Raw genomic sequence first — 113,868 nt, 5'->3', positions numbered from 1 at the left:
CGACCATTCCAAGTTTTGTTCGCTGGCGTTCAAACTTTGGACGGACCCCTATGCTGGAAAGCTGGTGTTTTTCCGGGTCTACAGCGGCCAGCTCCGAAAGGGAGACACGATTTACAACCCTCGGACCCGGCGTCGGGAGCGGGTGAGCCGGTTGATGATCATTCAGGGCAGTGAGCGCAAGGATGTCGAAGTGGCATATTCAGGCGACATCGCAGCGCTGGTGGGATTGAGGAATATTACCACGGGCGATACCCTTTGCGACGAGTCGTTCGAAGTGATTTTGGAGCCCCCGACGTTCCCGGAGCCGGTCATCAGCATGGCGGTCGAGCCCAAGACGAAGGCGGACCGGGACAAGATGTCCGAAGGATTGCAACGGCTGGCGGAAGAAGATCCCACGTTCCGTTGTTTTACGAACGAGGAAACAGGCCAGTTGATCATTGCCGGGATGGGTGAGTTGCATCTGGAAATCATCTGCGACCGCTTGAAGCGGGAATTTAGCGTGGAATCGAACTCCGGAGCGCCCCAGATCGCTTATCGCGAAACGATTACCAAATCCGCGGATGGGGAGGGCAAGTTCATCCGCCAATCCGGCGGGCGCGGCCAATATGGGCACGCGTTGATCAAGGTTCAGCCCAACGAGAAGGGCAAGGGGGTTGAGATTGAGAACAAGATTGTCGGCGGAGCCATTCCCAAGGAATACATTCCCGCGGTTATCGACGGCATTGAAGAAGCGATTCGCGGGGGAGTTTACGCGGGCTATCAGGTCATCGACGTCAAAGTGCAGGTGGTGGACGGCACTTTCCACGAGGTAGATTCCAACGAACTGGCGTTTAAGATGGCGGGCATTTTCGCCTTGAAAGACGCCTTCAAGAAGGCCTCGCCGATTCTGCTGGAACCAATCATGAAGGTGGAGGTGACCACGCCCGACGAGTACCAAGGGGACTTGCTCGGGGACATTAACCGCCGGCGGGGGACCATTGTCAGCATCGACGCGAAGTCGGGGCAAACGATTCTGAACGCGCAGGTTCCCCTGGCTGAGATGTTCGGATACGCTACCGCGATCCGATCGCTCTCCAAGGGGCGCGCCTCTTACTCGATGGAGCCTTTTTCGTTCGAGCAGGTGCCGAACAGCATCGCCACCGCAATTTTGGATTCCGCCAAGTCCCGGCCGGCCGCCCGGACTTAGCATTTCGGAACAGTGAAGCAATAGAGCACACAATTTGGTTATGGCAGGACAAAGAATTCGCATCCGGCTCAAAGCCTACGACCATCGGGTGATCGACCAGTCGGCTCACGACATCGTGGAGACCGTCAAACGCAGCGGCGCTCGGGTGGCGGGGCCCATTCCGCTGCCGACCCGCGTGGAACGTTACACCGTGCAGCGGTCTCCTCACGCCGACAAGAAGTCGCATGAAACCTTCGAGCAGCGCACGCACAAGCGTCTCCTGGACATCATCGATCCGACGGCGAAGACGGTGGACGAGTTGAAGAAGCTGAACTTGCCGGCGGGCGTGGATATTACGATCAAGATCTAGGAATGTTATGATAGGCTTGCTTGGAAAGAAGATCGGCCAGACGCGCGTTTATGACGCGAAGGGGGTGCTGGTTCCCGTCACCGTGATTTTGGCGGGGCCGAACCGGGTGGTGCAGATTCGTACCCCCGAAAAGGACGGCTACGCGGCCGTGCAACTTGGGTTTTCGGACCAGAAGGAGTCGAGGCTCAACCGTGCGGCGATGGGACACCTGCGGAAGCATGAATCCAAGCCGGTGCGCTTGCTGAGGGAATTTAGAGATTTTCCGGTGCCGGTGGAAAAGGGTGGCGAGGTGGGGGTGAACGTTTTTGCGGCCGGAGACTTTGTGGACGCGATTGGTGTCACCAAGGGGCGGGGATTCGAGGGCGTGGTGAAGCGCCATGGATTCAGGGGTGGCGACATGACCCACGGAGCGAAGGGGTGGCATCGTCGTTCGGGCGCGATCGGACAGCGGCTTTTTCCGGGCACGGTCATGAGAGGCATGAAGATGCCGGGGCATATGGGCCAAGTGCGACGCACGATTCAAAACCTGGAGGTCATCCAGGTTCGCGAAGCGGATCACCTCCTCCTGGTCAAGGGCGCGGTGCCGGGAGCCCGGGGCGACTTCGTCGTCATCCGTGAGTCGAAGAAGCATCCCAAGAAGGCCGCCAAGTAGAGGGAAGGACCTTAGCGAATGAAAATTTCAGTTAAAGATTCTCAAGGCAACGTTCAGGGGGAAATTGAAGTTCCCTTTGTCGTCGTCGAGGATGGCAAGGGGACTCAGGCCGTGCATGACACGGTGGTGGCATTCCGGGCGGCCCAGCGCATGGGTACGGCCTGCACCAAGACCATGGGTGAGGTCGCGGGCACTGGCAAGAAGCCCTGGCGGCAGAAGGGTACGGGCCGCGCCCGTTCCGGGTCCTTTCAATCGCCGTTGTGGCGTGGCGGCGGGGTGGTGTTCGGTCCGAAGCCCCGCGATTTTGGGGTCAAGACCAGCAAGAAGACCCGTCAACTGGCGCTGCGAAAGGCGTTGAGCGAGCGCTTGCGGGCAGGTCATGTTTTGGTGTTAGACGCCGTGAAGCTGGAGACGCCCAAGACCAAGGCTTTTGTGGCACTCCTGGGGGCGCTGGGATTGAAGGGCACGACGTTGATCGTGGACGCGCAAGTTGATCGAAATCTCGCGCTCTCGGCCCGCAATATTCCCAATCTTGAGCTCGCGACGGGAGCCGATCTGAACACCTACCAGGTGTTGCGACCCGACCATGTGGTGATTACCAAGGGAGCCCTGGAAGTTTTGGGAAGCCGTCTGAAAGGGGTAGCTTAACGGATTATGAACAGCTTCGAAATCGTCAAGTCAGTGAGGTTGACCGAAAAGGGGACCCGCCAATCCTCGGGTTTCAATCAGTACACGATTGTGGCGGATCGCCGGGCGAGCAAACTGCAAATTCGCCAGGCGGTGCAGGAATTGTTCAAAGTGAAGGTTCTCGCCGTGAACACCTTGAATGTGCGTGGCAAGGCGCGTCGCCAACGGACTGCGAACGCGGGGCGTTCCCCCTCCTGGAAGAAGGCGCTGGTGACCTTGAAGGAAGGCGACAAGATCAGTTTGACTTAAGACGGACACTTTTGAGGTAGCTATGGCTGTAAAATCTTTCCGACCGCTGACTCCATCGACGCGCTACATCACGATTGCGTCGTTCGATGAGATTACGAAGACGCGCCCCGAGCGCCGGCTGGTTCAGATCAAGAAGAAAACCGGCGGACGCAACGCCTACGGACGGGTGACGAGCCGCGGCATTGGGCAGGGCCACAAGCAAAAGATTCGCCTGGTGGATTTTAAGCGCAAGAAGCATGGCCTGGATGCCAAGGTGATCGCCATCGAGTATGATCCGATGCGCAGCGCCCGCCTTGCGTTGCTGGAGTACTCGGACAAGGAGCGCCGCTACATTCTGGCTCCGAACGGGCTGTCGGTCGGATCGGTGTTGCGCAGCGGGGACGCGGCGGCTCCGGAACTGGGCAACAGTCTTCCGCTGAAGAGCATTCCGGTTGGAATGCCCATTCACAATCTGGAGCTGGTTCCGGGACGGGGCGCGCAGTTGGTGCGATCCGCGGGTGGCGCGGCCACGTTGATGTCGCGAGACGAAGGTTATGCGCAAGTGCGGCTGCCTTCGGGCGAGATCCGCAAATTCAACGAGTTGTGTTTCGCGACGATCGGCCAGGTGGGCAACGTGGAGCATGAGAATGTGATTTTGGGCAAAGCCGGGCGTGCCCGTCACCGTGGCATTCGGCCGCTGAGCCGGGGCGTCGCCAAGAACCCGGTGGATCATCCGATGGGCGGCGGGGCCGGCAAGACTTCCGGGGGCGGTCATCCGGTGACCCCGTGGGGGGTTATTACAAAGGGGTATAAGACCCGGAAAAAGTTCAAATATTCGAACCGTTTTATTCTGGTCCGGCGCGATGGCCGGCCGATGAAGCATAGATCCTAACACCTATGGGACGTTCCATCAAAAAAGGCCCCTTTGTGGACTTGCCGCTGATGAGCAAGATCCTGAAGGCAAAAGAGACGAAGTCGAAAGTTCCGATCAAGACGTGGTCGCGCCGGTCGATGATCACGCCCGATTTTGTCGGGCTGACCTTCAACGTGCACAACGGCAAGGTTTTCAATCCGGTGTTTGTGACCGAGAACATGGTAGGGCACCGGCTGGGTGAATTCTCGTTGACCCGCACGTTCAAGAAACACGGCGCGCACACCGCGAAGGCCGAGGCAAAATAGGGGGCGAACATGGAAGTTCAAGCGATTACCAAGAACGTTCGGATGTCCGCGCAGAAAATGCGGGAAGTGGTCCGGCAGATCCAGGGGATGAACGCCGTCCAGGCGGTTGCAGTGCTGGAGGCGGTGCCGAGGAAATCGGCGCGCGTGGTGGCAAAAACATTGAAGTCCGCGATCGCAAACGCGGAAAACAACAACCAGCTCCGGTCCGAGTCGCTGCGGGTAGTGCAGGCGGTGGCGGGAACGGCGACCAGCATGAAGCGATTCACCCCCAAGGCCCGCGGGTCGGCCGGGCCCATCGTCAAGCGGAGCTGCCACATCAAAATCGTGGTTTCGGATACCTAAGAGCTTATGGGACAGAAAACCAATCCGATCGGTCTGCGGGTCGCGGTGACGAAAGACTGGCGTTCGAAGTGGTTTGCCGGGAAGAAGGAATTCGGCAAACTGCTGACGGAGGACCGCAAGATTCGGGACATCTTGAAAAAGAAGCTTGAATCGGCCTCGGTTCCGAAAATTCAGATCGAGCGCGCGGCCACACGGTGCCGGATTACGATCTTCACGGCGCGTCCCGGCGTGGTCATCGGGCGCAAAGGTGCCGAGATTGACAAGATCAAGGAAGAGCTCGGGCGTTTGACCGGCAAGGAGATCTATGTGGACATCCAGGAGGTCAAGAGTCCCGAAATCGACGCCCAATTGGTGGCGGAGAACGTGGCTTTGCAGTTGGAGCGGCGCATTTCATTCCGACGAGCCATGAAGAAGGCGGTGCAGACGGCGATGGATTTCGGGGCGGACGGCATCAAGATTCGTTGCGCGGGGCGGCTGGGGGGTGCGGAGTTGGCGCGCGTGGAGACGTATCATGAAGGAAGAGTGCCGCTGCACACCTTGCGGGCCAACATCGATTACGGGTTCGCGGAAGCGAGCACGGTCTACGGCAAATTGGGAGTGAAGTGCTGGATTTGCAAAGGCGAGATGAAGCAGGAACGGGGAGGACAGGCTGCGGCGGGGGGACCCGCGCCGGCGGCGGCCCTGACGGCCAGCGCGTGAACCTGGGGATGCGAGCAACAACAGATTTCAACCGGAAATATTGAGGTGCTGATATGGCGATGATGCCGGCAAGGGTCAAGTATCGGAAGATGCAGCGGGGGAGCCGCCGCGGACTGGCTTCGCGGGGCGCCACGGTGGCGTTTGGAGAATTTGGGTTGCAGGCCATGGAGCGTTGCTGGCTGGACACCAAGCAGATTGAGGCGGCGCGGGTGGCGATTACACGGTTCATGAAGCGGCGCGGGAAAGTTTGGATCCGCATTTTCCCCGACAAATCTTACACCAAGAAACCGCTGGAGGTGCGCATGGGCACCGGCAAAGGCGGAGTTGAATCCTGGGTGGCCGTGATCCGGCCGGCCAACATTTTGTTCGAGGTGGATGGTGTGACCGAAGTGGTGGCGAGGGAGTCGATGCGCCTGGCGGCGGCGAAACTGCCGATCAGGACGAAGTTTGTGTCCCGTCATCACGGCACGTAGCGCGGAATTTTTGGGCGATGGTATGAAGATGATCGATTTGAAAGACTTGACCCTGCCGGAGTTGACGGCGAAGAGCCGCGACCTGCGCCAGGAGTTGTTCAATCTGCTGCTTCAGAAGGCTTCGAGCCAACTGGAAAAGCCGGCGCGTTTGCGGGTGCTGCGGCGCGATATTGCGCGGGTGGAGACCCGGGTTTCGCAGCTTCGAATGAAAACGAACGGATAATTGGAGAGCATGGAAACGACGCAATCAGCGGAATGCAGGGCCACGCGCAAGGAGCGCACGGGCGAAGTCATCTCGAACAAGATGCAAAAAACGATCGTGGTGCGCGTCGAGCGGCGCTTTCGGCATCCGGTGTTCAAAAAGGTGGTGACCGCCTTCAACAAATTTTACGCCCATGACGAGGAGGGAAAGGCGAAGATCGGGGATCTCGTGAAGATCGCGGAGACGCGTCCCATGTCGAAGACCAAACGCTGGCGTCTGGTGGAAGTGGTAGAGGCCTCAGGCGCGGCGAAGGCTCAATCCGTTTAACGAACGAGAAAGCGAGAATCCTATGTTGCAAATTCGATCGATCCTGGACGTGGCGGACAACACGGGTGCGCGCAAGGCGGCAGCGATTGGCGTGCTGGGGCGGAATCAGCGCTACGCGAAGATCGGGGACGTGATCAAGGCGCACATCAAGGAGGCGGCTCCTGACGGGTCGGTGAAGAAGGGCGATGTTGTGAACGCGGTGATTGTGCGCACGCGCAAGGCGATTCGCCGGGGCGACGGGTCATATCTGCGATTCGACTCCAATGCGATCGTCATCATCGACAAAGAGAACAATCCGAAGGGAACGCGTATTTTCGGGCCCGTGGCGCGCGAACTTCGGGAAAAGAGATTTATGAAGATCATTTCCCTGGCCCCCGAGGTGATCTGAAACGGAATTTAGGAATAATCGAGTTATGGCGAGTGTGCATGTCAAAAAGGGTGATGAGGTGGTCGTGCTCTCCGGCGCGGACCGCGGCAAGCGGGGCAAGATCATTGAGGTCATGCCCGGGAAACAGCGGGTCATTGTGGAGGGCATCCGCATGATCAAACGCCACATGCGCAAGAGTCAGGCCCATCCTGAAGGCCGCATCGTGACCAAGGAAGGCATGTTGCATTGGTCCAAGGTGATGCGAGCCTCTGTTTACGACGCGAAACCCCGCCGGGCCAAGGCCGCGGCCGAGGTCGCGCAATCTTGATCGAGAACCAGGCATTAAAGACGTCCAGTATGAAGCCGAGGCTGCAAATCAAATACGAGGAAAGCGTTCGTCCCGCGCTCATGGAGAAGCGGAAGTATGGCAATGTCCACCAGGCCCCGAGGATCGAAAAGATTGTTGTGAACATGGGGGTGAGCGCGTCTCTGGAAAAGGGCGCGGTGGATGACGCCGCCAAGGATTTGTCGATGATCACGGGTCGGAAGCCGGTGATCTGCAAATCCCGCAAGAGTGTGGCCAATTTCAAGTTGCGCAAGGGACAGCCGATCGGCTGCCGGGTGACCCTTCGGCGGGAAGTGATGTACGAGTTTTACGATCGTCTGGTCGCGGCGGCCCTGCCGCGGATCCGGGATTTTCGCGGCGTGTCGAGGCGGTCCTTCGACGGCAAGGGCAATTATTCCATTGGCATTCCGGACCAGACGATTTTTCCTGAGATTGATTTGGACAAGATCAAGCGCCAGCAGGGGATGGACATCACCATCGTGACTTCGGCGGGCACCGATGAGGAGGCGTTTGAATTGTTGAAATTGATGGGAATGCCGTTTGCGGAAGCCAAGTAACACCACACATTGTATGGCCAAGAAAGCATGGATTGAGCGGGAGAAGAAGAAGCGCGAGACCGTCAAGAAATACGCCGCGTTGCGGGCCGAGTTGAAGGCGAAGAAGGATTATGAGGGCCTGACGAAATTGCCCAAGAACGCGAGCCCCACGCGCGTCACCAACCGTTGCGCGATCAGCGGACGTCGGCACGCTTACATTCGCAAGTTTTCATGTTCCCGCCTGACGTTTCGCGAGGCGGCCCTGGCGGGGCTTATCCCCGGTGTGGTCAAGGCGAGCTGGTAAGGAAAGTCTATGGACAATATTGCAGACATGCTGACGCGGATCCGGAATGCCGGAACGGCGCTGATTCCCGAGGTGATCATGGGGCATTCGCGCCTCAAGGAAAGTGTCGCCAAGATTTTGAAGCAGGAAGGCTACATCGCTGACTGGGCGGTGGACGGTGCCAAGATCAAGCAATTGCGGGTCAAGTTGAAGTTCGAGGGCCGGCGAAGTGTGATTGCCGGAATGAAACGAGTGAGCTCCCCGGGATTGCGCCGCTATGTGGGTGCCGGCGAGATTCCGCGGGTCTTGGGAGGCATGGGGACCGCGATTCTGAGCACGCCGAAGGGGGTCATGACCGGAGGCCAGGCGCGGAAACAAAACGTGGGCGGCGAAGTCCTGTGCTTTATCTGGTAGGATTTGGCGGCTGAACGAAACAAGAGACAAGCATATGTCACGCATTGGACGCATACCGATTACGGTTCCGCCAAAGGTCAAGGTGGAAGTCAAGGGCCGCAAGGTTTGGGTGGAAGGCCCGAAGGGAAAACTGGATTTTGAAATGCCTGCCTTGACGCAGGCGACCTTGAGCGGAACGGAGCTGAAAGTGAGCCGTGAGGGGGATGATCAGCGAGCCAAGGCCCTGCACGGGTTGAGCCGCGCCATTCTGAACAACATGGTGAACGGCGTTGCCAACGGATTCGTCAAGAAGCTTGAGATTCAGGGCGTTGGTTTCAAGGCGGCGGTGCAAGGCAAGCTGGTCAATTTGAGCCTGGGTTATTCTCATCCGGTCCAATATCCCATTCCCGACCAGATCAAAGTGACGGTGGAAGAAAACACGAAGCTGACCATCGAGGGGCCGAGCAAGGAGTTGGTGGGACGAGTGGCGGCGGAGATCAGGGCTTATTATCCTCCCGAACCTTACAAGGGCAAGGGTGTGCGATACAGCGACGAAAAAGTCCTCCGCAAGGAAGGCAAGACCGTGCAATAATGTTGGTGGTACGATCCGGGCTTCAATCTGGACGGACCGCGAGATTGGGAATATCGATGAGAACGGAACAGAAACTGAAATTGAGGCAGCTGAGGTCCTGGCGCATTCGCAAGAAGGTGATCGGAACCGCGCAGCGTCCGCGGATGAGTGTCCGGTTCACGGGCAAGAACATCCACGTGCAATTTATCGACGATTCCGCCGGGAAAACATTGGGTGCGGTTTCGACCATCACCCAGGCGGGGGGGCAGCAGGAGAAGCTTTCGGCCAATGTGGCGAGCGCCCAGAAGCTTGGCAAACGGGCGGCGGAAGTGGCCAAGGCGAAGGGGATCGAGGCGGTGGTGTTCGACCGGTCGGGGGCGAAATTTCACGGAAAAGTGAAGGCGCTGGCGGATGCCGCGCGCGAAGGGGGATTGCAGTTTTAACGATTTATACGAGAGGGATTTGTGGCAGAAGAAACTCGAACTCACAGTAGCGACTCCAGGGGAGGCAACATGCGGGGAGGACGCCGTCGCGGGCGAGGTCCCTCGGACAACGCGGACGGAGGCGATGGGCGTCCGGGCAGCGAGATCGTGGAGCGTGTGGTCTACATCAATCGTTCGGCCAAGGTGGTGAAAGGCGGGCGTCGATTCAGTTTCAGCGCGCTGGTGGTGGCCGGGGACAAGAATGGCCGGGTGGGCATTGGTTTAGGCAAGGCCGGCGAGGTGGCGGATGCGATCCGCAAGGGCGGGGAAGACGCCAAACACAAGCTGGTCAAGGTATCGCTGCGAGCGGCGACGATTCCTCACGAAGTTTTATCGGCCTTTGGGGGAGCCAAGGTTCTCTTGAAGCCGGCGTCTCCCGGAACGGGCATCATCGCGGGCAAGACCGTGCGCGCGGTGGTGGAGTCTGCCGGGGTGCGGGACATTTTGAGCAAATCCCTGGGATCGAAGAATGCGGCCAACGTGGCGAAGGCGACCTTGCAAGCGCTGCGGCGGTTGCGGTTGCGCGAGGACATTTTCCGGAGCCGGGGGCTTGAGTCGAGGTTGAAGCCGGCGGAAGCTCGAGTCTAAGTTTCGAAGCCAAAGGTACACAGCTATGAGACTACATACATTGCGCCCCCGTCCGGGAGCCAAACATCGCACGAAACGGCTCGGACAGGGCGAGTCCAGCGGGCACGGGAAAACGAGCGGCCGGGGCGGCAAAGGGCAAAGCGCGCGATCGGGAAGCAGCATCCGAATCGGGTTTGAGGGCGGTCAGATGCCCTTGATCCGGCGCATGCCGAAGCGCGGTTTTAACAATGCGCGTCATGCGACCGTTTACGCGCCCGTGAACGTGGAAGCGCTGAACCGTTTCGAGGCGGGGGCACGGGTGGACGAGGCGGCACTGCGGGCGTCGGGGCTGGTTTCGGGCCGGGCGGACGGGGTGAAGATTTTGGGCGGGGGGGAGCTCGGACGCAAGTTGACGGTAGTGGCGAACGCTTTTAGCGGGCAGGCGCGGGCGAAGATCGAGGCGGCGGGAGGTTCCTGCGAGACGGCGGGTTCCGCGAGCATCTGAAAGGGTAAACGTTCGCATGCTCTCCAAGATCGCCAGTACCTTTTCGAATTGTTTCAAGATTCCGGAACTCAAGTCCCGGATTGTCTTCACGCTTGTCGTTCTGGCGATTTGCCGTTTGATTTCGATGGTTCCGATTCCGGGACTCGATGGAGCGGCGCTGGCGCAATTCGCGAAAGAGAACGCCGCGCAGGCGAATTCCCTGGTGGGGCTGTACAGTCTTTTCACCGGGGGCGCGTTTGAACAGTGCGCGGTGGGCGCCCTGGGGATCATGCCTTACATCAGCGCGACGATCATCATTCAATTGTTGACGGCGGTGCTGCCCCAGTTGAGCAAACTGGCCAGGGAGGAGGGCGGCAGGGCGAAGATGATTCAGTATGGGAGGTATCTGACGGTGCTTCTCTGTTTGGGGCAAGGCTTGTTCATGGCCTTTGGCTGGGAACATCCGACCAAGATTCCGGGTTTCTCGAATTTTCCCGGCAAGCTGGTGTTGGCGGAGAACCTGATGTGGTATCGTTTTCAGACGGTGATCATCCTGACCACGGCCACGTTGCTTCTGATGTGGCTGGGCGAGCAGATCACGGAGCGCGGCATCGGGAATGGCGTTTCGCTGGTGATCACGATCGGCATCGTTGCGCAATTTCCCCAGGCTGGACAGGTTCTGCACACGATGTTTTTCCCACCGGAAGGAGTGCAACGGCAGTTCAACTTGCTGCATGGTGCGGCGCTGGTTTTGCTCCTGTTGGCGGTGGTGGCGGGTGTGATCGCGGTGACTCAAGCGCAGCGCAAGATTCCGGTGCAATATGCCCAGCGTGCGGTGGGGCGGAAGGTTTATGCCGGGGGTCAGTCGTTCATGCCTTTGCGGGTGAATTACGCGGGGGTGATGCCGGTGATTTTCGCCCAGGCCATCCTCATGTTTCCGAGTTTGATCGCGTTGGAGATCGGGTCGCGATTCGATCTGAAGTTTTTCCAGGAGCTCGCCCGGTTGTTGCAGGAGGGATCGGCTCTTTATCTGATCCTCTATGGGTTCATGATTTTGTTCTTCAGTTATTTCTGGGTGGCGACCCAGTTTAACGAGCTTCAGATCGCCGATGACCTGAAGAAGCACGGCGGTTATGTTCCAGGCGTGCGTCCGGGCCAGGCCACGAGCGACTTTCTGCACCAGACCATGAGCCGCATCACGCTGGCGGGGGCGGTGTTCCTGACCGTCATCGCGGTGATTCCCATTTTGATGAGGAATCTGCTGAACATCGATTTTCACGTGGCGCAGTTCTTCGGCGGCACGAGCATGCTCATCACGGTGGGTGTGATGCTGGACACGATGCGGCAAATGGAGAGCCATTTGTTGATGCGGCATTATGACGGCTTTTTGAAGAAGGGCCGGCTGAAGGGCCGTTTCTAATTCGAGTGGAATCGGCTGGAGGCGAGTTGAGCAAGCGCGCCGAGCACGTTCTTTGATGATGATCATGAAGCGGGGGCGGAGTCTGTGATTGTTCTGAAGACCGAGCGAGACCTGGGGTTGATGAGGCCGGCCTGCTCGGTGGCGGCGCTGGTGCTGGATGAGATTTGCCGGCACATCGCTCCGGGCCTGACCACGCGGCAGGTGGACGACTTTGCGTCCGAGCGGCTGCGGGCGCATGGTGCGAAGAGCGCTTTTTTGGGATACCGAGGGTATCCCTGTCATGTGTGCCTTTCCGTGAACGAGGAAGTGGTGCATGGTTTGGCGGGAGCGCGGCGGCTCAAGTTTGGCGACCTGGTGAGTGTGGATGTCGGGGTGGTGTTGAACGGATTCATCGGGGACAACGCCCGGACGGTTCCGGTGGGCGGCTGTGATCCGCTGGGCCAGAAGTTGATGGATGTGACGGAGCAGGCGTTGTATTTGGGCATTGAGCAGGCGCTGCCCGGCAACCGAGTGGTGGACATTTCGCGGGCCGTGCAGCGGCACGTGGAATCGAACGGATTCAGTGTGGTGCGCGAGTTTGTGGGTCACGGCGTGGGAAAAACCATGCACGAGGAGCCGCAGATTCCGAATCATGTGGAAGATAAGCCTTCCCCGAAGCTGCGGGCGGGCATGACGCTGGCGATCGAACCGATGGTGAACGCGGGTGGGACTGCGGTTTCGGTGTTGTCGGATGGCTGGACCGTGGTGACGAAGGATCGGAGGCCTTCGGCTCATTTCGAGCACACGGTGTTGGTGACGGATGGTTTGCCGGAAATTTTGACATGCGGCCCCGCGATCCCTTCCAGGAAATCGCTTGTGTGAAGGAGCGGTTGCAACCGGGGTTGTGGCGGGCGGAATTGTCGAACGGCCACGAAGTGCTGGCGTATGCGAGCCGCGCGGCGCGAGCCGTTGAAAATGAGATTTGCGCGGGTACGCGCGTTGTGGTGAGATTAACTCCTTTCGATTTGTCGAAGGCCAAAGTGATGGGTGTGCCGGTGGACCGGTCGCCTGTCGAGTGAAAGTCGATTTATGAAGGTACGTGCATCAGTGAAACGATTGTGCGAGCACTGCAAGATTGTGCGTCGCAAGGGTGTGATTCGTGTGATCTGCACGAATGCCCGCCACAAACAACGCCAGGCTTAGTCGGATTGAACCTCAAACAGGATAGATATGGCTCGAATTCTAGGAGTGGACATTCCCGGTGAAAAGCGCATCGACATCGCGCTCCGGTACATTTACGGCATCGGACCGACGAATGCCGTGGAAATACTGAACAAGGCGAAGATCGACCCGGCGATTCGCGCCAAGAACCTGGATGAGCAGCAGTTGTCTCAGATCGTGCATGCGATCCAGGACGGCAAGTATGTCATCGAAGGTGATCTGCGCCGGGAACTGGGATTGAATCTGAAGCGTTTGCAAGCGATCAAGAGTTATCGCGGTGTCAGGCACTTGCGCGGCCTGCCGGTGCGTGGACAGCGCACGTCCACCAACGCGCGAACCCGGAAGGGGCCGCGGAAGACTGTCGGTGTGCAGCGGAATCCGAATGCCAAGACCGGCATCCACTAATTGTTCAGAGCGATTGGCGCAGATCGATTAATCCCGAACCAGGAGCATTGCAGTATGTCAGAAGAGACCAAGGCGAAGAAGCCGGCGACAAAGAAAGACACGAAAGCGGAGGCTGCGACAGCGGCGCCGGCAGGAGCACCGGCAGCGGCGGAAGCGGCTAAACCGGCCAAGAAGCCGGCGGATGCCGGGTCGGGGGCGGCCCCTGCGGTCGCGCCGGCGGTACCCGCGGCGTTGACGGCGGCGGAGTTGCTGGCGGATGACGCCGCCTCGAAGAAGATTATCAAGGCCAAGGGATCGAAGAACATTACTTCGGCCGTGGCCAACATTTTGGCGACGTTCAACAACACCTTGGTCAGCATCACCGATCTGCATGGCAATGTGATTGGCTGGTCCAGCGCCGGGCGGGTCGGATTCAAGGGGTCCCGCAAGAGCACGGCATTCGCGGCCCAGCAAGTGGCCCAGGATGCGGCTCGCCAGGCCATGTCGCACGGGGTGAAGGAGGTGGAAGTGAAGGTGAACGGACCGGGATCGGGTCGCGAGTCGGCCATCCGGGCGTTGCAGGCGATTGGACTGGAGATTACGACGATCAAGGATGTGACGCCGGTGCCGCACAACGGATGCCGTCCCCGGAAGAAACGTCGCGTGTAAAGGACATTGGCAATTTAAAAGGAAACACCTATGGCAAGATATACAGGTCCGCGCACGCGCATCAGCCGTCGCTTTGGTCTTCCGATTTTCGGCCCTTCGAAATACCTCGAGCGGCGCAATTACGGTCCGGGCGTTCACGGCCCCAAGTCGCGCCGGAAAGTGACCGATTACGGACAGGGGCTGCTGGAGAAGCAGAAGTTTCGCTATTACTACGGGTTGATGGAGCGCCAATTCCGGGGAGTGTACGAGAAGGCCCTGAAGCGCCGGGGCGTGACGGGCGTGACCATGCTGCAGATTTTGGAGCTGCGATTGGACAGCGTGGTCTATCATTTGGGCTTTGCCACGACACGTCCGGCGGCCCGGCAGCTGGTGGCGCACGGACATGTTCGAGTAAATGGCCGGAAGGTGACGATTCCGAGTTGTGCTTTGAGAGTGAACGACGTGGTTGAAGTGAAAGACAAGAGCGTTTCACGTCAGTTGGCCACGAAGAATCTGGAGATGTCCACCAGCCGGGTGGTGCCCGACTGGGTGGCGTTGGAGAAGGACGCCTTTCGAGGCAAGGTGGTGCGCGTGCCGAGTCGCGAGGAGATTCAGCCCATTGCCAACGAGCAGGCCGTAGTTGAATTTTATTCCCGCTAATGGAACCCAGAGCTCCCTGGAGTTCAGGGGGCGGGCAGTTATATGGACCTGGCGCGGGCGGGAAGTTGCCAGGTCAGTTTAAAATTGCCGACGGAGAGAACACGATATGCCAGTACGATTAGGACGATTCGAAATGCCAAAACGCCTTGTCAAAGACGAGGCGACGGCGACAACCACCTACGCGCGATTTGTGGCCGAGCCCTTTGAAACGGGCTACGGGCACACGGTCGGCAACTCGCTTCGGCGGGTGCTGCTGTCTTCCCTGGAAGGCGCGGCGATCACGTCCGTCAAGATCGACGGTGCGATGCATGAGTTTACGACCATCGACGGGGTGGTTGAAGACGTGACCGACGTGGTGTTGAACTTGAAGAAGATTCTTTTCAAGGCCCACTCGCGTGAACCTCAAACGCTGTTGTTGTCGGTGAACAAGGATGGTCCGGTGACGGCGGCGGACATCAAATTGAACCAAAACATCGAGCTGGTGAATCCCGGGCAGATCATCTGCACGCTGGATAAGAAGAAGAAGCTCGAGATGGAGTTCGAGGTCAAGGTGGGGCGCGGATTTTGCCCCGGGGATGAGAACAAGAAAACGGATCAGCCCATCGGGGTCGTGGCGATCGATTCGTTGTTTTCGCCCGTCTCGAGAGTTCGATACGCGGTGGAAAGCGCGCGGGTAGGACAGCGGACGGATTATGACCGGCTGATTTTGGAAGTGACCACGGACGGGCGGCTGACCCCGGACGATGCCTTGACCCAGGCGGCCGCCATTCTGCAGCACCATCTCGATCCTTTCGTCGGCTATGACAAGAACGCCGTCGAATTTGAGCAAGTTGAGGACAAGCAGGACGACGAGAAGGCGAAGAAGAAGAAGCTGCTCAACATGAGTGTGAACGAGATCGAGTTGAGCGTGCGCGCGGCGAACTGCCTGAACAACGCGAACATCACCACCGTGGGCCAGTTGGCGATGAAGACGGAAGCAGAGATGCTGAAGTACCGCAATTTTGGAAAGAAATCGCTGAACGAGATCAAGGAGAAGTTGCAGGCATTGGGGTTGACCCTGGGCATGAACATTGACATGGCCTTGTTGGAAGCTCCGAAAGAGGAGAACCGTTTGCCCTCAGTTTAAGGAATCTGTATGCGCCATTTGAAGAGAACGGCCAAGCTGGGCCGGACCGGATCGCATCGCAACGCGATGCTTGCGAACTTGGTATGCAGTTTGATCAAGCACAAGCGCATCACCACCACCCTGGCCAAGGCGAAAGCGGTGCGGCCCGTGGCGGAAAAGCTGGTGACTCTCGGCAAGCAGGGCACCCTGCACGCCCGTCGATTGGCGGCGGCGCGCTTGCGCCAGCAGGCCAAGTCGCTTCACCGTGGAACTCCCACGTTGAAAGGCAAGGTGGTCCGCGAGGCTTGGAAGAAGAATGAGGACGTGGTGCGGATCCTGTTCGAGGAACTGGCGCCGGTTTTCAAGAGCCGCGCGGGCGGATACACGAGAATTCTGAAGTTGGAATCGAGGCAAGGCGACGCTGCTCCCCAGGCCATCCTGGAGTGGGTGGACTTGCCGGTGCCGGCCTCAGCGGCGGTGGTTCCGGCAACACCCGCGGCCGCCACGGCGGCGCCCCCTGCCTCCGAAGCATCCAAACCCTGATCGAGGGAAAGAGTTGAGATTGAACGTCACGGAAACGGGAGGAAGTCAATTCCTCCTGTTTTTCTTTTGGGATGGAGCATGAAGAGCGATCAGGTCAGAGGTTTGCGGACGAACGCCGGCGAGCGAGTCCGGAGGAGGAGGGCTTTTACCCTCATTGAACTGCTGGTTGTGATCGCCATCATCGCGGTGCTGGCGGGAATGCTGTTGCCCGCGTTGGGCAAATCGAAAGCACGCGCGCAGGCGGCGGGTTGCGCCAACAACCTTCGGCAATTGACGTTAGGGTGGGGGATGTACGCCGACGACGAAGCGGATCGTTATGTCAACAATCACGGACGGGACGAGACGCGGGAAACACGTTTGAACTGGGTGAACAACGTGCTCGATTGGGGGCCGATTGAGGAGAACACCAACGAAACGTATCTCACGGAGGCGAAGTTAGGGAGCTACGTGGGCAAGTCGGTGCGGATTTTCAAATGTCCGGCGGACCGGTCGAGGGCTGACAATGGGGCGCGAAACCGGAGCATGTCGATGAATTCGCTCGTGGGGGATCCGGGGGTTTTGACCAACCGGTTCAATCCTGACTACATTCAATTTTTCAAATCCGCGGACGTTCGCCATCCCTCGATGACTTTTCTTTTTTTGGATGAGCATCCGGACACGATCAACGACGGCTTTTTCATGAACCGGTTGCATGAGAAGAGCTGGGGAAACCTTCCCGCGACGTATCATGGGGGTGCCACCAGTTTCACGTTTGTCGATGGCCATTCTGAGAATCGGCGCTGGGTGGTGACGGGGCCGGGGGGGACGGCAAAGCCGCCGGTGAAGGGTGGGGCGGGCGGCGGGTTTGCAGCGGTGCCTTCGACTGATTTCGATTGGCTGGCTGACCGGACCAGCGTGAGGAGGTAGATCAAAATCCCGCTGGCCGCGAGCGGGAGCTCCGCATACTCTGGCCGCGCCGCATGCGCAACGATTCAATTCAGGGCTGGCGAATGGGGATGATTTGGGCGTGTTGTTTCGGGTGGGTGCTGGGGGTCATCGGACAGGTATCGGAGCCGGTGAAGCCGGCGGCCGCTCCGGCCTCGGCGTTTTGGAAGCTGGAGCGACGAGACGCGGGGAGCGAGTTGGAATTCGATCCGGATCGCGGGGTGGCGGAGGCATGGGGCGGGGTGGTGATTCGCTATGAGGACCCTGCCGAAGGACGAAGCGCCCTTTTGACGGCGGAACGCGCCAAGCTGGATCAGGAGCGCGGACACGCGGAGGCGGAGGGGGCGGTGGTGATTCAATCGCAGGGGCAGGTGTGGAGGGGGGAGAAGCTGGCGTACCATTTCAAGACGGGGGAGGTGAGTGGCGAATCCTTTCGCACTGGGAGGAGCCCATTCTATGCGGCAGGGCTGGGATTGGCGGCCGACACCAGCAATCGGGTGTACCGGGCGCAGGGTGGCTATGTGACCGGAGATGACGTCTCGAATCCCGGATACCGGGTTCGCGCGCGGGAATTGATCTTGAAACCGGGTGAATCGATCGAGGCGAGGGGCGCGGTTTTGGTGCTGGGGAATGTGCCGGTGTTGTATTTGCCTTACTACCACAAGAGTTTCCGCAGGCATCCGAACAACTTCGAGTTTACTCCGGGCTATCGGAGTTTGCACGGGCCGTATTTGTTGGGGACCTACAATTGGGTTTACGATGAGCGGCTTTGGGGCGCGGTGCATTTGGATTACCGGCAAAAGCGCGGGGTGGGGGCGGGGCCTGAATTCCGGTATGACCTGGGGGCCTGGGGGGAGGGGCACGCGGAGTTTTACTATGCTCATGACGAGGATCCGGGATTGGATCTTCAACGCCGAATGATCGTGGACGACCGTCATCGCGCCTCGTTTTGGCACATGATTGAGCACGGGTCGAACTTGGTGGCGAAAGTGGTGGTGCGCGAGCAGAGCGATGCCCAGATCATTCGGGACTTTTTCGAGGCGGAATACCGGCGCAACAATCAGCCTTCGTCGTTCTTGGAGGCCACGTACTCCTGGCCGAATTTCAGCCTGGATATTCTCGCGCAGCCGCAGTTGAACGATTTTTATGAAACGGTGGAGCGGCTGCCGGACATCAAGCTGACGGGATGGCGGCAGTCGTTGGGCATTCTGCCGCTTTACTACGAGTCGGAAAGCTCGATGGGATATTTTCGGAGACGATTCGCGGAGGGGTGGACCAATGATTACGCGGCGTGGAGGGGAGACACGTACCATCAGATTGTGGCACCGAAGACTTTGTGGGGATGGTTGAATGTGACTCCGAGAGTCGGGGGCCGCTTCACGCATTACGGAGAAACGGAGGGCGAGCATACCACGCTGAATTCGACGGATCGATGGGTGTTGAACACCGGGGCGGAAGTGTCCTGGAAGGCTTCGCGCGTGTGGCGAGGAGCCCGGAGCTCATTCTGGGAAGTGGATGGGTTGCGGCATATTTTGCAGCCTTCGATCAACTATGTGTATGTGCCCTCGCCGAGCCGGGCTCCCCGCGAACTGCCTCAGTTCGATTATGAGTTGCCGACCCTCCGGCTGCTTCCGATCGAGTTTCCCGATTATCACGCGATTGATTCCGTGGACAGCCAGAACGTGTTGCGATTCGCGTTGAGGAACAAAGTGCAGACACGGCGGGGCGATTGGGGGGCCGACAACCTCATTCATTGGGCGCTCTACACGGACTGGCGGCTGCATCCGCGGAGGGGGCAGTCGACTTTTGCGGACTTGTATTCGGAGTTCGATTTGCGCCCCCGATCCTGGTTGACCTTGAGTTCGGAGGTGAGGTTCGACGTGGCGGAGGAGCGGTGGCGTGAGGCGAACCACAAGGCGACGATCCTTCCAGGGGACCTCTGGAACTGGAGTGTGGGGCACCGTTATCTGAGGGACGATGTCGCGAGTTACGGACTGGGGAACAATTTGATCATCAGCAGCATCTATTTCCGATTGAATCCGAATTGGGGGCTCCGTCTGTCCCACCATTTCGAGGCGAGAGATGGCACGATGGAGGAACAGTATTACACCGTTTACCGGGATTTTCGGAGTTGGACCGGAGGATTGACGTTCCGGGTGAGGGATCATCGCGGGGAGCGCCCGGATGATTTTACGGTGGCGCTGACGTTTTCTTTGAAGGCGTTTCCGAGTTACAAGGTGGGGAAGGATAGCGACGAGCCTTCGCTGTTGTTAGGGCGTTGAGATCGCTTTGGCCTGGCGGATGAATTGTTTGGGGGGAAGGCCGTAGGCTTTCTTGAAATGGAACGTGAAGTGACTTTGGTCGCAGAAGCCGACGGCTTGAGCCACATCCGCCAGCGGCATGACTTGAGCGATCATGATTTCCTTGGCCTTTTCGATGCGGCAGCGGACGATGTATTTGTGGGGAGGAAGTCCGGTGGATTGTTTGAAGGAACGCGCGAAATGGAACGCGCTCATTTTGACCTGGGAAGCGAGGACGGCGAGCGAGATGTCTTCTTTGAGGTGGGCATGGATGAAGTCGAGGGCTTTGCGGAGTTGGTATCGGGCCAGTCCGCCTTTGACTTCGCGCGGTTGCGCATCGCGGGTGGTGGCGAAGCGGCGCACGATTTGGAAGGCGATGGCGGTGGCGAGGGCCTCGGCGCAGGCGCGTCCGCGCAGATTTCCGGATTCGACTTCCTGCTTCAGGGTGACGATGAGGGCGCTGAGGAGCGGGTCTTCAACGCCCCATTGGGGAGTGAGTTCCAACTTGCTTTCGAAGGCCAGTTCATGGGTTGCACATTCCAAGAACTGTGGAGAGACGGAGACCGACAGGTATTCCCCGCCCTGACGGCATCGGGCGGAGTGGATGACGCCGGCGGGCATAAATGTTATTTGCCCGGGTTGGAGGAATTGGCGAGCGGTCTTGCCGTTGCATTCGTATTCGACCTCCGTGGTTTGGTTGAGTTGGAGAAAGACGACGTGGTTGACGCAGTAAACGTCTTTGCATTCCACTTGGGAAAATCGAATCTGTTCCAAGAGAATGCCTTGCCAATCCGCGGCGGCGCTGGTGATGGAAGGCTCGTGAGGGAAGAAGGGGCGTGTCTTGCCGAGTTTGGGGTCGAAGAGCAGTTCTCGTTTTGCGGTCATGGCTGGTCCACACAGTCAGGAACCTCGCTGAAGAGCGAACGGAGCCTTGTTCACTCATGCTTCGCCAATCCGTCGATTTTGTCGCGAATGGCACAACCACCACGATTGCGGTTCGAATTCATGACAAGAATTCGCCAAGAATGTTTCATCCAAGACCGCAAGAAACCGATTTTCTTCCCTGGCTGCGTCTTTCCAAGAGTGATTTCGCTTGTCTGATGATAAAACAGGCAAGAATAGGTTATTTCGGTTCCGGTGCTCGCGGTGGAAATGGCGTGGATGAACGGAGGAAATCCTGGTCGCCGATGGCGAAGAACTCGTGGGTGGCGAGGAGGGGGTCGGTGGCGAGGTCCAAGAGGATGCGAGGTCTCATTCGAGAGTTGGAACGAGGATTGGGTGAACTTTCGGTGAGGCGCCAACCCTCTTTCGCCCGCGGATCGCAGGAAGGAATCACCCGCCCTGCTCGTGACCAGCGCCTCTGGTTTGGGATGGGATGCCTCGGGGAGGCACGGTGAGCGGCGTGCCGACCTGGATTCCACGCGCCAGGCAGTAAGCGGCATTGGCCACGTATTTTTCTGCCCAAAGTTTGAGACTTGCTCGTTCTGACTCCGGGAGTTTTCGAACGACCTTTCCCGGCCTTCCCAGAACCAGAGATCCATCGGGAATGCGAGTGCCGGGGGTGACGAGCGCTCCGGCGCCGATCAGGCACTGGTTTCCGATGATGGCCCCATCGAGCACGATGGCTCCCATCCCGATCAAGGTTTCGTCTCCAACGGTGCATGCGTGGACGATGGCGGAATGTCCGACCGTGACGTGATGGCCGATGATGCAGGGGAGATCATCGGCGAGGTGGACGACGGCGTTATCCTGGATGTTGCTATGGTGTCCGACCACGATCCTTTCGATATCCCCACGAAGGGTGGCTTGGTACCAGATGCTTGAGTGGTCACCGAGTTCCACGTCGCCGAGGACGGTGGCGGACTGGGCGATATAAACGCACTGTCCGACGCGGGGCGGCGACTCCAGGTGCTTTTCGAGGCGGGCGATGACGTCGTGCATGGAGGGGATGGTGTGAGAAAGCGAGGTTGGGAAGAAGCCTGTTGTGACACTATTTCGAGCGTTTGGAGGTGAGCGGAGTTCGGCGGATTCGGGTTGGGTCAAGGGGAGAAAAGGTCCAGGCTTTGGCCATGAACCTATTCCTCGTGGTGGTGGTTTTGGGGGGCTGGATGGTTGCCCATGCGGACGCGGGGCGGAACCCTCCGAATGTGGTGCTGATTTTTGCGGACGATTTGGGTTTTGGTGATCTTGGTTGTTATGGGGCGAAGGGGTATCGCACTCCGCATTTGGATCGCTTGGCAAGAGGAGGCGTAATCTTGAAGCGGCATGTTGTGCCGCAGGCCGTGTGTTCGGCCTCTCGGGCGGCGCTGCTGACGGGGTGTTATCCCAACCGGGTGGGGATTCTTGGCGCTCTGGGACCCGGGTCGAAAACGGGGATCCACGAAGAGGAGATCACGATGGCCGAGATCCTGAAGCAGCGAGGCTACGCGACGGCGGTATTGGGGAAGTGGCATCTGGGTGATCATCCGAGATTCTCCCCCTTGCGGCACGGGTTTGATGAGTATTACGGACTTCCTTATTCGAACGACATGTGGCCGAGGCATCCGACCGGAACGTATCCGGACTTGCCGCTGATGGAGGGCGAGAAAGTGGTGGCGTTGAATCCGGACCAGTCGCGATTGACGGGGGAGTACACGGATCGGGCCATTCGATTTATGGAGACGCACCGGGCACGGCCCTTTTTCATTTATTTGGCGCACAGCATGCCTCATGTGCCGTTGTTTGCGGGGGAAGGTTTTCGGGGGAGGACGAAGCGGGGATTGTTCGGCGACGTGTTGGAGGAAGTGGATCATTCCGTGGGGCGAATGGTCGAGGCGTTGGAGAGGTTGGGGCTGAGAAAGCACACCCTCGTCATTTTTACATCGGACAACGGACCCTGGTTGTCCTATGGCGATCACGCGGGATGGGCGCCGGGATTGAGGGAGGGCAAGGGGACGACGTTTGAGGGTGGGGTTCGAGTGCCATGCATCGTGTCCTGTCCTGGTGTTTTGCCGAAGGGAAAGAAGATCTGGCATTGGGTTTCGAGCATGGACTGGTTTCCCACGGTGGCGGCGAGGGCGGGTGCTGTGCTTTCGCCCGGAAGGATCCTGGATGGACGCGACCTTTGGCCGATTTTGACCGGGAAGGCGGGCGGCGATCCCGGGAGGGAAGCTTTCGCCTATTATTGGGGAAAGGAGTTGCAGGCCATTCGCGTCGGGGATTGGAAGCTCCACTTTCCTCACGCCTATCTGAAGCCGATGCCTCCGGGGCGTGGTGGAAAACCGGGGACTCTGCGGACGCAGCGTCAGGAGCGGGCTCTCTACCATCTGAAAGAGGATCCTGCGGAACGAAAGAATTTGATTGATCAAAGGCCGGACATGGCGAATCGGCTGGAGGAGGCGGCGGTTCGGGTGCGGCGAGATTTGGGCGACAGCCTGACCGGCGAGGTGGGGAGGGGTGTTCGACCGGCGGGGAGGTTGGATTGACCTGGCAACGGCCATTGATCTGCATCGATCGGTTCTTCGCTGTTTTCGGTGGAGTTGGAGGACGGCCCAACCCGGAGGGCGACAGCCAGAAGCCCAGCGATCAACCGCGTCTGGTGGGTCGTGCGGCGCCTGCTTTTTTGCGAGACGGGCGAGGGTAGGTCGCGAGAGGGGGGCTGGTGGTCGACGTTCCGGCGGCACCGCCTTCCAGCAGGCGATTGAGTTCCTTGACTTGGTCGCGGAGCAGCGCGGCTTTTTCGAATTCGAGGTTGTTGGCGGCTTCGAGCATTTCCGCGTTGAGTTCCCGGATGGTATCGACCAGGTCGAAATGGGTGGTGGATTCCTTGAGGACGAAGGCGGATTTCTTTTGCGCGGTTTCCCTGGTCACGAGGCTGCCTTCGATGGCGCGGCTGACGGAGCGAGGGATGATGCCGTGGGCCTGATTGTGGGCGAGCTGTTTTTCCCGGCGGTAATTGGAGACCTCCAAGAATCTGCGAATGCTTCGAGTTATCTGGTCCGCGTAGAGAATGACCTCGCCGTGGAGGTGGCGGGCGGCGCGGCCGGCCGTTTGGATGAGGCTGGTGGCGGAGCGCAGGTAGCCTTCCTTGTCGGCGTCCAGGATTGCAACCAGTGAGACTTCGGGCAGGTCGAGCCCTTCGCGGAGGAGGTTGATGCCCACGAGCACTTCACAATCCCCCCTTCGCAAGGCGCGGAGGATTTCGACGCGTTCGATGGCGTCGATTTCGCTGTGGAGATAGCGGACGTTGATTCCGATGTTGCGCAGGTAGTCGGCGAGTTCCTCGGCATTGCGCTTGGTCAGGGTGGTGACCAGCACGCGTTCCTTGCGTTCGACGCGTTTGCGAGCTTCCTCGATGAGATCGTCGATTTGGCCGCGAAGGGGTTTCACCGTGATTTTGGGGTCGACGAGCCCGGTGGGCCGGACGATTTGTTCCACGACCCGGGGTCCGGCCCAATCCGTTTCGAGTGGGGCCGGGGTGGCGCTGACGTAGATGGATTGCTTTTGCCAGGCTTGGAATTCGTCGAAGCGGAGAGGGCGGTTGTCGAGGGCGCTGGGCAGGCGGAAACCATGGTCTACCAGCACCGTTTTGCGGGAACGATCGCCGGCGGACATGCCGCCGATTTGCGGGAGGGTCGCGTGGGACTCGTCGATGATGAGGACATAGTCCGCGGGCATGAAATCGAAGAGTGTGTAGGGGCGGGAGCCGGGGGGGCGACCGCTGAGGTGGCGGGAGTAGTTTTCGATGCCGGTGCAGAACCCCATCTCCTCGAGCATTTCGAGATCATATTCGGTTCGCATTTTGACGCGTTGGGCTTCGAGGAGTTTGCCCTGGCTTTCAAACCAGGCGACGCGTTCGCCGAGTTCCTCGCGGATGGTGAGGAGGGCGGACTTGGTTTTTTCGATGGGGGTGACGTATTGTTTGCTGGGATAGATCGTGAGGCTTTCGAGCGGTTCGAGGGTTTCGCCGGTGAGGGGATCGAAGCGGGTGAGGCGCTCGACCTCGTCGCCAAAGAATTCGAAGCGGAGCGCGTCTTCGGAGTGGGAGGGACAGAGTTCGACGACGTCGCCGCGAACGCGGAAATGACCCCGGGAAAACTCCATGTCGTTCCGGTGGTATTGGAGATCGACGAGCCGGCAGAGGAGTTGATCGCGGTTGAGGGCTTGTCCCACGCGGACGGGGATGATGGAAGCCTCGTAGTCCTCACGGCTGCCGATGCCATAGATACAAGAGACGCTCGCGACGACGATGACATCGCGCCTGGAGAACAGGGAGCTCATGGTCGAGAGGCGCAGGCGCTCGATCTCCTCGTTCACGCTGGAGTCCTTCTCGATGAAGGTGTCGGTGCGGGGGATGTAAGCCTCGGGCTGGTAGAAGTCGAAGTAGCTGACGAAGTATTCCACCGCGTTGCGGGGGAAAAAGGATTTGAATTCCGCGTAGAGCTGGGCGGCGAGGGTCTTGTTGTGGGAGATGACGAGCGCGGGGCGGTTGACGTTGCGGATGACGTTGGCGATGGTGAATGTTTTTCCCGAACCGGTGACGCCGAGGAGAACTTGGTGCGGATGGCCCTGACGGAGACCCTCCGTGAGGGCTCGGATGGCCGCGGGTTGATCGCCGGCGGGTTGGTAGGGGGCGGCGAGTTCGAAGGACTCCACCTCAGGACTCCGGGGCAAGGGCGGGCACGAGGTCTGGTTCCACCCATTTACCGTGTTCCCGGATGAGATCCACCAGCCGATCCACGGCTTCGGTTTCCGGGATGTTGAATTTCACCGGCTTTTTTCCGACGTAGAGATTGATTTTGCCGGGAGCGCCCCCGACGTATCCGAAATCGGCGTCGGCCATTTCTCCGGGGCCGTTGACGATACATCCCATGATGGCGATTTTGACCCCCTTGAGGTGGTCCGTGCGGGACTTGATCCGTGCGGTGACCGTTTGGAGATTGAAAAGGGTGCGTCCGCAGGAGGGACAGGCGACGTAATCGGTTTTGAAGGAACGGCAACCGGCGGCCTGGAGGATGTTGAACGCGAGACGGAGGGATTGTCCGGCACCGCATTCGCCGCGAACGAGGATGGCGTCGCCGATCCCGTCGGCGAGCAGGGAGCCTAGGTTGACCGAGGCGCGCAGGAGGGCGACATCGGGTGGGGGGGGCGTCGATTCAAAATGGAGGCAATCTTTGAGAAGGATGGGATTACGGAACCCCAGTTGGCGGAGTTTCGCGGCCAAGAGGCGGAAGGCGGCGAGGGTGGGCAGGGCGACGCCGTCACGGACGGTGATGAGTTGTGCGTCGCAAGCCGTGGTAAAGTCTTCGGTGGGGTCGACCTCCTGAACTTGGAGTTCTTCATAAACGGCTTCCGGGCGCACATCATCGCGCGGTCGGATTTTCGGAGCCAATTGATCGAACACGGCTTGGGTGACGACGACGCGTATGGTTTGCTGGCCGCCGCAGCGGACGGTTTCGTTCAGCTCAATTTCAGGAGTGTCGCGGCGTGAATACTCGAAAGGCTGGAAAGGGACGAGTGAAGCGGAAAAGTCGGCCTGGGTTTGGGTGAGCTTCGAGACTTGCGCCAGGAGGGAGTTGCAAACGGGAATCTCGTTGGGCGAATCCTCGGTCAAGGAGACGCGAATCGTGTCGCCGACGCCGTCGCAGAGGAGCGAGCCGATCCCGATGGCGCTCTTGATGCGGGCGTCTTCTCCGTCCCCGGCTTCCGTGACGCCGAGATGGATGGGGTAGTTCCAATCCGGTCCGAGGGCATGGAGGCGGGCGACGAGCAGCCGGTAGCATTGGATCATGACCTTGGGGTTGCTTGACTTCATGGAGAACACGAAGTTGTGGAAGTCATGCCGGCGGGCGATGTGGGCGAACTCGAGGGCACTTTCGACCATGCCCAGGGCGGAATCGCCGAATCGATTCATGATCCGGTCGCTGAGGGAACCGTGGTTGGTCCCGATGCGCATGGCGCGACCGAGTTGTTTGCAGAGCAGGACGAGCGGTGTGAAACGTTCGTCGATGCGGGCCAGTTCGGCCTGGTACTGTTGCTCGCTGTATTCTTTGATGGCGAATTTCTTCGAATCGGCGTAGTTGCCGGGATTGATCCGGACCTTTTCGACCCAGCGGGCGGCCTCGAGGGCGGCTTCGGGTTTGAAGTGAATGTCCGCCACGAGGGGAACGAAACAATCGCGGGCGCGGAGTTCGCGGGTGATGACTTCGAGGTTGGCGGCGTCTTTCACCGTGGGAGCGGTGATGCGGACGATTTGGCAGCCGACGGCGACGAGATCGAGGGTTTGGCTGATGCAGGAGGCGGTGTCCATGGTGTCGCAGGTGAGCATGGACTGTTTGACCACGGGGTGGTGTCCGCCGATGACCACACCGCCACGATTCGGGTCGCCCACGACGACTTCGCGTGTCGGGCGTCGTTGGTAGCGGAAGAGGGATGAACAAAAGTTCATGGCAAGGAGGGGGGCGATTGTTCCGACTGGGAGTGGAGCTGATGCACGCTCGCGAGTGGTTATCGTGGGGCGGGAGCAGGAGCGGGAATGGGGGAGGGGGGTGGGGTTTGCTCGATTTGAGTTTCGCGTTGGAAGAAGGATTTGAAGAGGGAGAAGCGGCGGAAGTCGTGGAAGGTCACGTAGAGCATGAAGGAGATCAGCGCCAGCGCGCAGGCGGTGGTGGTGTATTCGACAAATTTGATGCTGAGCGGGCGCTGACGGATTTTTTCGATGACCGACATGACGATGTGGCCGCCGTCCAGCACGGGAATGGGGAGGAGATTGAGAATCGCGAGATTGATGTTGAGGAGGACGAGGAACTTGAGGGCCAGCCGGTAATCGGTTTTGACGTGAGCGGCCATGATGGTGAGGATTCCGACGGGACCGCTCAGGTCCTTGGCCCCGACTCCCGTTTGTTCCGAATGCACCAGCGCGCTAAACGTGTTGTACATGAGGTCCAGCGTCTCTTTGACTTGTGCCCAGGGCGTTGGACCCGGCTTTTGGACCTCGTATCGAATGGAGCCCGAGGAAAGGCCGACGCCGATGCGTCCGCGTTTGGTTTGGGGATCGAACATCGGGGTCACGTTGAGGGTAAGCGATTGGGCGTTTCGTTCCACGACGACCTCGCTGGGTTCACCGCCGCGCTTCCGGATGAGGTCCACCAATTGTTCCTGGCTGTGGACCGGAATGCCGGCGAAGGACATGAATTTGTCCTGCGTTTTGAGGCCGGCCTTGTCGGCGGGTCCGTCCGGTTCGACTTTGAAGATGACGGGATGGTCTTGGGGATTCAGGTTGAGGACCTTGAGCGGGAGGGGCGTGTTTTCGCGTGTTTCGAGGTTGTAGGTCGAGCGAGTGCCCGCGCGATCGAGAACGACTTTGAGCACATTCGTTCGGGCGAGAGCCGTGATTTGGTAAACGTCCTCCCAGGAGCGCGTGGGTTTGCCGTCCACCTCGACGATGGCATCGCCGGCTTGGATGCCGAGTTTGCCCTCCGGGCTGTCCGTTTTCACATAGCCGATGATGGAGGGGTTGACGGGAACCGGGAGTCCGACGAAGTAAATGAAGGTGCCGATGGCGAAGGCGAAGACCACGTTCATCAGGGGACCGGCGAACGCCACGAGGATTTTGGACCACGGAGAGGCGGGGGGAAGGGGTTCGCCTTGGTGCGTCCCCTCGATGGCCTCCGAGGTGATCATCTGAGGGAGTTTGACGTAACCTCCCGCAGGGATCCAACGCCAGGAGTATTCAATGCCATCCTTGGTCCATCCGAAGATCTTGGGACCAAATCCGATCGCGAAGGCCTCGACTTTGAGGCCCCGTTTGCGGGCCACCCAGTAGTGGCCGAATTCGTGGACGAAGACGGCGGCGCCGAACAGGAGAACAACGGCCGCGATGACGTACAGATAGGTCAGTATTTGAGCGAGCATGGAACAAACGACCGGTGGGTCATTGGATGAGCGACGCGAGAGTTGGCCGCTCGTCCTGGGACGGGGCGCATGGGCGCGTGGGTTTCGAGTTGATTCATCCGCATGGCATGTCGGAGAACGCAACCATCCGATTTCAAACCGGTCTGGGAGAAACTAGCCTTGAACTCTTGGACTGGCAATCGGGGAATGGGGTGGTGGGTGGGCGGACGGGGGCGGCAGGGGAAGCGGCTCCTGCTGGCTGATGCAGTGGAAGGAACCGAGGCCCCAGATGAGATTCATGGAGTCCAGTCCGATGACAGGCCGGTCGCGAAAACAGCGGCTTAAGATTTCGATCGCCTTGGCGTCATTGGGATGGCGGTAAGTCGGGACGATGACGGCCGCGTTGGCGATGTAGAAATTGGCGTAACTGGCGGGAAGCCGCTGCCCGTCGTGTTCCACCACGCCAGGCATGGGCAGTTCGAGAATGCGGAAGGGACGTCCTTCGGCTCCGCGGAGATGATCAAGCCGCTCGCGATTGTCCCGCAACCGTGCATAATTTGGGTCGGCGGGATCTTCCTCGATGATGGTGACGATGGTGTCCGGCGCGACGAACCGGCAAAGATCGTCCACGTGGCCGTCGGTGTCGTCCCCGACGATGCCTTCGCCGAGCCAATGGACGCGCTGCACGCCCAGGTAGGAGCGCAGGAAGGTCTCGATGGCGTCCCGAGTGAGGTTGGGATTGCGATTGGGGTTGAGGAGGCAGGCTTCGGTGGTGAGCAAATCGCCTTGTCCGTTCACATCGATCGCGCCGCCTTCGAGAATCATGTCCGGGCTGTAGAGGGGAAGGCGGCGCAGGTTGGCGACGTGCTGAGGAATGGCGTCGTCCAGATCGAAGGGAGGGTACTTACCGCCCCAGGCGTTGTAGCGCCAATCGACGATGGCTTGGTTTTCGGGCGATGTATCCGGCGAGGATGGGATGCGGTTGAGAAAGATCGGACCGTGGTCGCGGCACCAGGGTTCGTACGATGGGAAGGTGTGGAAGTGGACCCGGTCGATCGCCGCGCCAAGGCGGAGGAGGCGCGAGGCGGCGTCTTGAGCCATGGTGGCGTCCCAGACGTTGATGTTGACGTCTTCGCCGTGGGTCAATTCACGGATGAATTTGGCGTAGACGGGCGGCACCTCGTCGTAGCGTCCCGGGAAGCTGATCCCGGCCGGGCGGGGCCAAGTCAACCAGGTGGAGCGGTGGGGCGACCATTCCGCGGGCATGAAGAAGCCAGCAGAAGCGGGAGGGGAATGCGAACGGGCGGATGGCACGGCGCGGAGCATGCCCAGGCCGTGAAAGAATTCAAGGCAGGCGATGGCCGAGGCCGGCTTCGTAAAGCCCGTACCATTCCTCGCGCGTGAGTTCGAGCGACTCTGCCTTGGCGGCGTCCACGATGTGGTCGGGTGTGGTGGCGCCGATGATGGGAATGATGCCGGCGGGGTGGGCGAGGAGCCAGGCGATGGCGATGACTGATCGGGAGGTATGGCGCGCGTGGGCGACGACGTCGAGGCGTTCGCGCAGTTGGGCGCGATGGGCATGATCGGGGGAGTTGAGATCGATGGCGGAGTGGCTGGCCAGGCGTCCGGCGGCGAGAGGACTCCAGGCCAGTGGCGAAACTTTCTCGGAAAGGCACAGGTCGAGAGTGCCATCGAGCAGGTGATCGAGCCGGATCAAACTGATTTCCACCTGGTTGGAAATGAGCGGCTCGTTGAGGAAGGATTGGAGGGTGCGAAACTGGGAGGCCGTGAAATTGCTGACTCCGAACCAGCGCGCTTTGCCCTGATGACGGAGCGTTTGGAAGGCGCGCGCGACTTCTTCGGGATGCGTCAGCAGGTCGTAGCGGTGGAGTTGGAACAGATCGAGGGTGTCCACGCCCAGTCGGCGCAACGATCCCTCGCAGGCCTGGATGATGTGCTCCGAGGAGTAATCGTAGCGGTAAGGGCTGTCGGGGTTGGGTTCGCCTTTGCGGCGGATGCCGCATTTCGTGGCGAGGGTTACTTGATCGCGCATGCCGGAGACCTCGTGGAGCACTTTGCCGAAGAGCGTTTCGGAGTGCCCGTGGCAATAGATGTCGGCGTGATCGAAGAAGGTGAATCCTTGTTCGAAGGCGGTGAGGATGGCTTTGCGGGCGACGGCTTCGCGTTCGGGGGAAATCTCGCTGGGTTCCCAGGAGCCGCCGAGGCGCCAGCATCCGTAGGCGAGGCGGCTTGGATGGAGGGTGCTTTTTCCGAGGGTGATCGTTTTCATGATGTGGCGGAGGATGCGGTCGGCAGCATAGCGGAGCGATGAGTGTGCGAAAGCCGAAACTTGCCTCGATGTCGAAGTGCCTTTCGCCTTGCCGCGCGCGAGTGAAGCGCGGAGAGTTATCGCTTGAGCCACGGGAGCGAACCGTGTCGATCTTGAAGGATATGGAAACGCCACGCACCATCTCAATCGCCGAGGACGACATCATTTCCCAGCAGATCCTGAAGACCTTTCTGGCCGCGGATGGCTACACGCTGGAGTTCGTGGACGAGGTTGGGCATATCCGGGTGGCGAACCAGGCGTTTCGCTTGATGCTGGGCTGGCGTGACGACCAGAGCCTCATCGGGCAATCGGTGATTGGGTTGGTGGCGCGAGGCAAGCGGGATGCGTTTGCCCGGGAGATTGCGCCTTTGACTCAAAAGGACGCCGAACCCGTCTCGCTCGAGACGGTGTTTGAACCGCCTGGGAGCGAGCCTTTCGCGGCGGAAATCACGGCGGGGTATTTCGAGTGGGATACCGCGCCTTCTGTCGAGATCCTGGTGCGCGACGTGACCGAGAAGAAGCGTTTGCAGAGCCAGTTCCTGCGCATGCAGCGTCTGCAGAGCGTGGGCACGCTGGCCGGCGGCATCGCCCACGATTTGAAGGACAGCCTGACGCCGATCCTGCTTGCGGTGCACATGGCGCGCGCGGCGGTGAAGGAGGGTCCGGAAGCGGTGGCGTTGTTTGCCCGGCAGCCGGCCGAGGTCATGCTGGCCCTGATTGATTTTCGCATGCCGGTGTTGGACGGCGTGACGACCGCGCGGGCGATGCGCTATTTGAGACAAGACGCGAGGATCATTTTGTTGAGCGAAGTGGATGAGAAGGAGGAAATGCTGATGGCGTCGAATGGGTTGAGGCTGGGGCGGTTGGTCAAACCGTTTTCGGTGGAGGCATTGTTGAGGAAAACGGCGGAAGGTTTGGCGAGTTCAGTATGAATCTTTTTAGTTTGAAAGGAGAAGTGGCGGTGGTGCTTGGAGGGACGGGGGTCCTCGGCGGTGCCATGGCCGAGGGACTGGCTTTGGCGGGTGCGCACGTGGCGATCCTGGGTCGCAATGGCGACAAGGGCCGCGAGCGTGCGGACCGGATTTGCGAGAAGGGGGGGGACGCCCATTACTTCGCGGCGGACGCCTTGAAGTTGGAGAGTTTGTCGCGGGCGCATGCCGAGGTGCAGAAGGCCTTGGGAGCCACGACCATATTGGTGAATGCGGCGGGCGGAAACGATCCGAACGCCACGGTGACGCCGGAGCGGCCTTTTGAGCAGTTGGGGTTGGCGGCGTGGCAGGCGAATTTTGATTTGAATCTGGTGGGTGGCGTGTTGCTGCCCTGCCAGGAATTTGGGGCGGGGATGGCGGCACGGGGCCGGGGTTCGATTATCAACATTGCGAGCGTTTCCGCTCACATCCCGCTGTCGCGCGTCGTGGCCTACTCGGCGGCCAAGGCGGCGGTCCTCAGCTTGACGCAGTTTCTGGCGAGGGAATGGGCGGCGTCGGGAGTGCGGGTCAACTCGATTACGCCCGGTTTTTTTCCGGCGGAGCAGAACCGCAAGCTGCTGTTTCACGAGGACGGTTCGCCGACTCCGCGGACGAAATCGATTTGGGCGCATACTCCGATGGGGCGGTTTGGCGAAGCGCGGGAATTGATCGGGGCGGCGGTTTTCCTGGCGAGCGAGAAGGCCAGCAGTTTTGTGACCGGGACCGATCTGCGCGTGGACGGAGGATTTTTGGCGCAGACCATTTAGGAATTTTATGGCGGCAACAGGAAGGATGGCGGAGGCAGGGTTGGACGAGGGGCAGACGCGCGACATTGTTTCGGCCGCATGCCGGGGCGGGGATTGGCGGGGGAAGCGCGTGTTATTGATCATTCCCGACGGAACGCGGACCGCGCCGGTGGGGATGTTGTTTAAAGCGATCCATGCTGAATTGCGGACTGAGGTGGCGGGATTGGACGTGCTGGTGGCGCTGGGCACCCACCAACCGATGAGCGAGGAAGCGATTTGCGGTCGGCTTGAGATTTCCGTGGAAGAACGGAGGGGTCCCTATGGGGCGGTACGGTTTTTTAACCATGCCTGGGACGATGAGGCGGCATTGTGGACCCTCGGGACGATTTCCGCGGCGGAGATTCACCGGTTGTCGGAGGGCCGTTTTGCGATGGACGTGCCGGTGCGGGTGAACAAGATGCTCTTCGATTACGATCAGGTGGTGATCGTGGGGCCGGTGTTTCCGCACGAGGTCGTGGGATTCTCGGGAGGGAACAAATATTTATTTCCGGGAGTGGCCGGGCCCGAAGTGTTGAATTTCTTTCATTGGCTGGGGGCGGTGATCAGCACGCCGAAGATCATTGGGAACAAGTGGACTCCGGTGCGGCGCGTGATCGATCACGCGGGGTCGATGGTGAACGTTCCCAAGCTTTGTTTTTGCCTTGTGGTTGGGGCGAAAGGGGAGTTGTCGGGCTTGTACGCCGGCACGCCGGAGGAAGCGTGGTCGGCCGCGGCGGATTTATCGGCCCTTTTGCACATCACGCTGAAGCCGCGTCCGTTCAAGACCATTTTGGCCTGCGCGCCTGCGATGTATGACGAGATTTGGACGGGTGGCAAGTGCATGTACAAGCTGGAGCCGGTGCTGGCGGATGGCGGGGAGTTGATCATTTACGCGCCGCACATTCGCGAAGTGAGCTTCACGCACGGGCGGGTGATCGAGCAGGTGGGGTATCATTGCCGGGACTATTTTTTGAAGCAATGGGAGCGATTTCAGTCGTTCCCGTGGGGAGTTTTGGCGCACTCGATTCATGTTTATGGGCTCGGCACTTTTGAGAACGGGGTGGAGACACCACGGGCGCGTGTCACGCTGGCGACCGCGATCTCGGAGGCCAAGTGCCGTTCCATCAATTTGGGATATCGCGATCCGGCGACGATTCAGGCTGAGACCTTTGCTCATCGCGAGGACGAGGGGGTGTTGTGGGTGCCCAAGGCTGGGGAACGGTTGTTCCGGCTCGAGCATCCACCCGCTTGGGCGATGGTGTAGTGTTCTTTTTTTGAGAATGCGCGTGAGCATGCGGTGCGGGAGTTCCGCGCGGAGACGAAAGGGTAACGTTTGAGGTTCCTCTGGGGCGGAAAGGCGAGGGTGTTCGTGTTGGAGAGCCTGAACTCTTTCGCGACTTCGATTTACTTTCTTTACTATTTCTTCTTCACCCGTGAGCACTTCGGGTTTGGGGACCGGGCCAATCTGGCCCTGGCGGCCTGGCACGGGTTGATTTACGCGGCGTTTTCGATTTTGGCGGGGCGTTATGCGCAGCGCCAAGGATACGAGAAGTCGCTGCGCTTGGGTTTCAGCGTCATGGGTCTTTCCATGCTGGCCGCAAGTTTCAGCCGGGATTTGGCCGTGCATGTGGCGGTCGTGTCGGTGTGGTCCTTTGGCATGGCGTTCACGTGGCCGGCCTTGGAAGCGATGGCGTCCACGAAGGAGACGCCGTTGGGATTGCAGCGGGCGCTGGGCATTTACAATCTCGTGTGGGCCGCTTCGTGTTCGGTGGCTTATTTCGCGGGGGGCGCTTTGATCGAGGCGTTGGGAGAGAACTCGCGTTTCTGGGTGCCGGCACTTTTGCACGCCCTGCAACTCGTGCTGTTGATCCGACCTGTCGACTGCCGGCCTTTGGGAGCCGGGCGAGCCCTTGAAGGGGCGGGGCGTGAGTTGAATCCGCGTCCCATCGCGAAGGCGAAGTCCTTTCTGCACATGGCCTGGCTGGCGAATCCCTTTGCCTACATCGCGATCAATTCCGTGCTGCCCGTAATTCCGACACTGGCGGAGCGCTTTGCCCTGCCGCCGTCTGCGGTGGGTTTCTTCTGTTCGCTGTGGTTTTTCGGGCGGTTCGCGGCCTTTGCGATTTTGTGGAAGTGGACCGGATGGCATTACCGGCGCTCCTGGTTTTTTACCGCCTATGCCGGATTGATCGCGGGATTTATGGGATTGTTGCTGGCTCCGAATCTGGCGGTTGCGGTGGGAGCGCAGTTGGTTTTCGGACTGGCATTGGGATTGATTTATTACTCCTCGCTTTTCTATTCGATGGATGCCGGTGATGCGCATGGGGAGCACGGCGGGTTGCACGAAGCGGCGCTGGGCGTGGGCATTTTCGCGGGTCCGGCCGCCGGGGCCGCTTCGCTCTGGCTGGCTCCAGACCATCCGGACGTGGGCACCTGGACGGTGGGGGGATTGTTGCTGGTGGGATGGGTGGCTTTGGTTGTGGTGTGGCGGCGGGACCGGGGGAGGCGGGTGAGCTTGGACTGAGGGGGGATGATGGGGGTAGCGGTGATGCGGTTGAAGTTCGCATCGACAATCGTCGAGGTTCGAGCGAGGTTTCCCCTGTCAGAAATGAGCGAGTCATTCCAGATCGCGGTAGAACACTTCATGGGAGTTTTGACTTATGCGTGCTCGAAATGCGACGGCTTCATGGATCTTACGATGGGTGTTGGCGGGATGCCTTGGGTTGATCCCCACGGCGGGTTTTGCCCAGTTTGGGAAAATGCCGAGTGGTCCGGATTTTCAGGGAGCGGCGGGGCGGCTGTTTGGTGACCATTCTGCTTTTTCGGCCACGATGGTGATGTCCACCAAGGATGGAACGGAATCCATCAAGATTCCGGGCAAGATGTTCGTGGATGAGAGCAAGACTCGCTTCGAGATGGATTTGGCGGGCATGCAGTGAGGGCGAGCGAAGGCGGCGGAGGATGCGGCGGCGGCCGGGATGGACAAAATGATCGCGATCACGCGTCCTGACAAACGTTTGAGTTATTCCGTCTGGCCGGGATTGAAAAGCTACCTGGAGACCGCGTTGACGGGGACGGTTGAATCCGCGGTCCCGAACGCATCCAAGATGGAGGTTACTTTGATTGGGAAAGAGACGGTGGACGGCCATCCCTGTGAGAAGAACCGGGTGGTCGTGACGGATGCACAGGGGACGCGTCATGAATCGACCGTTTGGAATGCGACGGATCTGAAGCAGTTTCCCGTTCGCATTGAAACCATGAGTCAGGGGCAGTCGATGCGCCTGGATTTTCAGGAGGTGAAGCTTGCGAAGCCCGCGGGGGAACTTTTCGAGATTCCCTCGGGTTACACCCGTTACGCCAACATGCAGGAGATGATGATGACGGAGATGACGAAGCAGGCCCGGGAAGAGGAGGAACCCGGACGCGGGGAGTCCGAGAAATCCACCAAGAAACGGGATGGGCGCAAAGTGGGGGATTTGCTCAAGAAGAAGCTGCTGCCTTTTTGACGGGTCTGGGGGCCGCAGGAACGTCTGCGCTCATCCATGACGGGGGCAACGCGGAGGCAGGGTCTGCCTTGAGCGCCCTGGTTCCTTCGATCCTTCTGCGGTTGGTGGCGGGTTTGGCGCATCTCGACGCTGCTGAATTGCCATTTTCAGGGTGAAATTGGCCTACTCTCCGTGCGGTTTCGCTGTCTTGAGTCGCAGCATCTTTGGAATGAGGCGGAACTTCGACGGCATGACCGGGTCGACCGCCGGTGAGCTCAACGGAGGGCCAATCTTACGGACGAGCCCTTCCCGTCAGTTCGTCACTTTGGGAATTTGATTCATCGTGTAATAGGCTTCCCCGTGAAGGAGCGGCAGGCCATTGGCGGAACGTAACCCTGTGATCTTCAGTTCGTGGACGTGTCCCGCCATGAGCTTGTTTGTTTTCAGCCTGACGCGGAGGTCGTCCGGGCTTGGGGTTGCCGACAATACCTTGAGCCGGGTGGGATCGACCTCGGGACTGCCGTACCGGCTTTGGTAAATGTAGGTGTAGGTTTTCAGTTGGAAGTCCGCCGGGTTGGATGCGGTGGCGGTTTGAACTGACGTCGTGAAGACGAGTTCGAACCCGTCCGGTTTGGCGAGCATCTGGCGGATTTCGAAGGGTGTTTTCTGATTCCACACGAGGCGTTGCAGGGCGAAGGGTTTGCCTCCTCGGGCGCCCCATCCCCGGTCGGTGCCATACACCATGAGAGAGTGGTCGGGTGCGAATTCGAGGGCAAGATTTCCGGAGTCGAAGCCCTGGCGCATCATGAAACATGCGCCTTGAGTGACTTCGTTGACCTTCTCGAGGGAGACCCGCATGACTGTGCTGTGAGCTTGATCGGCAACGAAGAGTTGGTTGGTGAATGGTCCGAAACCGCCGCCGGTGGTGTCGCAGGCGATGCCGCTCGCGGATTGCCCCTTTTTGGGATACGGAAAGTACACGGCGGGTGGGCGCAGGCGGGGATTCTTTTCCGCTTCGAGGTGGAGGCGGCCTCCGCTGGCGGGGGTTGGTGGTTTGGGGCCCATCTCGGGGGCGAGCGAGTACCAGGTGTTGCCGCTGGGATGGCCCATGAAATCGCCAGGGACCAAATGCTTCAGGGTGCAGGCGCCGTTCCAAGGCCCCTGATTTTCTGTGTAAAACATTTCGCCCAGATGATTGGCACCGATGCCGCCCGGAGAACGAAGTCCGCTGGCGGTGGGGATCGTTTTCCCATCGGGCGCCACGCGGAGGCACCAGCCCCGGAACGGAGCGTCGCTGGTGAATGATCCGGTCAGGCACAGGACAACCCAAAGATAGCCTTCGGTGTCAAACTTCGATCCAAACGCGTATTCGTGGTAATCGCCGGTGAGGCCCCAGTTGTCGGAAACCGTTTCAAACCGATCCGCCCGTCCGTCCTGATCGAGATCCTTGATGCGGGTGATTTCACCGCGCTGTGCGCAGTAGAGCCAGCCGTCCTTTTCGGCCAAGCCCAGGACCTCGTGGAGTCCGCTGGCGAAGAGGTGGAACTTCATTTTGCCTGGGTCCTCCTGCATGGCCCCGTTCACTCGATAAATTTCGCCTCGTCGCGTGCTTACGGCGAGCTGACCGTTTTGCAAGAAGGCCATGGCCCCGGCTTCCAAGGTGATTCCGGGCGGAATCGGCAGAGTGACGATGCGGTAGAAGTCCTCCTCCTTGGGAAGAGGCTCGCTCGAGGCCGGGGCGGGGGCGGTTTCAGCGGCGTGAGAGGGCAGGGGATCCATCCAGGCTGAGGACAAGAGTCCCGCGGTGATCCAGAGGGGAAGAAGAGGAGAACGGGCTTTGGCCGCCGGTGCAAGGGGCGATGGGCGAATGAACGTACGAATCACCATTGGATCTCCATCGTAAGCGTGGTTGTAGCGGCGTCTTTCGGGATGGGCACGATGAGTTCGCGGCGATCTCCGGGCAGCTTGCGGACGACCGCGTTGTGGGTGGGTGGCTGCAAGAGTTGGAGGCGGACTCGGCCATCGGCCAGCCAGGTGGGTCCTTCGTGGGTGACGATGGTGCGGCCTTCGAGGGCTCGCATCCAAACGGATCGATCGCTGGTCAAACCGCGGAGGATGAAGGAGCGACGCAAACCGTGATCGAGGTCGGATGGAATGGGTTCAAAGGATTCTTCGATCTGGAGTGTTCCAAATCGATAGAGAAACTTCGGGCGGCGTTTGGCGTCGAGCTCGTAGCCCATCATTTTGAAGTCGTTGTTTCGTCCCGGTACGGCGGGCCAGGGGGCGTCCGGGCTGGGAAGGACGGCGAAGGCCGGTGCGGAGGGCATGGGGATCACGCTGTGTCCCAGGGGCGGCTCGGATCCTTCGCCCCGGCCGGTCCAATGGCGGGAGGCGTCCATGAACCCGCCTTGCCAGACCAGGGCGAGCCGGACGTTTTCGGCATCGAAGGCGAGGTTCACTTTCTCCGGATAGCCCACCTCGATGGCGCGAGGACCTGCACCGGTGATGAAGTTGCGGTAGAGGATGGGTTCCTGAGAAGGGATGAGTTCTTGTTTGGGTTGGATGAGTCCTTCGGGCAATCCCGTGAGTTTGGGGGATTGCAGGTAGGTCCAAAGCGCTTGGATTTGTTTTTCGGGATCTCCGCCAAGAATGCCAGGTTTGGAGCTTTTTCCTTCGGTCCAAAAGGCGGGCATGCGTGTGCCGGGCCGGAGCGAGGCGGGATCGAGCAGGTAGCGTCGGAACCAATCGTAACGGAGCCGCGGTCCGACGTGGGCCAGATCCATGGCGGGAATGCCGAGCGATCTTTTTCCGTCCATGTTATGGCAAGAGATACAAGAGAGTCCGTCCGTGCCGACCAGAGTGCGTCCATGTTTGGCGTAGGCCGCCGAGAAGGGCGGGGGTTGTTGGGCGCCGACGAAGGCGTCGGCGAGCGAGAACCATGCGAGAAAGCCGGAGACCTGGTGGTCGCCGAAGAGCGGCATCCGGGTTTGCATGTAGGGCCGGGTGCGGAAGCCTTCGTTGAGTGCGTTGCGGAGCGCTTCCTCACGAAGCTTCGAGCCGACTCCGGTCAGGTGTGGAGGAATGCGGCCCTCGTCCCCGAGATCAAGCTGCCCTTCGGTGAGGAAATACTCGAGTCGGTCGCCGTCAGGTCCGCCGAGTCCGTCGCGGCTATGGCACGCGTAGCAATGGAGGGAGGCCATGGTGAGCGAGGCCGAAGTGGAGGGGGGCATGTTGCGGTCCAGCCAGGAGGGGTTGCGGAGCGCGGCGGCGATGGCGATGCGTTGAGATTCGGAAAGGTTGTAGCGAGGAGCTTTGACCGGAGGCGCGGCGGAAAGGCAGCCCGCTTTGGAATCGGCCAGCGATCGAAACGAGGGAGCGAATTGGGTTCGTGCTTGTCCGCCGGGGACGGAGTGACATTGAGCGCAACCGATGGTTGAGAAGACTTCGCGGCCCTCCATGACTTTGGTCATGTCGAGGGTGAACGGCACCCGTCCGGCCGGTGTCATGGGAACCGCCAAGTGACTGAGGGCCGTGGCGGGAATGGGGCGTTTCGGCAGGCGCGGGCCTTGATAGAGTACGCGGAGGAGTGATTCACCGCCCCCGTTGAAATACAGGACTTCGATGGGATGTTCGCCTTGATCGAGATGGATCGAACCCCAGCGCTCGGTGGCGGCATGGAAACCGTCGTTGGTGACGACGGTGGTTTTCCCGATGTTGAGCAGGGATCCGTCGTCGGAATCGGTGAAAAAGGTGTACGTGCCGGCATTGGTGATGGTGATCGTGCCGGAGAATCTCAACGCGAAATGGGCATCACGCTGGCGCATCTCGAGTGAAAAGTTTGTGGAAGTGCCGGCGGCGACGGGGACCAGTTTGGCGAAGTCGGGAGGGTGTTCTCTGAAATCGCCCTCGAAATACTGATAAGCGACACCGGACAATTGGCGGGCAGGTGCTTCGGAACCGGAGACGGCTTGGGCGCGGACCAAGTACATGGCGATGGCGGAGGCTTCGGGGTCGGAAAGCCCGAGTGAAGGCATGCGCCCGGTTGAACGTGTTTTGAGGGGGTCCATCAGAAACCGCGCCAGCGAGCGGACGGTCGTTTTGGTGGCGAGATCGCCCAGGGGAATGGAAGCGGCCAAAGTGGGGAGGGAGGGTTCGGGATTGACTCCTTGTTTGAGGGGGGTGGCCAAGCCGGTGGGTGTATCGAAAGGGGCATGGCACGCCACGCAGCCAACGCGATGATAGAGTTGGCGGCCTTGCTCGATGATGGCATCGCTGGCGGCGACGGGTTCGTCCGGTTGGTGGCCGGACTGGTCGGCCAGGAAGTGGACAAGCCGGTCGATCATTTTGGGCCTCTCTTGCACGGGAAAGGCTTGCAGCATATTGGGCATGGGTGTGCCGGGCTTGAGTTGGTGCGGTTGTTCGAGGAAAGCGCGAATCCATTGAAGTTCGAGCCTGGAGCCGGCATCGGCCAGATCGGGACCGAGACGCGGCTTGGATTTGAACCCTTCCCCTGTTCCCGGAGAATGGCATCCGAAACAGTTGAGTTCTTGAATGAGGACGATGCCGGCCTCCACGCCTTGGAGTCGGGCGGCCTGGATTCCGGGGATAATCACTTCGGCTCTCGCCGTGAGGGTCAGGCTAGGAGTGGCGATTCCTAGGAAGAGGAGCAGTGCCGAGCGAAGGGAGGCTCTAATTCCAGGCCTTGACGGCTTTGGAGAACGGGTTGAGTTAGGGCAGACCAGAGTTTCCGGCATCTACCGATGATTATCGGTTGGGACGGGGCGGAAATGAATGGGTGCCGCTTCCAGGAGACTGCCGCGGCGGTATCCCAACAGGTCCAAAGTGACGTGTTGATAGCCAGCGGATTGCAACGCTTTGGCGAGGGATTCCCGCACGCCGGATTCCAGGAAGTGCTCCATTTCAGCCGGGGCGAGTTCAATGCGGGCCAGGGGAAGTCCGGCGGACGCTTGGTGGTGGCGGACTCGGAATTCTTTGAAACCAAGCTGGCGAATGGCTTCTTCGGCCCGTTCGATGATGGCCAGTTTTTCGGGAGTGACGGCTTCGCCGTATGGGATGCGCGAGCTCAAGCAGGCCAGTTGAGGCTTGTCGGCGGTTGGCAAACCCAATCGAGTGGAGAGTTCGCGGATCTCGTTCTTGGTCAAACCGGCTTCTTTGAGCGGGGCCCGGATCTGAAACTCGGCGGCGGCGGTGGCTCCAGGGCGGTGATCGCCGAGATCGGAAGCGTTTTCTCCGTAGGCAATGACCCTGAAACCTTCGGCCTTGGCGATGGGTTCAAGCTCTGTAAACAACGCGTGTTTGCAGAAATAGCAGCGATTGACGGGATTCGCGAGGTAGTTGGGATTGTCGAATTCCGAGGTGCGGGTAACGCGGACGGGGATGTTGAACCTTCGGGCAATGTCCAAGGCCTCCTGCAGCTCTCGGCGCGGGAGGCTGGGAGAATCTGCGATCACAGCGAGGGATCGGGGACCCAGGATCTTATTCGCCATGGCCGCGAGCAGGACCGAATCCACTCCGCCCGAATACGCCACCAAGCAACTCTCGTAACCGGCGAGCATTTCTTCGAGACGGCGCAATTTGACATCCAACACGGAAGGAGCTTCGCACGGGCGTGGCAGGACTGTCGAGCGCGCCTCGTGAGGACTTGAAGGCTTGCGATCGTGAAGAAGTGTCCGTGCTGGCGGCGACCGGGTGAAATTGGGCGGAACAAGCGGATGAGCAGGTCCGTGGGTCGGCGGGTCGCCCCCGCTCCGTGAGGGGGCGCGGCGACGGTGCGCCGTGGAGGTCTCACGCGGGCGATCCTCAGCGCTTGCGCGGGGAGGCGGCTGAGGACTGTCGTGTCCAGAAGGGTTGCGGAAGGGCGGCGCCGTCCTTGCGAGGATCTGAGGCTCCGTAATTGACCCCAGTGCTCTCGTCTCTCATCACGGCCTGGCCGCCGCCAACCACGGAAGAGAAAGGGCCCTGGACTTGAAGTTCGTGCCCGCGTCGCTTCAGTTCCTCCCTGACCGCGGCTGGTACGCGGTCCTCGATGCGAATGTCGCGTCCGGCAAAGGTCAACTTGGTGAAGCGCGGGGCTTCCAGGGCCTCCTGGATGTTCAATCCAAAATCGGCGATATGGGACACAAACTGAGCGTGGGCTTGGGCTTGGTTGAAGCCACCCATGATGCCAAAGGCGATGCGGCGGGAGTCCTTGATCATCATGGCGGGAATGATGGTATGCAAGGGACGTTTGCGTCCCGCCAGTTCGTTGGGATGGCCTGATTCGAGCGAGAAAAGGCCCGCGCGGTTGTGCAACAGGACTCCCGTTCCTTCCGGGACCAAGGCGGAACCGAAACCGGAATAGATGCTTTGAATCCAGGACACCATGTTGCCTTCGGCATCCACCGCGCAGAGGTAAGTGGTGTCGGTTCCTGGGTGGAAAGGCCGTCCGGGTTCCGGGCCGGTCATGGCGCGGCTTGGGTGGATCAATTTCGCGCGGGCATGAGCGTAGGCTTTGCTCAGAAGATGAGTCGTGGGGACTTTGGCTTGGCGTGGATCGGCGATGTATTGGAGAAGGTCGGCATAGGCCAGCTTCTTCGCTTCGATGATGGTGTGGATCGTGTCGGCGGAACCTGCTCCGTAGCCCTTCAGGGGGAAGGTCTCCATGATGTTGAGCATGAGCAAAGCGGCAATGCCCTGGCCGCCAGGCGGGATTTCTTGGACGGTCCAGCCACGGTAATCTGTGGAGATGGGGGTGACCCATTCTGAGGTGAAAGCATCAAGGTCTGCCGAAGTGATGGTCCCTTTGAGTTCCCGAGAAAGCTTCAAGAAAGCGCGAGCGGTGGAACCAGCATAGAACCCGGCACGCTTGGATTTCGCGATGCGTTGATAGGTGCGCGCCAGATCGGGGTTTTTGAAAACCTCCCCGACTCGGGGTGCCCGGTTTTGCGGCAGATAAACCCGGGCGCATTCCGCGTTCGTGCGCAACTTGGCTTCGGACTCTTTCCAATAGGCGGCGACCCATTCGGTCAGGGGGACTCCCTGTTCCGCGGTCAGGATGGCGGGAGCCAGCACCTGCTTCAGTCCGATCTTGCCGAAGCGGCGGTGCAGCGCCAGCCATCCGTCGACGGCGCCTGGCACGGTGACGGAATGAATGCCGGACTGGGGCATGTTGGTGTGGCCGAGACGCCGGAGGTATTCCGCGTTGAGGGCTTGAGGGGCCCATCCGCTCGCGTTGAGCCCAAACGTCTGGCCTGTCTTGGCGTCGTAGACGAGTGCGAAAAGATCGCCGCCGGGGCCGCACATCATGGGGGCGGTGACGGACATCATGGCGTTGGCGGCGAGCGCGGCATCCACGGCGTGTCCTCCTTGGGCCAACACGGTTGCGCCGGCTTGGGACGCCAGGGGATGTTCGCTTGCCACGATGCCATCGCGCGAAAGGACCATGGATCGGGTTTGCGAGCGGTCTTGCGCTTCGGGGGTGAGGAACGCGACGGTGGCAAGGCTCATGGCGAGGAGCGGTGATTTCATGCGAAAGTTCGAGGCAGGGATTGAGCAACGGAATTCGGAATTTGGGAACGTAAAAGTGGCCGCCTTTGTCATTTTGGGGAGCGCGGTGTTGACTCTGTTCCAGGGGTTGATTGGAAACAGAACGACGGGGGCCATGCCACCCGTGGGGTGAACGACGCTCGTCGAGAGGCCTGATTTGAGGACGTCGCGGGACTCTCGATTCCGGAGTGTGCGTCAGCCTTCGGCGCGGAGAACTGCGAGAGGAGGATGGCGGGTCACACCCAGGCTCATGAGAAGGCCGGTGACCACGGTCACGAGTGTGACGGCGATGACGGCCACCAGCAGTGGGATGGCGACGAAGGCGAACGAAACTTCGAAAACGAAACGGGCCAGGACCCAGCCCGCGAGGGCGGCGAGCAAGACGCCCGTCGCGCTCGCCATGAGCCCCAGCAAGGTATATTCGGCGAGAAGAATGCCGAGGACTTGCCGACGGCTCGCGCCCAGGGTGCGCAACAGCACACTTTCACGCACCCGTTGAAAGCGTCCTGTCAACACGGCGCCGACGAGCACCAGAAATCCGGTGAGCACCGTGAACAACGCCATGAAACGCACGACGAGGGAGATCTTGCCGAGCACCTGATCGAGAGTTTGGAGAATGAGGGTCAAATCGATCGCCGACACATTTGGAAATTCACGCACGACCGCCCTTTGCAATCGGGCGGACGCCTCGCTGCTTTCGACCCGCGTGGTGAGAATGGCGAATCCGGGCGCGTCGTCGATGGCACCCTTCGGGAAGACGACGAAAAAGTTGGATTGCACCCGGCGCCAATCCACCCGCCGCAGGCTGGCGACGGTGGTCTTCACCGGCACGCCTTGCACGTCGAAGACCAGGGAATCGCCCAGCGTGACGTGCAGGTCGCGAGCGATGCCCTCGTCGAGGGAAATGGGAAAGGGTTCCGCGCCTGGCGTTGCCGTGCCGATCCATTGCCCTTTTACCAGGTTTTCAGAATCGGTGAGATGATCGCGGTACGTCGATCGATACTCGCGTCGCAGCACCCAGTTTGGAATGGCTCGGGCCCGGTCTTTGAGAATCTCCTCGATCGGGCGATCCTTCACGGACTTGAGTCTCATGGAAATAACCGGCGAAAGATGGATCACTTGGAGTCCCTGCGCCCTCACGATTTCCGCGACGGCGTCTTTTTGATCCATTTGAATGTCGAACAGGGCCGCGTTGGGCCGGGACGCGTCGTGCTGGGGGATCAATTGCGTGAGCAACGTGCGCTGCACCAGGTATAAAGTGAGGATGAGAAACGTGCCCAATCCCAGGGAAACCATGAGCAGGAGCGTGCGGTTTTGAGGGCGGTACAGGTTGGCCAGGCCCTGCCGAAGCAGGTAAGGCCAGCTCCGCGGAGTCCAAGCGCGGGCCGCTCGAGTCAGGCCCTTGGCCACCATGGAGAGCACGCCAAAGGCGGCGCCGAGTCCGGCGGCGAAGCCCAACCCTTGCTCCCACTTGTGCGTTTGCGAGATGCCGAAGCCGATGACGGCCGCCGCCAGGGCCAGGGCCACGGCCCATTGCGCCGGATCTTTTTCAGCGGCGCCCAATTCGCCGCCGCGAATCACCGCCAGCGGTGAAACACGGCGGACGGCGAGCAAAGGCCCCAGCGCAAAAAGGATGCAGACGCCCAGTCCCGTAGCCATGGCTTGGAGGACAGGCCAGGGATGGATTTTGAAGGCGACGGTAAAAGGGAGAAAATCGGCGATGAGGTGGGGGATGGCCTGTTGGACTGCCAGCCCGAGCACCGTGCCAAGGAGCACGCCGGCGGCCCCCAGGCCAATCGCTTGCGCGAGATAAATGGCGAATGATCGCGCCACGGTCGAACCCAAACAACGAAGGATGGCGGCGGAAGCGAGTTTCTGTTGAATGTGAACGTGAATGGCGCTGGCGATGCCGACCGCGCCCAACAGCAGGGAGACAAATCCGGCAAGATTGAGGAAGCGATTGAGGTTTTCCATGGACCGGCCCAAGTCTTCCTGCCGGCGTTCGACGGTTTCATGGCTCAGCCGAAATTCTTCGAGTTGGGGCCGGATGCGACGGACCAAGGAAGGAGCATCCATGCCTGCGGGCAATTTGAATGCCGCTTTGTAGCGCACCAGGCTTCCGCGGTTGAGGAGGCCGCTTTTCTCGGCCTCATCCATGGTGATGTAAACGCGGGGTGCGACCGTGGCAAAGGCCACTGTTTCACCCGGAATCTTCAGCAGCGTCCCGGCGATGCGCGTTTCCGCGTTGCCCACCTTGATCGGGTCTCCCATGGCGCCGCGGTATTGAATCATCAGGCTTTCTTCCACCAACGCGCCCTGGCCCGATCGAAAAGCATCGCGAGCGGAGGCGGGGGCGGTTTCCAGTCCGCCGTAGTAGGGAAAGCCGCCGGCCAAGGCGCGCACTTGGACCAGACGCGTACCCTGGCTTTTGGGGAAATAGACCATGGAGGAGAAACTGACCTCGCGGGATTGTTCGACGGCGGGAAGTCCGCGAAAAAACTCTTCCATCGCGGGTGTGAACGCCGAGCGGGATTGCAGGACAAGGTCGGCTCCGAGCAATCCTTTGGCTTGCTCTTGAATGGCCTCGTGAAGGTTGCGTCCGAGGGATCCGATGGCGACCAGAGCTGAGACGCCGAGCACGATGGTGGTGGAGAAGAGGAAGAGGCGCGCCCGGCTGGTGCGGCTGTCTCGCCACGCCATCACCCAGGTCCAAGGGGAAAAGAGCGCCTGAAGGAGCGCCATCATGCGTGGGCTTCGAGGGGGGGCGCGGCCGGGCCGCCGGCCAGCATGCGATGGCGTTCGTCGGAAACCAACTGGCCGCCGCGAAGCCGGAGAATGCGTCCCGTGCGGGCGGCCAGTTCAATGTCATGGGTGACGATGATCAGCGTGGTCCCCCATTCCGAGTTCATGGCGAAGAGCAGATCGACGATGCGATGGCTGGTGTCGGCGTCGAGATTGCCCGTGGGTTCGTCGGCAAACAGGATTTTGGGTTTATTGATGAAAGCTCTGGCCAGCGCGACGCGCTGCTGTTCGCCCCCGGAGAGCTGGGTGGGATAGTGATGCAGTCGCTCACCCAAGCCCACGCGTTGGAGAAGCTCTCCAGCCTCCTTCTCCACCGTCCGCCTGACCGCGGAACCCTCGGCGCGGAGTTCCATGGGAACCATGACATTCTCCAGCGCCGTGAGGGTGGGAATGAGCTGGAAATTCTGGAAGACGAAGCCGACGACGTCGTTGCGAACTTTGGCGCGTCCATCCTCATCGAGCCCGGCCAGCGGGCGCCCGGCCAGCAAGACGTCGCCTGAGCTGGGCGCATCGAGCCCGGCGCAAAGTCCAAGCAGGGTCGTCTTCCCGCTGCCGGAGGGGCCGAGGATCGCGCAGGTTTCTCCGGACTGCACGGAGAAGCTCACTTCGTTCAGGACGGTGAGCGTGGCGGTCCCGTTGGGATAGCCGCGCGTGAGCCGTCGCACTTCGAGGATGGGAGAACTCTGCATCGCGGGGAACGGATCGGCGTTCAAGGAGCGCCGGCACCGGGATGAATCAGGGAAGCGAACTGGCTGGCGACGGGATCATAGGCGAAGAGTTCTGCTCCGGCAATTTGGAAGAACCATCCGTGCAGCCTTAAATCGCCCTCCTTCAATCTACGTTCCACGCAGGCGTAGGTCTTGAGGTTTTCGAGGGCGAAGAGAACATTCTCCTCTTCCGCGGCTCGCAATTTGGATTCGGGATCGGACAAATGGGTGTATTTGGATTCGATCGTGGAACGAACGGGGGCGGCGATTTCAATCCATCGGGCCAGGTGGGCTCGATCCCGGGGAGCGGGCAATCCTTGGATCAAGGCTTGCATGGCTCCACACTGGGAATGTCCGCAAACCACGATGTCCTGGACGCCCAGGATCTCCACGGCAAATTCGATGGCTGCGGCGGTGGAATTGGTTTCGCCGACGACTTGGCTGGGAGGGACGATGTTGCCGACGTTCTTGACGACGAAAAGATCCCCAGGCCGGCTTTGGGTGACGAGTTCCGCGAGAACGCGGGAATCGGAGCAGGTAATGAAAAGGGTGTGCGGCTTTTGTCCCTCATGGGAAAGCCGCCGGAACAACTCTCGATAGCGTCCGAATTCCTTTGCGTGAAACCGGTGAACGCCTTGGATCAACTGGAGCATACGCGGCGCGCAGGATAGGCGAGACGGCGCGGTTGCGCCAAGCCTCACTTAAAGATTTTTTGCGACCGTCCGGAGGTAATCCCAGGAGTAAAGGCCGCTGGAATGTCCATCCTCCCAAACGGGTTGAACGGCGTAACCGCCGGCCAATCCGAGGTGTTTGACGCGGAAACTGGCTTCACTCAGGGCTTTCTCCGGGGCCTTGTAAAGGTTTCCCATCACGTCCATTTCGCCTTTGCAGCCGGCGCAGGGACAGGCCCGGCGCAAGGCGGCGAGTGGAAGAAAAGTTTCCGTTCCGTCCGGCCAGCGGACGGCGAGCTCTGATCCGATCACTTGCAGTTCATCGGGGCGCATGCCTCGTCACGCCTGACTAACCAGAGAGGGACGTGGGTTGGCAATCAAGTTCTCACGGAGGTTCAAGATTGAATTCGCGCGGCGGGTTCAGGACGATTCAAAGCGTGTCCAGGCCAGCCCCAGAATCCGGCGGATCCAAGAAGCTCTTCTTCACGCTCGCGGTCGCTGTCGTTGCGGTGGTCGCTTTCTTCATTTGGGTGCGGCGCGATGTCTCGAGTCCGCCCTCTGCCGGCGCCGGGCCGGATCCAGTTTCGTCCGGGGAGTCAGGCGGCGCGGGGGAGAGGAGGGTCTCGAGCCGTTCCCCCCAGTTGGACCGGGGTTTCCGGCCGGGACTTAGCGAGGAGGCCCTGGCGCGGGCGAACGCGGAGGTGAAGGATCGATTGGTGCAATACAGCCAGCGCCAGCGCGCGGTGCTGCATGCCTATGCCAGGCACTTAGGGGTGCCGGTGCTTCAAGATGTGGATCAGTTTTTCACCAGCCTCGAGTCGGGCAATGTGGAGGAGGCGGTCCGGCGCGCCGAAAGACTGGACGCTCTTCGCAACGTCCAGCAGGGCTCTTCGGCACCTGGATTGGATGCGCTCTGGCCGGTGGTTGAGGAAGCTCGAGGGGTCGCCGAAGCCACCCGGAATTGGCCGGCTCCCGCGCTGCTCGAATTTGGGCGCGCTTTGCAAGACTCCCTGGGCCCCAATACCGTGTTGCTGGCGGGAGGCGATGCGGCCAGGTTCGTGCCCACGCTGATGGAAAACAATGGGGAAGGTGACGGGCGCCTCATTCTCGCCCAGTCGAGTTTCGCGGATGGAATGTACATGAATTATGCGCGCTTCCAGGCCGGTGAAAGGCTGCACCTGCCGGACCCGGGCGAGGTCGAGCAAGCGTTTCAGGCTGTGGTCCGCGAGCATGGAAAACCGGACGCGAACGGGGTGGTGATGGTTGGGGGCCAGGATGCGGTTACGGCCATCAACGAAAAACTGGTGGCTTTCCTTCAGGCCAAGAATCCGGAGGTTCGCTTCGCCGTCCAGGAGTCCCACGCGATGCCTTCAACGCATGCCGGGGCGGAATTGGCGGGGCCGCTGATGGTGCTGGGTGCCGGGGGGGACGGGAAGGCTCCCAAGGTGGGTCCGGAAGAAGCCGCTCGAAGCGTCACTTATTGGCAGCAAACGGCGGAACGGCTGCGGCTCGATCCGGCCCTCTCGACCGCCCCCGCGGTTCGCGAAGGCTGGGCGGAAATGGCCATCGGCCAGGCGAGTGTGCTGGCTTCGGCGGATCGCCGCACCGAGGCCGAAACCCTTTATCGGGCGGCGGCGGAGCTGGCGCCTGACAGCGGTCAGGCCGCGCACCGGCTGGCTCAGTGGCTTGCCTCATCAGGCCGGGCCGGGGAAGCGATTCAAATCCTTCAGACGTATGTCAGCACCCATCCTGACAACGCCCAAGCTGTCGTGGCGTGGATGGAGTCGATTCGTTCGGGGAAGAAGTGACGCGGCCATCGCTCATGAGCAAACCCGTTTCCAAGCAACGCCAGTGTGTGTTGGTGACGGGTGTCTCGCGCGGACTGGGCCGGGCCATGGTTGGGGAGTTGATTCGCCTCGGCCATACCGTGGCCGGGGCCGCGAGGACAGGGAGTGCCCTGGACGAACTTCGCACGGCCCATCCGGAGCCGCACCGTTGGTCGAAAGTGGATGTTTGTTCCGACCGCGAAGTTGCGGATTGGGCGAAGCATCTGGCGAGCGTCGGATTCGTTCCCGATTTGTTGTTGAACAACGCGGCGGTGATCAACGCCAATGCCAGGCTGTGGGAGATTTCTGAAGCAGACTTTTCGCGGGTGATCGACACCAATGTCAAAGGCGTGGCCAACGTGCTGCGCCATTTTCTCCCCGCGATGATTGAGCGCGGGGCCGGTGTGGTGGTGAACTTCAGTTCGGGTTGGGGCCGTTCGACGGCCGGCGAAGTCGCGCCGTATTGCGCCACCAAGTGGGCGATCGAGGGCTTGACCCAGGCGTTGGCCCAGGAGTTGCCCGCGGGCATGTGCGCGGTGCCGTTGAATCCCGGGGTCATCGACACCGACATGCTGCGAAGTTGTTTTGGAAAAGGAGCGGCGCACTATCCGACGCCCGAGGTTTGGGCTCGAAGGGCCGTGCCCTTTCTTCTGGCGCTTGGACCTGCCGACAACGGATCCCCTCTAACCGCACCGGGAAGGTGAGCTGAAATGGAGTTGGGTTCACCGGTGATAGAACTTTGCCACGGGGTGTGGGAGTGGTCGGTCGAGTCGCGCGAACATCGCGTCGAGCTCACTTCGCACGCGGTCCTGGGCTCGGGCAGTTGGGATTGCATTGATCCGATCCCCCTGCCTCCGCAGTTCGAGGCCGCATTGATGGAAATGGCCCCGCCGGGGCGGATCTTGCTCACCAATTCGAATCACCCTCGCTTTTCTCAGGAACTGGCTGCGCGATGGGGAGTATCCATCTTATCGGAAAAACTTCTGGTGCGGGTTCCGGCTGACTCGATTTGGAGCAAGGGTGGGGGATCAGCAGTGGAGGAGTTCCAATGGCCCGGGGGTGGCTGGCAGGTATGGAAACTACCCGGGGGCGCGGAGGGAGAACTCGTGCTTTTCGATCGCGCCAGAAGCTTGGTGGTTTTTGGGGATGCGGTGGTGAATGTGCGCGGACTCGAGATCCTTCCGGACAAGTACTGTCAGGATGCGGCCTTGCTGCGACGATCTCTGGGACAATGGATCGACATAATACCCGCTTTTCAACGGGCTGTCTTCGCGCACGGACCTCCGTTGCTGGATCGGGCTTCGGAGGTCATTCGAAGACTCTTGCCGTCCGCTGATCTTGACTGAGGAGACCGGTGCCTTCCGAGGGTGGCGGCAGAGCGGCGCAGGCTGAAGCCCTTGCCACGTTTCCAGAGATCAACCTCGAACTCGCCATGATCCTCGTCGTAACGCGCGAGCATCCGCATGGACGGCGGAGAGGTCGTTCGAGCTTTCGCGAAGCGAAACATCTCATCTGTTGTTCTGGTTTTCAGCGCCCTGGTTCTGCGCGTTTTCTGCCACTGCCATCCAACCGATGCTTCGATCTATACCGTCGCCACTCCGCATCCATGTTCTGAAGTTCCTCATCTGTCAGCAATCCTCTCTTACTGAGCGCAAACAGCACCGACCGAATGGTCACCGGACCGAGGTTCATCTCGTGAACCTCCTGGCAGTGACGACAGAACATCTTTGGCCCCTTGACGCCCCGCTCCTGACGAATCCGCGTCCGAATCGTGGTCATGCGGTCACAAATCGATAAATATTCCTCCCACCTCAAGGACCGACTCCACGTTTCCTGCAGTTCATCGAGCATCTCCGGAAGCCAAGAACGCATTGAATTTGCCGCAGCCATACTGTCAATGCACAGAACGATTCAGCTCACCGACCGCCGCAGGCGAGGGGGGCTGGCAGCGAATCCGGCGTCCGATCACCCTGGTGCACCGGGGTGGAGGCTCGTGGCGGCGATTCGCGCGGAGCGCTTGGTTCGGCGATCCGTCAAACCTGCGGCGGGACAGAACGTGCACCATTATGATCGAGGGAGACGATGAGGATGGGCTCGACTACAGACCAGGAACCATCTTCCGCGACGACAATGATGCGACGTGGCGACACCGCGACGAAATCGGGATGGGGGACTGGCAGCGCACGACCGTCTGCCAGACGAATCGAAAAAGGATCGAACGGTTGCTTGTGCAACGCTTGTCGAATTCCCTCTATGTCCATTCTGGAACGGTACATCAAACCGGGCGCTCGTTCAAGCACGGAGTCCGGTGCATCCCGATGTTGCCGGTGATGCAGGTAGGGCGCGTCCGTCCCGGCGCGCCGCCGGAGCATGATGTTTTGCATCCAGTGGGCGGCGGGCTGGGACAGGCCCGCCCTACCAACAACATCGGGATACACGGACCTCCACCGGGGTTCAAAATCAGGGCTTGCCAAGGCCGGGGGGGGTGCATACCCTCACCGCTCTTTTGAGTGGTTCCGGGACGGAATCACTCGTTTGGAACTACTGAGTTAAATTGCTATGTCAGTCAAGATTCGCTTGAAGCGCGTGGGTGCCCGCAATACGCCGGTTTACCGGGTCGTGGTGACCGACTCGCGCAGTCCTCGTGACGGGAAATTCATCGAGGAATTGGGCACGTATCATCCCTTGGTCAAGGGAAGCAATGTGCAAATGGACATTGAGCGCGCCCGCTATTGGATCAGCAAGGGAGCCAAGCCGAGCGACACGGTGGCAAGTTTTCTGCGCAAAGCCGCGCGGGCGGCCTAGCGTTCACCGGTGCCCGTTGACGCGGGACGAAACGCGATGCAAGCCTTTGTCGAATTTATCGTGAAGGGATTGGTGGACCGACCGGAGGCGGTGATGGTCACGCCCGTGACGAAAGGCGATTCCACCGTGCTCGAGGTCCGGCTGGATCCAGCGGACGTGGGTCGCATTATTGGCAAGCAGGGCAGCACCATCCACGCCATCCGAGGTTTGTTGCAAGTCGGTGCGGCCAAGCAAGGCAAGCGATGTTCGCTGGAGATCGTCGAAGACGGGGATGAAGGGGGGCGTTCGTAGGCTGGATCGGCGATTCCGCGATCGGTATGATTTGGAACTTTGGTCATGCGCATCGATGTCCTGACACTCTTTCCCGGCATGTTCGCCGGCCCGCTCGACGAGAGCATCGTCAAGCGGGCTCGCGAAGCGGGAGTGTTGTCTTTGGGCATCCATCATTTGCGTGATTATACGCATGACCGGCACCGGACGGTCGATGACCGGCCGTTTGGGGGCGGGCCGGGAATGCTGCTGAAGCCGGAGCCGGTTTTCGAGGCGGTGGATGCTTTGGCAAAGGAGTCCACGCATGTGATTTTGATGGACGCAGGCGGGCGGCGATTTTCCCAGTCGATTGCGCAGGAGTTGAGCCGGAGGGAGCATGTGTTGCTTGTTTGCGGCAGTTACGAGGGGTTCGACGAGCGTATTCGTGAGGCGTTGGCAGACGATTCCCTGTCGATCGGCGATTATGTGCTTACGAACGGCGCTTTGCCGGCGATGGTTGTGATCGACGCGGTGGCGCGTTTGCTTCCGGGGGCGCTGGGGGATGAAACCAGTGCGGTTGAAGAATCTTTTGCAAAGGGGATGCTGGAATATCCCCAATATACGCGTCCGGCGGAATTTCGCGGGATGCGTGTGCCGGATGTGTTGTTGTCCGGCAACCACGCGGCCATCGAGGCATGGCGGGCGGAGCAATCCATCCGCCGCACGGAGCGGGAACGCCCCGACCTGTTGAGGTCAAGCCGGGACCTCGAACCCAGTCTGAACCGAGAAAATATCAACTGATTATGAGCCAAGCAATTCTGGACAAAATCGAAACGGAGCAATTCCGCAAAGAACCCCTGAAATTCAACGTTGGCGACACCATCCGAGTGCATACGAGGGTCGTGGAAGGCGACAAGGAACGCATTCAAATTTTTTCCGGAGTGGTCATTGGGCGGCGCGGACGGGGGTTGAACTCCACGTTTACGGTCCGGCGCATCAGCTACGGCGAAGGTGTGGAGCGTATTTTCCCCGAGAATTCTCCGCGCGTGGAGAAGATCGAAGTGGAAAGGCGTGGAGCGGTTCGCCGCGCCAAGCTCACCTACCTCCGCCATCGCGTGGGCAAAGGTGCCGTGACGGTGAAGGAAAAGGAAGCGGCTTCACCCGCAAAGAAAGCATAGGCCGGCTGAGTCCGAGTCGATTTAGCCTGGAAGCGGCCATTGCCGTTTCTTTTTTCCTGCCTGCGACGCTTCGATCAGCCGTGATTTTGCCGGTGGTTCTTGATTTCCGAGGGGATCTCAACAGGTCCGATCGGGCGAAAGGAGCGAGAGATCGAAGCCAGGTTTGCGGTCCGAGGCGAGGTCGGCGGCGATTTCTCCGGTGACAGGACCCAGGCTCAATCCCATCATGGCATGGCCGGTGGCGACGATGAGATTGGGGTAACGCCGGGCAACGCCCAGATAGGGCAAGCCATCCGGGGAACAAGGTCGCAAACCAGCCCAAGGCTGGATTCCCTCGAAATGTTCGGGTCGAAACTCGGGGTAATAAGCGGACATCGCCCGGATCATGCCGCGGACGCGGCGAGGGTCGATCGATTCGTCGAGTCCGGAGATCTCCATGGTCCCACCGACGCGGAGGGTTTGGCCCATGGGAGTGACCGCGACGCGGGCTTCGGTGAGAATTGAGCACAAGCGTGGCAGTTGCGGGGGATGAGGCAGGGTGAGGCTATAGCCTTTTCCGGCTTGCATCGTCAGGCGAAGTCCAGCCTCATCAGCTAGGCTGGGAGACCATGATCCGCCGGCGAGGATGAACCTATCGGCGTGGAAGTTTTCGGATGTTCCCGCCGCGGCGATGACGCGGGCGTGGTCGCACCGCCAGGTTCGAATCGGCGTGTTCCAGGAAAACTGCACTCCCAGGCCGGCCAAAGTCTTTCGCAAGGCGCTCATGAAGCGATCCGGGGCGAGATGGCAATCCTTTGGATAATAGACTGAACCCGCCACGTTCATGGTGATTGCCGGGTCGTGTCGGGCGGTTTCCTTCGAATCGAGCACTTCGGCGGGGATGCCCAGGGCACGGGCTTTTTCGGCCCCGGCCGCTTCCTCGTCGAGGGCGTGCTGACCCTGGCATAACATGAGCAGACCATGGCGTTGTAATCCGAAATCGAGTTGATCCGAATCGTGGAAGGTTTCGAACCAGGCGCGGCTGCGCAGGTGGAGATCCCGCAGGAGCGGGGCGGCGCGCTGAACGTGAGCCACGGTTGCGGAGCGCCAGAATCCCGCCGCCCAGCGCAACAGTCCGGCGTCCAGACGCGGTTTGATGTAAAAAGGCGATTCGGGATTCCACATCCACTTCAAGCCGATCGCCACCATGCCGGGGGCTGCAAGCGGTGTGAAGTGGCTGGGCACGATCATGCCCGCGTTGCCATACGAGCAGCCAGCATGGTCCTCAGATCCGGCATCGACCACGTGGACCTGGTGGCCGAGGCGGGCGCAGGCATAGGCGGAGCAGAGCCCGATAACGCCCCCGCCGATGATGAGGATGCGGCGACCCATCTCGATCAGCGACGAGCCGGTTCGGTTTGCGAAGCGAGGTATTCGAGCAAGGCGGAGAGGTCGGTCTCCGAAAGTTGCTCGAATCCGCCGGGCATCAGGGACAAAGTCGAGGCCTCCATGCGGTCGATGGCGGAACGTTGCAGCACGTGTTTTTGACCGGCGGTGTCCAGGATTTCCACAGCGGTGGCCGATTCGGAATCGAGGCGTCCGGCGAAGCTTTCACCGGTCTTGGTGGTGACGTTCCAAAGCCGGTAATTGGCTTCCACGGAGCGGTTGGGATCGAGGATGTCGACCAGTACGTCGGCTTTGGGACGGGCTCCGATGCCGATGAGATCGGGTCCGATGCGGAATCCCTGGGGGGTGGGGGTGTGGCAGACCTGGCAGTTTTTCTCGTAAACTCCCTGGCCGTGTTTGGCGTTTCCAGGTTTGGTGGCGACGGGGAGCAAGCGCGCGATGGTGGCTTCGAGTTCGGCGGACCCTTTGGAGGCGGTCGCGGCGGTTTGGAGTTTGCGGGCGCGATCCGAAACCTTTGCGTCCGGGTGTTGTCGGAGCTGCGACCAGTGATCGCGTCCAAGATCATTGCGATGGACGGCACCTTTTTCCACTGCATCCAGGAGGAGTTGTGCCCACTCGGGGCGTCGCAGCAGGACCGCGGCTGCGGCTCGCCGGGCTGAGGGTGTCATTTGCGCCCAACCGGACAGCAATCCCGATCCGGCAAAAGCCTGCTTGCTGAGCGCGATGGTCTGAACGAGTTCGGCGGCGTGTCTGGGAGAGGTGGTGGGGTGGATTAAAGCGACGATGCTTTGGATGGTGGCGGGGGTATCCGCGATGCGGATCAGGTTGCGGGCGGCGGCGGTGCGGGTGGATTCAGGGGTGGCCTGATGGGCGAGTTGGGCCGCCAGGCGGAGGGTTGTTTCCGTTCGTTCTTTGTTGAAAGGCTGGAGGTGATTCCATTTGCCGAGCAGGGCGATCAGGCGATCCTTCGACGAGGCTTCGATCGAAGCGTAGAGATTACGGATCTGCTCTTGGTCTTGGTCCGTCAAGGCGGGTGGGGGCGCGTCGCCCCAGCCTTGGGCGAGGCCGTCAAGGACCGCGTTCGCCTTGGGGGCTTCGGCGGCTTGCAACGGAACCAGCACGGCGGTGACGACGTTGGCGGGATGGTCCGCGGCGAGGTGAGCAACGATCGTTTCGACCGCAGGCCAAGCGGCGGGGTCCAACGAAAGCGGGTTTTTGTCGGCCAGCAAGCCTTGCTTGAGAAAGCCGTCGAGGTGGCGGGCGGCGGCGGAGACGATGGCGTCCCGCAGCCAGCGGTCCTGATGATTGAGGGGACTTTGCAGCGAGGCGTAGACCTTTTGTCCGAGTTGGGTGCTCGGTTGGAATTCAGCGAGGGCGAGGAGTGCGGCGAGGCGGACTTGAGCGTTGGGATCGAGCAAGGAGGCGGCTTCGGCGATGGCTTGTTCGGTGTTGGGATTGCGGGGAATCGTTTGCAGAGCGGCGCGGCGGACCGCGGCGGAGGGATGACGGAGCGCGGAGACCGCCGTGTCGTAGGCGGCCCCGACGCCGCTTTGAATGGCGCCCAAGCCGTGCAGGGTCCAGAGCGCGTGAAGAGCGCCCGGGTTGAGGCCGAGTTCATCAGATGACAGGTTGCGGACCAGTCCGCAGAGGCTGGCGACGACGTCGCGCTGGCCGCGCTCGACGAGCCGTTGCTGGGCTTGCAGCCGGGTGAGCATATTGTCCGAGGTCAACGCGACGACGAGATCGCCGGGAGCATTGGGATCGAGGACGGGAGCTTTGGGGAACTTTCCGTCACGATGAGTGACCCGGTAGATTCGGCCATGCCGTTTGTCGCGCAGCGGTGTTTCGTAGGCATTGCCCTTGCCGGTCTTGAATCCTCGCGGCGTGGGATTGTGCTGGATGATGTAATTGTACCAGTCGATGAACCAGAGTGCGCCGTCGGGGCCGACCTCCGCCATGATGGGCGCGAACCATTCGTCGTCACTGGCGAGGAAGCTCTTTTGGTTGAGGGCTTTGAAATCGGCGCCTTCGCCTTCGAGTCGGAAATGCCCGATCAAATGGCCGGTGGGTTCGGCGACGAACGCGATTCGGTTCCAATAATCTTTGGGGAAGCCTCGTGCGGTGTAGAGGGCGTGGCCGGCCCCGGCGGTATAGCGTCCATGGGCATCGACCTGGCGCACCTTGTCCGTGATGGGGTGGAAAGCCTGGGAGTCGGCAATGGATTCCATCCGGGCGGCGGACCAGCCGCGGACGTGTTCATAGTATCGATTGGGGATGGGCAGGAACCAACTGGCGTTATTGTTGGCGGTGGAGCCGAAGATGAACCCTTCTTCGCTGAGGCCGAGGCCCCAGGTGTTGTTATTGCTGGAGCGCATGAATTCGAGATGCTTGCCATCCGGGGTGAATCGAAACACGCCCATGCCGAACTCGTGGTAACGTCCTCCGACCGTGCCGCGAAACCCGCTGTAACCCACCACCCCCCAAATCCAGTTGTCGTGGCCGTAGCGGAGGTTGCTGGCGGTGGCGTGGGTGTCGCCCATGCCCCAGCCTTCGAACAGCACCACGCGCTCATCGGCTTTATCGTCTCCGTCGGAGTCCCGCAGGAAGAGCGTGCGCCCGCTTTCGATGACGATCAGTCCGTCCCGGGAGTGCACCATGCCGGTAGGGATGCTGAGTCCTTCCGCAAAAACGGTGAAGGTCTCCGCGCGCCCGTTTTGGTCGCGATCCTCGCAAATGAGGATGCGATCCCGGCCCTGGCCCGGCGGCTGAAGTTCGTTTGGATAATCGACGGTTTCCGCGATCCAGAGCCGGCCTCGCGCATCCCACGTCATGGTCAGGGGTTTTTTGATCTGCGGTTCCGCCGCCCACCTTGCGGCTTGGAATCCCTCGCGGAGCACGACGCGTTGAGCCGAAGCTTCCGGGCTCATCGGCACCTGCATGGACTTGATCGGGGAGCCTTCTGTCCCCCATTGGGCTCCCGAAATGTAATGGGGCAGCGCGTCGGTCGCATTCGTGTAGGTAAAAGGCTTGGGTCCTGCGACGGGAGCGAGCTCCGCGGCAACAAGGTGGACCAGGGTCCAAGGGAGCAGGGCGAGCATGGCATGAAGTCTCATGTTTGATTCCCGATAGAACACCGAGGACTTGAAAAAGTGTCAATGAGGACGAATTCCCCATTGAAAGGGGTCTTCCGGGTCGAGCAAGAGATCGAGCCTTGAAGTGATGTGAGCGGTGCCGCGGAGGGTGGGCACGATGAGATTCCGGTCTTCTCCCAGCCAGCGGTAGGACCCAGTGAAGGAGCTGCCGAGAATGCCTTCCTGCACCCAGGGTTCACCCGGGGCCAGCTTGCCTTCGGCGGCGAGACAGGCGAGTTTGGCGCTGGTGCCCGTTCCGCAAGGCGACCGATCGTAGGCCTTGCCGGGGCAGAGGACGAAGTTTCGCGATCGGCTTGGGGCGGCGGACGGCGGGCCGAAGATTTCGATGTGATCCACTTCGGGAAACCCCTGTGAGTTGACCGCCTGGCGGAGGCGCCACGCCAGGTCGGTCAGCGATTCGGAGTTCTTCAACGTCAAGCTTGGGCAATCCGGGATGTCGGCGGAATCCACCAGAAAGAACCAATTCCCTCCCCAAGCCACGTCGCCGTGGATGATGCCAAGGCCCGGTACCGGCACGGGAATCTTGGGGTGTTTTCGAAAGCTGGGAACGTTTTCGAGACTCACGCCGCCGTCGGGGTGGAGGGTTGCCGAGACGACCCCGACGCAGGTTTCCAGGCGGACTGTTCCGGGTTGGAGGCGTCCGATGTGGGCGAGGGTTTTGACTACGCCGAGGGCTCCATGGCCGCACATGCCGAGGAAGCCGACGTTGTTGAAGAAGATCACCCCACTGGCGCACGTGGCCTCTTCCGCCGGGCAGAGCAACGCGCCGACCAGAACATCCGATCCGCGGGGTTCGTTGACGATTGCAGAGCGCCAGCCATCGAACTGGTCCCGGAAAACCTGCAACTGGCGGGCGACAGGGCCGCCTCCGAGCGGGGGGCCTCCGGCGATGACCACGCGGGTGGGTTCACCCGCCGTGTGGGAATCGATCGCTTGAATGGTGACCAGGGCGCTCATTCCCGGCGTTGGAAATCCCGTGCTTCCTCTGCGACACGGAGGCGAAGAGTGTCGAGGAAACGACGTCCCTCGAGGGTGAGTTTGAAGGACTTGTTGAACCAGGGGCCGTAGGAGGAACGCTCACGTTGCAGGTTCATGTCGAAGGATTGGATCGATCCGAGCAGACCACCCCAGACGGACACTTTCTCCTTGAGGCTGACTTCGAGGCGGCAGATTTCGGATTCCTGCTCGTCGAACCAGATGGAACCGGAAAGTTTGTTGAAAATGCGATCGGCCAGTTGGGTGGCGGGCAAGTCGTGGGCGCGCGGTTTGAAGGAAAGCAGCACGCAGGAACGCCCCTGAAGCACTTCCCGGCGGTGGACTTGATACTCGAACTTGCGGATGAGATCTTCGGTCAGCCATCCGGATCGTTCCCGCCCGCGATCTTTGGGTTTTTCGACCGGGTCAGAACTTTCGCCTCGTTGTTTCCGCATCCGGGCCTCGTGGGATTTGGCTTCGGTTTCGGCCAGTTCCTTGCCGTTCAGTTTGAGCAAGCGCTGGCGGGTGGCGGTGCCGACCTGGGTGACCTCGTATTCTTTTTCCTGTTTTGACTGAACCTTGTCTTTGGAATCCAACTCCTCGGTGACGGAAGTTTTCAGGTAGACGAAGCGGGGAGGATGGGGTTGCGCCTGGACTTGCCTGATGCGGGCGATGGCCTTTTCCATCAATGCCTCCGCCTTGGGCAATTCTTCCTGGTTCGGAGGTGGCGCCGCGAGGGTTGGTGAAGCGAGGCTGAGCAGGAGCAGGCAGGCGAAGGCCATTGTGGCCTTGCGGGAGGCTAGCCTGAGCTGGCGGGGGAATGGAAGCGGGAGGGAACGCACAAAGCACTGGCCTGGAAATTTCATCCTGGGCGCGGGCTAGAGGAGTTTCGGCTGACGTTCTTCTGCCGCGAGGGAATCGCCCAGGGCTGAGGAACGGCGGCGGCGGCGTTCCATGATGTGTTTGTCGAGTTCGGGATTGTAGGGCACGGGGTAAACTCCGTCGTAGCACGCCATGCAGAAGCTCTGCTTGGGAAGGCCAGTGGCGGCGATCATGCCTTCCTGGGAAAGGTAGCCCAGCGAGTCGGCGTTCAGAAACAGGCGGATTTCATCCAACGTGTGGTTCGCGGCCATCAGGTCCTTGCGGTCCGGGAAGTCGATGCCATAGACGCATGGATGTTGATGGGGAGGGCAGCTCACGAGGACGTGAACCTCCCGGGCGCCCGCTTCCTTCAGGCTGTTGACGCGGGTGCGGCATGTGGTGCCGCGGACGATTGAATCGTCCACGATGATGACGCGTTTGCCACGGACCAAGTCGGCGATCAGATTGAGCTTCACTTTGACGTTGAAGTTACGGATCAACTTGGAGGGTTGGAGGAAGGATCGTCCGACGTAATGGTTGCGCACGAACGCCATTTCGTAGGGGATGCCGGACTCGAGGGAATAGCCGAGCGCGGCGCAATTGCCGCTGTCGGGCACGGGCACGACCAAGTCCGCCTCGATACGGTGTTCCTGGGCGAGTTTGCGGCCCATGTCCACCCGAACCTTGTACACATTACGCCCCTCGATCATGCTGTCGGGGCGCGCGAAATAGACATATTCGAAAATGCAGAAAGCTTGGCGTTGAGATTCGGGGAAGGCTTTGAGGCTGCGAAGGCCTTGACGGTTGATGATGACGATTTCACCCGGTTCGATGTCTCGCACAAAGCGGGCGCCAATCAGGTCGAACGCGCACGTTTCGCTGGCCAGGACCCACGCGTCATCCACTTGGCCCAGGGAAAGAGGGCGGAACCCATGCGGATCGCGCACGCCGATCATCTCCTGTTCCGTGAGGATCACCAGCGAGAAGGCCCCTTCGATGCGGCGCACGCTTTGCACGAGATTATTCTCGCGCCCGCCCAGGGTGGGTTGGGCCATGAGGTGGAGGATGATTTCGCTGTCGACGGTGGTTTGAAAAATGGAGCCTCGCGATTCGAGTTCCTCTCTGAGTTGGGCGGCGTTGGTGAGATTGCCGTTGTGGGCGATGGCGATTTGGCCTTGGGCGCAATCCACCGTGAGGGGTTGTGCGTTTTCCAAACGGGACGAACCGGTGGTCGAGTATCGATTATGCCCGATCGCGACGTCGCCCGGGAGCCGTTGCAGCACGTCTCCTTCGAACACGTGTGGGACCAGGCCCATGCCGCGGTGGACTTGGAAGTTGCCCTCATGAAGCGAGACGATGCCCGCGCTTTCCTGCCCGCGATGTTGCAGGGCGTAGAGGCCGAAGTAGGTCAACTCGGAGGCCTTCGGATGCCCAAAGACTCCGAAAACACCGCAATAATGCTTGGGGTAAGAGGACGGCATGAAAGGAGGGGTCAAGCGGCTTAGGTGTTTTTTTTGCCCCAAAAGAACCAGAGCAAGGGGCCGAGGATCGGCGCCAACACGATGATGATCGACCACAAAATCTTGGTGTTGGAGGGTTGGGTGGATTTCCAACAGCTGACGAGGCCCGCGATCGCGAGCACGAGCGGCAGCAACCCGAAGGTGAGCGCACCGAGGAATCCCAGCAAACCCAGGATCATATTGGCCAGGAACAGCACCAACGCCAGCGCCACCACGGACACGACAATGAAGAAAAGGATTTGAAAGGCGTTCATGGCTGCGTCACCGCATCGGAGGCGGGAATTCCATCAAAGGACGCCAAAGGCAATCAAGCGGGAACCATCGCAACCTGATGGGCCTCGATCGATCAGGTCCTCCTGGAGCGTTCGGGGAGGGAGGCCTTTCCGTCCCCCGGGCAGGGTTGCCGGGTGCTTGACAGCGGGGGGACAGGATACGGACGCTGGCATGATGAAGCTCGCATTGATCCGGCGACAGTTTTCTGCCACGGGCGGCGCGGAGCGTTATTTGCAACGGTTGATCGAGGCCTTGGTGGAAGGAGGGCATGAAGTGCATCTCTTCGCCGAGACCTGGCCTCAGGAAGGCGGTGCCTGTGTCTTGCATTCGATTGAGGCCACGGGTCCGCGTTCGTTGCGACCGCGGCGTTTTGCGGAGGCGGTGCGTGCCGCGGTGCAGCCGGGGGAATTCGATGTTGTGTTCAGCCTGGAGCGGACCCTGCGGCAGGATGTGTATCGGGCCGGGGACGGGGTGCATGCCACCTGGCTCGATCAGCGGCGCAAATTCGCGCCGTGGTGGAAAAAGCCCTGGGTAGGCTGGGGCGGTTTCCACCGAACCATGCTTCAGTTGGAACGGCGGACCTTCGATGCTTCCAACACCCGACACATCATTGTGAACTCGAGGATGGTGGGTGTGGACCTTGCCGCCCGGTTTGGATTTCCGGACGAGAGAATCCATTTGGTTCGCAACGGGGTTCGGACGGCGTTGTTGCGAGCGGGCAAGCGGGCGGAGACACGCCGGGCCTTGGGAGTGAGTGAGACCGAGCGATGTCTGTTGTTTGCCGGCTCAGGTTGGGAACGGAAGGGGCTGAAATTTCTGCTGCGGGCTTTTGCAGCGTGGGATCGCGCGGACAAGCGTTTGATTGTGGCGGGAAAAGGGAACCCACCGTGTCCGGCGCCAGACCGAGTGCTCTTTACCGGTCCGGTGGCCTCTCTGGCCGATCTCTGTGCCGCCGCGGATTTATTCGTTTTTTTGCCCATTTATGAGCCATCGGCCAATGTGGTGATTGAAGCGCTGGCTGCGGGACTGCCGGTGGTGACCACCTCGAGCAACGGGGCATCTGAGCTGCTTGAGGGCGGCGTGTTCGGCGAGGTGATCGAGGATCCGTCCGATACCGGCGCGGTCGTGGAGGTCCTGCGGCGGTGGGGGGATCGAGCGCGCTTGGCGCCCGCGCAGGTGGATTCATTGAAGCTTGATTTGGAGCGGAACGTGGAGGAGACGCTGGCGGTGTTGCACCTCGCGGCGCAGGAACGGCGGGGGTGCCCGCGATGAACCGTCCGTGGAAAATCAGCTTTTGTTTGATCACCCTCAATGAGGAAGCGCAGTTGGGTCGGTGCCTGGAGAGTTTCGCGGGTCTTGCGGATGAGGTGGTGGTGGTGGACTCAGGAAGCCGGGATCGAACGGTGGAGATCGCCCGTGATTTCGGTGCGCGGGTGATGGGCGAGCCTTGGCGCGGTTATGTCGGGCAAAAGAACTTCGCGATCGAACACGCTTCGCATTCCTGGATCTTCAGCATCGACGCCGACGAGGCTTTATCCCCGCGCTTGCGGGAGGAGATCGCCCGGCTTCGATCCGGTGAAGAGCCGGCGAGGGTCAGCGGTTACTCGATGCCGCGATGCGTCTTTTATCGAGGACGATGGATTCGGCATGGAGACTGGTATCCGGATCGTTTGGTGCGATTATTTCGCAAGGATCGGGCGCGCTTTGCCGGCGGCCAGGTTCATGAACGACTGGAAATCGAAGGCGAGATCGAGCCTCTGCAGGGTGATTTGGAGCATTATTCGTTCACGGACGCGGAGGACTTTCGAAAGCGCGGGGAACATTACGCCCGCTTGTGGGCAGAGACCAAGCTTTCGGAGGGCAGGAGCGCGGGAGTGGGTTCCGCGTTGCTGCACGCGGCTCACCGCTGGGTGCGAGGGTATGTTTTTCGCGCGGGATTTCTGGATGGACAACGCGGGTGGGAAATCGCCGGGCTCTGCGCGAGGGAGGTTTATTTGAAGTACTCGATGTTGAGAGCCAAAGGCCGGCACCGGGGATGAATCTCCCGGCCCCGGCCTTCGCGGAATGATTTCGAATGTTGCGCGATCAGCGGCGGCGACGAATCGAGGCCAAGAAGGCGAGGGATCCACCGAGCATCATCCATCCGCTTCCGGCATCCGGGACCCCTGAAGTGGCGCCTGTAAACTGCACCTCGCTGAGGAACACCCAGAACGAACTTCTTTTGAGTCCGATATCGATGGTGCCGGTGACCGTTTGGTTGAGATCGATGGTGACTGCGATGGGATTTGCCGTGACGGGGTCGATGACGACCTGCACGCCGGGCAGGCCGCCGTCCACCGAGACTGAAATGGCGGAAGGCAGTTGCACTCCTCCGAAACCGTTGGCGTCATCGAGGTGGAGAATGATGTCATCGATGTAAACCGGACCGGCGAAGTTGAAGGTGATCGTGGGATCGAGTGTCCAGCCGACGTAGGGTCCGGTTCCGGCGTGGTTTTCGACCAGGTGCCAGTTATCGGTTGGGATGACGCCGTCGGTGAGGTTGCCCAATCCTCCGCTCAGAGGAGCGTTATCGACGGTCGTCGAGCCTGCGCCCGTGTATTCCTGATCCCAATAATTGAAGGTCCCTCCTGAGGCATGGCCGTTGCCGTTGGGCATGTCATAGGAGGTTGGGGATACAAATCCTGCTAAAAACGCGGTTTGGGACAGCAGGAATCCCGTACCAACAAGGACCAGAAGTGGGTGGGTTTTCATCGTGAGAAGGGCAGCAATTTAAGTGCCTTGATTTTGAATGTGTCGTTCAACATGTTCGTATTCAGCAGGTTAAGATCCAAGAATTCGATTTGATTAGGAGGGTGAAGTGGGGGAAATGGCCCCAAACTGTTAAGAAATCCGACACTTGAGCATCTGATTTTAAGGAATTGGATTCGTTAATGATTCGCATTGAATTTCTTGCGTTGATTCGAGTCAGTTGTAATGAAAGCCGACAGTTTTGGTGGGAATAGAGTTGAGTGGCGGGGGTTTTGGGGAGTCCTTCGTCATTCTTTGATGATTTGACCTCGCGCAGCGTGGCGGCTAAACCTGAACGGACACGCTTCGTTCCCATCGCGGCGGCTCGACTTATGAAATGAATTTTTCCGGTTTTTTGCTGGCTGACAGCACTCAGGCTGAGCTGGTTTATGTGTGGAACCAGGCGCGGCCCGAGGCCAAGGTCATCATTGTCATCCTGGTGTTCTTCTCGATTTTCGCGTGGTCGGTCATGGCTTACAAAGCCATGCAGATGAGGCGTGCCCGGAAGCTCAACGCCTTTTTTGATTCCGAATTTCAGTCCCAGACCACCGTGTTTGGGATTTATGATCGCCGGGTGCGTGTGGAGGGATGCCCGTTGTTTTCCGTCTATCAGGATGGATGCATGCAACTGGATGCCCGGTTGAAGTCAGGCGGGGGCGCGCGCAAGGAGCAGGCCTCCTTGAAGGCCATGGAGCACGTGAAGCGAAGTTTGGAGGCGGCCGTCGCGCGGGAGTCGCTGCGGCTCGAGTCGGGTTTGATTTTGCTCGCGATTGCGGTGAGCGGGGCTCCGTTTCTCGGATTGCTGGGGACGGTGTGGGGGGTGATGAGCACCTTTGGGCAGGTGGCGTTGCAGAACTCGGCTACGTTGCAGGCCATGGCGCCGGGGGTGGCGGCGGCCTTGATCACGACCGTGGCGGGTCTGCTGGTCGCCATTCCCTCAATGTTTGGTTACAACTGGCTGGTGCATTATCTGCGGGTGCTCACCGTCGAGTTGGACAATTTTGCCCAGGCCCTCGTTTCACGGATGGAGAGCGAGTTTTTGAAGGACGAGGAGGGAGCATGAAGGAATCCAAGCGCCGCGAGAATCCGACTTCGGCGCAGGGCGTGGCCTGCCCGAAATGCGAGCATGTCAATGACGCGGGCAAGCACACCTGCCGCCGCTGCGGCTCGCACCTTTATGTGTCGTGCAATGCGTGTGGAGCCCACAATGCCCGGGTGCGCAGCCACTGCCACGATTGCGGACAGCGGCTGCATCGCGGCTTATGGAGAAAAATTGAGAACCGGCTCTCGAGAAAATCCAAGGGCAAGGTGAAATTGATCCATTTGGTTTTGCTCGTGGCCAGCATTCTCCTCGCTTACAAGATCATTGTCATGCTCGCGGAGTTTCAGCCTGCGCCGGTCGAGTAGCGAACACTGCCTTCGTTGAGGCCTGATTTCACGCCATGCGCCGCTTTTCCCAACGCAACTCGCTGGTGACTTTGAGCGATCTCAACATCACCCCCTTGCTCGATCTGGCGTTCGTGCTGCTCATTATTTTCGTCATCACCACTCCGCTGCTCGATGGAAGCCTTGAGTTGAAGCTGCCCAAGGGCGGCCATTCGGACAAACCCCGCCGCAAGGAGGATTTCAAGACCGTCGAGGTCTCTCGCGCCGGGGAATATGTCATGGGGGGCACCCGGCTGACTTTCGAGCAACTCGAAGCCGCTCTGGCCAAAGAGAGGCAATTGAATCCGCGCCTGGCGGTTTTCGTCCGAGGCGACAAGTCCACGCACTACGAAAAAATGTTCGTCTTGTTCGAAATGCTTTCGAAACGAGAAATTCCGATCAGTCTGGCGGGCAATCCCAACGAGCGTCGATGAACCGGCTGCAAAAGAAATGCTTGGTGACCTCCGCGTTGCTTCACGTGGTGCTCATCGGATCCGCCATCGTGGGCTCCGCGTTCCTCGATCAACAGCCGCCGGAAGAGAAGTATCCACTCCTCGAGATCATCCCGTTCAAGACCACCGACGAACTCTTCTCCGGCGGTGGGACCCCCAACGCGCCACCACCCAACGTGCGTCCGGATGTGCCGCCTTTGCCTCCGCAAGCGCCCGTCGAGACGCCGGTCCGCGCTGCTTCCGATCCCCCCCCACCGGTCGAGCCGGAGCCCCGGAAAGAAATACCTCCTGTGGAAAAGCCGCTCGAGCGGAAGAAAGTTTCCGAACCCGCGCCGGAGCCCAAGAAGATTCCGGAAGTGAAGGACGATCCGGACTCGATATTGCCCAAGAAGAACAAAAAGGACACGACTTCCAAGGATCCCGAGAGCGCCAAAACCGCGTTGAAGGAGAAGAAGGAGATTAAAGTCAATTTGGATTTGGCGAAGCGATTTCCCGCGGATGCGAAGGCGGATCGGGAGAAGAAGCGTCGAGAGGAAGAGGCCAAGGCGGCGGCGGCTCAAGCCGCGCGGCAAGCCGCGGCGGAGAAAGTGGCGACAGAGCGCGCGGCCAGCATTCGCGGGGCGGTGTCCGCGCTTTCGGGCAAATTGAGCAAGGGCACTTCGGTGGAGATCCCGGGCGCCGGAGGTGAGGCTTACGCCAATTATAATTCCGTCGTTCGGACGGTGTACGACAATGCCTGGCAGGATCCTGGCGACGGGGTGGACGAGTCGTTGACCGTCGTGGCCAGCATTGAGATTCGGCGTGACGGAAGCGTGGCGATGGATCGAACCTTCATCACGCGCCGTTCGGGTAACGACGCCCTGGATCGGTCGGTGCAGAAGGCGCTTGATCGAGTGCGTTTCGTGGCGCCCTTTCCGGAGGGGGCGAAGGATGAGAAACGGACGTTTCGGATACGATTCAACTTGCGGGAAAAACGAATGAACGGATGAAAAAGCGATTGATGTTGCAGGTGCTGGCGTGGGTGTCCCTGGTCCTGGGGGTGAGGGCCGCCGAGGAGATCGACATTGAACGATTGGCCGGCGGGGTGAAGACCATTCCGATCTCGCTCAGTGGATTCACGGGCGAGGTGGAATCCGTGTTGAAGTTCGACTTGGAGATTTGCGGGTTCAGCGTCGTGGCCGCCGACAAGGCTCAATACTGGGTGTCGGGATCGAACGGTGCCAGCCTTGTGGGTCGCGTGACCGATCGGGTCAGCAAGGCTCAGGTGCTCGGACAGGAATATCGCGGCGCGTCGCCGCGCACCCTGGCGCATACTTTCGCGGATGACATCATCGAGAAATTGACGGGCGTGAAAGGCATTGCGAGGACGCGCATCGCTTTCAAAGGTGATTTTGGCAAGACGAGCGAGATTTTTGTGGCGGATTACGACGGACACGGGGCGCGAGCAGTCACGTCTGATCAATCCATTGTGGCGGCGCCAAACTGGGGTGCGGGTCGCAAGGTGCTTTGTTTTACGTCCTACATGAAGGACAATCCGGACGTTTATGTTTATTATCCGGCCTCGGGCGAGCGCCGGATCTTGGCCCGGTATTCGGGGTTGAACACGAGCCCGGCCATCTCGCCGGACGGTTCGAAAGTGGCGCTTATTTGCAGCAAGGACGGGAGTCCTGACGTTTATGTGTGTGACATGGATGGGAAGAATCTTCGCCGTGTGACCCGGACCAAGGAGTCCGAATCGTCTCCGTGTTGGTCGCCGGATGGACGGACCTTGTGTTTTTCGTCCCAGGTGGGTGGGCGCGCGGCACTTTACAAGATCTCGGCGGAAGGCGGGGAAATGCGGCGGGTGTCGACGGTTGGGGTGGGTGGAAACTTGACTGAGCCGGACTGGTCGCCGGACGGCAAGTGGATTATTTTCACATCCCAGACGGGTGGTTTCGACCTTTGTATCGTTCCGGCTCAGGGAGGTGAGGCCAAAGTGTTGGTGGCGGGTGAAGATCCCTCTTGGGCGCCCAATTCACGGACGGTTGTTTTTACGCGGCGGGTGGGAGGTGGCAAGAGAGTCCTCTCTTTGCTTGACGTTCCCACCAAACGCGTCAAAGATATCGCGCGCATCTCGGGAAGCTCTTCGCAGCCGAGTTGGGGCAGGTAAGTTCTTCCATTTCAAAAGTTTAAGACGACAACATGAAACGCATTGGTTTGATTCTCCCGGTGGCGTTGTGCATCTTCGCACTGGGAATGACGGGGTGCAAACGCACGTTGAAAGGCCCAACCCCAATTCCCGGGCAAAGGGCGCAAGTGCCCAGGACGGGTGATGAAGGTTTTCCGCCGGTGGGACGTGGTCCTGTGGTTCCGGGCGGGGACGACGCGTCGCGAACGACCCGAATCGGGGCCAATCCGGATGGGACGTTTTCCGCTACGGGTTTGGAAGAATTTGAGGGGATGTTGAAGGATCCGGCAGCCCTGGCGAATTACACCGTTTACTTCGATTTTGACCGGTTTAATGTCAAGGCTTCGGAGCGCTCGAAGGTTGAAGCGGTTGCGGCGCAATTGAAAGGGGACATGGCGAACAAATTGCTCATTGAGGGGCATTGCGATTCGCGTGGGACGGAGGAATATAACCGGTCTCTCGGAGAGAGGCGGGCGCAATCTTTGCGGGAGATGCTGGCGCATTTAGGGGTGGGACCGGAGCGGATTCGCACCTTGAGCTACGGTGAGGACAAGCCGGCCGTGCAAGGAGAAAACGAGGAAGCCTGGGCGAAGAATCGCCGCGGCGAGTTCATTCTGCTTCGGCCCAAGCCGCAATAGGGGGCCAAAGGAAGCTTTACGGCTGATCCTGATTGCGGTACTGTAACCGTAAGTTAGAATGATTCTATGAATGCAATTTCACTGGCGTTTCTGAGTGTGGGGGGATGGCAGGTTGTCCTCATCCTGGTTGTGGTGCTCATCCTTTTTGGCGGTCGCAAGATGCCGGAGTTAGCCCGCGGGCTGGGCCAATCGATCAAAGAGTTCAAGCGCGCCACGCGGGATGCGCAGGATGAGATCCATCGAGCCATTGATGATGACCTCCATCATCAGCAGTATCAACAATCTCAGACTTCTCAGTCCTCGGCTTCTGCTGCTTCGGCCAAGGGTGCTCCTTCTGCGGCGTCCGGCACGCCGGTCGCCGGCACGGGTGCGACCACGCCTGCCCAAGACGTTCGCAAGGCCTAGGGGGCGGCTGAGGGGTATCAAGCATGGCGACTGAACCGGAGGGACCGCCCTTAGATGTCGAAGAGGAAGAGGGCGGACCGGTAAAGTCTTTTTTTGAGCATTTGGAGGACCTGCGATGGGTCTTCATCCGGTGTGCCACGGTCCTCGGCATCTCGATGCTCGTCTGTCTGATTGCGGGCAATTGGCTTGTTAATGTTCTGAAGTGGCCGCTGGGGAGGGCTACGATCACACCTGCGGGGACGAATCAGCAGGTCCATGTTTCGATCGGAACCAATATCGTCGGCAGCCTGCGATTGGGAACGAATCGTTTGGGGACGCTTGATCTCGGCCAGGCACCGGACATCACGCTGAATTTGGTGGCGTTGCCTTTGCCCGGTTCGACGAACACCTTCCTGGCGTTTCAGCTTCAGACCAACAACGTCCCTCCGAAGAAAACCCTCGCGGAGCGGGTTGAATTGCTCAACCTCAATCCGGCCGGCGGGTTTTATGTGGCTTTCCAGGTGGCGATTTACGGCGGGTTTGTCCTGGCGGCTCCCTTTGTCTTGTATTACGTCGGCATGTTCATTTTGCCCGCGCTGAGGCGGAGTGAGAAGAAGCACATTTTGCCTGGATTTGCGATTGGCACGCTTCTCTTCGCGGGAGGCGTTTCGTTTTGTTATTTTGTGATGATGCCTCTGGCGCTGGGGGCTTCGGTCAAGTATTCCGAATGGTTGGGGTTTTCGGCGAATCAGTGGCGCGCGGAGGAGTATATCAGTTTTGTCTGCAAGTTTTTGCTGGGCATGGGGCTGGGATTTGAGCTGCCGGTGGTGATTCTCACGCTGGTGAAGCTGGGCATCCTTTGCCACGAGCAACTCGCTGGTTTTCGCCGGTACATGATTGCGATCAATCTGGTGTTGGGTGCCGTGCTGACAACGCCTGAAGTCTTGACGCAAGTGATGATGGCCATTCCTTTGCAGATTCTTTACGAGATCAGCGTGTGGATCGCCTGGTATTGGGAGAGGCGCGACCGGAAACTCGCATTGCAGGACGCGACCAGCACGGATGATTTCGTGAGCCGCGGTTGAGGGCTGAAGTCCGTGCTCCGCGACGGGTTAGAGGAGCGATGCTTGCGGGCATGGCTGCTTGATTGGGTGGGGGAGAAAGGCGCATGATGCGGGGCGCATGCATTCCCATGAATTGTTGAAGGAGGTTTTTCGCCAGTCCAGTGCCAAGCAGATCGCTGCGGAGATGGGGCTCTCGCTTTCGATGGTTTACAAATGGGCGGAGCCGCCCGACGACGTTTCAGGCAGCGGGGCGGCAAATCCATTGGACCGCGTGGCCGTGCTGCAACGCTGTGCCCAGGATCATCGCATCACGCAATGGATTTGCCAAAAGGCAGGGGGATTTTTCATCAAGAATCCGGCCACCACCCATCCGCACCCGGATTGCTTGATTCCGGCCACCAACGAGATTTTGCAGGAATTCGCGGATCTGTTGTCGGTGATTGCGGCGGCGGCGGGAGATAATCACATCACCCCGGACGAGGCGAAAAAAATCCGCGCCCGCTGGGAAGATCTGAAGAGTGTGACGGAAGCGTTCGTGCGTTGCTGCGAGCAAGGCAATTTTATTCCGATGCAGTCAGGCGCTCTGGCGCGATCCAAGTCAGTGCAGGGACCGGCGTGAACCCGGGAACGAGGTGAAACTTCGAGCGCAGCCTGGGCGGATGGGTCCCGCGGATAGCGAAGCGTTATCGAAGCCGGGCCGGTTTGTGGCTGGCCTGGTTTTTCGGATCTTGCTTCTGGCGTGGATTGCATTTCCGTTTTGTCCCGAAGCGTCGGATTATTTTGGAATTCGGGTGGTGGACGAGGAATCGGGGCGCGGCATTCCGCTGGCGGAGTTGTCTTCCGTCCATCAGGTGAAGCATTGGACGGACAGTCAGGGGTGGGTGGCGATAGGGGAGCCGGGATGGAGAGGGAGAGAGGTTTACTTTCATTTGCGGAGCGACGGTTACGAGATTCCGAGGGATGGCTTCGGTTATGCGGGATTCAAGGTGCGCGTTCTTCCGGGCCAGAGGCACACGGTTCGGATGAGGCGCACGCAGTTGGCGGAGCGGATGTATCGCATCACGGGGGAGGGCATTTATCGGGATTCGGTGCTGCTGGGATTGAAGGTTCCGATTCGCGAGCCTTTGTTGAACGGCCTGGTGTTGGGGCAGGACACGGTCATTGCCGTTCCGTTTCGCGGACGATTGCACTGGTTTTGGGGAGACACGGAGCGATTGAGCTATCCCTTGGGCCATTTCGGAGCGGCGGGCGCCACGTCGGCCTTGCCGGGAAGCAAGGGATTCGACGTTGAGCGGGGCATTGAGTTGTCCTACTTCGTGGATGGAGGCGGATTTTCGCGTCCGATGTGTCCGGAGCCGAATCATGGACTGCGCTGGATCGAGTCCGTTTTCACCCTGGAGCATGGAGGCCGGGAGCATTTGATGGCGAGGGTGGCCCATCACAAGGATTTGGGGCCGGCGCTGGGATGGTATCTGATGAAATTCGACGAGAAGCGAGGCGGGTTCGAGGTGGATACGGCGTGGGATTGGCATGAGGGCCATGATTCCGCGCATCCTTTCCAGCATCGGTGCCAGCAGAAGGATTACCTTTATTTGTATCCCAATTACCGCGTCCTGGCTGAGTTGGAGGAGGTGCGGCGGTTGGAGCGGTATGAAGCGTGGACCTGTGTGGCTGGCGACGGGAAGTTGAAGGGAGAACTGACCGAAATCGACCGGGACTCCTCGGGAGCGGCGGTGTATTCGTGGAAGCCGGGCGCGGATCGGTTGCACAAGGGCCGGTTGCGGGAATTGACGCGGTGGGGAAAGATCAAGCCGGAGGAGCAGTGGTTGCGACTGCGGGACGTGGACTCGGGGAAGGAAGTCGAGGGTGGTCGGGGATCGGTGGCGTGGAATGCCCATCGGAATCGGTGGATCATGCTGGCCTCGGGCGAAGCGGGGGAGATCTGGTATTCCGAGTGCGAGCAGCCGACGGGTCCTTGGACGCAAGCGAAGAAGGTGGCTTCGCATCTGGACTATAATTTTTACAATCCCGTGCATCATTCTTTCCTGGATCGGGAGGGAGGCCGCGTCATTTATTTTGAAGGCACCTACACCGCCTCTTTCTCGAGAGCCCAATCGAAGACACCGCGCTACGACTACAATCAAGTCTTGTATCGACTGCGGCTGGACGATTCGCGCCTGCGGTTTTCGGGGACGGGCTTGGGGGTGAAGTAAAGGATTGGCGATGGAACGGGTTTTGGGGGAGCATCGGCCGCATGCAAATGACGCCGCCTGACTTCGTTTCCGTTCCTGACGCGCAAGGGCGTTTTGGACCTTACGGGGGACGCTATGTGCCGGAGACGCTGATGCATCCCCTGCAGGAGTTGGAAGCGGAGTACGGGAGGGCGATGCAGGATCCGAAGTTTCGGGAGGAACTCGATTACTACCTCCGGGAATTTTGCGGACGTCCGACCCCGTTGTACTTGGCGGAGCGGTTAACCCGGGAACTGGGAGGCGCGCGGGTTTATTTGAAACGCGAGGATCTGCTGCATACGGGGGCGCACAAGATCAACAACGCCATGGGTCAAGTCCTGTTGGCGCGGCGCATGGGCAAGACGCGGATTATTGCGGAGACGGGAGCGGGCCAGCACGGGGTCGCGACGGCGACGGTATCCGCCATGTTTGGACTCAAGTGTGTGATCTACATGGGAGCGGTTGATTGCGAGCGGCAGGCGTTGAATGTGTTCCGCATGAAGATGCTGGGGGCGGAGGTTGTCCCGGTGAAGGCGGGGCAGCAGACGTTGAAGGAGGCGGTGAACGAAGCCATGCGCGACTGGGTGACCCACGTGAGGCACACGCATTACATTTTGGGAACAGCCTATGGCGCGCACCCGTATCCGGTGATGGTGCGTTCGTTTCAACGTGTGATTGGTGATGAAGCGCGCCGCCAGATCCTCGCGAAGGAGGGGCGCCTGCCGGACTTGCTGGTGGCCTGCGTGGGCGGCGGTTCGAATGCCATCGGCTTGTTTTATCCGTTCCTGACCGACCCGGGTGTGCGCATGGTCGGGGTTGAGGCGGGCGGCGAAGGCATTGAGCCGGAGAAACACGCGGCGCGATTTCAAGGCGGGTCGCTCGGGGTTTTGCAAGGCACGCGCTCGTATATTTTGCAGGACGAATTTGGACAGATTCAATCCACGCACAGTGTGTCCGCGGGTTTGGATTACGCGGCGGTGGGGCCTGAACACGCCTGGTTGAAGGATGCCGGGCGGGTGGAGTATTCCTACGCGACGGATGAGGAGGCGCTGGGGGCATTCATGAAACTGGCGCGGATCGAGGGGATCATTCCGGCCCTTGAGTCGTCGCATGCGGTGGCGGAGGCGCTGAAGCGGATTCCGCGCATGGATTCCCGAGCCGTGGTGATCGTGAATTTGTCGGGCCGCGGTGACAAGGACGTCGCGCAGGTTGCCGCGAAGATTCAGCTCTGAGGCGCCGATGAAATCGATGACGGGATACGGACGGGGCGAAGCCGCGGCGAACGGATGCAAGGCGACGGTGGAGTTGAGCGCGGTCAACCGGAAGCAGGCGGAGTACGCCATCAATTTGCCGAATGGCCTGGACGCGCTGGAGTCGCGGGTGCGGGACGAGTTGGCCGCGCGGATTTCCCGGGGGCGAGTGAACGCCAAGATTGTGTGCCAGGAAGGCGTGGGGGGGACGGGTGGGGTGCGGGTCAATCGGGAATTGGCCAGGGCCTACGCGTTGGAACTTGGGGCGCTGGCGCGCGAGCTGGGATTGGAAGGAGGCGTGACGCTCGAGCAGTTATTGCGTGTGCCCGGGGTGTTGCAGCCGCCGGAGGGGGCGGAGGAAATCGAGCGCTGGTTCCCGCTTGTGCAGGAGGCCTTGGGCGATGCGTTGGCGGCCTTGGTAGGCATGCGGGAAGCCGAGGGGCGTCATCTAGAGGAGGATTTGAAAGGGCGGGTGGAGACGATGCGCGCGGCGGCGGCGCGGGTGCGGGCACAGGCGCCGAAGGTTCTGGAGCGGTATCGGGAGCAACTGCGTGAGCGCATCCGAAGTGCCGGGCTTGAACTTCCCGCGCACGATGACGATCGCTTGCTGAAAGAGGTGGTCATCTTTGCCGATCGCTCGGATCTCTCGGAGGAACTCGCCCGCCTGGACAGCCACTTTGCCCAGTTTGAAACGATCGCGAAGTCGGGCGAGCCCGTGGGGCGCGCGCTGGATTTTCTGGCGCAGGAGATGAACCGGGAGATCAACACCATCGGATCGAAGGCGAATGATGCCGCGATTGCCCGCGAGGTGGTGGTGTTGAAGACCGAATTGGAAAAGTTCCGGGAGCAGGTCCAAAATGTCGAATGAGTTCGCCAGAGTGTTTCTGGTCCTTTCCGCTCCTTCGGGAGGCGGCAAGACCACGCTGATGAAGCGGTTGCTGGAGCGCCGGGCGGATTTGCGCCGGGCGGTGACGTGCACGACACGGGCTCCCCGGGGTGGAGAAAGGGACGGGGTGGAATATCATTTTCTGAGCCCGGAGGTTTTCGAGGCGAAGGTGGCGGCGGGTTTGTTTCTCGAGCATGCCACCGTGTATGGGAACCAGTACGGCACCCTGGCGAGTGAGGTTTTCGAAAGGATGGATGCTGGATTTGACGTCGTGTTGAGCGTGGATGTGCAGGGAGTGCGATTGATCCAGGCGCGGGCGCGGGCCGCGGAACAGGCGAGATTGAGGCGGGCCCTGGTGACCGTGTTTCTCACTCCGGGGGAGCCGGCAGAACTGGAGCGTCGATTGCGGGCGCGGGGGGAGGACGCGTTGGAAGTGGTGGAACGGAGGCTGGCCATGGCCAAAGAAGAGGTCGCGTGCTGGCCGACCTTCGATTATCTTCTCGTCAGCGGTTCGATGGACTGCGACGCGGCACGACTGGAGGCCATTCTGGAAGCCGAGAAGCTGCGCGTGTTCCGGTCCGGACCGCTGACCTCCTGGAGGTGAGCGGGCGGGGGACGGAACCGACAACGAAAGACATGACCATGAGCGAGAAATGCGTGGTGCAAGCCGTGACGGGATCGATCGCGGCTTGCAAGGCGGTGGAGATCACGAGCTTGCTTCGTCAGCAGGGCCTCAAAGTGCGGGTGGTCATGACCCGTGACGCGCAGCGATTTGTGACGCCCTTGCCCTTCAAGACCCTTTCCCGCAATCCGGTCATCACGGATTTGTACGACGAGGAAGAGGGGTGGTGTCCTTCGCACGTGCGAGCGGCGGATGAGGCATCGTTGTTGTTAATCGCGCCGGCGACCGCGCAGACGCTGGCGAAACTGGCCCATGGGCTGGCGGATGACGCGCTGGGCTGCGTGGCGCTGGCGATGGAACCCGGCAAACCGGTGCTGGTGGCCCCTGCCATGAATGGCAAAATGTGGGCCCATCCGGCGACGCAATCCAATGTGGCGCTGCTGCGCTCGCGAGGAGTGGAGTTTATCGGACCGGATGAGGGCATGCTTTCATGCGGCTATGAAGGCGCGGGCCGGTTGACGGAACCTGCGGTCATTGTGCGGAGGGTTATGGAACGGTTGGGCTGAGCTGCTGCGCGCCACGCCATGGACTTGACGGGCAAGGCGGAGCGGGAATGGGCCGGGTTGCTGGCGAGGCTCGCGAAGTGGCAGGCCCTGCGGTTGCGATCCTCGCCCCCGGCCGGGGCGGTGGCGGACCGGATTCGGTTCATTGAGCGGGGGCTGCTGGTGCCGGTGAAAGCGGTGTTCTTGCTGCTTTCGATCTATCTGCTTTTTTTCTCCAATTGGTACGAGGGCCTGACCTTGCCGAGGGCGGAAGCGCTGCAGATGGTTCGCTCGTTTACGCTGATCTATTTTTTCCTTTGTGTGGGTTCCAGCGCCTTGATTTTGGGCATGGACCAGGTTCCGTTCGAATGGGTGCGCCGGTCGGTTTTTGCGATGTCGATGGTGGACGGTGTATTCCTCGGGGGGTTGACGGTGGTTTCCGGAGGGTTTGAGAGTTTGGTTTACTGGGTGTTTATCGGGCTGTTGATTCGGAACGCGTTGATCATTCCGGAGGGGATACCGCAGGTGGTCGTGAATTTGATGACCTGCTTTTATTACACGCTGGCGGGGTTGTTGGAGAATTCGGTGGGGGACGCGGAGGCGGACTTGATCGGGTCGATTTCGCCGTATGGCACCACGGATGTGGGGATGGGTGAGTCTGCGGAGCCCGTGGTGTTGAGGGTGGTCTTGCTGTTGTTGGTGACGGCGTGCGGTTACGGGGTGCAGGTGTTGTTTGACAAGGAGCGGTTGGTGGAGCGGGAGGCGGACGCATTTGCGCAGCGGCAGGCCCAATTGCAGACCGCGGGGCGGTTGGCGGCGGAAATCGCCCATCAGTTGAAGAATCCGCTGGGGATCATCAACAATGCCGCCTACACGCTGCAGAGGGTGGCGAAGGATGCGGACCCGAAACTGCTGCAGCAGGTGGAGATCATTCGGGAGGAAGTCCAGCGTTCCGATCGGATCATTACGGAGTTGATGGGATACGCGCAACTGGTCGAGGGCCGGGTGGAGCGGTTGGATTTGAACGTCGAAATCGAGCGGGCGGTGGCGAGTGTGTTTCCTTCCGGCGCGGGTTACACCGTGGAAGTGGACCGTTCGCTGGCTCGGAATTTGCCGCCTTTGATGATGCAGCGGGCGCATTTGGGGGAGGTTTTGGGGAATCTGCTGCAGAACGCGCGGGAAGCGTTGAAGGGCCGGGGCCGCGTTTCCGTCTCCTCCTCCTACACGGAGGGATTTGCGGTGGAGGTGCGCATTGCGGACGACGGGCCTGGGATTGATCCCGGATTTCGGGAGAAGATTTTTGAGCCGTATTTTACGACGAAGGAGAAAGGGACGGGGTTGGGGCTGGCGATTGTGAAGCACAACGTGGAATTGTACGGGGGCAAGGTTTCCGTCGAATCCGAGCTTGGAAAGGGCACGGCCTTCATCCTAAGTTTGCCCGCGGGAACGATGATGAAGCTGAGGTAATGAGCGTTGTGTTGCCCCCCATTCTGTTCGTCGATGACGAAAAGAACATGCGTGTTTCGTTAGAAAGCGTGATGTTGTCGGAGGGGTACGCCGTCCGTTCCGTGGAATCGGCGGAGGAAGGGTTGAAGGTGTTGGAGCATGAAGAGTTCTTCATGGCGATCACCGACGCGCGTCTGGGAGGGATGAGCGGATACGAGTTGCTGGAGCGGGTGCGGAAGCGGCGTCCGGATTTTCCCGTGTTGATGATTACCGCGTTCGCGACGCCGAAGTTGGCGGTGGAAGCGATCAAGGCGGGGGCCTTTGATTATTTGGCCAAGCCGTTTGCGCCCGAGGAGTTGCTGCATGCGGTGGGCCGGTGCGCCGACCGTTACCGGTTGTTGAAGGAGAACGAGGCTTTGCGGGCCAGAATTCGCGAGCCCTATCGGCTGGAGCAGATCATCGGCGAGTCGCCGCGGGTGCAGGAGCTGAGGCAATTGATCGAGACGGTGGCGCCCACGCAAGCGACGGTGCTCATTCTCGGGGAGAGCGGCACGGGCAAGGAACTCATCGCGGGTGCCCTGCATACCTTGAGCCAGCGACGGCAGGGGCAGTATGTACGCATCAACTGCGCGGCCATCCCGGAGACCTTGTTGGAAAGCGAGTTGTTCGGGCACGAGAAAGGGGCATTCACCGGGGCGTTGAGGCAGAAGACCGGGCGGGTTGAGGAAGCCGACGGGGGCACGATTTTTCTGGATGAAATCGGGGACATGAGCCGTCCCTTGCAGGCCAAGCTCCTTCGGTTTCTCGAAGACGGGACCTTTACCCGGGTGGGAGGGAACCAGGAATTGCGCGTCGATGTGCGCCTCATTGCGGCCACGAATCGGGACATCATTCAAGCCATCCGTGAAAACCAGTTCCGGGAGGATCTTTATCACCGGTTGAACGTTGTTCAGTTTCGTCCGCCCGCTTTGAGGGAGCGAGGGCGGGACGTGATTCTGCTGGCGGGTCATTTTTTGAAACAGTTCGCGCGCACCATGAACCGGTCCATCACCGGACTCGCGAAGGACGCGGAGACGAAGTTGATGGCCCATCACTGGCCGGGCAACGTGCGCGAGTTGCGCAACGTGATGGAGCGCGCCGTGATTTTGGAGTCAACGCCGACGATCCAGCCCACCAGTCTGCCGGACTTCGAACTGGAGACCAAGTTGCGGAAACCGGGAGGTCCGGAAGCGGTTCCCTTGGGTTCGCTGGACGACTCCGTGATGCAGTTCGAGCGGGACTTGATCCTGGCGACCCTGAATCAATTTCATTTCAATCTCTCGAAGGCCGCCGAGCAGCTCAAGCTGAGCCGGCATGCGTTGCGTTATCGGATGCAGCGGCTTAATCTTTCCCCGGGAGCCGACGGCGACACGGAACCTTCGACGACCAAAGCGTGATGTTCATGAAACGTTGTTTTTGTCTTGCTGCGTTACCCGTCCTTGCGCCGACGGTGTGGGCCGCGCTGGATGTCATTCCGTCGGCCCGAGCCACGGGCTCCCGCGGGGGCAGCGTGCTGATGGGGGATCTGGGGTGGGTGATCCTGGCGGCCTTGGGAATCGGGGTCGTGCTGGTTCTGTGGGCGAAGTATCTGCGGAAGCCGTCCGGGAGTTCCTCCTCAGGCGCCTGGCGCACCTCGTCAGGGCGTTCCCGGTCGAGGGTTGGAGAGGAGAGCCCTCTTCGGAAGGAAGAAGTCGAGGAGGAAGATGGTGAGGAGGAGAATACAGGGGAACGGGGAGAAGTCGTGACGCGGCGGCGGCGCAAGCGCAGACGGCAGCGCCGAGACCATCGGCCCCGGAATCCGACGCTGGCGGAGACCGGAGGACTTCCCCCCTTGAAGGACGGAACCACCCAGCCTCCGTTGCATTGAACGAGCCCGTTCACAGCCAGGCGATCACGGTTCAAAGCGCTTCGAATCTCGCGCTGGCCTTTGTCATTCTGCCCAAGCAGCAGCGGCAGGGCATGACGGCGCTTTACGCCTTCTGCCGCGCGGTGGATGACATCGCCGACGAGGATCAGGAATCGGTGGCGAACCGGCGCAGGAAGCTGGAGCGTTGGCGCGAGGGGGTGGCGGACGCCTGCCGTGGGCGGGAACCGGACTTGCCGGTATTGCGGGAGCTGTTTCCCGTGATTCAAAATCGGCGTCTACCGTACTCGTTGCTGGATGAATTGATCCAGGGGGTTGAAATGGATTTGGAGATCCGCCGCTACGAGAATTACCAGGAGTTGGAGTTGTATTGTTACCGGGTGGCCTCGGTGGTGGGATTGCTGAGCATCGAGATCTTTGGTTACACGGATCCCGGGTGCCGGGAGTATGCCGTGCATTTGGGCAAAGCCCTGCAATTGACCAACATTTTGCGCGACGTGCGCAATGACGCAGAGCGGGGACGACTGTATCTGCCCCTGGAGGAGATGCGCAGTTTTGGGGTCACCGAGGCTCAGATTTTCGAACGCCGCTACAGCGAATCCTACTGGAAAGTGGCTTCGTCGGTCGCCTCCAGGGCCGAGCACTTTTTTAATGCCGCGAGGGCCGCGCTGCCCGAGCGCGATCGGAGGTCGATGGTGGCCGCTGAGTTGATGGGGGCGGTGTATTGGCGGTTGTTCAGGAAGTTGCACGCGGCTCGGTTCGATGTGTTTGGACCTCGTCCCACGCGCGTGGGTTCGATGGCGAAGGCTTGTCTGATTTTGCGCGCCTGGCTGCGCGCGACCCTGGGCACCTTTTCGCCGAGTTACGGGACGGCGGGGTGAGACCTATAGCTCGCCGCCATGGCGATGACCAGGACCCTGATTGTCAACGCCGATGATTTCGGGCGGTCGACCGCGATCAACGCGGCAGTGAAGCAGGCTCATGTTGGCGGGATCTTGACTTCGGCGAGTTTAATGGCCGGCGGGGAGGCGTTTGAGGAGGCGGTGGAATGCGCAAGGCAATGTCCGCGGCTGGGGGTGGGGTTGCATTTGACCTTGGTCGATGGTTTTCCGGTGATGCCTCCCGAGCGGGTGCCGGGATTGGTGGATGCGACGGGGCGGTTTGGGGCGGATCCCGTGCGGGCGGGGTGGGAGTTTTTCTTTCGCCCTTCACTCCGGGTCCAGTTGGAGGCTGAGTTGGAGGCGCAGTTCACCAAATTTGCCTCGGCCGGGCTGGCTTTCGACCATGTCAATGGGCACCTGCACATGCATTTGCATCCGGTGGTGTTTGGGGTGGTGATGCGCCTGGCCTTGCGCTGGGGGGTGAAGGCGATGAGGCTGACGCGAGATCCCTTGAGTGGGAGTGCGGTCTTGGATCCGCGAGCGAATTCCTGCTCTCGTCGCGCGCTTCATGCCGCGGCGTTTGGTGTGTTGAGCGCGCGGGCGGAGCGCGTGTTGCGCCAGCACAGGTTCGCTTACACCGAGCGAGTGTTCGGTTTGCTCCAACACGGTCGAGTGGACGAGGATTATCTTTGCCGGCTGCTGCCGCGACTGGAGTTCGGCGAATCGGAGCTTTACTCGCATCCGTCCGTCGATGACTTTCGTTTTGAGTTGGAAGCGTTGACCAGCCCGCGGGTGAGGGAATTGGTGGAGCGATTCCAAGTGCGGCTGGCGAGGTACTCGGATTTGGTGTCATGAGCAAACTGGTTGCGGTGTTGTTGTTGGCCCTGCTCTTTGAAGCCGTCGGGGTGGTCTTCCTGAGCAAGGGTCTCAAAGCGGCGGGTCCTCCCGTGGCGATGACGATGCCGGAATTGGCACGCTGGATCGGGCGTCTGGCGACCCATCCTTCTATTCTCCTGGGTGTGGCTTTGGAGACGGTTTTCTTTCTGGGCTTGCTCTATCTGCTTTCCGAGGCGGATGTGAGCGTGGTCTGGCCGTTGACCGCGCTCGGTTTTGTGCTGACGACGCTGTCCGCCAAATTTCTCCTGGGTGAACACGTGAGCGCGGTTCGCTGGGCGGGGGTGTTGCTGATCGTGCTGGGCGCGGGATTGATCACCTGGAGCGAAAGGAGAGGTCAAGTTCCGGCGCCGGCGCGCTGGGCCCAGGTGACGGGACTTGCAGGTTCTGTTTCGCAACCCTTGTCCGATGCATCACCGACCGCCTCCCTCTCGTTACCACAAGAGGCTCACGGGAAAGCCGTCGAGAGCAAGGGGAATGATGGTCGCGACGCGTCGGGAGGATCGCGATGAGGAAGATGCGAACATCGATGCGGGTGTGGAGGGTCTTGGCGATGTTGGCCGCGATGGTGGTGGCGTGGTTGGAAGGCCGGGCTGCTTCCCATGGAATTCAGTTTTTTCGTTCTCAACATGGCGTGGCGTCCACGATGGTCAAGGGGTTGCCTTTCGATTTGAACGATACGCGCAACTTGCGCTGGCGTTCAGATTCGCCGCCAGGGCATTCGACACCTTTGGTCATGGGGAATCAGATTGTCGTGACCGGTTTTGATATGAGCCGGCGCCGGTTGGTGGTGAATTCGTTCGATCGTCAAACCGGCGGCAAGCGTTGGGAGTGGGAGGTGCCCGAAGTGCCTTTGGAGACGGTTCACCACACCACGGGAGGCGTGGCTCAGCCGAGTCCCGCGACGGATGGCGAGCGGGTGTTTGTTTTGTTTGGCAGTTACGGTTTGGTGGCGCTGGATGCCGGAGGGCGCCTGCTCTGGGAACGTCGCATGGGGCCTTTTCAGGACGAATATGGCGCCGGCAGTTCTCCCGTGATTGCGGGAGGGATGGTGGTGGTGCAGCAGGACCATGACACCGACAGTTTTCTGGCGGCCTACGACCGGAAGACCGGACATGAAAGATGGCGCACGTCGAGGCCGGACGCGGTGCGGAGCTATTCGACTCCGGTGATTTGGGAACGCGGGGGAAAGCCGGAGTTGCTGGTTGCAGGAGCCTTGGAGTTGGCGGGCTACGATCTGAAAACGGGCGAGAAGCAGTGGTGGACCCTTGGGTTGGCGAGGATTGTGATTCCCGTTCCAGTACCGTCCCAAGACCGGATTTACATGGCCTCGTGGGCACCTGGAGGCGATGCGGGCAGACGGATCGCGCTGGAGGATTGGACCGCCGCGGTGGGAAAGTGGGATCGGGATGGCGACGGCCGTCTCGCCAGGGGCGAAATCGGAAATCCGGAAGTGCTGGATCGCTTCTTTCGCATGGACCTGGACCAAAACGGCTGGCTCGAACGCAAGGAATGGGAGAGACATGCGGCCGTGTTTCAATCGGCTCGAAATGCATTGCTGGCGTTGCGCCCCTCCGTCAGCCGGGGGGAATTGCCCGCATCGGATCTCTTGTGGAGTCATCCGCGTGGAGTTCCTTATGTCGCGAGTCCGCTGGTGGATCAAGGCGTGCTCTGGATGGTGAAGGACGGGGGTATTGTGACTCAGATCGAAGCGGCAGGGGGCACGATGTTGAGGGAGGAACGGCTCCCGGGAATGGGAGCCTACTATGCGTCTCCCGTGGCGGCGGACGGGAAGGTTTATTTCTCGAGCGAGCAAGGGGTGGTGACCGTGATGGCCAACGAGCCGGGCTGGCGCTTGCTGGGATCTCGCGATTTCAAGGAGAAAATCTACGCAACTCCGGTTGCGTCGGAGTCTGGTCTGCTGATCCGCACGGTCCGAGCGTTGTATTCCTTCAAAGCGGCGGTGAACTAGTGTGCTCTTCATGAATTGGGTGGGCCTTTGCGGCGAAGGATTTTGGCCGTGGGCGGGGCGCGACGAAGGAGCCTATCTGCAGAGAGACGTGACTGAGGAGCAACGAAGCCCACGGCCGAAAGACTCGCCGCCCGAAGGGTTGCGCCGCTTTGGCGGTTCTGGCGTTGTTGCTCCTCGGTCACAGACCGCTGGCGGGTATGCTCCCTCGTCGCGCCTAGCCAGAACCGCCAAATCGGCGTAACAAATGCCCACCCAATTCATGAAGAGCACACTAGCGATGGGAACGGAAGCAGCGGAATGGGTGGTGTTGTTGCACGGCATGTGCCGGACCAGTCGTTCGATGCGGAAGATGGCGGGCGAGTTGGAAGCAGCCGGCTTTCGGGTGCTGAACTTCGATTACCCATCCAGGACGGCCTCGGTTGAGTCGCTGGCCAACACCTTTGTCGACCGGGCGGTGAGCGAATGCCGGAAACAGGGTGCCAGACGGATCTCTTTCGTGACGCATTCCTTGGGGGGAATCCTGGTTCGAAGCTACCTGAGCCGTCACGAGCTTCCCGAACTCGGACGTGTGGTAATGTTGGGACCCCCTAATGGTGGCAGCGAGGTCGTGGACCGCTTGGCAGGGCTTTGGCTTTTTGGAGCGTTGAACGGTCCGGCCGGGCGTGAACTGGGGACGGGCCGGGACTCGACGCCGATTCGATTGGGTCCGGTAACTTTTGAAGTCGGGGTGTTGGCCGGGGATCGATCCATCAATTGGATCAACAGTGGGATGATTCGAGGGCCCGATGACGGCAAGGTGTCGGTGGAAAGAACCAAGGTGGAAGGGATGTCCGGCCATCGCGTCGTTCACGCCACTCATCCTTTCATCATGCGCCATCCCGAGGCCATCCGGCTCACCGTGCACTTTCTTCGCCGCGGAACCTTTGATTGAGATGAAGGCACGCTGGAGCTGCGGCGCGCCGCGGGAGCGCGGATGCTTCGGAAGTTTCGGATCCTCCCGTTCCTCGTCACTCTTTTCACTGCCTGGCCTTGAAGCCGGGCGGTTGAAGAATTGGGTCCCGCGCCCGGTGACTGGCCGTGCCTCTCCAGGTTGTCGGTGATGCAGGTAGGGCGCGTCCGTCCCGGCGCGCCGCCGGAGCATGATGTTTTGCATCCCGTGGGCGGCGGGCTGGGACAGGCCCGCCCTACCAACAACATCCGGATACACGGGGGTCCTGGATGAGGACGTCAACGCACTTGGCGCGGCGTGAATCTTGCGATATGCTCGGTCCTTGTTACTTGATCTCGAGCCATGACCAAAACGGTATTCACTTCAGTTCAGATCCTTGATGGTACGGGGGCCCAACCTTATCCCGGGGAAATCGTGGTCGAAGGAAATCGTATCACCGAGGTGGCGCGCTTGCCCGCGCGCGTGACGCGCGATCAAGCGGATCTCGTTGAAGGTCGCGGCGCCACATTGATGCCGGGGTTGATTGAGTCCCATGCGCATCTGAGCATTGAGAATGCCGATGACCTCGCCAAGATCGGCATGATTCCTCCCGAGGAAACCACCCTGATTGCGGTGCGGAATGCGAAGCTCTACCTGGACTGCGGCATCACGAGCTGCATCAGTGCGGCGTCGGCGAAGCCACGAACGGATGTGGTCATCCGCAACGCCATCCAGAAGGGAGAGATTCCTGGACCCCGCCTCCTGGCGGCCAGTCCCTGGCTGACGGTGACCGGAGGGCTGGGCGACATGCGCACCCAGCACATGCCGCACATGAGCTCGATGGCGTTGGTCCTGGATGGACCGGAGGCCTTTCGGTCCCGGACCCGCGAACTCATTCGTGAAGGTGTGGACATCATCAAGCTTGTCATTTCGGGTGATACGTTCGTACCGCATGCCCCATCGCAGAGCACGGTGATGAGCGAGGCGGAGGTTGCCGCCGCTGCTGAAGTCGTGCATGCACATGGCAAGCGCATGAGCGCTCACGCGCGAAGCGCCGGTTCGGTCAAGCTGGCCGTGAAGTACGGGGTGAAGGTGATCTACCACGCGAACTATGCCGACGAGGAAGCGCTCGACTTGTTGGAGGCCAATAAGGATTGGGTCTTCGTGAGCCCCAACCTTGGTTTCACCGCGACGGCAGCCTACCACGGCTCGAAGTGGTTCACGGAACAGCAGGTTCAGGAATTCGGATTTCGCGAGGAACTGGAGGGGGCGGCTCGTGGCCTGAAAGAAATGAAAAAGCGCGGCATTCGGATTTTGGGCGGGGGTGACTACGGTTTTTTTGTGACGCCGCATGGCGACAACGCGCGCGACATCGAACACTTGATCCGTTACTGTGATTTCAACCCGATGGAGGCGATTCTGAGCATGACCCAGCACGGCGGTGCTGCCATGGGAATGCCCCTAGAATTAGGGCAAATTCAACCTGGTTTCCTTGCCGACCTGTTGTTGGTCGCTGGCGATCCGTTGGCCGATCCAGGCGTGTTGCTGGATCGCGGCAAGATGCTGGCGGTGGTGAAGAATGGCGAGTTTCATCGCCGGTCGGTTTAACCCCATGTCAAAGCTCTATCGGAGGCAGGCATGAACCCTCAAGCCGCTAAAGCTGCCGCGGAGTGCATCTGGCAGGCTTGGACGGAGGAAAGACGCATCGACGCGATTCCGGAATCTTTTCGACCCCGGAGCCGCGCGGAGGGCTACGCTGTGCAACGTCAATTGGCCGAGGTCTCCGGCCAAGCCACGCTCGGATGGAAAATTGCTGCTACCAGCCAGGCGGGACAGGCGCATCTACGAGTGGACGGGCCGCTGGCTGGACGGTTGCTGGCTGGTCGTGTGGGGGCCGACGGTGCCTCGATTCGGTTGGGAAACAATGGTATGCGCGTCGCCGAAGCCGAATTCGCTTTTCGTCTTCGGCGTGATTTGCCGTCCCAGGCAAGCCCCTACGAGTTCGATGAGGTCTTGGAGGCCATTGATACGCTGCATCCTGCCATTGAAGTTCCGGATTCGCGTTTTCGCGACTTCTGTGCGGTGGGTGATGCCCAACTCATCGCGGACGACGCGTGCGCCTTCCAGTTCGTGCTGGGCGAACCGGTGCGCGATTGGCGCCATCTCGATCTTGCCACCCACGTGGTCCGGGTGCTGATCAATGGGGTTCCCATGCGAGAAGGGAAGGGGGCCAATGTTTTGGAGGATCCGAGGCGGGCCATGCACTGGATCGCGAACGAACTCCGCGTTTACGGTCCGGGATTGCGCTCGGGGGACATCGTGACGACGGGAACCGCGGTCGTTCCGGTCGCGATCGAGCCTGGCTGCCGAGTCTTGGCGGATTTCGGTTCGCTGGGTCAGGTGACGACAATGGTTGTGTGAACGCGGGCAACCTCGAGAATCATTTCGAGTTGAAGGGGTATTGAGCATCAGTTGTGAATTTCAATCGATGAGCAGGAACAAACGTCTTCATATCGACGGCGGCCAGTCCTTCGTCCCCAACCCTTTCGCGGCTCTCCGTCACGAGGGTCTGCCTTCCGGAGGTGAAACATCGCCGGCCGAGGCTGGGAGACGGTCGGCGGAAGAAGGTCCCAGACCTCAGAAGAACCGCGGACGGGTGGACATCATTCGTCAGACGGCGCATCGAGGGGGCAAGACGGTGACGGTCGTCAGCGGATTCACCGGTATCGGGTTGCCTGAGAAAGAGTCGCTTGCGAAGACCATGCAAAAAGCCTGCGGCACCGGGGGCACGGTGAAGGAGGGCGGATCGAAATTCAGGGCGACAAGCGTCAGGAAGTGGCCCGCATCCTTGTCGAAGCCGGATTCCGTCCGGTCTTTGCCGGAGGATAGGTTTCGGTTGCTGAGCAGGTGGACCGGTGAGATCGTCGCTGCGCTCCTCAACCACCGGCTTATCGCTGGCTAGCCTCCGGCTTGCGACTGAGCCGCTTCACGTCACTTTGGTCTCACATCCCTTTTGCATCCGTCCCGCATCTCCCGCTTGGGGTCAGGATGTCTGGGCGTAATTTCGAGTCGCCCAGGCAGGCTTTAGCCGCTGCCCTCGGCGATGAGGGGCCTTTGCTTTGATGGCGTGACGCTCGCCAACGGGGCCGGAGCGAATTCAATAAAAACTTGTGTCGGTGGAAAAGCTCACAACCCAGCCGGAGTTTTTGTTCGCCGGCTTTGTGATCGCGGGGTCAAATTGTTTGGACGACTTCCAGATCACACGCCCGTCTCCGTAGAGGTGGTGCATCCCAGCAAATGAACTCAGAGTGCGCGAGCCCTTCCATCCGTTTGCTCCATGGTTGTAATAGTATTGTCGATCAGCATTCCAGGAGAAGAGTTGATCAGCCATAAGCAGTCGGTCTGCGAGCAGTTCGTTGGCTGTCAAATCCTCCGGCTTGCTCGCGGTTCCTGCCGCAAAAGTGTCGACGCGTGCAAAATAGGAATAGCTGGTTGAGACATATCCCCAGACTTTGCCCTGTTCGGCCACGGCTTTGGCATCGGGCACTTTGGTGCTTGGGCACCACCAAATGCCTCCCACATTGAGCGGTTCGAGGGTGACTCCAGTCACGTAGGGAGCCATCTTCTCGAGGTTGATGAATTTGTGACCGTCCGGGCCGGTTGCCGATTTTACGTTGATGACCGAGGGAAGTCGAAAGGTGCCACTCGGGCTGACGGTTGCGAGCAACGACTTGTGATCGAGCGCATAGAGTGAGGTCGCCATGCCGAACTGACGCAAGTTCGAAATACATTTCGCTCTTCTGCCCTGTTCCTTCGCCTTGGACAAGGCGGGCAGCAACATTCCTGCGAGAATGGCGATGATCGCGATGACAACGAGCAGCTCGATAAGGGTGAAACCACCTCGCTTCGTGGGAACGGTTGCCACGGCCTTTCGCCGCGCCTGGAGGGATCGACGATCTAAGGAAAACATTTCAGGAACGTCGTGGCATTGGGCTGAAAGTGCCAGACCCACAAGGCATTGTCAAGGGAGCGATTGATCTCAAGATCGCGGACCGTGTATCCCTATGTTGTTGGTAGGGCGGGCCTGTCCCAGCCCGCCGCCCACTGGATGCAAAACATCATGCTCCGGCGGCGCGCCGGGACGAGCGCGCCCTACCTGCATCACCGGCAACATCGGGATGCACCGGATCGCGGACCGTGCATCCACAGGTGGTGGTGAGTTGCGCGGCGTTCACGCCGCTTCAGGGCGTATCTTCAAAGGGGCATGGCCGGTTCAAGGGGCAAGGGTCGAGAGCGAAGGCATCTACCCAGGGCGTGCCATGGAACGGGAGGAGATCGCCGCGGCCAATGGGCGCGAGCGGAAGCGCCGTGAACGGCGCCCCCCCGACAACTTGCAGGTGCGCCGGATCGCGGAGCGTCAAACAGAAGATGCCTATCAACTACAGAAAGCCCTGGTCTTTTGCGTCCGGAGGTTTCGGCCTTAACGACAAGCATGAACCTATAAGAACCATGTCTAATTCTATTCCGAAAAGGGGTCAGCCGCGCATATCCGTATGATTTTGTCCTGGTTCATCTCTCCTCAGGCTTGCGCAGGCATGGCGCGGCGTAGCCCGTCGCGCCCATGTTCAACCGCCGGGCAAGCCAGTCCAGCGTCAGCGTCGTTTCCCGCGCCGGCGGCGGTTCAGGGCGTGGTCCATGGCTGGAGGGCTTGAACGTGAAGTAGGCGGGCCAGGCGCGTAGCGTGCGGACGGGCACCTCTGTCGTCACTCCAAAAACATTTGATGATGTGGGACCCCTTTCACTTTCCGGGGATGCCGCTATTTCTCGCCGGCCTTTTCCAGCACCCGGATCCCGGGGGCCGCGCCGGCGCCGGGACCTTCCACGGTGTTCTCATCCACCCAAGCCGACGCTCGTGGGCGATGAACTTCGAAGCGATGCGCGGAACTCCAGGCGAAGCTTCCTCCCGCGGGTTGTTCCATCGAAAAGTCTCATAAGATTTTGCGTCGATCCCTTTGGCGAGGGACGGCTCATTATTTGTGAAAGGGAAAGTACTTCCAAAGCGTCACCCCGTTGCACCACTTTGGACCGCTCAAGCTTGGCGGCGAATACCATGGGAAGAGGAGAAGGGCCGCGAGGGAGCAACTCAAGAGAACCAGAATGAAGGTTCGGAGATGGCCTGAACAAGAAGGATGGGTTAGCCCTGCCGTCAAGAGCTTCGCCAAGGCGTACTCCAGCGTGCCGTAGACGAGGAGGTGGGCAGCGGCGAGGAAGAATCCGAAAAATCCGCCGGCGGCGATGGAAACGTAGGCGGCCAGGGGTATCCAGCCCTCGGCGAAGACAAACCACCCGTAGGTCGGGAGAGTGAATGCCAAGGCTGTGAAGATCCACCGGCTCATAGCACTCTGTGGATACTGCAAGACAATGCGTGCGGCTGCCATCGGAAATTTTTCCTGGCCAATCGAGGCTTGACCACTTCCGGAAGCGATACCACTTTGGCTTCGTGCCATTCAAAACGTTACTTTCCCTCGGTGTCCTTTTCGGCGCGATGACGGTGACTTGGGGGGCTGATCCTGAACGGTCGGTGGTTCAAGTCTTCACCTTTTCCCAGCCGCCTCAATGGGACTCGCCCTGGCGGTTTCAATCCGTGCAGCGGGGGAGTGGCACCGGCTTCCTCATTAAGGGGAAGAAGATCATGACCAACGCCCACGTGGTGGCATGGGCCCGGCAGATCTTGCTCAAGCGGTATCAGGATCCGCGGCCCTATCCCGCCAAGGTCTCGTTTGTCGGGCACGACTGCGACCTCGCGATTTTGGAAGTGGAGGATGAGCGATTCTTCAACGGGCTGTATCCATTGGAGCTGGGCGAGTTGCCGAAGGTGCGCTCGACGGTGGTGACCTATGGCTATCCGGCCGGGGGCGAACAGATTTCCTACACCCGAGGCGTGGTGTCGCGGATCGAACTCCAGAATTATGTTCACATTGGAAACCGCAGTTTTCTCAGTGTGCAGACCGATGCGGCGATCAATCCGGGCAACAGTGGCGGACCGGTGATTCAGGACGACAAGGTCGTCGGGGTTGCCTTCATGGGTGCGCCGGGCCTGGAGAACACGGGCTTTTTCATTCCCACCCAGGTGGTGAATCACTTTTTGAAGGACGTGGAGGATGGCACGTATCACGGATTTCCGCAGGCCGGCATTCGTTTCACGCCGTTCCAGAACCCGGCTTACCGGCGCGCCCTCAAGCTGCCGGACGACGACCGGGGGGCTCGGATCGACGGGTTGCTGCCGATTCCCTCGACCGAGGAGTTGCTGAAGGAGGAGGACGTGATTCTGAACGCGGGCGGATTTGACGTGGCGAGCGACGGCACGGTGCTTTATCAGGACAACCGGGTGAGCATGGCCTTGGCGTTTCAGATGGGCCAGCATGGCGAGTCCGTGCCTCTCCGGATTTGGCGGGACGGAAAAGCGATGGAAGTGAAGCTCCCCGTGAAGGTGTATGACGCCGACAAGGTCACGGGGAATCAATACGACGTTCTGCCCCGCTATTACGTCTATGGTGGTTTGGTGTTTGTCCCTTTGAGCTTGGATTATCTCAAGACGTTCGGACGGAATTGGTCGGATTCCGCGGCCGCGGAGTTGGTTTACGATCTCTATTACCGCAAAGTCGAATCGCCGAAGACCACACGCCAGGAGCCGATTGTGCTTGCGTCCGTGCTGGCTCATTCGGTCAACGCCAATGTGAAACTTCAGCCGCGCAGCATGATCAACCGGATCAATGGGATTCGCATTGAGAAGCTGGAGGATGTGATTCGGGCCTTTGCCTCGGCCGAATCGGAGTTTCACGTCATTGAGGCTATTCCTAATAATACCATCGACTGTCTGAACCGGGCGGAAGTCGAGAAGGCGAATCCGGATATTCTCCGCGCTTACAACATCACGGACGATCGGCGGTTATGATGGGTTCCATGGGTTCCAAGCTCGAAGCCTGTCGCCGAGGCGCAGGGGCTGTCCGGGTGAAATGGAGAACGAAGCGGCGTGTTGCAGCTCGAACCCGGGCGGTTGGTTGGTTCTGATTCCCTATGCGTTACACTTACCTTGCCTACATTGGGCTGGCCGCACTGACGTTGGCCGGGAGCGAGGCGGCCTCTTCACCTTCGAAATCAGTCGATCGTTGGAAGGATTCTCTGGTGACGATCGAGGGGACGCGGCGGCAATACGATTTGTTTCAACCGTGGTCGCGCCGCGTCCGCACCACCACCAAGAGCGGGATTGTCATTGGTCCGCGTGAAGTGCTGACGACCGCCGAGGACTTGAATGACCGCACCCTTCTGCGATTTCAACGCGACGGGCGTGGATTGTGGTATGACGCCGAGTTGGTGTGGATTGACTACTATGCCAATCTGGCGGTGGTTTCCACGGAGAAAGCAGAGTTCTGGAGCGGATTGAAACCGGTTGGGTTTTTGTCTCCTGTTCCCATTGGCAAAGAAGGATTTCAGTTGTTGCGCTGGCGCAACGGCAATCTGGAAGTTCGGAAAATGGAGTTCAACCAGTGCGTGGTGGAGGACGCCAAGACGAGCCAGGCGCAGATGATTCAGTTTGAACTGAGCTCCGAGACCCAGGGGGTGGGTTGGGGTGAGGCGATTATCTTGGGCAACAAGGTTGCCGGAATGGCCTCGTCTCAAAACGGGAACACCTGCCGGGCCATCCCGGCCTCGACCATTGAACACGTGCTGAAGGCGCGCCGCGAGGGCGGTTACCGGGGACTCGGATTCTTCGATTTCGTGTGGCAGCAGGCGGAAAACCCTGATTTGTTGAGCCATCTCAAGTTGGAGGGCAAACCGCGCGGCGTGGTGGTGATCGAGGTGCCGAAGCAGCCCGTTTCCAGCACGGTCATGAAACCGCGGGATGTGATCTTGAAAGTCGATGGATTTGAGATCGACAGCGACGGTTATTATCGGGATCCCGATTATGGCAATTTGAACATGGAAGGTTTAGCGACGCGCCATCGCTGGGCCGGGGACGAGATTCCCATTCAGGTATTGCGGGACGGCAAGACGATGGAAGTGCGTTACAAGATCCCGGCGGTGAATTACCGGACCAAAATCCTTCCGGAACAACTGTTCGATCGCGAACCGGAATACTTGATTGTGGGAGGGCTCATTCTCCAACCCCTGAGCATTCCGCTCCTTCGCAGTTGGGGTGATGATTGGAAGCGCCGCGCGCCCTTCAGACTGGCCTATTATCGGAATGACGACCCGACCGAGGAACGTTCGGGGATGGTGATTCTCACCGGGATGCTCCCGGATCCGGTCAATGTGGGTTACCAAGACATGAGATTGCTGGTGCTGGATGAACTGAACGGGATGAAGATCGGCGGGTTGCAAGACGTGGCGAAAGCCTTGACGATGTCCAAAGACGGATTTCACCGGATGCAATTCGCCAAGGGCGACGCGATCCGAAGGCTGGTTTTGGACGCGAAAGAAGCGGAGTCATCGACGCCGCAGATTTTGAAACGTTACGGAATCCCCAAAGACAGGGTTATTCATGAAAACTCCGCGTCCCTGCCGCCGGGGGCGGTGCCCCCTCCCAGTGCCGGGGGTGAAACAGCCTCGCGCGGGGGCAGGCGATCGCGATAAGAGGGGCGCCATGAAACAAGGTTTCAGCTTGGTCAAGCCTGCGGAGGTGTTGAGAGCCGCGCGACATTCGATTCGAACCGTGATGGGGCTGGGGTTGATTCTTTTCCCGGCGTGGCTGGCCAACGCCCAACTTGAGAAGGGCAAAGCCGTTTCGACTTTGTGGGAACCCTGGGCGGTGACGGCTTCAGGGGTTTTTACGGAGGGGATTGAGGGGCCAGCCTGCGATCGTGATGGCCACATCTATGCCGTCAATTTTGCGCGTCAGCATACCCTCGGAAAGACGGCGCCCGATGGGCGGTCGGAAGTCTTTGTGACATTGCCTGAGGGCAGCACCGGGAACGGGATTGTGTTTGGTTTCGACGGGATGATGTATGTGGCGGACTACACCGGGCACAACGTCCTCAGAATCGATCCGAAGACACGGAAGATTGCCGTCTTCGCGCATGACAAGGGCATGAATCAGCCGAATGACTTGGCGCTGGCGCCGGACGGCATGCTTTATGGCAGTGATCCCAACTGGGGTCAGGGCACGGGTCAGATCTGGCGTTTCGATCGGTCAGGAAAGGTCAAGAAGGTGGCCGCGGACCTTGGGACCAGCAATGGCATCGAGATGAGTCCGGACGGGAAAACACTCTATGTGAACGAGAGCGTTCAGCGGAATGTCTGGGCCTGGACACGCGACGCGGCGGGAGATTTGAAAGACAAGCGGCTGGTGCGTCAATTTGAGGATTTCGGGTTTGACGGGATGAGGGCGGACATCGACGGGAATCTCTACATCACGCGCTATGGCAAAGGCACCGTGGTGAAGATGAGTCCGAAGGGAGAGATTCTGAAGGAGATTGGGGTCCTGGGAAGCAAGCCGAGCAATTTATGTTTTGGAGGCGAGGATGGCCGGACCGTTTACGTCACGGAAGTCGAGCACCGGCGATTGGTCGCTTTTCGGGTGGATCGTCCGGGGCTGGCCTGGCAGCGATGGCAAAGCCGGCCAGCCGCCAAGCCCTGAACACGGCGGAATGGAGATCGGCCGGAATCAGAGTCCGCGGACGAAGATCGCCAGGTTGCGCCGCATTTTCTCGCGGTTGACGGCGTCATAAAAATCGACCGGGTTGAAATCGTCGGTCAGGACGCGGCCGCTGCCCAGGGGATTCTCGCGGACGCTGGAAAAGGCATCACGCGCCTGATGGCGCACGCCGCCATAAACCGCGTCGAAATCGAACGTCCGAAGGATGGAGAGGTTTTCCCGGTCGGAGGCCACAAAAAACACGTTGCCATTGCCCGAGGCGTGGATGCGCACTTGCTTGAAGACCGCCCGCAGGGTTTGGTCGATCGATCCGACAAAGAAGTCCGCCCCTGCGGCGAAGTCGCCGAAGGAGTTGATGACGAGCACGCCGTGTGGTTCCAGGCGGCGTCGCATGGCGGCGAAGGCCTCCCGGGTCATGAGATGCGAGGGTGAGGAATCCCCGAGAAACGCGTCGAGGATGACCGCGTCGTAGCGAGTCTCCCCCTGGTTGAGATACTGCCTCCCGTCTCCCACGGCGATCTTCATCAAGGCCGGGTCGAAATCGAAGTAACGTTGCGCGAGTGGGATGACGTCCGGATTGATCTCGACGACGTCCACTTGAGTCCCTTCCCGGGCCAGTTGCATGGGGACGATGCCGATGCCCAATCCGATGCACAGCGCGCGATCCAATTTCTCGGTATAAGCCTTGGCCAATCCGTGGAGCATGAACGTGAAAAGCGAGGTGCTTTGTTTGCGTTCGCGGTCGTAGGTGTTTTGGACGAGATAATCGTTGAGGTAAATTCGGCGCGGATCGCCGCTGTCCAGTCCCTCCAGCACCTGGAGTTGGCCAAAGTTGGAATTGTGCCGGGCGATTTCCTTCATGCCCTTGAAACGCGGATGAGATTCGGCCCGGTAGGTAATTGCGGTCATGGCGGCGGAGACGAAGAGCGTGGCCACGGGGAGCGCGAGGTGCTTGCCGGCGCGGCCCCAGATCAGCGCGTAGATCAAGCCCAAGACCGCCAACAGGGCGGCGGTCAATCCCAGGGTGATGGAGTTCGGCAGCAGTGGCAGCAGCACATAACCGATCATGACCGCGCCCCCGACGCTGCCGAGGGTGCTGATGGCGGAAAGGCGCCCGGCCTGGCTTCCCACATTCTCCACGGACCTGGCCATGACCCGGATGAGAAAGGGCACCGTGGTTGCCATCAACGTCAGAGGGACCACGAACAAGCCTGCGGAGCAGAGCAGAGCGGCCAGGGGCAGAGGAAACTTCAAGCAGGCGTAGGCCATGGGCTCGACGAGTGGCATGCAGAGGACGAGGGCGAGACCGGCGGCGGCGAGAAAAGTGTAATAGAGCCCGAGTTTCGGAGTGCGATCGGCGGCCCACCCGCCCAGTTGATAACCGAACGCGAGCGAGACGAGGGTGACCGCAATCTGGGCGGTCCACACGAAATGGGAGGTCCCGACGAAGGGCGCCAGCATCTTGGCGCCCAGGATCTCGACGACCAGAACCGCGGCGCCCGAAAGCATCGCGGTCAGGTGCAGATAGCGGCGGAGCCCGGGAGTCCATTCCGGCGTGCGCGAAGGGGTGGAAAGGGAAGCGGGCGTGGGTGCAGTCATGCCGCGGAATGGATCACTTGGCGCCGGTTCCGAGCAGGACGACGGGAACGGTGCGCAGGAGGATTTTCAAATCGAGCCAGAGCGACCAATTGTCGATGTATTCCAAGTCCAGCCGCACCCAGTCGCGAAAGTCGGTGACGTTACTGCGGCCGCTGATTTGCCACAGGCAGGTGATGCCCGGCTTGACGCTGAGGCGGCGGCGATGGGCCAAGTCGTCAAAGCGCCGCACTTCATCCACCGGCAGCGGCCGGGGACCTACGAGGCTCATCTCGCCTCGCAGAACGTTGAAGAGTTGGGGAAATTCGTCGATGCTGTATTTGCGGAGCCATTTGCCGATGGGAGTAATCCTCGGATCGTGGGTGACTTTGAAGACGGGGCCGGACATTTCATTGAGGACCGCGAGTTCATGCTGGCGTTGCTCGGCGTCTGTGACCATGGAACGGAACTTGAGCATGGTAAAAGGGAGTCCATTCAATCCGCTCCGTTGCTGCCGGAAGAAGACGGGGCCTTTGGAGGTCAGTTTGATCAGCAAGGCCACCAGGGCCATGGGCAGGGCGCAGATCAGGAGCAGGGCCAGAGCACCGAAGATGTCGAGGAATTGTTTCGCGATGCCTTGCCAGGAGGCTTCGGGACCTGACCGAAAAACCATGATGGGCCGGCCGAAGAAATCGTCCACGGAAGTCTGGCTGAGCTGTGTTTTGAAGAGGTCGGCCATGAGCCAGACTTCCACGCCTTCGAGTTCGCAGGCGTGGATCGCCCGTTCAATCGTTTCGAAGTAGGTATGGCGCGCGGCGATGACGACGGCGCTTGGAGAGAGGTCATGGATACGTTCCACCAAGTTGCCGGCCGCGGTGCCCTCGAGCGGCATTTCGCCGGCGATTTCGAGGGAATTCCCAGCTTGTTTGGAGAGTTCGCGTCGAAGGGCCTGCGTTTCTTCGGGAGATCCGATCAGCAACAGGCGGGTGCCGAGGCGGGCTTGGCCGAAACCGGTGCGCAACAGGCGCCGAAAAACGATGAGGCGGATCGCGAGCATCAGAAAACTGACGATGCCGGACAGAATGATGACGGACCGGGCAGGTTGCTCGCGAGCGACGAACGAGACGGCCACGATCAGGCCTGTCATCCAAACCGAGGCCAGCAAGGCTTGCCAAAGGGCCGTTCGCATGGGTGCGGCTGGCGAGCGGGAATAGAATCCTTGAAACTCGAGAACGATGGGGGCGACGGGGAAGACGAACAAAGTCAGCCAGACATAGTCCTCGAACGGTTTGATTTCGGCCGAGCCGCCGAAAACCTCGATGCGCCAGTGGGAACGGATGAGGTGGGCGAGCCAGAACGCCAGGGTAAACAACCCCGCATCCAGGATCTTGTGAACCTGAGTGCGAATTTGTCTTTGTCGGCGGAGCATGGTTTATGGTGCCCGGGGTTTCGGAAGCCGGGCGTGCGGACCGGTAAACGGCGGCTAAGGTAACCGAGCCAGAGCCGGATTGGAAGTACCTTGCAGGGCGGAGTTTATCCCGGCGGTTGTTTGGAAGGCGGGGACGGCTTCCGTGATGAAGGCCTTCATTCGATCATAAGTGGCTCGCTCCTGGCCGGGGTGGCAGAGGGAAAAGACGGTGACGTAGGCCCATCGCTTCAGGGTGCCGGTTTGAACCATATCCCTGGCCATCCACCACATGCGGGTCAGGTGATCCTCGGTGAGCTGGTCTTCGGAGACGAACCAATAAACATAAATCCCCACCGCTTCGATTCTCTGGCCTTCGTGCAGAAGCAGTTTGCGGGTGGTCAACTTCATGACGGGCAGTTCGTAGGGTTGAGGCTTGGAAATGACGAGGCGGTCGCGCTCTGTTTGCTCGATTTTGAAGCCTTGGCCGGTCAGGCAGTATTGAGGCTTGTGGATGCTGGTGCGGTCACGGCCCATGAGGACGACGCTGACATCGGCGACGAACTGGTTGGGGGCCGTGTAGCGCTTGCGCCCGTAGGTGGTGTCCGCGGGAAGCCAGTCGAGTTCCATCCGGGTGACTTCCAATGGCGTGGAGTTAAACTGGCCGACTTGAGGGGGGAGGAAGACCGCGTTGGTGGCGGCAAGTTTCTTGTTTTCGTCGAAGAGCTCTTCCGCGACCAGTTTGAGGCCGGGTTGCCCGAGTTTGAGGCTGGATTGCAAACCTCCGAGAAAAAATCCCGTGACCCCGACCATGATGGCGAAGGCGATGAGAATGGTGACTGGGGAGGATTTCATGATTGGGCGCTGTCCTGGGCTGGTTCCAGGGGAGTCTCGGGATCCTCCGGGGGAACAGGGCTGGCAGGTTTGCGCGCTCGTTCTTCGTCGAGGAGCCAGCCCAAAGCGAAGAGTCCTCCAATCGCTGGGACGTAGGGAAGCATGCTCAGGAGGGAGTTATCGTGAACGAAGTTACCCGCCTCCTGGCCGAAAGCTTCCGCCGCGACAATGATGCAGGTCAGTCGAAAAACGTTGCCCAGGACGGCCAGCGGGATGGCCGAGGACAGCATCAGCACCCGTTTCCAGGGAACGCGGAGATAGACGAAGGCGTAGATCGTGCTCAAGGCGAGTGTGGCGGTCAGGCTGCGCAATCCGCTGCAAGCCGCCGCGACTTCATAGCTGAATGTATGTTTGGCATCCACGATCTGGGCGCCTTCCTGGATGATCGGAATACCCAGAATGGACCCCGCGACGAAGGCCGTGATTTCGGTGGCGATGAGCCGGAGTGGAAAGGTCAGGCTTTCGGCCATGGTTCCCAACGGGAAGCAAAACGCGAACAGGATGAACGGGAAGAAGACCGCTCGCAGGACGCCGACTCCCCAAGCCGCGCCCACGATCCCATAAACACCCAGGAAGAAAGCCAGGATGGAGATTCGAGTTTGCTGAATGAGGTAACCGAGAAGATGTCCGGCGAGCGCGATCGCCACGAGGATCAATCCCGGCCACCATGGGGCTTTGGTGACATCAAGGATTTCCTTCCGCTTCCACCATAAGAATCCCAGGACAACCAGGGGAATGATCTTGCCGTGGCTGTCGTCGGCACTTTGGTCGTAGGCGTAATCCATCCACACGAACAAGGATCGGGAAGCCTTGTAACCGAGGGTGGAATTGCCCATGAAATGGAAGAGGAGCCCCCAAAGGGAAAGCATGACCAGGAACAGCCCCTTCTGCGGCATGGCGTTCAAGCAGTCCAGGAATTCCTCCCGCCAAGATTTTCCCGGTGCTTTGCTGGCTACAGATTCGGTTTGTGTCGATTCGGTCATGTTGAACTCTGTGCGCAAGGACGCGCTCGGTTATGGGTCAGACAATGTCCCTGATCTTTTGCTCAATCAAATCTGTTTCTTGTCTTTTGCGGCTCAAGGACCTTGGCGTAGGCCGCGAGCAGTTGTTCGACAGAACAGTCCCAGTTGAGGACCTCGCGCATTCGACGGGCTCCAGCTTCCCCCATGGTTTTCCTCTGCACCGGGTCATCGAGAAGGGACAAAATGCCGTGGGCCAGAGCGGGTCCGGTGCTTGGGGAAACGTAGTGGCCGGCCTCAGCGGCCGAGGCGCGACCCTCTTTCAGATCGAAGAGGACCTGCGCTTTTCCAAAGGTCATGTATTCCAACACCTTGTTCATCGTGCAATGGTGGTTGTACGGGTTGATCGGGTCGCTTGACACACCGAGGTCAATCGTTTGCAGGGCCGAGAACAGGAATTCATTGGTCACTCGACCCGGCATGTCCACCCAATCTTCGAGCTGCAACTCCCGGCGCAGCGTGGTGAGGCGCTCGAACTCCGGCCCGGTCCCCATGAGCAGGAACTGAACGTCATGTCGTTTCTTCCCATGCACGATGTGATGGGCGGCTTGGAGAACGAGGTCCACGCCATCCGCGTTGCCCATGACTCCGACGTAGCCGACCAGGAATTTACGCCCCTTTTTCAGTTCAGGGCTGGCGCGATAATTGGAGGCGGCCACGCGGGGTGCCGTGCGGACGACGAAGACGCGGTCCGCATTTTTGTGGCCGCGCTGGAGGGCGATGGATTGAACGGAGGTGTTGGTGGCGAGAACGACATCAGCGCAGGCGTAGGTCCAACGTTCCGCCAGGCGGACCAAGCTATAAACGGCCCCGCGACGTTGGAACTTGGCTTCGAACATCTCCGGCCAGACGTCATGCACATCATAAATGACTTTGACGCCAAGAAGCTTGAAGGGCCAGGCGACCAGGAAGAGGAGATCGGGCGGATTGCAGAGGTGGATGATTTTGAAGCGGTGTTTGAGCCAGGCCTTCCATGCCAGCCATGTTTCTCCCAACAGGGCGCTGGCGTATTCTCGGGCGAACCCCATGAATCCGGAGGCTTCCTCGCTGATCCAGTGGCGGTAGATTTGAATGCCCTCGAGCACCTCCTCCGGTTTCATGTGCCCGCGCATGCGGGGGCAAATCACGGTGACTTGATATCCGGCATCCCTCAGGGCGCACGATTCCTGCCAGACCCGGCGGTCCAGCGGGACCGGCAGATTCTCCACCAAGATGAGCACTCCGGGCCGACCGGAGGAAGGCGGGTGTTGGGCGGGAGAGGCGTTGGCGGAGGCGGTCAAGGGCCTGGGAGGTTGTCGTCCGGATCACCAGCAGAATCCGTGGACGGGCCGGCCCACGGAGGCAAGCTCGGGCCAGCTGTTCACATCGAGAAAGGAGTGGCCTTCAGTGCAGGCGTTCTTGAGTTCGTCGAGGGTCGCGCAGCGTTGGGAGACGACGACGAGGCCCTGTGAGCCCAACGCTTCGGCCAGCGTCGGTTTCAGCAGGGAGGCGAGGTGAGGCATGCGCGCGTCGATGAGCCGCTTGTTGCTCCCGACGAGGCTGGCAAGATTCAGCGCCGGATCATAGATGCGGACGCGGTGGCCCCGGCCCAGGAAATACTGGGCCACTTCGACCATCGAACTTTCGCGCAGGTCGTCCGTCTGGGACTTGAAGGAAAGACCCAGAATCACGATTTCTGGACCGGCTCGTTCGACGATTTGGCCGAGCAGATTCTGCAAGTGCCGTTCGTTGCTGGGGAGCAGGCTTTCCACCATGGGGAGATGAAGGCCGACTTGGCGGGCGAGGTGGGAAACGGCGCGCACGTCTTTCGGCAGGCAGGAGCCGCCGAACGGATTTCCCGGGCGCAGGTAGTATGGCGAGATGTTCAGGCGTGTGTCCTGGCAAAGCAGCGCCATGACTTTTCGCGCGTCGACCTCGAGTTGTTTGCCGAGCCGGCCCATCTCGTTGGCGAAGGCGATCTTGGCGGCATGGAAGGCATTGCAGGCGTACTTGACCATTTCCGCCGTGTTCCAGGAAACCACCTCGACGCGTTCACCGGCCAGGGATTGGGCCAATGACTCGGGCGGAGTTTCTCCCCTGGCGGTGCCGAGGACCGCGAGGGAAGGATGCTCGAAGTCCTCGACTGCGGTCCCCTCGCGCATGAATTCGGGAAAATAGAGGATGCGGGCGAAGGGCGCGACGGTTTCGGCGGAGAAAAATTCCCGCACCAGCGCCGCCGTGCTTCCTGGCAGCATCGTGCTGCGGAACACGACCGTGTGGGGTCTTTGCTTGCGGGCGATCGCTTCCGCGATTTCGCCGGCGACGTGGCGGACATAGCTCAGGTCGAGCGCGCCCGCGGGAGTTGAGGGCGTGCCCACGCAAATGATAGAAATCTCGGAGTTCCGCACTGCATCTTCGCAGGAGGTGGTGGCGGTGAGTTGTCCCGAGGCGTGCCCGGCTCGAATCATTTCGCCGAGACCCGGCTCGACGATGGGTGATTCTCCCCGGGCAATGAGTTCGACTTTCTGGGGCGCGACATCGACACCCAGCACCCGGTGTCCGCGCCGGGCCAGGCATCCCGCCGTCACGGCCCCCACATAACCCAGGCCGAAAACACTCAGATTCATGAAGCGCGGGAGGCTAGGAAGGTGGTGCGGAAAAGGCAAGGATTATGGCCCCGGGCGACCAGCCGCAGGGCCGGCCCCGTTCTCACCTCGCGAAACTTCTGCGAACAGAATCCGCCAAGATCCTCCGGCAAGGAACCAAGATCTTCAGGCGGTTCCGGGAGGAACCATTCAACCTTTTGCCATGCCGCATCGAGTCCCACTTCGACCTCGAGATGGTCACGGGTTAGACGAAACATCCTCTCGTGGAGTGCCTCGACTTTCCAGCCCGGGGCGAATTGCCAGAACACGGTGAAAGGCTGGTCGGCCACGCCCGGAGCCGGTGTAAAGTTGTCATCCAACTGCCAGCCATTGCCTTCCACCAAGCGTGTCACGGTGCGCTCAGCCCATCCTTGGTTCAGCCGGAGAATCGCGTGCGAGGCATTGGATTCCGTCCGATCCAGCGCGGGACGGTCATGTTTTCCGCCCCACAAGAACGGACCACGGCGGCGCGGCTCCGCTCCGGCCACCGGAGTGGGACCGTTGTGAGCTCTCCAGGAGGCCAGATACTCGCGCAAACGCCGGTCTCCGTAGTAGGCGCCCGTCCCGGGATCGATGACGAAGGCCCGCGACTCGATCCACAGCGACAGATGCAAGGCATCCAAATGACCGTGAGCGGCCGTGGACAAGTAACCGAGCTCGGACAAGTCCCATCGCGCCATCCATCCGCCATCCATCCAGACAAGTTGTCCCGAGTCCGGAAAAAGGATCCGTCCCGGTGCCAGCGTGATGCAAGCCGGGCTGGAGCTGGGCGCCGGCGGCCCGCCCAGCCAATACTTCACGGGATTGTCCGCTTCCACCCCGTTCATCCAATGCATCCAAGTCTGAACATGCTCCTCCTCCCGGGTGGCCAAGGGTGTAACCCAGGCACTGTCGGAATCTCCATAATCCCACGGTTCGGATTCGGATTGGACCGTTACGAAAAAATCGATCGCGCGACCCAGCCGTTCCAGCACTGCGGGATGGATGGACCGGCCCGCGGATTGCAGCGCGAGCAAGGTCTGCCAGCAAAGCTCGAAGCTGAAGAGTTGGTAGTGAAGCGCTTGTTCCCGGTTGCCGCCATCGGGAGCGAACTGGGAGAGGACCTCGGCTTCCCACAGAAGCTGCAGCTCATCGACGGGTTTCGCGAATGAAGCCAACCCGGGCCGCGCGCTCAGAGCGACGATCAATCCCGCCAGTTCACCCAACAGATGGTTGTTGGCGGAGGAGCCGAAGGACCGGTGTCGCCACACAAAGGCGAGGTGGGCGGGAAGGAATTGTCCCGAGATGTTTTCGAGCCGTCTGGCGTGCTTCGGAACAAGAGGTTCCAGGAGCGATTCGATCCAGGCGTGTTGCATCAGGCGAATGCCCGCCTCCAGGGCGCTGGTCCAGTTCCAGCCTCGATAGGGCGGGTTTTTGCTCAGCCAGTCTTCGAGCAGACGGAGGACGAGTTCCGCCGGTATGGGATCTTGGAGTGCCCAGGCCGCCTGAGCCAGGCGAACGAGCGGGCTCCAGCGGCTGAGTTCCCAAATGAGCTTGATGTCCGCTCCCAGCGGAAGTTGGCGATGATTCAATCGGGCGGCGGGCCTCCGCGATTCGAAACTCGCGTTGACCCTGTAATCCTTGTGCCAGTCCGGTGGAATGGAAACCCGAAGCGGGAGATGTCCGAAGGCTGTCCATTGGCCTCGTGCCAGCAAAGGCCAGTCATGGGAGAGGGAGTCCAGGAGCGTGGATGGCATTCGGGCGCGGTCAGGCAATTGGGGAAAACTGCCGGGTTGGCGAGGGCCGGGCGGGAAGGGGCCGGGATCTCCACGCCATGCGTCCATCCATTGAGCGTACTTTTTGGCCGCGTGGCCCTTCCATTCCGCGGCGCTCATCGCGCGCAGTCGGTGCCAGTACCAGGAGAGCCGTTCGCCGGCCATGCTAAGCCTCGAAGCGATCCATTTCGACGGGGGCCGAGGATCGGATGGATTCCAGCGCGGCGAAGGTCAGTCGCATGCTCTCCCTTGCGACCGCATAGGGCAGGGGTGGCTCCGCGTGCCCGGAGAGGAAGGCAAGCCACGAGGCCATTTGCTCCGCATGGCCCTTGGATGTGTAGCGAAAACGGCGCTCTTTGCGTCCGGAGTGGAGGGTGAGTTCTTGAAAATTCTCGATGCGTCCCACCAAGCCCGATGCAAAAACGGTGAGCGACTCCTTCGGAAAGGACGAATCTCCGTCGCCCGAATAGATCAATTGGCCGCTCGATCCATCGGCAAATTCGATCTGCGCCGCGATGCTGTCCGGAAAGGGCAGGCGCCCTCCGACAGGGCCGATGGGCTGGGCGGTGACGCGTCGCACCGGCGAGCCGAGCAGAAAACACAGGTAATCGAAGAAATGGCAGGCCTCGCCCAAAACACGTCCGCCGCTTTCCGCCGGATGGGCGTACCAATGCTGGGGATCGAGCCTTCCGGCATTGACGAGGAAGGTTGCCGATTTCGGGCCGGGACAACGAGCCAGGGCGCGTTGGAGTTCCAGGCTGGCCGGGGCGAAGCGCCGGTTGAAGCCGACCTGGACATGCCCTTGGCGATCCTGGACGGTCCGGTCGATGGATCTCAGTTCCGCCAGGGTGAGGCAGAGGGGCTTTTCGACAAACACGGGGCGTCCAGCGGTCAACGCGGCCACGACATGCTGTTCATGCAGATGATGACGGGTCGCGATCAAGACCGCTCGCCGGCCCGCGGCGCTCAGAGCTTGCGCGGGATCGGTGCCTGCCGACGCGAATCCGAATTTGGTCCGAACGTGGTTGGCGCTGAGCGAGGTTTGATTCACCACCCAGCCGAGTTCCACACGGCCCTTGAGATGCGGCAGCAACATGGTGCGGGCGAAATTTCCCGCTCCGATGACATCCACCACCGAACAGGCTGAGTCGAGTTTCGATTCCTTTCGCGTTTCCAGGTTTCGCGCCGGAGCCCCCGGTTTCGCCTCTGAAAGGGATGCCTTCCCGGGCCGATATTCCAGGACCACGCCAATGTCTTCGGTTCCGGGGTTGCCGAGCGCGGCATAGATTTCGAGGGCATTCTCGAACGGCGCCCGCTTCGTGGTCAGTTCGGCCAATTTGAGGCCTCCTGTCGCCATGAGATGAAGGCACGCGTCGAAATTCCGCTGTTCGGTCCAGCGAACATAGCCGACGGGGTAATCGTGTCCGCCCCATTCATACGACGGATCATAGCGTCCGGGTCCGTAGGAACGGGAAAAACGCACTTCGAGCTCTTTCTCGTAAAAAATCTTCCAGGGCAGTTCGATCTTGGTGATGCCCACATCGACGAGACGTCCGCGGTCACGCAGCGCTTCGGCGGACTGCTCGATGGGGGCGTTGCTTTGAGTGGCGGTGCAGACGATTGCGGCATCGACCCCCATGCCCTCGGTCCAATCCCGGACGCAATCCGGCAGATTTTGAGCGCCGGGAATGACAAAACGTTCGGCTCCGGCGAGGCGGGCGTATTTTTCGCGGGCCGCTTGAAGATCCACGGCAAGCACGCGCGCCCCGGCCAACTGGAGAAGGTTGGTGATGAGCAAGCCGATGAGCCCCTGGCCCATGACCAAGAACCGGTCGCCGAGGGATGGCTCGGCCTGGCGCACAGCTTGCATGGCGATGGCCGCGAGGGTGGTGTAGGAGGCTTGCCAGCCTTCGACGCGGTCGGGAATTTTTGCCACCAGCAAATCGGGCAGCGCGATCCATTCGGCATGAAAGGCGCATTCCGCTCCGGCACAAGCCACGCGGTCGCCGACGCGAAAACGCGTGTTGAGTGGATCCACCGCCTCGATGATTCCGGCTGCGCTGTAGCCGAGGGGGGTTGGGGTCTCCAGCCGGTTGCGGACTTTTTCGAGCGCGTTTTTCCATCCCAAATTGCGGGCGGTGTCGAGCACCTTGCGGACTTGATCGGGACGGGCGCGGGCTTTTTGCAGGAGATTCATGCGAGCCTGCTCGACCTTCATCTTCTCGGTGCCGATGCTGATGACGGAATGGGTCGTGCGCACGAGCACCCCTCCGGGAGGAAGGGCGGGCAACGGCACTTCCTGGAGTTCGAGCCGCCCGTCCTGGTATTGCGCGATTTGTTTCACGAAAGCTGGGTGGGATTAACCGTCTTGTCCCCTTGGGGTCAACTGCGTAAACCGGCGCCCGGCAATGTGCTGACCAGCCAGCGGTGTTTGCCTCGCGCCGTTTTCTCCACTTCCTTGACCTCGCGCAGCACGAGTTGAAAGTCGTCGCCGAGCTTGCGCCGGATGCCTTGTTCGACGCGCTCCAGGCGCGACCGGTGAAACTGGGGGCCGGGCACGAAGCGAAATTCCACCTTTCCGGGCTCCTCCTGGAAGAACTGCACCGCATAGAGCCCGTCGAAAACGTCGTCGTGCATATTGAAGGCCGTCAGGCTGATCCTGCGCCCGTGGGCGCCGAGGAGGAATTCTTGATCCCGCCCCACCACTTCCACGACGGCCGGCCAGGGCCATTCGCGCCGGACTGAATCCGAATCCTCCGCCAGTCGCGCGAGATCGCCTGTTCGGTATCGAATGAGAGGCATGGCCTGGTTGTGGAACGAGGTGCCGATGATTTCCCGCAAACCTTCCTCGTCGGGGGGGCCGAATTCGACCAGGCCGTAGGCCGGAAAAAAGTGGAACCACTCGCTTTTTCGCCCTTCGCCGGCCAACACCACGCGTTCGGCATGGCCGTACCACCGGTAAACGCGGCAGCCGAACACGCGCTCCAACATGCGTTTCTGAGGGAGGGTCAGACGTTCCGACCCGCAGAGCACCGCCCGCAATGGAATGCGCCAGGATTGTCCGTGACGTTCAAGAAACTCGGCCAGTTGCAGGGCCGCGGAAGGATAGGCGTGCAACATTTCCGGACGGAATGTTTCGAGGGCTTCAAGGTACTCGGACAGGCGGTCCTCCATGAGATGGTAGGAGGAGAGCATCAGCCAGTTGCGGGTTGGGTCGTGGGAAACGATACGGCCTTTGGAATCGGAACTCGTGACGTGCCCGCGGATCACGGCGAGTTTCAGTCCATCCTCGTAGCCCGCCCGTCTCCACATGGCTTCAAGAAACGCCTGTTCTTTGGGGCGGCTGACACCCTTTTCGAGATAGAAGCCGGCGGGCACTCCGGTGGAGCCTCCGGTGGTGATATAAAGGCGTTTGGATTCTGGAACCTCTCTCGACACCAGGTTGGGAAGGTGGTCGATCAGGTTGCGTTTCTCGAGGGTGGGACAAATGGAAAGCTGGCGGAGATTTTGGAGATGTTCGGGTTTGAAGCCCGCTTGCAGGAACGCGCTCTGATAGTAGGGGCAGGTGCTCATGGCGTGATGCAGGGTGCGCCGGAGCTGTTTGATCTGGTACGCTTCGATTTCCTCCGCGTTCCAGGATTCCGATTCCTCTGCCAGCCGCCGAAAATCGAGATAGGACCGTCCCCAGCGCATGCGGGCCGGGAGCCGGCGGTAACACCAGCCCAACCCCTGGCGAACGCTTTCGGGAAGGCGTTCGTACAGGCCGAGCAGGGGATACAACCGGTCCTCAAGACTCATCGTGCGCGCAGGTTAAGACAGGCGCGGGCGCGGGCGAAGGAAATTTGAGGTGAGCAGACGGTGAGCGGGAGAAGCCGTTCCACGAGCCGATTCATGAATCGGTCGAGCCCATGGCCCCCTCACGCTGGCCGGAGTGCCGGTTATTTCAGGGATGGATGGGGAACGGAAACAACCGGATCCTCCGGGAGGCGAGTCGAACGCCGCGCCCACCGAAGTTTAGCCGAAGTCGAACGGGGATTGTCCCGGCGTTCCTCGGTCGAGGGGCGGACTGGTTCTGGCGCGATGTCGTCGAACCAGCCGCCGGACTTGCCCGCAAGAAAGGCTTTCTTCACCCGGCGGTCTTCCCCCGAATGAAAGGTCAAAATCGCGGCTCGACCGCCCGGGCGCAACAGCCCTGGCAGGAAGCGCAACAGGGTTTCCAAAGCCGAAAACTCGTCGTTCACCTCGATGCGCAGTGCCTGAAATACCCGGCGAATCGAAGCGTCCTGATCCGCTTTGGAGACTCGGACATGAACCGTCCGGATCGCGTCCGCCAAGGCCATGGTGCTCGAGAAGTTTCGTCCAGCCAATTCGGAAGCGAGCAAGGCGGCGTGCGGTTCGTCAGCGTGCGACTCCAACAAAAGCTGGAGAGAGGCCGGGGAGGACTTCGCGAGGAGTGCTGAAGCGGGATAGCCTCTGGCCGGATTCATTCTCATGTCGAGCGGGCCGTCGAACTTGGCGGAGAATCCCCGGGCCGGATTGTCCAGTTGCATTGATGACACGCCGAGATCCACGAGCAGTCCATCCACCGCTTCAATGCCCAGCGCAGCCAGCACCTGAGGAAGTCCGGCAAAGTTGCTGCGCCGGATGACGGCAAGGTCTTCACTCCATGCTTGTTCCCTTAATCGGCTCTCGGTTTTCTGAAGCTCGATGGGGTCCGCGTCGATCCCGATCAGTTTTCCTCCCGGCACCAGTTTCGGGAGAATGGCCAAGGCGTGGCCGCCGTATCCAAGCGTGCCATCGACGAAGATTTCACCTGGACGAGGGCGGAGCGCGTCCAGCGTTTCGGAGACCATGATCGGACGGTGGGTGCCAGCGGGTGTCTTGCCGCTGGCCAGCACTATGGCCACCGTGTCACCGAATCGATCCGGCTGGTGTTCCTTGTACTTGTCCTCGAATCGTCTCGGGTATTTCCCTGAATAGCGCGGTCTCCGCCGCCGGGGCGCCGAATCACCTGCGTGCGGGGCGGACGAAGATGGCGGAGGCAGGGGTTCGCTCAAGTGATATGGGCGCCCTGGGTTTCCACGTAGACGGCGTAGAGTGAGGAGCTGCCGGTCATGAAAAGCCGGTTGCGCTTTTTGCCTCCGAAGCAAAGGTTGGAGCAAATTTCGGGAAGGAGAATCATGCCGATGCGCGTGCCGTCGGGAGCGAAGATATGGACCCCGTCGAAGCCGGCCCCGTGCCATCCCGCCGAGGCCCAGACGTTGCCGTCCACGTCGCAACGAATGCCGTCCGAGCCGCCCTGGCCGCCGACCGTGAAGTTGCCATCTCGTCCTTTGATGGACCGGGGTTGCATCGCCATGTTGACGAAGACTTTGCCGTTTTTGAGTTGGGTGGAGCCTGCGATGTCCCAGACCTTGATGTTCCGCGGCGCTCCGGTGTCGGCGACATAAAGTTTCTGGTAATCGTGGGAAAAGCAGAGGCCATTCGGCTTTTCGATTTCGTCGGTGACCTTTTCGATCTTGCCCGACTTGGGATCGATCCGATAGACGGCTTCCTTCAATTCGAGGGCGCCTTTCCAGCCTTCATAATTCATCATGCTGCCGTAGCCCGGATCCGTGAACCAGATGCCGCCGTCGGGATGCACGATGGCGTCGTTCGGGGCGTTGAACGGCTTGCCGTTGAAGCGGTCCGCCAGGACCGTCACGCGACCGTTGTATTCGTAGCGGACGACCCGGCGGTTGCCGTGTTCGCAACTGATTTGGCGTCCTTCAAAGTCGAAGGTGTTGCCGTTGCTGTTGCCGGCGGGACTGCGGAAGGTGGTGACGCGTCCGTCGTCCTCGATCCAGCGCAATTGCACGTCGTTGGGGATGTCGCTCCAGAGCAGGTAGCGGCCCACTCCATTCCAGGCGGGTCCTTCGGCCCAGAGCATGTTTGGGTCATGGTACAACCGCTGGACTGGCGTGTTGCCTAATTTGTATTTGTCGAAACGCGGATCAAGCGAAACCAGATCCGGATCCGGATAGCGCATTGGAATGACACCGGTCCAGTCGCGAGCGGCCTGGGCGCTGGCGGAGGATGGAAGCAGGGCTGTGGAGAGGGCGCCGAGGGCGGAAGCTTTGAGAAAGGCGCGCCGATCGGGTGTGGCAGGGTGGGGTTTAGGATTCATAGGGCAGCAAAGCGATGGCGGCGGACAAGTTTGCTTGGGACGCCTGAGTTTCAGGTGTGAGCGTCAAAACAGGCAAGCACGGATTGGACTCAGACCGGGTTCATTTTGGCGCCCAGAGTGGTGGGAAGTGGCGGAGGTGTCTTGTTCAGCAGGGCGCGCTTTCGCATCCTCGAGAAGACGTAGAGGTTGAAGAAGTGCATCGCGCCGAGGACCAACAAGACGCGCCCCACCTTCAGGCTCAGCGCTTCGACGGCAACGCGGGTGGTATCCACCGGGTCATTCGATTTCAGCGCCAGGGTGACGAAGCCCACGTTGATCAAGGAGAAGCCGACGACGAGCAAGTGATTGACGGAATCGGCCAGGGGCTCATTCCCGAGGAAGCTGTCCACGAGAAAAATGCGTCCGTTCTTATGGATCATGCGCGCCACCCAGACCGTGAGGGCGACGCTGATGAGGAGGTAGGCGAGGTAGGTATGAACGACGTAGTCGCCCGCCGCGACGGTTGGATTCTCAGGATTCATAAGATGCCTTTCGTGCTTGTCATTTCTGTAATGACAGAAATATGTGCATCAATTGTTCCGCGAGGTCGCAAGCGAAATCGTCACGAGCCCTGAGGGGGGGGGCGGGGACCAAGAAGGGATGCGCGGTTAATCCCGAGGTTTCAAGCGGTTCGCGCCCCCGGTGGGGCTGTCGATCAGGAGTGAGCGGAGCGCGGCCGGATCCCGGGTCGGCGCCTGGCAGGTTTGGCCGGTGCAGACATAGGCGAGCGGGGCTCCGGCCAGGGGCAGGGTCTTGGCGAAGGGTTCAACGGCACCCGTGGTTCCCAGCACGACCATGCCGGGCTGGTAAACCTGAAGGATGTTCCGCAAGAGCTGCGCGGTGCCCGGTTCGGCGGGGTTTCCGGTGACGACCACCCGGCGGGGTACATCGATCCAAAAATCGAGCGCGAGGAGGAGGTGAGGCACCGCCTGGGGCAGTTCCTGCAGGCGGTCGGCGAACAGACGCAGCGTCTTCTCCGCGGCCTCGCGAAAATCCGGCCGTTCCGTGATGGTGGCCAGCCGAAGCAAGACCCCGGTGGCCACCGAGTTTCCCGACGGCTCGGCACCGTCGTAGTCCTCCTTGAGCCGGAGAATCAGATCGGAAGCCTGGCCGGCGCTTTGCCAAAAACCGCCATTCGCCGCGTCGAAAAATCCTTTCAACATCGACTCGCACAACTCGACGCAGAAGCTCAGCGCCGAAGGTTCCAGCGTGGCTTGATAATAGTCCAGGACTCCGGAAGCGAGGAAGGCGTAGGCGTCGAGCAATTGAACGTCGTCCCGGTGCCCCTCGCGCCAGCGGTGGTAGAGTGTTTTTGTATCCGGATCCCAAAGGCGGCGTTGCAAAAAGCGCAGGTTGCGGCGGGCCATTTCGAGATAGGCGGGTTCCTCCAGTATCGCGTAGGCGCGGGCGCATGCTCCCAGCATCAACCCGTTCCAGGAAGAAAGGATCTTGTCGTCCCGATGCGGGCGAACGCGCTTGGCGCGCGCCGAGAAGAGCTTGGCTTGGACGGATTGGAGCAAGGGTTCCTCGCCCGGGGAGAGCCGGGCGTCCGCGACGTGAAGAACGTTTTGGCCCGCCAGCGCCTGGGGATCGCTATGATCGTGAAAATTGCCTTCGGCGGTGATGCCATAGTAGCGGATGGCGAGGGCGGCTTCCTCCGGGGCGAGCAAAGTCCGGATCTCATCGAGCGTCCAGCAATAGAATTTGCCTTCCTTGCCTTCGCTGTCGGCGTCTTCCGCGGAGTAGAACCCGCCCTCCGGATGCGTCATGTCCCGGCGAATGTATTCAAGCAGCCGGCGAACCGTTTGCGCGTGACCCGGGTGGCCCGAAACGCGGTAGGCGTCGAGGTAGAGGCCGGCGAGTTGGGCGTTGTCATAGAGCATCTTTTCGAAGTGCGGGACGAGCCATTTCCGATCGACGGAGTAGCGGGAAAATCCGCCGCCGAGTTGGTCGTGCAGCCCTCCGGCCGCCATTCGTTCACAGGTGTGCAACACCATGCGGAGAGCACGGTCATCTTGGCGCCGCACTGCCTGCCTGAGCATAAAAGCGGGCTGGCTCGGTCGTGGAAACTTCGGGGCATTCCCGAACCCTCCGTGCTTTTCGTCGTATTCATCCTTGAACTTGGCGAAGGCGTGATCGAGTTCGCGCAACGTCAGAACACGACCAGCCTCCGGCTCCCTCGCGGTGAATTTCTGGAGTTGAGCGTGCGTTTGCGACGCGGAAGCGAAAACGTCCGCCTTTCGCTCGGTCCAGATTTCGTGAATGTGTTCGAGCAACTGCCGAAACCCGGGCCGGCCCAGCTTGGCCTCGGGCGGGAAGTAGGTGCCGCCATAGAACGGCTTGAGATCTGGAGTCAGAAAAACATTCAAAGGCCAGCCGCCGCCTCCCTGCGTCGATTGAACGTAGGTCATGTAGATTTTGTCCACGTCCGGCCTTTCTTCACGATCCACCTTGATCGAGATGAAATGCGCGTTGAGAAAGGAGGCGATCGATTTGTTTTCAAATGTCTCCCGTTCCATCACGTGGCACCAGTGGCAGGTGGAATAACCGATGCTGAGAAAGAGGGGCTTCCCTGATTCCCGGGCGAGGCGGAAGGCTTCGGAGCTCCATGGCAGCCAATCCACCGGGTTGAATTGGTGTTGCAGCAGGTAGGGCGACTTCTCTTGAGAAAGTTGATTGGGACGTCGGCTGGGATGCGAGGCTGGAGGAATCGAACTCATGGATTGGGTGGGCTTCGGCGAGGGAGGAGGCTGGCAGGAGGACACGAGGAGGGCGAGCCAAAGCGCTGCGGTTCGAGAAGCAAGCGCCCCAGGCCGCTTGGGAGGTCGGGAAAGCACCGATGGAAAGGAGGCGATTGAACGATTCGGCATCCGGCTCAATCTACGCTCCACCCGCTCAGGGTAAAGCGGAGAGGTCGTGTCCAGAACCAAGAATATTCGTGGTCCTCTCTCGGATGTCATCGCCCCTATTCCGTGGCTTTGGGGCTTTAACCTGCCTATTTCATGCACGGGACGCCCGATGAGGACACCGGGCCTGCAAACACAGAGGCAGGCGCGATTTTAGGCCGCGTGCCCTCACGAGGCAAACGGTCGAGGATTCAAGCTCAGTATGAATGATCCGGTTAGACCTCCCGACTCACTTGATGATGAGTAACTTCAGCATCAAGTGAGTCGGGAGGTTCAACCAACCTTGACCTCCACCCGGGCCAAACTTACCCTTGTTACATCACCGGGGAGCCTGTCGGACTCTGGTTCAATCGACCATCGAGTCCAGGCTGAGAGGGTGGCGCGCGAGCGTCGCCGACCCGCATGACCTTGAACCACGACTGAATGGCTTGGAAATCGGCGGGCGCCCGCGCGAAGCACGCTTGCCTCACTCCATTGCCTTTGAGCCGTCGTTCAAAGGTTGAACCTGATCCGGATCATGCCGGCGAAGGGAGATTCCCTCCTTTCCCGCCACTATTTTTATGATTGCCGACAAATCATTCATCCAGCCGCACAGTTCCGAGCCTTTGCCCAACAGCCGCAGGATCTACGCCTCCGGCACCCTCCATCCCGGTGTACGCGTGCCCATGCGCGAGATCGCCCTCGCCCCCACCAAGAGCATGAGCGGAACCTTGCACCAGAACGAGTCCGTCCGCGTCTATGATTGCTCCGGGCCCTGGGGCGACCCCGCGTTTACCGGCAGCGTAGAGCAAGGGCTTCCCGCGTTGCGCCGCGAATGGATCCTCGCCCGCGGCGACGTGGAGGAGATTGACGGTCGCGAAGTGAAGCCGCAGGACAACGGCTACCTCTCCGGCCAACACGCCGAATACGCGAGCAAAGCCGAGAAGAACCGTCTCCTGGAGTTCCCCGGCATGCCTTCGCAACCACGCCGCCCCCTCCGCGCCCTATCCGGGAAGGTCGTCACGCAACTCGCCTACGCCCGCGCGGGCATCATCACACCCGAGATGGAATTCATTGCCATACGCGAGAACATGGGAAGAACGCAGATGGCAGATGGCAGATCGAAGATAGGAGATTTGTCTCGCGACATCGTTCGAAACGATTTGGACAAGCAGCATATCGGCTCATCCCAACTCCCAACTTCCAACTCCTATCTCCCAAGCATCTTCCGCCGCTTCCCCCAACGCATCCCCGTCGAGATCACCCCCGAATTCGTCCGCGCCGAAGTCGCCGCCGGCCGCGCCATCATCCCGAACAACATCAACCATCCCGAGTCCGAGCCGATGATCATCGGGCGCAACTTCCTCGTGAAGATCAACGCCAACATCGGCAACAGCGCCGTCGCGTCCAGCATCGAGGAGGAAGTCGAGAAGATGCGCTGGGCCACCAAATGGG

115 protein-coding genes and 1 pseudogene (1 of these 116 only partly in view) are annotated in these 113,868 nt (G+C 60.4%); 78 read left to right on the top strand and 38 right to left on the bottom strand.

Annotation, left to right across the window (positions count from 1 at the left end):
* The 32 genes from fusA to FJ404_00425 all read left to right on the top strand — a co-directional run.
* Positions 1-1,186 carry the 3' portion of an elongation factor G gene (gene fusA, locus FJ404_00580; GenBank protein MBM3821385.1) on the top strand. The gene continues 1,001 nt to the left of window position 1, outside the view, so the window shows 1,186 of its 2,187 coding nt (coding positions 1,002-2,187); the start codon falls outside the window, past its left edge; its stop codon occupies positions 1,184-1,186.
* A gap of 40 nt (positions 1,187-1,226) precedes the next feature.
* Positions 1,227-1,535 (top strand): 30S ribosomal protein S10, encoded by a 309-nt coding sequence (gene rpsJ, locus FJ404_00575; GenBank protein MBM3821384.1) that lies wholly within the window; start codon positions 1,227-1,229, stop codon positions 1,533-1,535.
* Between the two features lie 7 nt (positions 1,536-1,542).
* On the top strand, positions 1,543-2,187 hold the full coding sequence (locus FJ404_00570; GenBank protein MBM3821383.1) for a 50S ribosomal protein L3: 645 nt from the start codon (positions 1,543-1,545) through the stop codon (positions 2,185-2,187).
* Positions 2,188-2,205: 18 nt separating this feature from the next.
* Positions 2,206-2,835 (top strand): 50S ribosomal protein L4, encoded by a 630-nt coding sequence (rplD, locus tag FJ404_00565; GenBank protein ID MBM3821382.1) that lies wholly within the window; start codon positions 2,206-2,208, stop codon positions 2,833-2,835.
* Positions 2,836-2,841: 6 nt separating this feature from the next.
* Entirely contained in the window at positions 2,842-3,123 is a 282-nt protein-coding gene (locus FJ404_00560; GenBank protein ID MBM3821381.1) for a 50S ribosomal protein L23, read from the top strand.
* A 22-nt stretch (positions 3,124-3,145) separates the two neighbouring features.
* Positions 3,146-3,994, top strand: coding sequence for a 50S ribosomal protein L2 (gene rplB / locus FJ404_00555; protein MBM3821380.1), 849 nt, complete (start codon positions 3,146-3,148; stop codon positions 3,992-3,994).
* Positions 3,995-3,999: 5 nt separating this feature from the next.
* Complete coding sequence (rpsS, locus tag FJ404_00550) at positions 4,000-4,281, top strand: 30S ribosomal protein S19 (GenBank protein ID MBM3821379.1); 282 nt, start codon at positions 4,000-4,002, stop codon at positions 4,279-4,281.
* Positions 4,282-4,290: 9 nt separating this feature from the next.
* Positions 4,291-4,623, top strand: a complete 333-nt coding sequence (locus FJ404_00545) for a 50S ribosomal protein L22 (GenBank protein MBM3821378.1) — start codon at positions 4,291-4,293, stop codon at positions 4,621-4,623.
* Positions 4,624-4,629: 6 nt separating this feature from the next.
* The gene (gene rpsC, locus FJ404_00540; protein ID MBM3821377.1) at positions 4,630-5,322 is read left to right on the top strand and encodes a 30S ribosomal protein S3; all 693 of its coding nucleotides are present in this window, start codon (positions 4,630-4,632) and stop codon (positions 5,320-5,322) included.
* Between the two features lie 53 nt (positions 5,323-5,375).
* On the top strand, positions 5,376-5,795 hold the full coding sequence (gene rplP, locus FJ404_00535; protein ID MBM3821376.1) for a 50S ribosomal protein L16: 420 nt from the start codon (positions 5,376-5,378) through the stop codon (positions 5,793-5,795).
* Between the two features lie 22 nt (positions 5,796-5,817).
* Positions 5,818-6,018, top strand: coding sequence for a 50S ribosomal protein L29 (rpmC, locus tag FJ404_00530; protein ID MBM3821375.1), 201 nt, complete (start codon positions 5,818-5,820; stop codon positions 6,016-6,018).
* 9 nt (positions 6,019-6,027) lie between these two features.
* On the top strand, positions 6,028-6,324 hold the full coding sequence (gene rpsQ / locus FJ404_00525) for a 30S ribosomal protein S17 (GenBank protein MBM3821374.1): 297 nt from the start codon (positions 6,028-6,030) through the stop codon (positions 6,322-6,324).
* 22 nt (positions 6,325-6,346) lie between these two features.
* A complete protein-coding gene (gene rplN / locus FJ404_00520; protein ID MBM3821373.1) occupies positions 6,347-6,712 on the top strand; it encodes a 50S ribosomal protein L14 in 366 nt (121 codons plus the stop codon).
* Positions 6,713-6,737: 25 nt separating this feature from the next.
* On the top strand, positions 6,738-7,019 hold the full coding sequence (rplX, locus tag FJ404_00515; GenBank protein ID MBM3821372.1) for a 50S ribosomal protein L24: 282 nt from the start codon (positions 6,738-6,740) through the stop codon (positions 7,017-7,019).
* A 29-nt stretch (positions 7,020-7,048) separates the two neighbouring features.
* A complete protein-coding gene (rplE, locus tag FJ404_00510; GenBank protein ID MBM3821371.1) occupies positions 7,049-7,594 on the top strand; it encodes a 50S ribosomal protein L5 in 546 nt (181 codons plus the stop codon).
* Positions 7,595-7,607: 13 nt separating this feature from the next.
* Complete coding sequence (gene rpsN, locus FJ404_00505; GenBank protein ID MBM3821370.1) at positions 7,608-7,877, top strand: 30S ribosomal protein S14; 270 nt, start codon at positions 7,608-7,610, stop codon at positions 7,875-7,877.
* 9 nt (positions 7,878-7,886) lie between these two features.
* Positions 7,887-8,270, top strand: a complete 384-nt coding sequence (rpsH, locus tag FJ404_00500; GenBank protein MBM3821369.1) for a 30S ribosomal protein S8 — start codon at positions 7,887-7,889, stop codon at positions 8,268-8,270.
* A gap of 34 nt (positions 8,271-8,304) precedes the next feature.
* Entirely contained in the window at positions 8,305-8,841 is a 537-nt protein-coding gene (locus FJ404_00495; GenBank protein ID MBM3821368.1) for a 50S ribosomal protein L6, read from the top strand.
* A 56-nt stretch (positions 8,842-8,897) separates the two neighbouring features.
* The gene (locus tag FJ404_00490; protein MBM3821367.1) at positions 8,898-9,263 is read left to right on the top strand and encodes a 50S ribosomal protein L18; all 366 of its coding nucleotides are present in this window, start codon (positions 8,898-8,900) and stop codon (positions 9,261-9,263) included.
* Between the two features lie 69 nt (positions 9,264-9,332).
* Complete coding sequence (locus tag FJ404_00485) at positions 9,333-9,890, top strand: 30S ribosomal protein S5 (protein ID MBM3821366.1); 558 nt, start codon at positions 9,333-9,335, stop codon at positions 9,888-9,890.
* 25 nt (positions 9,891-9,915) lie between these two features.
* A complete protein-coding gene (locus FJ404_00480; GenBank protein ID MBM3821365.1) occupies positions 9,916-10,374 on the top strand; it encodes a 50S ribosomal protein L15 in 459 nt (152 codons plus the stop codon).
* Between the two features lie 16 nt (positions 10,375-10,390).
* Positions 10,391-11,773, top strand: coding sequence for a preprotein translocase subunit SecY (gene secY / locus FJ404_00475; GenBank protein ID MBM3821364.1), 1,383 nt, complete (start codon positions 10,391-10,393; stop codon positions 11,771-11,773).
* An 84-nt stretch (positions 11,774-11,857) separates the two neighbouring features.
* Entirely contained in the window at positions 11,858-12,634 is a 777-nt protein-coding gene (gene map, locus FJ404_00470; protein ID MBM3821363.1) for a type I methionyl aminopeptidase, read from the top strand.
* Positions 12,595-12,831, top strand: a complete 237-nt coding sequence (infA, locus tag FJ404_00465) for a translation initiation factor IF-1 (GenBank protein MBM3821362.1) — start codon at positions 12,595-12,597, stop codon at positions 12,829-12,831. The genes map and infA overlap by 40 nt, the downstream gene beginning before the upstream one ends.
* Positions 12,832-12,841: 10 nt before the next feature.
* Positions 12,842-12,955, top strand: coding sequence for a 50S ribosomal protein L36 (rpmJ, locus tag FJ404_00460; protein ID MBM3821361.1), 114 nt, complete (start codon positions 12,842-12,844; stop codon positions 12,953-12,955).
* 27 nt (positions 12,956-12,982) lie between these two features.
* The gene (gene rpsM / locus FJ404_00455; GenBank protein ID MBM3821360.1) at positions 12,983-13,378 is read left to right on the top strand and encodes a 30S ribosomal protein S13; all 396 of its coding nucleotides are present in this window, start codon (positions 12,983-12,985) and stop codon (positions 13,376-13,378) included.
* Between the two features lie 54 nt (positions 13,379-13,432).
* On the top strand, positions 13,433-14,026 hold the full coding sequence (gene rpsK, locus FJ404_00450; protein ID MBM3821359.1) for a 30S ribosomal protein S11: 594 nt from the start codon (positions 13,433-13,435) through the stop codon (positions 14,024-14,026).
* Positions 14,027-14,056: 30 nt separating this feature from the next.
* On the top strand, positions 14,057-14,665 hold the full coding sequence (gene rpsD / locus FJ404_00445) for a 30S ribosomal protein S4 (GenBank protein ID MBM3821358.1): 609 nt from the start codon (positions 14,057-14,059) through the stop codon (positions 14,663-14,665).
* Positions 14,666-14,771: 106 nt separating this feature from the next.
* Positions 14,772-15,791 carry a DNA-directed RNA polymerase subunit alpha gene (locus FJ404_00440; GenBank protein ID MBM3821357.1) on the top strand — a complete coding sequence of 340 codons (1,020 nt, stop codon included), beginning with the start codon at positions 14,772-14,774 and terminating at the stop codon, positions 15,789-15,791.
* Positions 15,792-15,800: 9 nt separating this feature from the next.
* Positions 15,801-16,313, top strand: coding sequence for a 50S ribosomal protein L17 (locus FJ404_00435; GenBank protein ID MBM3821356.1), 513 nt, complete (start codon positions 15,801-15,803; stop codon positions 16,311-16,313).
* Between the two features lie 78 nt (positions 16,314-16,391).
* Positions 16,392-17,219, top strand: coding sequence for a type II secretion system protein (locus tag FJ404_00430; GenBank protein ID MBM3821355.1), 828 nt, complete (start codon positions 16,392-16,394; stop codon positions 17,217-17,219).
* 53 nt (positions 17,220-17,272) lie between these two features.
* Positions 17,273-19,519, top strand: a complete 2,247-nt coding sequence (locus tag FJ404_00425) for an LPS-assembly protein LptD (GenBank protein MBM3821354.1) — start codon at positions 17,273-17,275, stop codon at positions 19,517-19,519.
* Here FJ404_00425 and FJ404_00420 read toward each other — a convergent pair.
* Together FJ404_00420 and FJ404_00415 are read right to left on the bottom strand one after the other, a co-directional pair.
* Positions 19,508-20,422, bottom strand: a complete 915-nt coding sequence (locus FJ404_00420) for a helix-turn-helix domain-containing protein (protein MBM3821353.1) — start codon at positions 20,420-20,422, stop codon at positions 19,508-19,510. The two genes, FJ404_00425 and FJ404_00420, sit on opposite strands and share 12 nt — an antisense overlap.
* A gap of 447 nt (positions 20,423-20,869) precedes the next feature.
* On the bottom strand, positions 20,870-21,478 hold the full coding sequence (locus FJ404_00415) for a gamma carbonic anhydrase family protein (GenBank protein MBM3821352.1): 609 nt from the start codon (positions 21,476-21,478) through the stop codon (positions 20,870-20,872).
* A 128-nt stretch (positions 21,479-21,606) separates the two neighbouring features.
* On the opposite strand from FJ404_00415, the gene FJ404_00410 reads away from it, so the two are divergent.
* On the top strand, positions 21,607-23,001 hold the full coding sequence (locus FJ404_00410; GenBank protein ID MBM3821351.1) for a sulfatase: 1,395 nt from the start codon (positions 21,607-21,609) through the stop codon (positions 22,999-23,001).
* Between the two features lie 100 nt (positions 23,002-23,101).
* Here the strand turns inward: FJ404_00410 and uvrB are convergent, their stop codons facing one another.
* The 5 genes from uvrB to FJ404_00385 all read right to left on the bottom strand — a co-directional run bounded on the left by uvrB (position 23,102) and on the right by FJ404_00385 (position 30,698).
* Positions 23,102-25,171, bottom strand: a complete 2,070-nt coding sequence (uvrB, locus tag FJ404_00405; protein MBM3821350.1) for an excinuclease ABC subunit UvrB — start codon at positions 25,169-25,171, stop codon at positions 23,102-23,104.
* A gap of 1 nt (position 25,172) precedes the next feature.
* The gene (ispG, locus tag FJ404_00400; GenBank protein ID MBM3821349.1) at positions 25,173-26,963 is read right to left on the bottom strand and encodes a (E)-4-hydroxy-3-methylbut-2-enyl-diphosphate synthase; all 1,791 of its coding nucleotides are present in this window, start codon (positions 26,961-26,963) and stop codon (positions 25,173-25,175) included.
* Positions 26,964-27,022: 59 nt separating this feature from the next.
* On the bottom strand, positions 27,023-28,429 hold the full coding sequence (gene rseP, locus FJ404_00395; protein MBM3821348.1) for an RIP metalloprotease RseP: 1,407 nt from the start codon (positions 28,427-28,429) through the stop codon (positions 27,023-27,025).
* 153 nt (positions 28,430-28,582) lie between these two features.
* Positions 28,583-29,674: an agmatine deiminase family protein gene (locus FJ404_00390; GenBank protein MBM3821347.1), complete on the bottom strand. Its 1,092-nt coding sequence runs from the start codon at positions 29,672-29,674 to the stop codon at positions 28,583-28,585.
* Positions 29,675-29,753: 79 nt separating this feature from the next.
* Entirely contained in the window at positions 29,754-30,698 is a 945-nt protein-coding gene (locus tag FJ404_00385; protein MBM3821346.1) for an aldo/keto reductase, read from the bottom strand.
* Between the two features lie 38 nt (positions 30,699-30,736).
* Between FJ404_00385 and FJ404_00380 the strand changes: the two genes are divergently transcribed.
* The 6 genes from FJ404_00380 (at position 30,737) to FJ404_00355 (ending at position 35,996) form a co-directional block, all read left to right on the top strand.
* Positions 30,737-31,669: a response regulator gene (locus tag FJ404_00380; GenBank protein ID MBM3821345.1), complete on the top strand. Its 933-nt coding sequence runs from the start codon at positions 30,737-30,739 to the stop codon at positions 31,667-31,669.
* A complete protein-coding gene (locus tag FJ404_00375; protein MBM3821344.1) occupies positions 31,666-32,472 on the top strand; it encodes an SDR family oxidoreductase in 807 nt (268 codons plus the stop codon). The genes FJ404_00380 and FJ404_00375 overlap by 4 nt, the downstream gene beginning before the upstream one ends.
* A gap of 7 nt (positions 32,473-32,479) precedes the next feature.
* Entirely contained in the window at positions 32,480-33,754 is a 1,275-nt protein-coding gene (locus tag FJ404_00370; GenBank protein ID MBM3821343.1) for a DUF2088 domain-containing protein, read from the top strand.
* 69 nt (positions 33,755-33,823) lie between these two features.
* Positions 33,824-35,014, top strand: a complete 1,191-nt coding sequence (locus FJ404_00365) for an MFS transporter (GenBank protein MBM3821342.1) — start codon at positions 33,824-33,826, stop codon at positions 35,012-35,014.
* 136 nt (positions 35,015-35,150) lie between these two features.
* The gene (locus FJ404_00360) at positions 35,151-35,429 is read left to right on the top strand and encodes a hypothetical protein (GenBank protein MBM3821341.1); all 279 of its coding nucleotides are present in this window, start codon (positions 35,151-35,153) and stop codon (positions 35,427-35,429) included.
* Between the two features lie 39 nt (positions 35,430-35,468).
* A complete protein-coding gene (locus tag FJ404_00355; protein ID MBM3821340.1) occupies positions 35,469-35,996 on the top strand; it encodes a hypothetical protein in 528 nt (175 codons plus the stop codon).
* A gap of 291 nt (positions 35,997-36,287) precedes the next feature.
* Here the strand turns inward: FJ404_00355 and FJ404_00350 are convergent, their stop codons facing one another.
* The 8 genes from FJ404_00350 to FJ404_00315 all read right to left on the bottom strand — a co-directional run bounded on the left by FJ404_00350 (position 36,288) and on the right by FJ404_00315 (position 48,033).
* The gene (locus FJ404_00350; protein ID MBM3821339.1) at positions 36,288-37,754 is read right to left on the bottom strand and encodes a hypothetical protein; all 1,467 of its coding nucleotides are present in this window, start codon (positions 37,752-37,754) and stop codon (positions 36,288-36,290) included.
* Positions 37,755-37,855: 101 nt separating this feature from the next.
* On the bottom strand, positions 37,856-40,729 hold the full coding sequence (locus FJ404_00345; GenBank protein ID MBM3821338.1) for a c-type cytochrome: 2,874 nt from the start codon (positions 40,727-40,729) through the stop codon (positions 37,856-37,858).
* Positions 40,730-41,551, bottom strand: a complete 822-nt coding sequence (gene larE / locus FJ404_00340) for an ATP-dependent sacrificial sulfur transferase LarE (GenBank protein ID MBM3821337.1) — start codon at positions 41,549-41,551, stop codon at positions 40,730-40,732.
* A gap of 244 nt (positions 41,552-41,795) precedes the next feature.
* The gene (gene ggt / locus FJ404_00335; protein ID MBM3821336.1) at positions 41,796-43,502 is read right to left on the bottom strand and encodes a gamma-glutamyltransferase; all 1,707 of its coding nucleotides are present in this window, start codon (positions 43,500-43,502) and stop codon (positions 41,796-41,798) included.
* 213 nt (positions 43,503-43,715) lie between these two features.
* Complete coding sequence (locus FJ404_00330) at positions 43,716-46,262, bottom strand: FtsX-like permease family protein (GenBank protein ID MBM3821335.1); 2,547 nt, start codon at positions 46,260-46,262, stop codon at positions 43,716-43,718.
* Positions 46,262-46,996 (bottom strand): ABC transporter ATP-binding protein, encoded by a 735-nt coding sequence (locus tag FJ404_00325; protein MBM3821334.1) that lies wholly within the window; start codon positions 46,994-46,996, stop codon positions 46,262-46,264. Before FJ404_00325 ends, FJ404_00330 begins: the two co-directional genes overlap by 1 nt.
* A gap of 35 nt (positions 46,997-47,031) precedes the next feature.
* Positions 47,032-47,682: a carbonic anhydrase gene (locus tag FJ404_00320; GenBank protein ID MBM3821333.1), complete on the bottom strand. Its 651-nt coding sequence runs from the start codon at positions 47,680-47,682 to the stop codon at positions 47,032-47,034.
* A 48-nt stretch (positions 47,683-47,730) separates the two neighbouring features.
* Positions 47,731-48,033, bottom strand: a complete 303-nt coding sequence (locus FJ404_00315; protein MBM3821332.1) for a DUF971 domain-containing protein — start codon at positions 48,031-48,033, stop codon at positions 47,731-47,733.
* Positions 48,034-48,137: 104 nt separating this feature from the next.
* Between FJ404_00315 and FJ404_00310 the strand changes: the two genes are divergently transcribed.
* The 8 genes from FJ404_00310 to rplS all read left to right on the top strand — a co-directional run bounded on the left by FJ404_00310 (position 48,138) and on the right by rplS (position 53,758).
* On the top strand, positions 48,138-49,508 hold the full coding sequence (locus FJ404_00310; GenBank protein ID MBM3821331.1) for a tetratricopeptide repeat protein: 1,371 nt from the start codon (positions 48,138-48,140) through the stop codon (positions 49,506-49,508).
* Positions 49,509-49,522: 14 nt separating this feature from the next.
* A complete protein-coding gene (locus FJ404_00305) occupies positions 49,523-50,230 on the top strand; it encodes an SDR family NAD(P)-dependent oxidoreductase (protein MBM3821330.1) in 708 nt (235 codons plus the stop codon).
* 24 nt (positions 50,231-50,254) lie between these two features.
* The gene (locus FJ404_00300) at positions 50,255-50,872 is read left to right on the top strand and encodes a hypothetical protein (protein ID MBM3821329.1); all 618 of its coding nucleotides are present in this window, start codon (positions 50,255-50,257) and stop codon (positions 50,870-50,872) included.
* Between the two features lie 972 nt (positions 50,873-51,844).
* Positions 51,845-52,036, top strand: coding sequence for a hypothetical protein (locus tag FJ404_00295; protein MBM3821328.1), 192 nt, complete (start codon positions 51,845-51,847; stop codon positions 52,034-52,036).
* 49 nt (positions 52,037-52,085) lie between these two features.
* Positions 52,086-52,331, top strand: a complete 246-nt coding sequence (rpsP, locus tag FJ404_00290; protein MBM3821327.1) for a 30S ribosomal protein S16 — start codon at positions 52,086-52,088, stop codon at positions 52,329-52,331.
* 36 nt (positions 52,332-52,367) lie between these two features.
* Positions 52,368-52,622, top strand: coding sequence for a KH domain-containing protein (locus FJ404_00285; GenBank protein ID MBM3821326.1), 255 nt, complete (start codon positions 52,368-52,370; stop codon positions 52,620-52,622).
* A gap of 45 nt (positions 52,623-52,667) precedes the next feature.
* Positions 52,668-53,381 carry a tRNA (guanosine(37)-N1)-methyltransferase TrmD gene (gene trmD / locus FJ404_00280; protein ID MBM3821325.1) on the top strand — a complete coding sequence of 238 codons (714 nt, stop codon included), beginning with the start codon at positions 52,668-52,670 and terminating at the stop codon, positions 53,379-53,381.
* A gap of 2 nt (positions 53,382-53,383) precedes the next feature.
* Positions 53,384-53,758, top strand: coding sequence for a 50S ribosomal protein L19 (gene rplS / locus FJ404_00275; protein ID MBM3821324.1), 375 nt, complete (start codon positions 53,384-53,386; stop codon positions 53,756-53,758).
* 117 nt (positions 53,759-53,875) lie between these two features.
* On the opposite strand, the gene FJ404_00270 is transcribed toward rplS, so the two are convergent.
* From FJ404_00270 to FJ404_00245, 6 genes are read right to left on the bottom strand one after another with little or no spacing between them, the layout of a single operon-like run.
* Positions 53,876-55,129 carry an FAD-dependent oxidoreductase gene (locus tag FJ404_00270; protein ID MBM3821323.1) on the bottom strand — a complete coding sequence of 418 codons (1,254 nt, stop codon included), beginning with the start codon at positions 55,127-55,129 and terminating at the stop codon, positions 53,876-53,878.
* A 5-nt stretch (positions 55,130-55,134) separates the two neighbouring features.
* Positions 55,135-58,257: a c-type cytochrome gene (locus FJ404_00265; protein MBM3821322.1), complete on the bottom strand. Its 3,123-nt coding sequence runs from the start codon at positions 58,255-58,257 to the stop codon at positions 55,135-55,137.
* A 39-nt stretch (positions 58,258-58,296) separates the two neighbouring features.
* Positions 58,297-59,253, bottom strand: a complete 957-nt coding sequence (locus FJ404_00260; GenBank protein ID MBM3821321.1) for a hydroxyproline-2-epimerase — start codon at positions 59,251-59,253, stop codon at positions 58,297-58,299.
* Entirely contained in the window at positions 59,250-60,137 is an 888-nt protein-coding gene (locus FJ404_00255) for a hypothetical protein (GenBank protein ID MBM3821320.1), read from the bottom strand. Before FJ404_00255 ends, FJ404_00260 begins: the two co-directional genes overlap by 4 nt.
* Positions 60,138-60,149: 12 nt before the next feature.
* Positions 60,150-61,613 (bottom strand): amidophosphoribosyltransferase, encoded by a 1,464-nt coding sequence (locus tag FJ404_00250; GenBank protein MBM3821319.1) that lies wholly within the window; start codon positions 61,611-61,613, stop codon positions 60,150-60,152.
* Positions 61,614-61,633: 20 nt separating this feature from the next.
* Positions 61,634-61,906 carry a PLDc_N domain-containing protein gene (locus FJ404_00245; GenBank protein ID MBM3821318.1) on the bottom strand — a complete coding sequence of 91 codons (273 nt, stop codon included), beginning with the start codon at positions 61,904-61,906 and terminating at the stop codon, positions 61,634-61,636.
* On the opposite strand from FJ404_00245, the gene FJ404_00240 reads away from it, so the two are divergent.
* Together FJ404_00240 and FJ404_00235 are read left to right on the top strand one after the other, a co-directional pair.
* Entirely contained in the window at positions 61,905-63,197 is a 1,293-nt protein-coding gene (locus FJ404_00240; protein ID MBM3821317.1) for a glycosyltransferase family 4 protein, read from the top strand. The two genes, FJ404_00245 and FJ404_00240, sit on opposite strands and share 2 nt — an antisense overlap.
* Complete coding sequence (locus FJ404_00235) at positions 63,194-63,964, top strand: glycosyltransferase family 2 protein (protein MBM3821316.1); 771 nt, start codon at positions 63,194-63,196, stop codon at positions 63,962-63,964. Before FJ404_00240 ends, FJ404_00235 begins: the two co-directional genes overlap by 4 nt.
* Before the next feature lie 46 nt (positions 63,965-64,010).
* On the opposite strand, the gene FJ404_00230 is transcribed toward FJ404_00235, so the two are convergent.
* A complete protein-coding gene (locus tag FJ404_00230) occupies positions 64,011-64,676 on the bottom strand; it encodes a PEP-CTERM sorting domain-containing protein (protein MBM3821315.1) in 666 nt (221 codons plus the stop codon).
* A 373-nt stretch (positions 64,677-65,049) separates the two neighbouring features.
* Here FJ404_00230 and FJ404_00225 point away from each other — a divergent pair, with 373 nt between their 5' ends.
* From FJ404_00225 to FJ404_00105, 25 genes and pseudogenes are all read left to right on the top strand, one after another.
* A complete protein-coding gene (locus FJ404_00225; GenBank protein ID MBM3821314.1) occupies positions 65,050-65,775 on the top strand; it encodes a biopolymer transporter ExbB in 726 nt (241 codons plus the stop codon).
* A complete protein-coding gene (locus FJ404_00220; GenBank protein ID MBM3821313.1) occupies positions 65,772-66,119 on the top strand; it encodes a zinc ribbon domain-containing protein in 348 nt (115 codons plus the stop codon). Before FJ404_00225 ends, FJ404_00220 begins: the two co-directional genes overlap by 4 nt.
* Before the next feature lie 35 nt (positions 66,120-66,154).
* Complete coding sequence (locus FJ404_00215) at positions 66,155-66,571, top strand: hypothetical protein (GenBank protein MBM3821312.1); 417 nt, start codon at positions 66,155-66,157, stop codon at positions 66,569-66,571.
* Positions 66,568-67,578, top strand: a complete 1,011-nt coding sequence (locus FJ404_00210) for a TonB family protein (GenBank protein MBM3821311.1) — start codon at positions 66,568-66,570, stop codon at positions 67,576-67,578. The genes FJ404_00215 and FJ404_00210 overlap by 4 nt, the downstream gene beginning before the upstream one ends.
* A complete protein-coding gene (locus FJ404_00205; GenBank protein MBM3821310.1) occupies positions 67,575-68,738 on the top strand; it encodes a hypothetical protein in 1,164 nt (387 codons plus the stop codon). The genes FJ404_00210 and FJ404_00205 overlap by 4 nt, the downstream gene beginning before the upstream one ends.
* A gap of 32 nt (positions 68,739-68,770) precedes the next feature.
* On the top strand, positions 68,771-69,394 hold the full coding sequence (locus tag FJ404_00200) for a hypothetical protein (protein MBM3821309.1): 624 nt from the start codon (positions 68,771-68,773) through the stop codon (positions 69,392-69,394).
* 66 nt (positions 69,395-69,460) lie between these two features.
* Positions 69,461-69,799: a twin-arginine translocase TatA/TatE family subunit gene (gene tatA / locus FJ404_00195; protein ID MBM3821308.1), complete on the top strand. Its 339-nt coding sequence runs from the start codon at positions 69,461-69,463 to the stop codon at positions 69,797-69,799.
* Positions 69,800-69,822: 23 nt separating this feature from the next.
* Positions 69,823-70,863 carry a twin-arginine translocase subunit TatC gene (tatC, locus tag FJ404_00190; GenBank protein ID MBM3821307.1) on the top strand — a complete coding sequence of 347 codons (1,041 nt, stop codon included), beginning with the start codon at positions 69,823-69,825 and terminating at the stop codon, positions 70,861-70,863.
* Positions 70,864-70,960: 97 nt separating this feature from the next.
* Positions 70,961-71,461 carry a hypothetical protein gene (locus tag FJ404_00185; GenBank protein ID MBM3821306.1) on the top strand — a complete coding sequence of 167 codons (501 nt, stop codon included), beginning with the start codon at positions 70,961-70,963 and terminating at the stop codon, positions 71,459-71,461.
* A 13-nt stretch (positions 71,462-71,474) separates the two neighbouring features.
* Positions 71,475-73,055 (top strand): DUF4185 domain-containing protein, encoded by a 1,581-nt coding sequence (locus FJ404_00180; GenBank protein MBM3821305.1) that lies wholly within the window; start codon positions 71,475-71,477, stop codon positions 73,053-73,055.
* 41 nt (positions 73,056-73,096) lie between these two features.
* Positions 73,097-74,305: a tryptophan synthase subunit beta gene (gene trpB / locus FJ404_00175; protein ID MBM3821304.1), complete on the top strand. Its 1,209-nt coding sequence runs from the start codon at positions 73,097-73,099 to the stop codon at positions 74,303-74,305.
* A gap of 16 nt (positions 74,306-74,321) precedes the next feature.
* Positions 74,322-75,191, top strand: a complete 870-nt coding sequence (locus tag FJ404_00170) for a YicC family protein (GenBank protein MBM3821303.1) — start codon at positions 74,322-74,324, stop codon at positions 75,189-75,191.
* On the top strand, positions 75,181-75,813 hold the full coding sequence (locus tag FJ404_00165; GenBank protein MBM3821302.1) for a guanylate kinase: 633 nt from the start codon (positions 75,181-75,183) through the stop codon (positions 75,811-75,813). Before FJ404_00170 ends, FJ404_00165 begins: the two co-directional genes overlap by 11 nt.
* Before the next feature lie 38 nt (positions 75,814-75,851).
* The gene (locus FJ404_00160; GenBank protein MBM3821301.1) at positions 75,852-76,397 is read left to right on the top strand and encodes a phosphopantothenoylcysteine decarboxylase; all 546 of its coding nucleotides are present in this window, start codon (positions 75,852-75,854) and stop codon (positions 76,395-76,397) included.
* Positions 76,398-76,415: 18 nt separating this feature from the next.
* Positions 76,416-77,840: a hypothetical protein gene (locus FJ404_00155; GenBank protein ID MBM3821300.1), complete on the top strand. Its 1,425-nt coding sequence runs from the start codon at positions 76,416-76,418 to the stop codon at positions 77,838-77,840.
* Entirely contained in the window at positions 77,840-79,255 is a 1,416-nt protein-coding gene (locus FJ404_00150) for a sigma-54-dependent Fis family transcriptional regulator (protein MBM3821299.1), read from the top strand. The genes FJ404_00155 and FJ404_00150 overlap by 1 nt, the downstream gene beginning before the upstream one ends.
* A gap of 5 nt (positions 79,256-79,260) precedes the next feature.
* Positions 79,261-79,725 carry a hypothetical protein gene (locus FJ404_00145; protein ID MBM3821298.1) on the top strand — a complete coding sequence of 155 codons (465 nt, stop codon included), beginning with the start codon at positions 79,261-79,263 and terminating at the stop codon, positions 79,723-79,725.
* Positions 79,722-80,603 carry a presqualene diphosphate synthase HpnD gene (hpnD, locus tag FJ404_00140; GenBank protein ID MBM3821297.1) on the top strand — a complete coding sequence of 294 codons (882 nt, stop codon included), beginning with the start codon at positions 79,722-79,724 and terminating at the stop codon, positions 80,601-80,603. Before FJ404_00145 ends, hpnD begins: the two co-directional genes overlap by 4 nt.
* An 18-nt stretch (positions 80,604-80,621) precedes the next feature.
* Entirely contained in the window at positions 80,622-81,458 is an 837-nt protein-coding gene (locus FJ404_00135; GenBank protein MBM3821296.1) for a ChbG/HpnK family deacetylase, read from the top strand.
* Positions 81,455-82,009 carry a hypothetical protein gene (locus FJ404_00130; GenBank protein MBM3821295.1) on the top strand — a complete coding sequence of 185 codons (555 nt, stop codon included), beginning with the start codon at positions 81,455-81,457 and terminating at the stop codon, positions 82,007-82,009. Before FJ404_00135 ends, FJ404_00130 begins: the two co-directional genes overlap by 4 nt.
* On the top strand, positions 82,006-83,469 hold the full coding sequence (locus FJ404_00125) for a hypothetical protein (protein ID MBM3821294.1): 1,464 nt from the start codon (positions 82,006-82,008) through the stop codon (positions 83,467-83,469). The genes FJ404_00130 and FJ404_00125 overlap by 4 nt, the downstream gene beginning before the upstream one ends.
* 277 nt (positions 83,470-83,746) lie before the next feature.
* Entirely contained in the window at positions 83,747-84,400 is a 654-nt protein-coding gene (locus FJ404_00120) for an alpha/beta fold hydrolase (GenBank protein ID MBM3821293.1), read from the top strand.
* Between the two features lie 360 nt (positions 84,401-84,760).
* Positions 84,761-86,005 carry an amidohydrolase family protein gene (locus FJ404_00115; protein MBM3821292.1) on the top strand — a complete coding sequence of 415 codons (1,245 nt, stop codon included), beginning with the start codon at positions 84,761-84,763 and terminating at the stop codon, positions 86,003-86,005.
* A 30-nt stretch (positions 86,006-86,035) separates the two neighbouring features.
* On the top strand, positions 86,036-86,818 hold the full coding sequence (locus FJ404_00110) for a hydratase (protein ID MBM3821291.1): 783 nt from the start codon (positions 86,036-86,038) through the stop codon (positions 86,816-86,818).
* 67 nt (positions 86,819-86,885) lie between these two features.
* Positions 86,886-87,286 (top strand): annotated as a pseudogene (locus FJ404_00105) (translation initiation factor).
* Between the two features lie 268 nt (positions 87,287-87,554).
* Here FJ404_00105 and FJ404_00100 read toward each other — a convergent pair.
* The 3 genes from FJ404_00100 to FJ404_00090 all read right to left on the bottom strand — a co-directional run bounded on the left by FJ404_00100 (position 87,555) and on the right by FJ404_00090 (position 89,835).
* Entirely contained in the window at positions 87,555-88,367 is an 813-nt protein-coding gene (locus FJ404_00100; protein ID MBM3821290.1) for a type II secretion system protein, read from the bottom strand.
* A gap of 599 nt (positions 88,368-88,966) precedes the next feature.
* Entirely contained in the window at positions 88,967-89,164 is a 198-nt protein-coding gene (locus FJ404_00095) for a hypothetical protein (GenBank protein MBM3821289.1), read from the bottom strand.
* 263 nt (positions 89,165-89,427) lie between these two features.
* Positions 89,428-89,835, bottom strand: coding sequence for a hypothetical protein (locus FJ404_00090; GenBank protein MBM3821288.1), 408 nt, complete (start codon positions 89,833-89,835; stop codon positions 89,428-89,430).
* A gap of 107 nt (positions 89,836-89,942) precedes the next feature.
* Between FJ404_00090 and FJ404_00085 the strand changes: the two genes are divergently transcribed.
* From FJ404_00085 to FJ404_00075, 3 genes are all read left to right on the top strand, one after another.
* Positions 89,943-91,352, top strand: coding sequence for a trypsin-like serine protease (locus FJ404_00085; GenBank protein ID MBM3821287.1), 1,410 nt, complete (start codon positions 89,943-89,945; stop codon positions 91,350-91,352).
* Between the two features lie 122 nt (positions 91,353-91,474).
* The gene (locus tag FJ404_00080; protein ID MBM3821286.1) at positions 91,475-93,031 is read left to right on the top strand and encodes a hypothetical protein; all 1,557 of its coding nucleotides are present in this window, start codon (positions 91,475-91,477) and stop codon (positions 93,029-93,031) included.
* Between the two features lie 82 nt (positions 93,032-93,113).
* A complete protein-coding gene (locus tag FJ404_00075; GenBank protein ID MBM3821285.1) occupies positions 93,114-94,034 on the top strand; it encodes an SMP-30/gluconolactonase/LRE family protein in 921 nt (306 codons plus the stop codon).
* A gap of 27 nt (positions 94,035-94,061) precedes the next feature.
* On the opposite strand, the gene FJ404_00070 is transcribed toward FJ404_00075, so the two are convergent.
* From FJ404_00070 to FJ404_00010, 13 genes are all read right to left on the bottom strand, one after another.
* Positions 94,062-95,651 (bottom strand): methyltransferase domain-containing protein, encoded by a 1,590-nt coding sequence (locus tag FJ404_00070; GenBank protein MBM3821284.1) that lies wholly within the window; start codon positions 95,649-95,651, stop codon positions 94,062-94,064.
* Positions 95,652-95,664: 13 nt separating this feature from the next.
* Complete coding sequence (locus FJ404_00065) at positions 95,665-97,056, bottom strand: sugar transferase (protein MBM3821283.1); 1,392 nt, start codon at positions 97,054-97,056, stop codon at positions 95,665-95,667.
* A 54-nt stretch (positions 97,057-97,110) separates the two neighbouring features.
* Positions 97,111-97,887 (bottom strand): exosortase-associated EpsI family protein, encoded by a 777-nt coding sequence (locus FJ404_00060; GenBank protein ID MBM3821282.1) that lies wholly within the window; start codon positions 97,885-97,887, stop codon positions 97,111-97,113.
* On the bottom strand, positions 97,884-98,909 hold the full coding sequence (locus FJ404_00055; GenBank protein MBM3821281.1) for an exosortase/archaeosortase family protein: 1,026 nt from the start codon (positions 98,907-98,909) through the stop codon (positions 97,884-97,886). The genes FJ404_00060 and FJ404_00055 overlap by 4 nt, the downstream gene beginning before the upstream one ends.
* 62 nt (positions 98,910-98,971) lie before the next feature.
* Positions 98,972-100,225, bottom strand: a complete 1,254-nt coding sequence (locus tag FJ404_00050) for a glycosyltransferase family 4 protein (GenBank protein MBM3821280.1) — start codon at positions 100,223-100,225, stop codon at positions 98,972-98,974.
* Between the two features lie 24 nt (positions 100,226-100,249).
* A complete protein-coding gene (locus tag FJ404_00045) occupies positions 100,250-101,551 on the bottom strand; it encodes a nucleotide sugar dehydrogenase (protein MBM3821279.1) in 1,302 nt (433 codons plus the stop codon).
* A complete protein-coding gene (locus FJ404_00040; GenBank protein ID MBM3821278.1) occupies positions 101,548-103,488 on the bottom strand; it encodes a hypothetical protein in 1,941 nt (646 codons plus the stop codon). Before FJ404_00040 ends, FJ404_00045 begins: the two co-directional genes overlap by 4 nt.
* A gap of 1 nt (position 103,489) precedes the next feature.
* A complete protein-coding gene (locus FJ404_00035) occupies positions 103,490-105,667 on the bottom strand; it encodes a zinc-binding dehydrogenase (protein ID MBM3821277.1) in 2,178 nt (725 codons plus the stop codon).
* Between the two features lie 38 nt (positions 105,668-105,705).
* Positions 105,706-107,121 (bottom strand): phenylacetate--CoA ligase family protein, encoded by a 1,416-nt coding sequence (locus FJ404_00030; protein MBM3821276.1) that lies wholly within the window; start codon positions 107,119-107,121, stop codon positions 105,706-105,708.
* A 140-nt stretch (positions 107,122-107,261) separates the two neighbouring features.
* Positions 107,262-108,368 (bottom strand): 16S rRNA (cytosine(1402)-N(4))-methyltransferase RsmH, encoded by a 1,107-nt coding sequence (gene rsmH / locus FJ404_00025; protein ID MBM3821275.1) that lies wholly within the window; start codon positions 108,366-108,368, stop codon positions 107,262-107,264.
* An 8-nt stretch (positions 108,369-108,376) separates the two neighbouring features.
* Positions 108,377-109,489, bottom strand: a complete 1,113-nt coding sequence (locus tag FJ404_00020) for an SMP-30/gluconolactonase/LRE family protein (GenBank protein MBM3821274.1) — start codon at positions 109,487-109,489, stop codon at positions 108,377-108,379.
* Between the two features lie 89 nt (positions 109,490-109,578).
* Positions 109,579-110,010, bottom strand: a complete 432-nt coding sequence (locus tag FJ404_00015; protein ID MBM3821273.1) for a hypothetical protein — start codon at positions 110,008-110,010, stop codon at positions 109,579-109,581.
* A 126-nt stretch (positions 110,011-110,136) separates the two neighbouring features.
* Positions 110,137-112,248, bottom strand: a complete 2,112-nt coding sequence (locus FJ404_00010; GenBank protein ID MBM3821272.1) for a thioredoxin domain-containing protein — start codon at positions 112,246-112,248, stop codon at positions 110,137-110,139.
* Between the two features lie 746 nt (positions 112,249-112,994).
* Between FJ404_00010 and FJ404_00005 the strand changes: the two genes are divergently transcribed.
* Positions 112,995-113,868: phosphomethylpyrimidine synthase (locus tag FJ404_00005; protein MBM3821271.1), on the top strand; the 874-nt coding region annotated here is incomplete at its 3' end.

The organism is Verrucomicrobiota bacterium (genome assembly GCA_016871495.1).
Taxonomy (GTDB): domain Bacteria; phylum Verrucomicrobiota; class Verrucomicrobiia; order Limisphaerales; family VHDF01; genus VHDF01.
This window is presented reverse-complemented; position numbering and strand designations above follow the sequence as displayed.

Coding starts and splice junctions, on each gene's coding strand:
- FJ404_00070 (MBM3821284.1), bottom strand. CDS start 95,651: ATGACTGCACCCACGCCCGCTTCCCTTTCCACCCCTTCGCGCACGCCG.
- FJ404_00115 (MBM3821292.1), top strand. CDS start 84,761: ATGACCAAAACGGTATTCACTTCAGTTCAGATCCTTGATGGTACGGGG.
- FJ404_00350 (MBM3821339.1), bottom strand. CDS start 37,754: ATGGATCCCCTGCCCTCTCACGCCGCTGAAACCGCCCCCGCCCCGGCC.
- FJ404_00485 (MBM3821366.1), top strand. CDS start 9,333: ATGCGGGGAGGACGCCGTCGCGGGCGAGGTCCCTCGGACAACGCGGAC.
- FJ404_00220 (MBM3821313.1), top strand. CDS start 65,772: ATGAAGGAATCCAAGCGCCGCGAGAATCCGACTTCGGCGCAGGGCGTG.
- FJ404_00075 (MBM3821285.1), top strand. CDS start 93,114: ATGGGGCTGGGGTTGATTCTTTTCCCGGCGTGGCTGGCCAACGCCCAA.
- rplX (MBM3821372.1), top strand. CDS start 6,738: ATGGCGAGTGTGCATGTCAAAAAGGGTGATGAGGTGGTCGTGCTCTCC.
- FJ404_00430 (MBM3821355.1), top strand. CDS start 16,392: ATGAAGAGCGATCAGGTCAGAGGTTTGCGGACGAACGCCGGCGAGCGA.
- FJ404_00080 (MBM3821286.1), top strand. CDS start 91,475: ATGCGTTACACTTACCTTGCCTACATTGGGCTGGCCGCACTGACGTTG.
- FJ404_00255 (MBM3821320.1), bottom strand. CDS start 60,137: ATGAAATTTCCAGGCCAGTGCTTTGTGCGTTCCCTCCCGCTTCCATTC.
- FJ404_00380 (MBM3821345.1), top strand. CDS start 30,737: ATGAGTGTGCGAAAGCCGAAACTTGCCTCGATGTCGAAGTGCCTTTCG.
- rplD (MBM3821382.1), top strand. CDS start 2,206: ATGAAAATTTCAGTTAAAGATTCTCAAGGCAACGTTCAGGGGGAAATT.
- FJ404_00135 (MBM3821296.1), top strand. CDS start 80,622: ATGGCGATGACCAGGACCCTGATTGTCAACGCCGATGATTTCGGGCGG.
- FJ404_00185 (MBM3821306.1), top strand. CDS start 70,961: ATGCATTCCCATGAATTGTTGAAGGAGGTTTTTCGCCAGTCCAGTGCC.
- FJ404_00085 (MBM3821287.1), top strand. CDS start 89,943: ATGACGGTGACTTGGGGGGCTGATCCTGAACGGTCGGTGGTTCAAGTC.
- FJ404_00295 (MBM3821328.1), top strand. CDS start 51,845: ATGTTGCCGGTGATGCAGGTAGGGCGCGTCCGTCCCGGCGCGCCGCCG.
- ispG (MBM3821349.1), bottom strand. CDS start 26,963: ATGAACTTTTGTTCATCCCTCTTCCGCTACCAACGACGCCCGACACGC.
- FJ404_00100 (MBM3821290.1), bottom strand. CDS start 88,367: ATGTTTTCCTTAGATCGTCGATCCCTCCAGGCGCGGCGAAAGGCCGTG.
- FJ404_00375 (MBM3821344.1), top strand. CDS start 31,666: ATGAATCTTTTTAGTTTGAAAGGAGAAGTGGCGGTGGTGCTTGGAGGG.
- tatC (MBM3821307.1), top strand. CDS start 69,823: ATGGCGACTGAACCGGAGGGACCGCCCTTAGATGTCGAAGAGGAAGAG.
- FJ404_00010 (MBM3821272.1), bottom strand. CDS start 112,248: ATGAGTTCGATTCCTCCAGCCTCGCATCCCAGCCGACGTCCCAATCAA.
- rpsK (MBM3821359.1), top strand. CDS start 13,433: ATGTCAGAAGAGACCAAGGCGAAGAAGCCGGCGACAAAGAAAGACACG.
- FJ404_00490 (MBM3821367.1), top strand. CDS start 8,898: ATGAGAACGGAACAGAAACTGAAATTGAGGCAGCTGAGGTCCTGGCGC.
- trpB (MBM3821304.1), top strand. CDS start 73,097: ATGCAAATGACGCCGCCTGACTTCGTTTCCGTTCCTGACGCGCAAGGG.
- FJ404_00020 (MBM3821274.1), bottom strand. CDS start 109,489: ATGAATCCTAAACCCCACCCTGCCACACCCGATCGGCGCGCCTTTCTC.
- FJ404_00165 (MBM3821302.1), top strand. CDS start 75,181: ATGTCGAATGAGTTCGCCAGAGTGTTTCTGGTCCTTTCCGCTCCTTCG.
- FJ404_00155 (MBM3821300.1), top strand. CDS start 76,416: ATGGACTTGACGGGCAAGGCGGAGCGGGAATGGGCCGGGTTGCTGGCG.
- FJ404_00390 (MBM3821347.1), bottom strand. CDS start 29,674: ATGCCCGCGGAATGGTCGCCCCACCGCTCCACCTGGTTGACTTGGCCC.
- FJ404_00235 (MBM3821316.1), top strand. CDS start 63,194: ATGAACCGTCCGTGGAAAATCAGCTTTTGTTTGATCACCCTCAATGAG.
- FJ404_00055 (MBM3821281.1), bottom strand. CDS start 98,909: ATGACCGAATCGACACAAACCGAATCTGTAGCCAGCAAAGCACCGGGA.
- FJ404_00215 (MBM3821312.1), top strand. CDS start 66,155: ATGCGCCGCTTTTCCCAACGCAACTCGCTGGTGACTTTGAGCGATCTC.
- FJ404_00110 (MBM3821291.1), top strand. CDS start 86,036: ATGAACCCTCAAGCCGCTAAAGCTGCCGCGGAGTGCATCTGGCAGGCT.
- FJ404_00435 (MBM3821356.1), top strand. CDS start 15,801: ATGCGCCATTTGAAGAGAACGGCCAAGCTGGGCCGGACCGGATCGCAT.
- FJ404_00265 (MBM3821322.1), bottom strand. CDS start 58,257: ATGAGACTTCATGCCATGCTCGCCCTGCTCCCTTGGACCCTGGTCCAC.
- rplS (MBM3821324.1), top strand. CDS start 53,384: ATGAGCCAAGCAATTCTGGACAAAATCGAAACGGAGCAATTCCGCAAA.
- rplB (MBM3821380.1), top strand. CDS start 3,146: ATGGCTGTAAAATCTTTCCGACCGCTGACTCCATCGACGCGCTACATC.
- rpsN (MBM3821370.1), top strand. CDS start 7,608: ATGGCCAAGAAAGCATGGATTGAGCGGGAGAAGAAGAAGCGCGAGACC.
- FJ404_00250 (MBM3821319.1), bottom strand. CDS start 61,613: ATGCCGTCCTCTTACCCCAAGCATTATTGCGGTGTTTTCGGAGTCTTT.
- trmD (MBM3821325.1), top strand. CDS start 52,668: ATGCGCATCGATGTCCTGACACTCTTTCCCGGCATGTTCGCCGGCCCG.
- FJ404_00420 (MBM3821353.1), bottom strand. CDS start 20,422: ATGACCGCAAAACGAGAACTGCTCTTCGACCCCAAACTCGGCAAGACA.
- FJ404_00120 (MBM3821293.1), top strand. CDS start 83,747: ATGGGAACGGAAGCAGCGGAATGGGTGGTGTTGTTGCACGGCATGTGC.
- larE (MBM3821337.1), bottom strand. CDS start 41,551: ATGCTCGCCGGTTACGAGAGTTGCTTGGTGGCGTATTCGGGCGGAGTG.
- FJ404_00545 (MBM3821378.1), top strand. CDS start 4,291: ATGGAAGTTCAAGCGATTACCAAGAACGTTCGGATGTCCGCGCAGAAA.
- rpsD (MBM3821358.1), top strand. CDS start 14,057: ATGGCAAGATATACAGGTCCGCGCACGCGCATCAGCCGTCGCTTTGGT.
- FJ404_00090 (MBM3821288.1), bottom strand. CDS start 89,835: ATGGCAGCCGCACGCATTGTCTTGCAGTATCCACAGAGTGCTATGAGC.
- FJ404_00145 (MBM3821298.1), top strand. CDS start 79,261: ATGAAACGTTGTTTTTGTCTTGCTGCGTTACCCGTCCTTGCGCCGACG.
- rplP (MBM3821376.1), top strand. CDS start 5,376: ATGGCGATGATGCCGGCAAGGGTCAAGTATCGGAAGATGCAGCGGGGG.
- FJ404_00410 (MBM3821351.1), top strand. CDS start 21,607: ATGAACCTATTCCTCGTGGTGGTGGTTTTGGGGGGCTGGATGGTTGCC.
- FJ404_00230 (MBM3821315.1), bottom strand. CDS start 64,676: ATGAAAACCCACCCACTTCTGGTCCTTGTTGGTACGGGATTCCTGCTG.
- rpsP (MBM3821327.1), top strand. CDS start 52,086: ATGTCAGTCAAGATTCGCTTGAAGCGCGTGGGTGCCCGCAATACGCCG.
- rpsJ (MBM3821384.1), top strand. CDS start 1,227: ATGGCAGGACAAAGAATTCGCATCCGGCTCAAAGCCTACGACCATCGG.
- tatA (MBM3821308.1), top strand. CDS start 69,461: ATGAATGCAATTTCACTGGCGTTTCTGAGTGTGGGGGGATGGCAGGTT.
- FJ404_00570 (MBM3821383.1), top strand. CDS start 1,543: ATGATAGGCTTGCTTGGAAAGAAGATCGGCCAGACGCGCGTTTATGAC.
- FJ404_00355 (MBM3821340.1), top strand. CDS start 35,469: ATGGACAAAATGATCGCGATCACGCGTCCTGACAAACGTTTGAGTTAT.
- FJ404_00040 (MBM3821278.1), bottom strand. CDS start 103,488: ATGGCCGGCGAACGGCTCTCCTGGTACTGGCACCGACTGCGCGCGATG.
- rpsQ (MBM3821374.1), top strand. CDS start 6,028: ATGGAAACGACGCAATCAGCGGAATGCAGGGCCACGCGCAAGGAGCGC.
- FJ404_00045 (MBM3821279.1), bottom strand. CDS start 101,551: ATGAATCTGAGTGTTTTCGGCCTGGGTTATGTGGGGGCCGTGACGGCG.
- FJ404_00560 (MBM3821381.1), top strand. CDS start 2,842: ATGAACAGCTTCGAAATCGTCAAGTCAGTGAGGTTGACCGAAAAGGGG.
- FJ404_00345 (MBM3821338.1), bottom strand. CDS start 40,729: ATGCCGGAAACTCTGGTCTGCCCTAACTCAACCCGTTCTCCAAAGCCG.
- FJ404_00440 (MBM3821357.1), top strand. CDS start 14,772: ATGCCAGTACGATTAGGACGATTCGAAATGCCAAAACGCCTTGTCAAA.
- FJ404_00480 (MBM3821365.1), top strand. CDS start 9,916: ATGAGACTACATACATTGCGCCCCCGTCCGGGAGCCAAACATCGCACG.
- FJ404_00170 (MBM3821303.1), top strand. CDS start 74,322: ATGACGGGATACGGACGGGGCGAAGCCGCGGCGAACGGATGCAAGGCG.
- FJ404_00370 (MBM3821343.1), top strand. CDS start 32,480: ATGGCGGCAACAGGAAGGATGGCGGAGGCAGGGTTGGACGAGGGGCAG.
- FJ404_00495 (MBM3821368.1), top strand. CDS start 8,305: ATGTCACGCATTGGACGCATACCGATTACGGTTCCGCCAAAGGTCAAG.
- FJ404_00205 (MBM3821310.1), top strand. CDS start 67,575: ATGAAAAAGCGATTGATGTTGCAGGTGCTGGCGTGGGTGTCCCTGGTC.
- FJ404_00015 (MBM3821273.1), bottom strand. CDS start 110,010: ATGAATCCTGAGAATCCAACCGTCGCGGCGGGCGACTACGTCGTTCAT.
- FJ404_00385 (MBM3821346.1), bottom strand. CDS start 30,698: ATGAAAACGATCACCCTCGGAAAAAGCACCCTCCATCCAAGCCGCCTC.
- rseP (MBM3821348.1), bottom strand. CDS start 28,429: ATGCTCGCTCAAATACTGACCTATCTGTACGTCATCGCGGCCGTTGTT.
- rpsM (MBM3821360.1), top strand. CDS start 12,983: ATGGCTCGAATTCTAGGAGTGGACATTCCCGGTGAAAAGCGCATCGAC.
- FJ404_00030 (MBM3821276.1), bottom strand. CDS start 107,121: ATGAGTCTTGAGGACCGGTTGTATCCCCTGCTCGGCCTGTACGAACGC.
- FJ404_00125 (MBM3821294.1), top strand. CDS start 82,006: ATGAGGAAGATGCGAACATCGATGCGGGTGTGGAGGGTCTTGGCGATG.
- secY (MBM3821364.1), top strand. CDS start 10,391: ATGCTCTCCAAGATCGCCAGTACCTTTTCGAATTGTTTCAAGATTCCG.
- rpmC (MBM3821375.1), top strand. CDS start 5,818: ATGAAGATGATCGATTTGAAAGACTTGACCCTGCCGGAGTTGACGGCG.
- FJ404_00425 (MBM3821354.1), top strand. CDS start 17,273: ATGCGCAACGATTCAATTCAGGGCTGGCGAATGGGGATGATTTGGGCG.
- FJ404_00360 (MBM3821341.1), top strand. CDS start 35,151: ATGCGTGCTCGAAATGCGACGGCTTCATGGATCTTACGATGGGTGTTG.
- FJ404_00305 (MBM3821330.1), top strand. CDS start 49,523: ATGAGCAAACCCGTTTCCAAGCAACGCCAGTGTGTGTTGGTGACGGGT.
- FJ404_00200 (MBM3821309.1), top strand. CDS start 68,771: ATGAAACGCATTGGTTTGATTCTCCCGGTGGCGTTGTGCATCTTCGCA.
- FJ404_00260 (MBM3821321.1), bottom strand. CDS start 59,253: ATGAGCGCCCTGGTCACCATTCAAGCGATCGATTCCCACACGGCGGGT.
- FJ404_00130 (MBM3821295.1), top strand. CDS start 81,455: ATGAGCAAACTGGTTGCGGTGTTGTTGTTGGCCCTGCTCTTTGAAGCC.
- FJ404_00270 (MBM3821323.1), bottom strand. CDS start 55,129: ATGGGTCGCCGCATCCTCATCATCGGCGGGGGCGTTATCGGGCTCTGC.
- FJ404_00210 (MBM3821311.1), top strand. CDS start 66,568: ATGAACCGGCTGCAAAAGAAATGCTTGGTGACCTCCGCGTTGCTTCAC.
- rplE (MBM3821371.1), top strand. CDS start 7,049: ATGAAGCCGAGGCTGCAAATCAAATACGAGGAAAGCGTTCGTCCCGCG.
- FJ404_00225 (MBM3821314.1), top strand. CDS start 65,050: ATGAATTTTTCCGGTTTTTTGCTGGCTGACAGCACTCAGGCTGAGCTG.
- FJ404_00315 (MBM3821332.1), bottom strand. CDS start 48,033: ATGCGCCCCGATGAACTGCAAGTGATCGGATCAGAGCTCGCCGTCCGC.
- rpsS (MBM3821379.1), top strand. CDS start 4,000: ATGGGACGTTCCATCAAAAAAGGCCCCTTTGTGGACTTGCCGCTGATG.
- FJ404_00245 (MBM3821318.1), bottom strand. CDS start 61,906: ATGAACGCCTTTCAAATCCTTTTCTTCATTGTCGTGTCCGTGGTGGCG.
- rpsC (MBM3821377.1), top strand. CDS start 4,630: ATGGGACAGAAAACCAATCCGATCGGTCTGCGGGTCGCGGTGACGAAA.
- FJ404_00330 (MBM3821335.1), bottom strand. CDS start 46,262: ATGGCGCTCCTTCAGGCGCTCTTTTCCCCTTGGACCTGGGTGATGGCG.
- ggt (MBM3821336.1), bottom strand. CDS start 43,502: ATGAAATCACCGCTCCTCGCCATGAGCCTTGCCACCGTCGCGTTCCTC.
- rplN (MBM3821373.1), top strand. CDS start 6,347: ATGTTGCAAATTCGATCGATCCTGGACGTGGCGGACAACACGGGTGCG.
- FJ404_00160 (MBM3821301.1), top strand. CDS start 75,852: ATGAGCGAGAAATGCGTGGTGCAAGCCGTGACGGGATCGATCGCGGCT.
- FJ404_00415 (MBM3821352.1), bottom strand. CDS start 21,478: ATGCACGACGTCATCGCCCGCCTCGAAAAGCACCTGGAGTCGCCGCCC.
- rpsH (MBM3821369.1), top strand. CDS start 7,887: ATGGACAATATTGCAGACATGCTGACGCGGATCCGGAATGCCGGAACG.
- FJ404_00065 (MBM3821283.1), bottom strand. CDS start 97,056: ATGCTCCGCCGACAAAGACAAATTCGCACTCAGGTTCACAAGATCCTG.
- FJ404_00060 (MBM3821282.1), bottom strand. CDS start 97,887: ATGAAATCCTCCCCAGTCACCATTCTCATCGCCTTCGCCATCATGGTC.
- FJ404_00285 (MBM3821326.1), top strand. CDS start 52,368: ATGCAAGCCTTTGTCGAATTTATCGTGAAGGGATTGGTGGACCGACCG.
- rpmJ (MBM3821361.1), top strand. CDS start 12,842: ATGAAGGTACGTGCATCAGTGAAACGATTGTGCGAGCACTGCAAGATT.
- FJ404_00240 (MBM3821317.1), top strand. CDS start 61,905: ATGGCTGCGTCACCGCATCGGAGGCGGGAATTCCATCAAAGGACGCCA.
- FJ404_00320 (MBM3821333.1), bottom strand. CDS start 47,682: ATGCTCCAGTTGATCCAAGGCGTTCACCGGTTTCACGCAAAGGAATTC.
- infA (MBM3821362.1), top strand. CDS start 12,595: ATGCGGCCCCGCGATCCCTTCCAGGAAATCGCTTGTGTGAAGGAGCGG.
- FJ404_00150 (MBM3821299.1), top strand. CDS start 77,840: ATGAGCGTTGTGTTGCCCCCCATTCTGTTCGTCGATGACGAAAAGAAC.